Annotated in this window: 95 protein-coding genes, 2 tRNA genes, 4 rRNA genes and 6 pseudogenes (2 of these 107 only partly in view); 66 read left to right on the top strand and 41 right to left on the bottom strand. The window is 43.6% G+C overall.

Annotated features, from left to right (window positions below; translation table 11 throughout):
• On the top strand, window positions 1-1,445 hold the 3' portion of the coding sequence (mnmG, locus tag AAHH42_RS14380; protein ID WP_072549796.1) for a tRNA uridine-5-carboxymethylaminomethyl(34) synthesis enzyme MnmG. Its footprint begins 445 nt before the window's first position; only the last 1,445 of its 1,890 coding nucleotides appear in the window; the start codon falls outside the window, past its left edge; the stop codon is at window positions 1,443-1,445.
• Between the two features lie 43 nt (window positions 1,446-1,488).
• Window positions 1,489-2,106 (top strand): 16S rRNA (guanine(527)-N(7))-methyltransferase RsmG, encoded by a 618-nt coding sequence (rsmG, locus tag AAHH42_RS14375; protein ID WP_342222085.1) that lies wholly within the window; start codon window positions 1,489-1,491, stop codon window positions 2,104-2,106.
• 13 nt (window positions 2,107-2,119) lie between these two features.
• Here rsmG and AAHH42_RS14370 read toward each other — a convergent pair whose 3' ends face one another.
• On the bottom strand, window positions 2,120-2,533 hold the full coding sequence (locus AAHH42_RS14370; protein WP_342221418.1) for a lysozyme inhibitor LprI family protein: 414 nt from the start codon (window positions 2,531-2,533) through the stop codon (window positions 2,120-2,122).
• 339 nt (window positions 2,534-2,872) lie between these two features.
• Here AAHH42_RS14370 and atpB point away from each other — a divergent pair, with 339 nt between their 5' ends.
• From atpB to AAHH42_RS14315, 11 genes are all read left to right on the top strand, one after another.
• A complete protein-coding gene (gene atpB / locus AAHH42_RS14365) occupies window positions 2,873-3,697 on the top strand; it encodes a F0F1 ATP synthase subunit A (RefSeq protein ID WP_072549797.1) in 825 nt (274 codons plus the stop codon).
• Window positions 3,698-3,739: 42 nt separating this feature from the next.
• On the top strand, window positions 3,740-3,979 hold the full coding sequence (gene atpE / locus AAHH42_RS14360) for a F0F1 ATP synthase subunit C (RefSeq protein ID WP_342221417.1): 240 nt from the start codon (window positions 3,740-3,742) through the stop codon (window positions 3,977-3,979).
• Window positions 3,980-4,048: 69 nt separating this feature from the next.
• On the top strand, window positions 4,049-4,519 hold the full coding sequence (gene atpF / locus AAHH42_RS14355) for a F0F1 ATP synthase subunit B (RefSeq protein WP_072549799.1): 471 nt from the start codon (window positions 4,049-4,051) through the stop codon (window positions 4,517-4,519).
• Window positions 4,520-4,530: 11 nt separating this feature from the next.
• Entirely contained in the window at window positions 4,531-5,064 is a 534-nt protein-coding gene (gene atpH / locus AAHH42_RS14350; protein ID WP_072549800.1) for a F0F1 ATP synthase subunit delta, read from the top strand.
• Between the two features lie 14 nt (window positions 5,065-5,078).
• Window positions 5,079-6,623, top strand: a complete 1,545-nt coding sequence (gene atpA / locus AAHH42_RS14345; protein WP_072549801.1) for a F0F1 ATP synthase subunit alpha — start codon at window positions 5,079-5,081, stop codon at window positions 6,621-6,623.
• A gap of 15 nt (window positions 6,624-6,638) precedes the next feature.
• Complete coding sequence (atpG, locus tag AAHH42_RS14340; RefSeq protein WP_342221416.1) at window positions 6,639-7,517, top strand: F0F1 ATP synthase subunit gamma; 879 nt, start codon at window positions 6,639-6,641, stop codon at window positions 7,515-7,517.
• A gap of 34 nt (window positions 7,518-7,551) precedes the next feature.
• Window positions 7,552-8,934, top strand: a complete 1,383-nt coding sequence (gene atpD / locus AAHH42_RS14335) for a F0F1 ATP synthase subunit beta (RefSeq protein ID WP_342221415.1) — start codon at window positions 7,552-7,554, stop codon at window positions 8,932-8,934.
• A gap of 30 nt (window positions 8,935-8,964) precedes the next feature.
• Window positions 8,965-9,378: a F0F1 ATP synthase subunit epsilon gene (locus tag AAHH42_RS14330; protein WP_162860106.1), complete on the top strand. Its 414-nt coding sequence runs from the start codon at window positions 8,965-8,967 to the stop codon at window positions 9,376-9,378.
• A gap of 122 nt (window positions 9,379-9,500) precedes the next feature.
• On the top strand, window positions 9,501-10,874 hold the full coding sequence (gene glmU / locus AAHH42_RS14325) for a bifunctional UDP-N-acetylglucosamine diphosphorylase/glucosamine-1-phosphate N-acetyltransferase GlmU (RefSeq protein ID WP_342221414.1): 1,374 nt from the start codon (window positions 9,501-9,503) through the stop codon (window positions 10,872-10,874).
• A gap of 12 nt (window positions 10,875-10,886) precedes the next feature.
• Complete coding sequence (glmS, locus tag AAHH42_RS14320) at window positions 10,887-12,713, top strand: glutamine--fructose-6-phosphate transaminase (isomerizing) (RefSeq protein WP_072549806.1); 1,827 nt, start codon at window positions 10,887-10,889, stop codon at window positions 12,711-12,713.
• A 191-nt stretch (window positions 12,714-12,904) separates the two neighbouring features.
• Window positions 12,905-13,417, top strand: coding sequence for a hypothetical protein (locus AAHH42_RS14315; protein WP_072549807.1), 513 nt, complete (start codon window positions 12,905-12,907; stop codon window positions 13,415-13,417).
• Window positions 13,418-13,562: 145 nt separating this feature from the next.
• Here AAHH42_RS14315 and AAHH42_RS14310 read toward each other — a convergent pair whose 3' ends face one another.
• A complete protein-coding gene (locus AAHH42_RS14310) occupies window positions 13,563-13,985 on the bottom strand; it encodes a hypothetical protein (protein WP_342221413.1) in 423 nt (140 codons plus the stop codon).
• Between the two features lie 223 nt (window positions 13,986-14,208).
• On the opposite strand from AAHH42_RS14310, the gene rlmB reads away from it, so the two are divergent.
• Entirely contained in the window at window positions 14,209-14,952 is a 744-nt protein-coding gene (rlmB, locus tag AAHH42_RS14305; RefSeq protein WP_072549809.1) for a 23S rRNA (guanosine(2251)-2'-O)-methyltransferase RlmB, read from the top strand.
• A 28-nt stretch (window positions 14,953-14,980) separates the two neighbouring features.
• Here the strand turns inward: rlmB and AAHH42_RS14300 are convergent, their stop codons facing one another.
• Window positions 14,981-16,018 carry a glycosyltransferase gene (locus AAHH42_RS14300; protein WP_342221412.1) on the bottom strand — a complete coding sequence of 346 codons (1,038 nt, stop codon included), beginning with the start codon at window positions 16,016-16,018 and terminating at the stop codon, window positions 14,981-14,983.
• Window positions 16,015-17,910, bottom strand: coding sequence for an ABC transporter ATP-binding protein (locus AAHH42_RS14295; RefSeq protein ID WP_072549811.1), 1,896 nt, complete (start codon window positions 17,908-17,910; stop codon window positions 16,015-16,017). The genes AAHH42_RS14300 and AAHH42_RS14295 overlap by 4 nt, the downstream gene beginning before the upstream one ends.
• Window positions 17,911-18,035: 125 nt before the next feature.
• Between AAHH42_RS14295 and kefG the strand changes: the two genes are divergently transcribed.
• The 15 genes from kefG to AAHH42_RS14220 all read left to right on the top strand — a co-directional run bounded on the left by kefG (window position 18,036) and on the right by AAHH42_RS14220 (window position 32,791).
• Complete coding sequence (kefG, locus tag AAHH42_RS14290) at window positions 18,036-18,602, top strand: glutathione-regulated potassium-efflux system ancillary protein KefG (protein WP_072549858.1); 567 nt, start codon at window positions 18,036-18,038, stop codon at window positions 18,600-18,602.
• A 2-nt stretch (window positions 18,603-18,604) separates the two neighbouring features.
• Window positions 18,605-20,413 carry a glutathione-regulated potassium-efflux system protein KefB gene (gene kefB / locus AAHH42_RS14285; protein WP_342221411.1) on the top strand — a complete coding sequence of 603 codons (1,809 nt, stop codon included), beginning with the start codon at window positions 18,605-18,607 and terminating at the stop codon, window positions 20,411-20,413.
• A 15-nt stretch (window positions 20,414-20,428) separates the two neighbouring features.
• Window positions 20,429-20,629, top strand: a complete 201-nt coding sequence (locus AAHH42_RS14280) for a YheV family putative zinc ribbon protein (protein WP_072549813.1) — start codon at window positions 20,429-20,431, stop codon at window positions 20,627-20,629.
• A gap of 208 nt (window positions 20,630-20,837) precedes the next feature.
• Window positions 20,838-21,905, top strand: a complete 1,068-nt coding sequence (gene degS, locus AAHH42_RS14275; protein ID WP_342221410.1) for an outer membrane-stress sensor serine endopeptidase DegS — start codon at window positions 20,838-20,840, stop codon at window positions 21,903-21,905.
• Window positions 21,906-22,042: 137 nt separating this feature from the next.
• Window positions 22,043-23,101, top strand: a complete 1,059-nt coding sequence (locus AAHH42_RS14270; RefSeq protein ID WP_342221409.1) for a hypothetical protein — start codon at window positions 22,043-22,045, stop codon at window positions 23,099-23,101.
• 334 nt (window positions 23,102-23,435) lie between these two features.
• Window positions 23,436-24,473: a phosphate ABC transporter substrate-binding protein PstS gene (gene pstS, locus AAHH42_RS14265; protein ID WP_072549816.1), complete on the top strand. Its 1,038-nt coding sequence runs from the start codon at window positions 23,436-23,438 to the stop codon at window positions 24,471-24,473.
• Window positions 24,474-24,540: 67 nt separating this feature from the next.
• Window positions 24,541-25,503, top strand: a complete 963-nt coding sequence (gene pstC / locus AAHH42_RS14260; protein WP_072549859.1) for a phosphate ABC transporter permease PstC — start codon at window positions 24,541-24,543, stop codon at window positions 25,501-25,503.
• A complete protein-coding gene (gene pstA, locus AAHH42_RS14255) occupies window positions 25,500-26,396 on the top strand; it encodes a phosphate ABC transporter permease PstA (protein ID WP_342221408.1) in 897 nt (298 codons plus the stop codon). The genes pstC and pstA overlap by 4 nt, the downstream gene beginning before the upstream one ends.
• A 213-nt stretch (window positions 26,397-26,609) precedes the next feature.
• Window positions 26,610-27,377 (top strand): phosphate ABC transporter ATP-binding protein PstB, encoded by a 768-nt coding sequence (gene pstB / locus AAHH42_RS14250; RefSeq protein WP_342221407.1) that lies wholly within the window; start codon window positions 26,610-26,612, stop codon window positions 27,375-27,377.
• 14 nt (window positions 27,378-27,391) lie between these two features.
• Window positions 27,392-28,138 (top strand): phosphate signaling complex protein PhoU, encoded by a 747-nt coding sequence (gene phoU, locus AAHH42_RS14245; protein WP_072549819.1) that lies wholly within the window; start codon window positions 27,392-27,394, stop codon window positions 28,136-28,138.
• A gap of 377 nt (window positions 28,139-28,515) precedes the next feature.
• Window positions 28,516-29,208 (top strand): bactofilin family protein, encoded by a 693-nt coding sequence (locus AAHH42_RS14240; RefSeq protein ID WP_072549820.1) that lies wholly within the window; start codon window positions 28,516-28,518, stop codon window positions 29,206-29,208.
• A gap of 406 nt (window positions 29,209-29,614) precedes the next feature.
• Window positions 29,615-30,481 (top strand): ABC transporter substrate-binding protein, encoded by an 867-nt coding sequence (locus AAHH42_RS14235; protein ID WP_072549821.1) that lies wholly within the window; start codon window positions 29,615-29,617, stop codon window positions 30,479-30,481.
• A 294-nt stretch (window positions 30,482-30,775) separates the two neighbouring features.
• A complete protein-coding gene (locus AAHH42_RS14230) occupies window positions 30,776-31,513 on the top strand; it encodes an amino acid ABC transporter permease (RefSeq protein WP_072549822.1) in 738 nt (245 codons plus the stop codon).
• 1 nt (window position 31,514) lies between these two features.
• Window positions 31,515-32,222 carry an amino acid ABC transporter permease gene (locus tag AAHH42_RS14225; RefSeq protein ID WP_072549823.1) on the top strand — a complete coding sequence of 236 codons (708 nt, stop codon included), beginning with the start codon at window positions 31,515-31,517 and terminating at the stop codon, window positions 32,220-32,222.
• Window positions 32,219-32,791, top strand: a complete 573-nt coding sequence (locus AAHH42_RS14220; protein WP_342221406.1) for a DNA-3-methyladenine glycosylase I — start codon at window positions 32,219-32,221, stop codon at window positions 32,789-32,791. The genes AAHH42_RS14225 and AAHH42_RS14220 overlap by 4 nt, the downstream gene beginning before the upstream one ends.
• A gap of 51 nt (window positions 32,792-32,842) precedes the next feature.
• On the opposite strand, the gene AAHH42_RS14215 is transcribed toward AAHH42_RS14220, so the two are convergent.
• From AAHH42_RS14215 to AAHH42_RS14195, 5 genes and pseudogenes are all read right to left on the bottom strand, one after another.
• Window positions 32,843-34,099 (bottom strand): PTS ascorbate transporter subunit IIC, encoded by a 1,257-nt coding sequence (locus AAHH42_RS14215; RefSeq protein WP_072549825.1) that lies wholly within the window; start codon window positions 34,097-34,099, stop codon window positions 32,843-32,845.
• A gap of 12 nt (window positions 34,100-34,111) precedes the next feature.
• A complete protein-coding gene (locus AAHH42_RS14210; RefSeq protein WP_072549826.1) occupies window positions 34,112-34,402 on the bottom strand; it encodes a PTS sugar transporter subunit IIB in 291 nt (96 codons plus the stop codon).
• Between the two features lie 50 nt (window positions 34,403-34,452).
• Window positions 34,453-34,896 (bottom strand): PTS sugar transporter subunit IIA, encoded by a 444-nt coding sequence (locus AAHH42_RS14205; RefSeq protein ID WP_072549827.1) that lies wholly within the window; start codon window positions 34,894-34,896, stop codon window positions 34,453-34,455.
• Window positions 34,897-35,097: 201 nt separating this feature from the next.
• Window positions 35,098-37,236, bottom strand: coding sequence for a phosphate acetyltransferase (gene pta / locus AAHH42_RS14200; RefSeq protein WP_342222084.1), 2,139 nt, complete (start codon window positions 37,234-37,236; stop codon window positions 35,098-35,100).
• A 205-nt stretch (window positions 37,237-37,441) separates the two neighbouring features.
• A pseudogene (locus AAHH42_RS14195) lies at window positions 37,442-38,643 on the bottom strand (acetate kinase).
• 259 nt (window positions 38,644-38,902) lie between these two features.
• On the opposite strand from AAHH42_RS14195, the gene yfbV reads away from it, so the two are divergent.
• The gene (yfbV, locus tag AAHH42_RS14190) at window positions 38,903-39,361 is read left to right on the top strand and encodes a terminus macrodomain insulation protein YfbV (protein WP_072549830.1); all 459 of its coding nucleotides are present in this window, start codon (window positions 38,903-38,905) and stop codon (window positions 39,359-39,361) included.
• A gap of 2 nt (window positions 39,362-39,363) precedes the next feature.
• Here the strand turns inward: yfbV and yfbR are convergent.
• Together yfbR and AAHH42_RS14180 are read right to left on the bottom strand one after the other, a co-directional pair.
• Window positions 39,364-39,948: pseudogene (gene yfbR / locus AAHH42_RS14185) on the bottom strand (5'-deoxynucleotidase); the annotation flags it as partial.
• Window positions 39,949-40,146: 198 nt separating this feature from the next.
• Window positions 40,147-41,382, bottom strand: a complete 1,236-nt coding sequence (locus AAHH42_RS14180; protein ID WP_072549831.1) for a pyridoxal phosphate-dependent aminotransferase — start codon at window positions 41,380-41,382, stop codon at window positions 40,147-40,149.
• 951 nt (window positions 41,383-42,333) lie between these two features.
• Between AAHH42_RS14180 and rbsB the strand changes: the two genes are divergently transcribed.
• Complete coding sequence (gene rbsB, locus AAHH42_RS14175; protein WP_072549833.1) at window positions 42,334-43,233, top strand: ribose ABC transporter substrate-binding protein RbsB; 900 nt, start codon at window positions 42,334-42,336, stop codon at window positions 43,231-43,233.
• 53 nt (window positions 43,234-43,286) lie between these two features.
• Here the strand turns inward: rbsB and rppH are convergent, their stop codons facing one another.
• On the bottom strand, window positions 43,287-43,787 hold the full coding sequence (gene rppH, locus AAHH42_RS14170) for an RNA pyrophosphohydrolase (protein ID WP_342221405.1): 501 nt from the start codon (window positions 43,785-43,787) through the stop codon (window positions 43,287-43,289).
• Between the two features lie 411 nt (window positions 43,788-44,198).
• Between rppH and mutH the strand changes: the two genes are divergently transcribed.
• Together mutH and AAHH42_RS14160 are read left to right on the top strand one after the other, a co-directional pair.
• Complete coding sequence (gene mutH / locus AAHH42_RS14165) at window positions 44,199-44,891, top strand: DNA mismatch repair endonuclease MutH (protein ID WP_072549835.1); 693 nt, start codon at window positions 44,199-44,201, stop codon at window positions 44,889-44,891.
• Between the two features lie 85 nt (window positions 44,892-44,976).
• On the top strand, window positions 44,977-45,684 hold the full coding sequence (locus tag AAHH42_RS14160; protein ID WP_342221404.1) for a TerC family protein: 708 nt from the start codon (window positions 44,977-44,979) through the stop codon (window positions 45,682-45,684).
• A gap of 258 nt (window positions 45,685-45,942) precedes the next feature.
• Here AAHH42_RS14160 and asd read toward each other — a convergent pair whose 3' ends face one another.
• A complete protein-coding gene (asd, locus tag AAHH42_RS14155) occupies window positions 45,943-47,049 on the bottom strand; it encodes an aspartate-semialdehyde dehydrogenase (RefSeq protein ID WP_342221403.1) in 1,107 nt (368 codons plus the stop codon).
• A gap of 219 nt (window positions 47,050-47,268) precedes the next feature.
• Between asd and AAHH42_RS14150 the strand changes: the two genes are divergently transcribed.
• Together AAHH42_RS14150 and groL are read left to right on the top strand one after the other, a co-directional pair.
• Window positions 47,269-47,568 carry a co-chaperone GroES gene (locus AAHH42_RS14150; RefSeq protein ID WP_072549860.1) on the top strand — a complete coding sequence of 100 codons (300 nt, stop codon included), beginning with the start codon at window positions 47,269-47,271 and terminating at the stop codon, window positions 47,566-47,568.
• Between the two features lie 47 nt (window positions 47,569-47,615).
• Window positions 47,616-49,265, top strand: coding sequence for a chaperonin GroEL (groL, locus tag AAHH42_RS14145; RefSeq protein ID WP_072549838.1), 1,650 nt, complete (start codon window positions 47,616-47,618; stop codon window positions 49,263-49,265).
• A 202-nt stretch (window positions 49,266-49,467) separates the two neighbouring features.
• Here the strand turns inward: groL and dbpA are convergent.
• Window positions 49,468-50,863 (bottom strand): annotated as a pseudogene (gene dbpA, locus AAHH42_RS14140) (ATP-dependent RNA helicase DbpA).
• Window positions 50,860-51,093, bottom strand: coding sequence for a YoaH family protein (locus AAHH42_RS14135; RefSeq protein ID WP_072549840.1), 234 nt, complete (start codon window positions 51,091-51,093; stop codon window positions 50,860-50,862). The pseudogene dbpA and the gene AAHH42_RS14135 overlap by 4 nt, the downstream one beginning before the upstream one ends.
• Before the next feature lie 795 nt (window positions 51,094-51,888).
• Between AAHH42_RS14135 and hha the strand changes: the two genes are divergently transcribed.
• The 10 genes and pseudogenes from hha to tusE all read left to right on the top strand — a co-directional run bounded on the left by hha (window position 51,889) and on the right by tusE (window position 61,633).
• Window positions 51,889-52,092: a hemolysin expression modulator Hha gene (gene hha / locus AAHH42_RS14130; RefSeq protein WP_072549841.1), complete on the top strand. Its 204-nt coding sequence runs from the start codon at window positions 51,889-51,891 to the stop codon at window positions 52,090-52,092.
• 120 nt (window positions 52,093-52,212) lie between these two features.
• A complete protein-coding gene (tsaE, locus tag AAHH42_RS14125; RefSeq protein ID WP_072549861.1) occupies window positions 52,213-52,701 on the top strand; it encodes a tRNA (adenosine(37)-N6)-threonylcarbamoyltransferase complex ATPase subunit type 1 TsaE in 489 nt (162 codons plus the stop codon).
• Window positions 52,691-54,013, top strand: a pseudogene (gene amiB, locus AAHH42_RS14120) (N-acetylmuramoyl-L-alanine amidase AmiB); the annotation flags it as partial. The gene tsaE and the pseudogene amiB, both read left to right, overlap by 11 nt.
• A 108-nt stretch (window positions 54,014-54,121) precedes the next feature.
• Window positions 54,122-55,930 (top strand): DNA mismatch repair endonuclease MutL, encoded by a 1,809-nt coding sequence (gene mutL, locus AAHH42_RS14115; protein ID WP_119797687.1) that lies wholly within the window; start codon window positions 54,122-54,124, stop codon window positions 55,928-55,930.
• Complete coding sequence (miaA, locus tag AAHH42_RS14110) at window positions 55,917-56,858, top strand: tRNA (adenosine(37)-N6)-dimethylallyltransferase MiaA (RefSeq protein ID WP_072549844.1); 942 nt, start codon at window positions 55,917-55,919, stop codon at window positions 56,856-56,858. Before mutL ends, miaA begins: the two co-directional genes overlap by 14 nt.
• A 113-nt stretch (window positions 56,859-56,971) precedes the next feature.
• Window positions 56,972-57,241, top strand: a complete 270-nt coding sequence (gene hfq / locus AAHH42_RS14105; protein ID WP_072549845.1) for an RNA chaperone Hfq — start codon at window positions 56,972-56,974, stop codon at window positions 57,239-57,241.
• A gap of 107 nt (window positions 57,242-57,348) precedes the next feature.
• Window positions 57,349-58,638, top strand: a complete 1,290-nt coding sequence (gene hflX / locus AAHH42_RS14100) for a ribosome rescue GTPase HflX (protein WP_072549846.1) — start codon at window positions 57,349-57,351, stop codon at window positions 58,636-58,638.
• 117 nt (window positions 58,639-58,755) lie between these two features.
• Window positions 58,756-60,003 (top strand): FtsH protease activity modulator HflK, encoded by a 1,248-nt coding sequence (gene hflK, locus AAHH42_RS14095; protein WP_072549847.1) that lies wholly within the window; start codon window positions 58,756-58,758, stop codon window positions 60,001-60,003.
• A 3-nt stretch (window positions 60,004-60,006) separates the two neighbouring features.
• Window positions 60,007-61,020: a protease modulator HflC gene (hflC, locus tag AAHH42_RS14090; RefSeq protein ID WP_342221402.1), complete on the top strand. Its 1,014-nt coding sequence runs from the start codon at window positions 60,007-60,009 to the stop codon at window positions 61,018-61,020.
• Between the two features lie 283 nt (window positions 61,021-61,303).
• Window positions 61,304-61,633 carry a sulfurtransferase TusE gene (gene tusE / locus AAHH42_RS14085; protein ID WP_072549850.1) on the top strand — a complete coding sequence of 110 codons (330 nt, stop codon included), beginning with the start codon at window positions 61,304-61,306 and terminating at the stop codon, window positions 61,631-61,633.
• A gap of 121 nt (window positions 61,634-61,754) precedes the next feature.
• Here the strand turns inward: tusE and ubiF are convergent, their stop codons facing one another.
• Window positions 61,755-62,936, bottom strand: coding sequence for a 3-demethoxyubiquinol 3-hydroxylase (gene ubiF, locus AAHH42_RS14080; RefSeq protein WP_072549851.1), 1,182 nt, complete (start codon window positions 62,934-62,936; stop codon window positions 61,755-61,757).
• Window positions 62,937-63,133: 197 nt separating this feature from the next.
• Here ubiF and miaB point away from each other — a divergent pair.
• The 11 genes and pseudogenes from miaB to rrf (AAHH42_RS14980) all read left to right on the top strand — a co-directional run.
• Window positions 63,134-64,480, top strand: a pseudogene (miaB, locus tag AAHH42_RS14075) (tRNA (N6-isopentenyl adenosine(37)-C2)-methylthiotransferase MiaB); the annotation flags it as partial.
• Window positions 64,481-64,491: 11 nt separating this feature from the next.
• On the top strand, window positions 64,492-65,943 hold the full coding sequence (gene trkH, locus AAHH42_RS14070) for a Trk system potassium transporter TrkH (RefSeq protein WP_072549853.1): 1,452 nt from the start codon (window positions 64,492-64,494) through the stop codon (window positions 65,941-65,943).
• A gap of 314 nt (window positions 65,944-66,257) precedes the next feature.
• Window positions 66,258-66,867 (top strand): annotated as a pseudogene (locus AAHH42_RS14065) (IS5 family transposase); the annotation flags it as partial.
• Between the two features lie 81 nt (window positions 66,868-66,948).
• Window positions 66,949-67,152, top strand: coding sequence for a hypothetical protein (locus AAHH42_RS14060; protein WP_342221401.1), 204 nt, complete (start codon window positions 66,949-66,951; stop codon window positions 67,150-67,152).
• 447 nt (window positions 67,153-67,599) lie between these two features.
• Window positions 67,600-68,133, top strand: coding sequence for a menaquinone-dependent protoporphyrinogen IX dehydrogenase (gene hemG, locus AAHH42_RS14050; protein WP_342222083.1), 534 nt, complete (start codon window positions 67,600-67,602; stop codon window positions 68,131-68,133).
• Between the two features lie 319 nt (window positions 68,134-68,452).
• Window positions 68,453-69,999, top strand: a 16S ribosomal RNA gene (locus tag AAHH42_RS14045).
• Window positions 70,000-70,079: 80 nt separating this feature from the next.
• Window positions 70,080-70,155: transfer RNA gene (locus tag AAHH42_RS14040), tRNA-Glu, on the top strand.
• Between the two features lie 189 nt (window positions 70,156-70,344).
• Window positions 70,345-73,257 (top strand): 23S ribosomal RNA (locus AAHH42_RS14035).
• 84 nt (window positions 73,258-73,341) lie between these two features.
• Window positions 73,342-73,457: ribosomal RNA gene (gene rrf, locus AAHH42_RS14030) — 5S ribosomal RNA — on the top strand.
• Window positions 73,458-73,479: 22 nt separating this feature from the next.
• A tRNA-Thr gene (locus tag AAHH42_RS14025) sits at window positions 73,480-73,555 on the top strand.
• Between the two features lie 32 nt (window positions 73,556-73,587).
• Window positions 73,588-73,695: ribosomal RNA gene (gene rrf / locus AAHH42_RS14980) — 5S ribosomal RNA — on the top strand.
• Together the 16S, 23S and 5S rRNA genes with 2 tRNA genes alongside form the textbook arrangement of a ribosomal RNA operon.
• Before the next feature lie 45 nt (window positions 73,696-73,740).
• Here rrf (AAHH42_RS14980) and clpB read toward each other — a convergent pair.
• The 3 genes from clpB to rluD form a co-directional block, all read right to left on the bottom strand.
• A complete protein-coding gene (gene clpB / locus AAHH42_RS14020; protein WP_342221400.1) occupies window positions 73,741-76,329 on the bottom strand; it encodes an ATP-dependent chaperone ClpB in 2,589 nt (862 codons plus the stop codon).
• Window positions 76,330-76,574: 245 nt separating this feature from the next.
• Window positions 76,575-77,312, bottom strand: a complete 738-nt coding sequence (gene yfiH, locus AAHH42_RS14015) for a purine nucleoside phosphorylase YfiH (protein ID WP_342221399.1) — start codon at window positions 77,310-77,312, stop codon at window positions 76,575-76,577.
• Window positions 77,312-78,289, bottom strand: a complete 978-nt coding sequence (gene rluD, locus AAHH42_RS14010; protein WP_072550499.1) for a 23S rRNA pseudouridine(1911/1915/1917) synthase RluD — start codon at window positions 78,287-78,289, stop codon at window positions 77,312-77,314. Before rluD ends, yfiH begins: the two co-directional genes overlap by 1 nt.
• Window positions 78,290-78,457: 168 nt before the next feature.
• On the opposite strand from rluD, the gene bamD reads away from it, so the two are divergent.
• The 4 genes from bamD (at window position 78,458) to epmA (ending at window position 82,381) form a co-directional block, all read left to right on the top strand.
• The gene (bamD, locus tag AAHH42_RS14005) at window positions 78,458-79,213 is read left to right on the top strand and encodes an outer membrane protein assembly factor BamD (RefSeq protein WP_072550498.1); all 756 of its coding nucleotides are present in this window, start codon (window positions 78,458-78,460) and stop codon (window positions 79,211-79,213) included.
• Between the two features lie 346 nt (window positions 79,214-79,559).
• Complete coding sequence (gene hspQ, locus AAHH42_RS14000) at window positions 79,560-79,877, top strand: heat shock protein HspQ (protein WP_342221398.1); 318 nt, start codon at window positions 79,560-79,562, stop codon at window positions 79,875-79,877.
• A 117-nt stretch (window positions 79,878-79,994) separates the two neighbouring features.
• On the top strand, window positions 79,995-80,957 hold the full coding sequence (tal, locus tag AAHH42_RS13995) for a transaldolase (protein WP_342221397.1): 963 nt from the start codon (window positions 79,995-79,997) through the stop codon (window positions 80,955-80,957).
• 437 nt (window positions 80,958-81,394) lie between these two features.
• Window positions 81,395-82,381 (top strand): elongation factor P--(R)-beta-lysine ligase, encoded by a 987-nt coding sequence (gene epmA, locus AAHH42_RS13990; protein ID WP_072550496.1) that lies wholly within the window; start codon window positions 81,395-81,397, stop codon window positions 82,379-82,381.
• Here epmA and lnt read toward each other — a convergent pair.
• From lnt to AAHH42_RS13965, 5 genes are all read right to left on the bottom strand, one after another.
• Entirely contained in the window at window positions 82,343-83,905 is a 1,563-nt protein-coding gene (lnt, locus tag AAHH42_RS13985; protein ID WP_342221396.1) for an apolipoprotein N-acyltransferase, read from the bottom strand. The two genes, epmA and lnt, sit on opposite strands and share 39 nt — an antisense overlap.
• 6 nt (window positions 83,906-83,911) lie before the next feature.
• Complete coding sequence (gene corC / locus AAHH42_RS13980; protein WP_072550494.1) at window positions 83,912-84,790, bottom strand: CNNM family magnesium/cobalt transport protein CorC; 879 nt, start codon at window positions 84,788-84,790, stop codon at window positions 83,912-83,914.
• Window positions 84,791-84,857: 67 nt separating this feature from the next.
• Window positions 84,858-85,334 (bottom strand): rRNA maturation RNase YbeY, encoded by a 477-nt coding sequence (ybeY, locus tag AAHH42_RS13975; protein WP_072550493.1) that lies wholly within the window; start codon window positions 85,332-85,334, stop codon window positions 84,858-84,860.
• Window positions 85,335-85,610: 276 nt separating this feature from the next.
• A complete protein-coding gene (locus AAHH42_RS13970) occupies window positions 85,611-86,339 on the bottom strand; it encodes a LuxR family transcriptional regulator (protein ID WP_342221395.1) in 729 nt (242 codons plus the stop codon).
• Window positions 86,340-86,433: 94 nt separating this feature from the next.
• The gene (locus AAHH42_RS13965) at window positions 86,434-87,195 is read right to left on the bottom strand and encodes a LuxR C-terminal-related transcriptional regulator (protein ID WP_342221394.1); all 762 of its coding nucleotides are present in this window, start codon (window positions 87,193-87,195) and stop codon (window positions 86,434-86,436) included.
• 149 nt (window positions 87,196-87,344) lie between these two features.
• Here AAHH42_RS13965 and AAHH42_RS13960 point away from each other — a divergent pair, with 149 nt between their 5' ends.
• Window positions 87,345-88,646: a cytosine permease gene (locus AAHH42_RS13960; RefSeq protein ID WP_072550491.1), complete on the top strand. Its 1,302-nt coding sequence runs from the start codon at window positions 87,345-87,347 to the stop codon at window positions 88,644-88,646.
• Between the two features lie 456 nt (window positions 88,647-89,102).
• On the opposite strand, the gene smrB is transcribed toward AAHH42_RS13960, so the two are convergent.
• From smrB to AAHH42_RS13930, 7 genes are all read right to left on the bottom strand, one after another.
• The gene (gene smrB / locus AAHH42_RS13955; protein ID WP_342221393.1) at window positions 89,103-89,633 is read right to left on the bottom strand and encodes an endonuclease SmrB; all 531 of its coding nucleotides are present in this window, start codon (window positions 89,631-89,633) and stop codon (window positions 89,103-89,105) included.
• Window positions 89,634-89,789: 156 nt separating this feature from the next.
• A complete protein-coding gene (locus tag AAHH42_RS13950) occupies window positions 89,790-91,679 on the bottom strand; it encodes a DEAD/DEAH family ATP-dependent RNA helicase (RefSeq protein WP_342221392.1) in 1,890 nt (629 codons plus the stop codon).
• On the bottom strand, window positions 91,669-91,743 hold the full coding sequence (gene yrbN / locus AAHH42_RS14975) for a protein YrbN (RefSeq protein ID WP_420836470.1): 75 nt from the start codon (window positions 91,741-91,743) through the stop codon (window positions 91,669-91,671). The genes AAHH42_RS13950 and yrbN overlap by 11 nt, the downstream gene beginning before the upstream one ends.
• 182 nt (window positions 91,744-91,925) lie before the next feature.
• A complete protein-coding gene (gene nlpI / locus AAHH42_RS13945; protein ID WP_342221391.1) occupies window positions 91,926-92,810 on the bottom strand; it encodes a lipoprotein NlpI in 885 nt (294 codons plus the stop codon).
• A gap of 130 nt (window positions 92,811-92,940) precedes the next feature.
• The gene (pnp, locus tag AAHH42_RS13940; protein WP_072550487.1) at window positions 92,941-95,106 is read right to left on the bottom strand and encodes a polyribonucleotide nucleotidyltransferase; all 2,166 of its coding nucleotides are present in this window, start codon (window positions 95,104-95,106) and stop codon (window positions 92,941-92,943) included.
• Between the two features lie 100 nt (window positions 95,107-95,206).
• The gene (gene rpsO, locus AAHH42_RS13935) at window positions 95,207-95,476 is read right to left on the bottom strand and encodes a 30S ribosomal protein S15 (RefSeq protein WP_072550486.1); all 270 of its coding nucleotides are present in this window, start codon (window positions 95,474-95,476) and stop codon (window positions 95,207-95,209) included.
• A gap of 223 nt (window positions 95,477-95,699) precedes the next feature.
• Window positions 95,700-95,831, bottom strand: a complete 132-nt coding sequence (locus AAHH42_RS13930; protein ID WP_275887682.1) for a hypothetical protein — start codon at window positions 95,829-95,831, stop codon at window positions 95,700-95,702.
• 640 nt (window positions 95,832-96,471) lie between these two features.
• Here AAHH42_RS13930 and ubiD point away from each other — a divergent pair.
• Both ubiD and fre read left to right on the top strand, forming a co-directional pair.
• Window positions 96,472-97,962, top strand: a complete 1,491-nt coding sequence (ubiD, locus tag AAHH42_RS13925) for a 4-hydroxy-3-polyprenylbenzoate decarboxylase (protein ID WP_162860097.1) — start codon at window positions 96,472-96,474, stop codon at window positions 97,960-97,962.
• A gap of 16 nt (window positions 97,963-97,978) precedes the next feature.
• Window positions 97,979-98,680 (top strand): NAD(P)H-flavin reductase, encoded by a 702-nt coding sequence (gene fre, locus AAHH42_RS13920; RefSeq protein ID WP_072550484.1) that lies wholly within the window; start codon window positions 97,979-97,981, stop codon window positions 98,678-98,680.
• Window positions 98,681-98,738: 58 nt separating this feature from the next.
• Here the strand turns inward: fre and nadA are convergent, their stop codons facing one another.
• The 4 genes from nadA to thiB form a co-directional block, all read right to left on the bottom strand.
• Window positions 98,739-99,794: a quinolinate synthase NadA gene (gene nadA, locus AAHH42_RS13915; RefSeq protein ID WP_072550483.1), complete on the bottom strand. Its 1,056-nt coding sequence runs from the start codon at window positions 99,792-99,794 to the stop codon at window positions 98,739-98,741.
• A 140-nt stretch (window positions 99,795-99,934) separates the two neighbouring features.
• Window positions 99,935-100,648: a thiamine ABC transporter ATP-binding protein ThiQ gene (thiQ, locus tag AAHH42_RS13910; protein ID WP_072550482.1), complete on the bottom strand. Its 714-nt coding sequence runs from the start codon at window positions 100,646-100,648 to the stop codon at window positions 99,935-99,937.
• Complete coding sequence (thiP, locus tag AAHH42_RS13905; RefSeq protein WP_342222082.1) at window positions 100,635-102,242, bottom strand: thiamine/thiamine pyrophosphate ABC transporter permease ThiP; 1,608 nt, start codon at window positions 102,240-102,242, stop codon at window positions 100,635-100,637. Before thiP ends, thiQ begins: the two co-directional genes overlap by 14 nt.
• Entirely contained in the window at window positions 102,218-103,213 is a 996-nt protein-coding gene (thiB, locus tag AAHH42_RS13900) for a thiamine ABC transporter substrate binding subunit (protein WP_162859992.1), read from the bottom strand. The genes thiP and thiB overlap by 25 nt, the downstream gene beginning before the upstream one ends.
• Window positions 103,214-103,514: 301 nt before the next feature.
• On the opposite strand from thiB, the gene sgrT reads away from it, so the two are divergent.
• Window positions 103,515-103,682: a glucose uptake inhibitor SgrT gene (sgrT, locus tag AAHH42_RS13895; protein ID WP_072550480.1), complete on the top strand. Its 168-nt coding sequence runs from the start codon at window positions 103,515-103,517 to the stop codon at window positions 103,680-103,682.
• Window positions 103,683-103,756: 74 nt separating this feature from the next.
• Here sgrT and AAHH42_RS13890 read toward each other — a convergent pair whose 3' ends face one another.
• The 5 genes from AAHH42_RS13890 to leuA all read right to left on the bottom strand — a co-directional run bounded on the left by AAHH42_RS13890 (window position 103,757) and on the right by leuA (window position 109,345).
• A complete protein-coding gene (locus AAHH42_RS13890) occupies window positions 103,757-104,074 on the bottom strand; it encodes a hypothetical protein (protein WP_162859991.1) in 318 nt (105 codons plus the stop codon).
• A gap of 546 nt (window positions 104,075-104,620) precedes the next feature.
• On the bottom strand, window positions 104,621-105,241 hold the full coding sequence (gene leuD, locus AAHH42_RS13885) for a 3-isopropylmalate dehydratase small subunit (RefSeq protein WP_072550478.1): 621 nt from the start codon (window positions 105,239-105,241) through the stop codon (window positions 104,621-104,623).
• Window positions 105,241-106,668, bottom strand: coding sequence for a 3-isopropylmalate dehydratase large subunit (gene leuC / locus AAHH42_RS13880; RefSeq protein WP_342221390.1), 1,428 nt, complete (start codon window positions 106,666-106,668; stop codon window positions 105,241-105,243). The genes leuD and leuC overlap by 1 nt, the downstream gene beginning before the upstream one ends.
• A 2-nt stretch (window positions 106,669-106,670) precedes the next feature.
• Complete coding sequence (leuB, locus tag AAHH42_RS13875) at window positions 106,671-107,777, bottom strand: 3-isopropylmalate dehydrogenase (RefSeq protein WP_072550476.1); 1,107 nt, start codon at window positions 107,775-107,777, stop codon at window positions 106,671-106,673.
• 2 nt (window positions 107,778-107,779) lie between these two features.
• The gene (gene leuA, locus AAHH42_RS13870) at window positions 107,780-109,345 is read right to left on the bottom strand and encodes a 2-isopropylmalate synthase (RefSeq protein ID WP_342221389.1); all 1,566 of its coding nucleotides are present in this window, start codon (window positions 109,343-109,345) and stop codon (window positions 107,780-107,782) included.
• Window positions 109,346-110,358: 1,013 nt separating this feature from the next.
• On the opposite strand from leuA, the gene leuO reads away from it, so the two are divergent.
• Complete coding sequence (gene leuO, locus AAHH42_RS13865) at window positions 110,359-111,315, top strand: transcriptional regulator LeuO (RefSeq protein ID WP_072550474.1); 957 nt, start codon at window positions 110,359-110,361, stop codon at window positions 111,313-111,315.
• 72 nt (window positions 111,316-111,387) lie between these two features.
• Here leuO and sbcB read toward each other — a convergent pair whose 3' ends face one another.
• Entirely contained in the window at window positions 111,388-112,830 is a 1,443-nt protein-coding gene (gene sbcB, locus AAHH42_RS13860; protein ID WP_162859990.1) for an exodeoxyribonuclease I, read from the bottom strand.
• A 109-nt stretch (window positions 112,831-112,939) separates the two neighbouring features.
• On the opposite strand from sbcB, the gene barA reads away from it, so the two are divergent.
• A protein-coding gene (gene barA / locus AAHH42_RS13855; protein ID WP_342221388.1) for a two-component sensor histidine kinase BarA crosses the window boundary here: on the top strand, window positions 112,940-115,343 show its 5' portion. It continues 413 nt past the right edge of the window; the window shows 2,404 of its 2,817 coding nt (coding positions 1-2,404); its start codon is at window positions 112,940-112,942; its stop codon lies beyond the right edge, outside the window.

Below are 115,343 nucleotides of genomic sequence, written 5' to 3'. Positions count from 1 at the left end.
AAGCGGTTGTATTAACCGTTGGTACTTTCCTCGATGGCAAAATACATATTGGCCTGGAGAATTACAGCGGTGGCCGTGCTGGTGATCCCGCTTCGATCTCATTATCCCAGAGGTTAAAAGAACTTCCTTTGCGGACAGACCGTTTAAAAACAGGAACCCCACCGAGAATTGATGCAAAAACCATCGATTTTGATCAATTAGATCTTCAGCTAGGTGACACACCAATACCCGTGTTTTCTTTCCTTGGTCATCCAACACAACACCCCAGACAGATCGCATGCCATATCACCTATACCAACGAAAAAACGCATGAGATTATTCGCAACAATCTCGATCGTAGCCCGATGTATTCGGGCGTAATTGAAGGAATTGGTCCGCGTTACTGTCCGTCAATCGAAGACAAAATCATGCGTTTTGCTGATCGTAACGCCCATCAAATCTTCCTCGAACCTGAAGGGTTAACTAGCAACGAAATCTATCCAAACGGTATCTCAACAAGTTTACCTTTTGATGTACAAATGCAGCTCGTCCGCTCGATTAAAGGAATGGAAAATGCACGGATCATCCGGCCTGGCTATGCCATTGAATACGACTATTTCGATCCTCGTGATTTAAAAACTACGTTAGAAAGTAAATATATCCAGGGACTCTTCTTTGCAGGCCAAATCAACGGCACCACAGGTTACGAAGAAGCAGCAGCTCAAGGATTACTTGCCGGACTTAATGCCGGACGTTTAGCCAACGAGGATGAAAGTTGGTCACCAAGACGAGATCAAGCTTACCTTGGCGTGCTGGTAGACGATTTAAGTACACTAGGTACCAAAGAGCCTTACCGTATGTTCACTTCCAGAGCTGAATACCGTTTAACATTACGTGAAGATAACGCCGACCTACGCCTGACTGAAATTGGTCGCAAGCTAGGTTTGGTTAATGATCTCCGCTGGGCACACTACAGTAAAAAAACTGAACAAATAGAAAAAGAACGCCAACGCTTACGTGACATCTGGGTACATCCTCATTCAGAGAGTATTAATCAACTTAATAAGTTACTACAATCGCCCTTATCACGGGAAACCAATGGTGAAGAGCTACTGCGTAGACCCGAAGTTAACTACCAAATACTTACCACACTGGATTTATTTACCCCAGCATTAACCGATCCTCAAGCAGCGGACCAAGTTGAAATTCAAGTCAAATATCAAGGCTATGTTCTGCGTCAACAAGAAGAAATAAAAAAACAACAACGTAATGAAAATACTTTGTTACCGATAGATCTCAATTACCATAATGTTTCTGGCCTATCCAACGAAGTCATTGCTAAACTCAGCGATCATAAACCAAATTCTATCGGTCAAGCATCCCGTATTTCAGGTGTAACTCCAGCAGCGATATCTATTTTGCTGATTTGGCTAAAAAAACAAAACCTATTGCGCCGTAGTGCCTAATTTAAGTGTTGGCGATATGATTTCAAATTCAAAAAATATTTTGATGCTAAAAGAATTAGGATCTTTGCTCAATGAAAAGGAGATAATTTTACCTGATAGACAAAAACAACAGTTGATTAGTTATGTTAATTTATTAGATAAATGGAATAAAACTTATAATTTAACCTCTGTGCGTGATCCTCAACAAATGCTAATTCGCCATATTATGGACAGCATAGTTATTAAACCTTACCTGCAAGGGAGCAGGTTTATTGATGTTGGTAGTGGTGCAGGTTTGCCTGGTATTCCACTCGCTATTGTTTGTCCTGATGCTCATTTCACCTTACTTGACAGCTTAGGCAAAAGAGTTCGCTTTCTACGACAAGTACAGCATGAATTAAAAATAACCAATATTGAACCGATACAAAGCCGTGTTAAGAGCTTCATTGCAAATCCGTTGTTTGATGGCGTGATAAGCCGCGCATTCGCTTCACTGCAAGATATGCTGTCTTGGTGTCACCATTTAGTGAATAAACAACATGAAGGACGTTTTTACGCATTGAAAGGGTTGAAACCAAATGACGAGTTAGCGAACTTACCTGCAGGAATAACCACAGAATTAATAGTTAAATTGCAAATACCAAATCTGCCTGAAGCACGTCATTTAGTTATTTTAAAATAAGGTTACTACTGTGCTAACCGCCAGGTACGGAACAACTTAAATTTCCTTCTTCACACTTTAAGTAACGTTGGAAATCGTTGATCCGTAATTGAGTTTGAGAATTCAAACAGCTAAGCAAGATCATGGGATAAACGCTCCCTTGAGCCACACTAAACGAAAAGAAATCGCATTCTGCATCGCAATAGGATAACCAGGCACGCTGGGCTTTAACTAAAAGCTCAGTGCCGTTTTTATCACCTTTCAGATGTTGAACGATCAGCTTGTAGAGAACATTGAGTTCTGCATCCGACTGTTTGTAGAGTTTGTCGTAACATTCATTTAACTCCCTCTGGCTACTGTTGGGATTATCGCAATTTTGCACAGCATAAACCCATTGTGTCGATGTGAGTAATAATAACGCCCAGAAAAAAGAAAAAATAATGCCCATTTTTATGGTCTTCTTAAATAATAGGGAGGTTAAATAACCTTAGGTCAATACATACAATATTTTACTTGTAAAAACCGTAGATGAATCGCGTTTTTTAATAATACTTCACCTTTTCGTTACTTATAGATTGAATTCATTTGATTGCATCGTATAATTTGCTCGCTTTCGGTTGGTTGAGCTCCTTGTGTTCAAAGCTTAAATCGGGTTAAGCCATGAGTACCAGTAACACAGTAATTTTACTGCACTCGAGTGTATCAGAAAGACAAACAGCTCATAGCACAGTAGGTTTCGCAAGAGGTCTACAAATTATCAATAATTATCAGTGACGGTAGAGGCATCATGTCTGCATCAGGAGAAAGCCCCTCTCAACAAGAGTATATAACTCACCACCTGAATCACCTTCAGTTGGATCTCCGCACTTTTGAGCTAATCAATCCCGACTCTGTGGGTTCTGCCTCGTTTTGGACGTTGAACATTGATTCGCTGTTTTTTTCCTTTGTGTTGGGTCTCTTCTTTCTGCTTGTTTTCCGCAGGATAGCGGCAGGTGCCACCAGTGGTGTACCCGGTAAGTTACAGACCGCGGTTGAGTTAGTTATTGGCTTTGTTGACAGCAATGTGCGGGATATGTATCACGGCAAAAGCAAGGTTATCGCACCACTCGCCTTAACAGTGTTCGTTTGGGTAGTGTTGATGAATACCATGGATTTATTGCCGATTGATTTACTACCCTATATCGCTGAGCATATTTTTGGATTACCGGCGTTACGTGTGGTTCCTACCGCTGACGTAAGTATTACCGTATCAATGGCATTGGGTGTGTTCATTCTGATTCTATTCTATAGCATTAAAATGAAGGGGGTTGGCGGCTTCGTGAAAGAATTAACCCTGCAACCTTTTAATCACCCGATATTTATTCCAGTCAATCTGGTCCTTGAAGGTGTTAGCCTGCTGTCTAAACCTGTTTCACTGGGTCTACGACTGTTCGGCAATATGTATGCAGGTGAGTTGATCTTCATCCTGATTGCCGGTCTGTTACCTTGGTGGTCACAGTGGTTGTTAAGTGTGCCTTGGGCCATTTTTCATATCCTGATCATTGCGCTACAGGCCTTTATTTTCATGGTTCTGACGATTGTCTATCTCTCGATGGCATCTGAAGAGCACTGATTTTTTTATACTACTGTGTTTTAACTTAATATGGAGACTATCATGGAAAACCTGAATATGGATCTGCTGTACATGGCTGCCGCTGTAATGATGGGGTTAGCGGCAATCGGTGCTGCGGTCGGTATCGGCATCCTGGGTGGTAAATTTTTGGAAGGTGCAGCACGTCAGCCTGATTTAATTCCCTTGCTACGTACACAATTTTTTATCGTCATGGGACTGGTTGATGCGATCCCTATGATTGCCGTTGGTCTTGGTCTATACCTGATGTTTGCTGTTGCGTAAAAAAAGTAGCGTATTTCTCTCTACTATCAATTTATGCTCATCTATTAACTTTTAAAGAGGCATTGTGCTGTGAACCTTAACGCAACAATCCTCGGCCAGGCCATCGCGTTTTTTCTGTTCGTCATCTTCTGTATGAAGTATGTGTGGCCGCCGATTATGGCTGCCATTGAGAAGCGTCAAAAAGAAATTGCTGACGGTCTTGCTTCTGCGGAGCGTGCCAAAAAAGACTTGGACTTAGCGCAAACCAATGCGACTGACCAATTGAATAAAGCCAAAGCACAGGCTCAGGTGATCATCGAGCAAGCAAGTAAACGTAAAGCTCAGATCCTTGAAGAAGCGAAGACCGAGGCTGAACAGGAACGTAACAAAATTGTAACGCAAGCACAGGCTGAGATAGAGGCTGAACGTAAGCGCACTTATGAAGAGTTGCGTAAACAAATCGCAATGTTAGCAATAGCTGGCGCTGAGAAAATTATCGAACGTTCCGTGGATGACGCTATTAGTAGCGACATCGTTGATAAAATGGTTGCTGAACTGTAAGTGAGGGGCTAATGTCTGAATTTGTTACTGTAGCTCGCCCTTACGCCAAGGCTGCTTTTGATTTTTCTGTTGAGCATCAAGCGGTTGGACCTTGGCAAAATATGTTAGTGTTTGCTGTCGAAGTGGCGCGTAATGAACATATTGCCGAATTGCTTTCCGGTTCTTTGGCACCAGAGGCGATGTCAGAAATATTTATTGCCGTTTGTGGTGATCAACTTGACGAATTCGCTCAAAATTTTATTCGGGTTATGGCGGAAAATGGTCGTTTACGGGTTCTGCCCGAAATACTTGAACAGTTTATTCAGCTACGAGCCTTACTGGAATCAACCATCGACGTTGAAGTTTCCTCAGCGAGGGTGCTAAACGATATACAGCGAGAAAAAATATCTGCTGTGATGGAAAAGAAGCTGCTACGTAAAGTTAAGCTGAACTGCAAAATCGATAAGTCTGTCATTGCTGGTGTGGTTATTCGTGCTGGCGATATGGTGATAGATGGCAGTGTACGTGGTCGTCTTGGACATCTGTCAGACATCTTGCAGTCTTAAGGGGACTGAAGCACATGCAACAACTCAATTCCAATGAAATTAGTGAACTGATCAAAGAGCGGATTGCTCAGTTTAAGATAGTGAGTGAGACTCACAATGAAGGGACTATTATTTCCGTTAGCGATGGCATCATCCGTGTACATGGTTTAAAGGATGTGATGCAGGGAGAGATGGTCGCACTACCGGATAACCGTTATGCCATAGCATTAAACCTGGAACGTGATTCCGTGGGTGCCGTAGTAATGGGATCATACGCTGATCTTGCTGAAGGTATGAAAGTCAAGTGTACTGGTCGTATCTTGGAAGTGCCCGTTGGCCGCGGCTTGCTAGGTCGTATTATCAATACGTTAGGTGCACCTATCGATGGCAAAGGTCCAATAGAAAACGATGGTTTTTCCGCCATTGAAGCCATTGCACCTGGGGTAATCGAACGTCAATCTGTTGATGAACCGGTTCAAACAGGCTATAAATCTGTTGATGCGATGATACCCATTGGTCGTGGTCAACGTGAATTGATTATTGGCGATCGTCAAACGGGTAAAACGGCACTGGCGATCGATGCGATAATTAATCAACGCGATTCTGATATTAAGTGCGTTTATGTCGCTATCGGTCAAAAAGCCTCAACAGTAGCAAATGTCGTCCGCAAGCTCGAAGAGCATAACGCCTTAGCGAATACCATAGTAGTGGTAGCGACAGCCTCTGAATCTGCTGCGCTACAATATTTGGCACCTTACTCCGGTTGTGCTATGGGGGAATATTTTCGCGATCGTGGTGAAGATGCATTGATTGTTTATGATGACTTATCCAAACAGGCTGTAGCATATCGCCAAATTTCCCTGTTACTTCGTCGTCCACCTGGTCGCGAAGCTTACCCGGGTGATGTGTTTTATCTTCATTCGCGTTTGTTGGAGCGTGCTGCTCGTGTTAATGCTGCTTATGTCGATGTTTTCACCAAAGGCAAAGTAAAAGGTAAAACCGGTTCTCTCACGGCTTTACCTATCATAGAAACACAAGCCGGTGACGTTTCTGCATTCGTGCCAACAAACGTTATTTCGATTACTGATGGTCAGATCTTCCTTGAATCGGGTTTATTTAACGCGGGTGTTCGTCCAGCAGTTAACCCTGGTATCTCGGTATCCCGTGTTGGCGGTGCCGCGCAAACCAAAATCATTAAAAAATTGTCCGGTGGTATCCGTACCGCCTTGGCACAGTATCGTGAGCTCGCTGCTTTCTCCCAGTTTGCCTCTGATTTGGATGATGCAACACGTAAGCAACTAAATCATGGTCAAAAAGTGACTGAATTGCTGAAACAGAAACAGTATGCGCCTATGTCCGTTGCTCAACAATCTTTGGTGCTCTTTGCGGCGGAACAGGGTTATCTGGCGGATGTTGAACTGGCTAAGGTCAGTAGCTTTGAAGTGGCGTTATTGGCTTTTGCTGACCGTGAATACTTCGAATTCCTGCAACACATTAACCAAACTGGTGCGTATGACGATAAAATTGAGGGTAAGTTAAAAGATATCCTGGAAAAATTTAAGGCAACTCAGTCCTGGTAATAAGGAGAAGCAGCAATGGCCGGAGCAAAAGAAATACGTTCCAAGATCGCCAGTGTGCAAAACACGCAAAAAATCACCAAAGCCATGGAGATGGTTGCTGCCTCCAAAATGCGTAAATCGCAAGAACGTATGGCAGCTAGCCGCCCTTATGCGGAAACGATACGTAATGTAATTGGGCATCTCGCACTAGGTAATCTGGAATATAAGCATCCCTATCTAGAAGAACGTGAGATTAAACACGTGGGGTATTTGGTAGTTTCCACTGACCGTGGTTTGTGCGGTGGCTTGAATACTAACCTGTTCAAGAAATTGTTGGCTGAGATGCAAAATTGGTCAGAAAAAGGCATTAAATGTAATTTAGCCTTGATTGGATTGAAAGCAGTCTCTTTTTTTAGCTCTTTCGGTGGTAATAGTGTAGCAAGCAACATCGTTGCCGAGGTGACGGGGATGGGAGATAACCCGTCGCTGTCAGAACTTATCGGTTCAGTGAAAGTTATGTTGCAGGCCTATGATGAAGGCCGTCTGGATAAGTTGTATATTGTCAACAACAAATTCATCAATACCATGTCTCAGGAACCACAAATCGTACAGTTATTACCTCTCCTTCCTGCGGAAGAGGGTGAACTGGAGAAAAAATCCTGGGATTATCTGTATGAACCCGATCCTAAGGTCTTACTGGATAAGCTTTTGCGCCGCTATTTAGAATCGCAGGTTTATCAGGGGGTAGTTGAGAATCTGGCTAGCGAACAGGCAGCGCGCATGGTCGCGATGAAAGCCGCCACTGATAACGGCGGCAGTTTGATCAAAGAGTTACAGTTGATTTATAACAAGGCGCGTCAGGCTAGCATCACTCAGGAACTTACCGAAATCGTCGGGGGAGCCTCCGCGGTTTAAAGTAAAATTTTACGTGTTACGTAGAGGATTTAAGATGGCTACTGGAAAGATTATCCAGGTAATTGGCGCCGTAGTGGACGTCGAATTTCCTCAAGACGCGGTGCCTAAGGTGTACCATGCTCTTGAGGTGAAAGGAGCAGCGAGTAAGTTAGTGTTGGAAGTACAGCAACAACTCGGAGGTGGTGTTGTTCGTTGTATTGCAATGGGATCTTCAGACGGTTTACGGCGCGGATTACGGGTAATCAACCAAGGTAATCCGATCAAGGTACCTGTTGGTAAAGCGACGCTTGGTCGGATTATGAACGTGTTGGGTGAACCCATCGACATGAAAGGTGCCATTGGCGAAGAAGAACGTTGGGCGATCCACCGTGAAGCGCCTCGTTATGAAGAACTTGCCAATTCACAAGATTTACTAGAAACCGGGATCAAAGTAATGGATCTGATCTGTCCGTTCGCCAAGGGCGGGAAGGTCGGTCTGTTTGGTGGTGCTGGCGTGGGTAAAACGGTAAATATGATGGAGCTTATCCGCAACATTGCGATTGAGCATTCAGGTTACTCGGTGTTTGCCGGGGTTGGTGAGCGTACCCGTGAAGGTAACGACTTCTACCATGAAATGAAAGATTCTAACGTATTAGATAAGGTTTCTCTGGTATATGGCCAGATGAATGAGCCACCAGGCAACCGTCTGCGTGTGGCGCTGACTGGCCTCACTATGGCAGAGAAATTTCGTGATGAAGGGCTTGACGTTCTGTTTTTCGTCGATAATATTTATCGTTATACCTTGGCGGGTACCGAAGTTTCGGCATTGTTGGGGCGTATGCCATCAGCGGTAGGTTATCAACCCACTCTGGCAGAAGAAATGGGAGTGTTGCAGGAACGTATTACCTCGACGAAAACGGGTTCTATTACCTCAGTACAGGCTGTCTATGTGCCTGCTGATGATTTGACGGATCCATCACCTGCTACCACCTTTGCTCATTTGGATGCAACTGTTGTATTAAGCCGTCAAATTGCTTCTCTGGGTATCTATCCGGCAGTTGATCCACTTGATTCTACCAGTCGTCAACTTGATCCGTTGATTGTTGGTCAGGAGCATTATGATGTTGCTCGGGGGGTTCAATCGATTCTACAGCGCTACCAGGAACTAAAAGACATTATTGCGATTCTGGGGATGGACGAATTATCGGAAGAAGATAAGCTGGTTGTCTCCCGCGCCCGTAAAATTCAGCGTTTTCTGTCGCAACCGTTCTTTGTTGCGGAAGTGTTTACCGGTTCTCCAGGCAAATTCGTCTCGCTAAAAGATACTATCCGTGGTTTTAAAGGCATTATGGACGGTGATTATGATCATCTGCCAGAGCAGGCGTTCTATATGGTTGGTACCATTGAAGAAGCTGTGGAAAAAGCCAAAAAACTGTAACACTGCTGACAGGAGGGTGACATGGCTACAATGACTTACCGTCTGGATGTGGTCAGTGCAGAAAAGAGGATGTTTTCTGGCCTAGTACAAAAAATTCAGGTGACGGGTAGTGAAGGAGAATTGGGCATTTATCCAGGCCATGCTCCGCTATTGACTTCCATTAATCCTGGCATGGTACGTATTGTTAAACAGTTCGGTGAAGAAGAATTTATTTATCTTTCTGGTGGCCTCCTTGAGGTGCATCCGAATGTTGTAATCGTACTGGCTGATACCGCTATTCGTGGGGAAGATCTCGATGAAGCAAAGGCGCTGGAAGCTAAGCACAAAGCAGAAAGCCATATTAATGATTCTCACTGTGATGTTGATTATGCCCAGTTATCTGCTGAACTGGCAAAAGAGATTGCGAAACTACGTGTAATCGAATTGATCAAAAAAGCGATGTGATCGTATTGATTAAGAAAGTGATGTACCTTTGGCCCACCCTTGGTGGGCTATGTTGTTTCATTAGACTTCTTGCAAAACCTCGTCCTATATTCAACCATTCAATTAGAGTAATCAGGTTATTTATGTCAAACAGTTTAAGTGTCGTCATTCTTGCTGCCGGTAAGGGAACACGGATGTACTCAGCACTGCCTAAGGTGTTACATCCACTGGCAGGCAAACCTATGGTGCGGCATGTCATTGACGCTGCCTTAGAATTAGGAGCGAGCAACATTCATGTGGTTTATGGGTATGGTGGCGAATTACTTAAAGAGACGTTGATTGATCTTGAATTGAATTGGGTCTTGCAACAGCAACAGCTTGGCACCGGACATGCTGTGCAGCAAGCAGCACCCTATTTTTCTGCTGATGAAGATGTTCTGGTGTTATATGGCGACGTGCCCTTGATCACAGTGGAAACATTAAAGCACTTGTTAGCGGTCAAGCCTACGGGAGGTATCGGTTTGCTGACAGTCAAGCGGGATGATCCCTGTGGTTATGGTCGCATTTTACGTGAAAACGGTGATGTTATCGGCATTGTCGAGCATAAAGACGCCAATAACAGTCAGCGAGCAATCAACGAAATCAATACCGGTATTTTGGTTGCTAATGGTGCTGATCTGAAACAGGGGTTGTCTATGCTAAATAATGACAACGCCCAAGGTGAATTTTATCTCACTGATATCATCGCGTTTGCTCATGCTGAGGGTAGAAAAATCGCTACCGTCCAGCCTGCTCGTTTTAGTGAAGTTGAAGGTATTAATAACCGCTTGCAGCTTGCACGTCTTGAGAGGGTATTTCAAATGGAGCAGGCAGAGAAATTACTTTTATCTGGCGTAACTTTGCTCGATGTGGCGCGTTTCGATTTACGTGGTGATTTGACCTGTGGTTGCGACGTTACTATTGATACCAACGTGATTATTGAAGGTAGTGTCACCTTGGGAGATCGGGTACATATCGGTGCTGGATGTATTTTAAAAAATTCGCGGATTGGTGATGACTGTCAAATTAAACCTTATACCGTACTGGAAAATGCCTCTTTGGAGGCGACTTGCAGCGTTGGTCCTTTTGCTCGCTTACGTCCAGGGAGTGAGTTGGCTGAGGGGGTGCAGGTTGGCAACTTTGTCGAGATTAAAAAGACACGTTTGGGCAAAGGCTCCAAGGCGGGTCATCTTTCTTACCTTGGAGATGCTGATATTGGTTCTGGCGTGAATATCGGAGCAGGAAGCATCACTTGTAACTATGATGGTGCTAATAAATATAAAACGATCATCGGTAATAATGTTTTTGTTGGTTCGGCTAGCCAATTTGTAGCACCGATTAAGGTGGCAAATGGGGCGACCATCGGCGCCGGTACGACAGTAACAAATGATATTGCTGAAAACGAGTTGGTACTCAGTCGTGTTAAACAATGCAATATTCAAGGTTGGCAGCGTCCGGTAAAAAAAATCGTTAAATAGGAATATAAACTGATGTGTGGAATTGTTGGTGCAGTAGCGCAACGTGATATTGCTGAAATATTGATTGAAGGTTTACGCCGTCTTGAATATCGCGGTTATGATTCCGCCGGTCTAACCGTGGTCGATAGCAAAGGTCAGATGAATAGTTTGCGTCGAGTGGGTAAAGTGCAGGTATTGTCTGATGCTGCTGTAATGCAAAAATTACAGGGTAGTACCGGCATTGCACATACCCGTTGGGCGACTCACGGTGAACCTTCAGAAGTCAATGCACATCCTCATGTTTCGCAACATATTTCTGTGGTTCACAACGGTATTATTGAAAACCATGAATCATTACGCGAGCTATTGATCAGTCGTGGTTATCATTTTACTTCTGAAACCGATACTGAAGTGATTGCTCATCTCGTGAATTGGCAGCAACAGCAAGGTGGTTCTCTGCTCGAGGTGGTTAAAGCTGTGATTGCTCAATTGCGCGGTGCTTATGGTGCAGTGATAATGGATAGTCGTGATCCTGGTCGTTTAGTGGCTGCTCGTTCAGGTAGTCCACTGGTGATTGGTTGTGGCGAGGGTGAAAATTTTATTGCCTCCGACCAATTAGCTCTGCTACCTGTTGCCCGTCGTTTTATTTTCCTGGAAGAAGGGGATCTGGCCGAAATAAGTGCCGATAATCTGAGTATTTTTGATAAACAGGGCAATGTAGTAAAACGCCCAGTAGTTGAATCGCAAACAAAGTATGATGCGGGTGATAAAGGAACCTATCGTCATTACATGGAAAAAGAAATCTATGAACAGCCGATAGCGATTAAAAATGCACTGGAAGGCCGTTTGAATCATGGTAAAGTCGATTTGTCAGAATTGGCTGAAAAACAGGAGTTACTGTCAGGGGTACAACATATTCAAATTATTGCCTGTGGCACCTCTTACAATTCAGGGATGGTAGCACGCTATTGGTTTGAATCTTTAGCAGGCATAGCATGCGATGTTGAAATTGCCTCTGAATTCCGTTACCGCAAATCTTGCGCACGTACAAATAGTCTACTGATCACGTTGTCACAATCGGGAGAAACGGCAGATACGCTGGCGGCATTACGTCTGTCTAAAGAGCTTGGCTATTTAGGTTCATTGGCGATCTGTAACGTTTTGGCGTCTTCATTAGTACGTGAATCCGATATGGCATTGATGACTAAAGCCGGTACTGAAATTGGTGTTGCTTCTACCAAGGCATTTACGAGCCAACTAACCGTGTTGTTAATGCTGGTGGCCTACATTGGGTGTTTGCAAGGTCAAGAGGAAAGTCGGGAACATGATATTGTGCAGGCACTGCAAAAATTGCCTGCCAGAATAGAACAGATGTTGGCACTGGATAAAACCATTGAGATGTTGGCACAAAATTTTGCTGATAAAAAGCATGCGTTGTTTCTTGGGCGAGGTGATCAATATCCGATTGCTATGGAAGGTGCCCTAAAGCTAAAAGAGATCTCTTATATTCATGCTGAAGCTTACGCTGCCGGTGAGTTGAAACATGGCCCGTTGGCACTGGTCGATAATGAGATGCCGGTTGTTGTTGTCGCGCCAAATAATGAACTGCTAGAAAAACTGAAATCGAATATTGAAGAAGTACGCGCCCGAGGGGGGCAGTTGTATGTCTTCGCTGATCAAAATGCGGGTTTTAGTGACAGTAATGGCATGAAAATTATTCCATTACCACATGTAGAAGAAATTATCGCGCCCATTTTTTATACCGTGCCACTGCAACTGCTTGCCTATTATGTCGCTCTGATTAAAGGCACCGATGTCGATCAACCGCGTAATTTAGCAAAATCGGTGACGGTTGAATAAGCGTTGTGAATCCTATCTTTATACAATTCTTCATTAGCTACTGTTATTCGTTAGTGAGTTGCTGATTAAGAGACTCTCTTGGCCTATTATTAGGCCTTGTTTTTTCTTAGTTAAAGAAATTAATTGAATTGAGGATAAATATTATGCTAAGCGTTGGTGCTACTGGTGCTGGAGAAGTTCCATACCAGTAGATGAGAGCTGATTCCATATCATCTCAGCCTGTTTCAGCAGGAAATGCTGGAGTAGTCCCAGAAGTACTGTTGGAAAAAGGAAAATTAAAAAACTGCCTGCTTGATTACATAGATATATTTTGGGCTAAAATAAAAGAACCGTTGAAAGAATTAAACGTAGGGTTCGAGCCAGGATCAAAGTTAAATGCAGATCATGTCTCAAGTATTAATAAGGCAGCAAAATCATTGAATGAAGCTGTAAAGAAATTAAGTAAAACGGAAAAAACTAAGATTACGTGTTTGGGCGATGAATATACTGTAGTAATACAATCTATAATTAAGATCTGCGAAAATACTGCAACATTTAAGCCTAATAAATTCAAACCTCTCATTACTTTACAAAATACTCTTATCGGCCTTATAAAAGAAGAAAGTTCTAAAAAAGAATCATTTTTGGAAAGATTAACAGGTGTATTTAGTTCTGGAGGACCAAGCAGTAGTGATACAATGAAACTACTTCAAGACTATTCATAAAAAATAACACTCTAATTAAGAATGAATAAGTGCCCCCTATATCGAGATAAAAATGTTTCATCAGATTGTTAATCACGAGATAGTGAGGCATTTATGGAATATATTACTAAACATTGTGAATGTGTCAACAAACGGCAGAAAAATCTTAATGTTTAATTAAAGTATTAGGATCTGTTGTTGTTGTCAGTGAAAATCTGAACATCTCGGAACGCCCATTTTTGTTATAAAGGAAGGATCCCATTTCAACATCAAGAAAATAAAAAATGGAAAGAGGTTGGAAAAAGCCCTTAATCATGCAAAAACCGTGATAAAAGTGTGAATCGGAAACTTTATTAAACATCAAGTTAATAAAAGTTACTTTTCTATCCAATTTTTGACCTACGATATTCTCGATTATAGTCAGTACAGCTATCAGGGTATCTTCTTCTTTAGGTTTTGGAATGGTAGTGTTATCCTTTCGTAAACTCCCTGTTTCTTTCATTAGATCGAAAAAATAGTTCCATACGGTATTTAATTCTTTAGACTTAATGAGTTGTTGCTTTAGTCCTGTGATTGAACATGTACTCATTTTTTTGTATATCCTTTATTCTCAAAAAGTATAATGGGAGGTAATGAAGCCTATAAATCTATCAGCTTTACCGGATATGTACAAAGACCCATTTGATAGAATACTGGTTTCTCAGTCGAAGGTTGAAAAGATGACGTCTATTACTGCGGATGACAAAATAATCGGCTTGGCTGAGAAAATGTATCTAAACCTATTGGCCTGCAATTAGAAAGCGGATCTTTGCATGAGCGAAATTATTTACGGTATTCATGCCGTCAAAGCTTTGTTAGAGCGTGAGCCGCAACGTTTTCTCGAGGTTTTTATTCAAAAAGATAACCATGACCGTCGGTTACAAGCGTTGGTTTCTCAAGTGGAAGCCTGCGGTTTAGCGGTTCAGCACGCCAATCGAAAATGGCTGGATTCCCAGGCTGAAGGGGGTGTGCATCAGAGTATTGTGGTGCGAGTCCGTAAAGGACGTCAGTACCAGGAAAGTGATTTGCTTGGTTTGCTAGCCGGTATAGAGACAGAGACCCCCCTTTTACTGGTGTTGGATGGTGTTACCGATCCACATAATTTAGGCGCCTGTTTGCGAAGTGCAGATGTGGCAGGTGTGGATATGGTTATTGTACCTCGTAATCGCTCTGCTTCACTTAACGCCACGGTGAAGAAGGTAGCGAGTGGTGCAGCTGAAAGTGTACCCTTGATTACGGTAACTAATTTGGCACGTACCCTGCGGCTATTAAAAGAACAAGATATTTGTATTGTTGGTACGGCAGGTGAAGCGAAAGAAAGTGTATATCAAAGCAATTTGACTGGGCCTATGGCCTTAGTGATGGGATCAGAGGGGACAGGTATGCGTCGTTTGACTCGTGAGCATTGCGATAAATTAATCCGTATCCCGATGGTCGGTGTGGTGTCTTCTTTGAATGTTTCTGTTGCTACTGGTGTTTGTTTGTTTGAAGTGGTACGTCAACGTAGTCTTATTTGATTGTAAATCATTAGACTTCTTGCAAAAACTACTGTGTGGCGCGGATATTAGCAACGGCATAATAGCTGATTGTTAGACTACAGCGTAGCGCACGCCAAAAATCACTGATGTTGGTTGCACCGAGGAATAAAGCGCTACGTAACCCTAATCTGATAAAACGGCGAGCCAGCTCGGTATGTTCCGGTGAGCTGGCTATTTTTTTACGCATTAGCCCTAAAAAATGGCCGCTTTCACGGTTAGCATGGCGTAGTAATGCTTTGCGTAGCAAGGGATCATCCCCCGTAGTTGTTGCTCTGTCCAGAAATCCCTTAATGATGTCTACATAGCTGTTTGCCCTGTTGTATAGCGATTGGGCAGAGTGTGAATGAGTAATTGACAACGGATTGATGCGATAGCCATAAAATGGTGTCGCACAAAAGCCAATCCGCTGCGCGACTAGCGCCAGATCGGTGGTCCATAAAATATCTTCATGTACCATGTCGTGGATAAACGCCAGTTGGTTATTCACGATGAGATCCCGGCGAACAAATTGTAGCCATACATAATGCAGCCATTCATCTTGTTTAACACTATGAATAATCCATTGTCGACCACTTATTACCTGTCCTGGTGGATGATGATACAGTAAATCTTTTGTGCAACCTTTTGTTGTGTGAAGGGGCGCTTGTTTTGCGTGCTGCGCATGAGGATCAATCCTGAAGCGAAATCCGTTGCCGATGAGTAAATCGACATTTAATCTGTTCGCCTGTTGCACCCAGGTTTGTAACGTATCGGGAGCTAACCAATCATCTGCATCGACGAAAGCAACCCAATGACCACGCGCTTGTGCTAGAGCGCTGTTACGTGCAGCAGCAACCCCTTGATTCGATTGATTAATAATGACTAGTCTGGTATCGGTAGCGGCTATCTCCTGCAATATTACCAGGCTGTCATCTGTCGAACCATCATTGACCGCAATCATCTCCCATGACACACCGGATTGACTGCATAATGAATCCATTAAATCAGTAAGATAAGCAGCACAATTGAACACCGGTACAATAACGCTAACCTCGATTGGCTTCATACTTTTTTTTGTTCCGCTGCAAATTTCTGAGTCATTAGCTCTAGTTTTTCCTGTGCATCCAGCCAATCTATTTCAACCTTTTCCAGTTTGATTTTAGCCTGGGTTTGTTGTTGCAGGCATAGCGTCAGATCGGTTTTGCGAGCCATGTCGTATAACGTGACATCAGCGAGTTTTTCCGTAATGGTCGTCAATTCCGTATTTAATTTCTCTAGCTGTTGTTCCAGTGTCGTCACTTGTTTACGCAAGGGTTGACTTTGACTAAGGAACTCTGCATCGCGCCGTTTTTGGCCTTTAATGGGATTATGTTGCTGCGTTTGCTGACGTTGTAAATCGCCTAACCATTGTTGGTAATCATCCAAATCACCGGCAAAGGGTGCCACCTTGCCATCATGTACCAGATACAACTCATCAGTAGTTGAACGTAATAAATGACGGTCGTGCGAAACCACTACCAGTGCGCCCTCAAAATCAATCAATGCTTCGGTGAGTGCTTGCCGCATATCGAGATCTAAATGATTGGTGGGTTCATCGAGTAGCAATAAATTGGGACGCTGCCAGACAATCAACGCCAGTACTAGGCGTGCTTTTTCGCCACCGGAGAAACTGGCTACCGGATCAATCACCTGCCCTCTCTGAAAACCAAAACCAGCAAGATAGTCACGCAAACGCTGCTCTGTCTCATGGGGAGCCAAGCGATTAATATGCTGCAATGGTGATTCATCAGCCCGTAAATATTCCAGTTGATGTTGTGCAAAGTAACCGAGCTTAATTCCTCTGGATAAGCTGATTTCACCGCTTTGTGGTGTTAGGCTACCTGCCAGCAGCTTAATGAAGGTTGATTTCCCTGCGCCGTTACGTCCCAACAAACCGATACGTGAACCAGGGACTAAATTCAACTTGATCGATTGCAAAATAATCCGCTCACCATAACCGGCACTGACTTTCTCCATCTGTAGTAACGGATTGGGTAGGTTTTCTGGCGTGAAAAAATTAAAATGAAACGGGTTATCGACATGTGCTGGCGCGATTAATTCCATACGTTTCAACATCTTGATACGACTTTGCGCTTGTTTGGCTTTACTGGCTTTGGCACGGAAACGGTCAATATAATTTTGTAAATGTGCCCTTTTTTCTTGTTGATGCTGATAGATTGACTGTTGTTGCGAAAGTTTGGCCGCGCGTTGCCGTTCAAATGATGAATAATTTCCTCTGTATTCGTATAGTGTCTGCTGTTCAATGTGTAAAATTTCATCGATAATAGGATCAAGAAAATCACGGTCATGGGAAATAAGAATCAAGGTGCCGGGGTAATTTTTTAGCCACTTCTCCAGCCAGATAACAGCGTCTAAATCAAGGTGGTTGGTCGGCTCATCTAGCAATAACAGATCTGAACGGCAAATCAGTGCCTGAGCCAGATTAAGGCGCATTCGCCAGCCTCCGGAAAAGGTGTGTACCTCTTGTTGCAGCTGCTGTTGTGAAAATCCCAAGCCATTGAGTAGGCTGGCGGCGCGTGCTTGAATAGTCCAGGCCTGCATGGTGTCTAATTTTCCGTGTAGGTTGGCAATGGCAAGACCATCGTTTTTTTCGTTGGCTGTTTGCAGTTGGGCTTGCAATTGACGAAATTCACGGTCGCCGTCGATAACGTATTCTACTGCCGGTACATCCAAAGCAGGAGTCTCTTGATCGACCCAGGTTAAAGCCCAGTTATTGGGAAAAGTGACGTTACCGCCATCAGCACTGATTTCATTTTTCAGTAGCGCCAGTAGTGTTGATTTACCACAACCATTTTTGCCGATTAGACCGACCTTTCGACCCGGATTAACCGTTGCTGTCGCGTTGTTTAGTAAGACACGGGTACCGCGTCGAATTTGCAAAGAGGAGAAAACAATCATAGCGCGCCGTATGTGCAGAATATGTTAATTTGTAATTATCTTAAGATAGATTAAACCTCTTACGAAATTTAATCTTCGCATGGTAACGGAAAACCATCACCTTGACGACGCTTTAGAGAGGAATGATTTTGCAACCACCTAAAATCCTATTGTTATATGCTCATCCTGAACCACAAAGCTCGGTTGCGAATCGGGTTTTGCTGCAAGCTATTCAAAAATTAGAACATGTTACCGTGCACGATCTCTACGCGCATTATCCGGATTCTTTTATTGATGCCCAGTATGAACAACGATTGTTACAGGAGCATCATGTCATTGTGTTTCAACACCCTCTGTATACCAATAGTTGTCCGGCCTTGCTAAAAGAATGGCTGGATCGGGTATTAGTACGCGGTTTTGCCAATGGACCGACTGGAGGTGCTCTGAAGGGAAAATACTGGCGTTCGGTGATTACTACGGGTGAACCTGATGTGGCGTATCAGTTGGGTGGTTATAACCGTTATCCGATGAGTGATATCCTGCGGCCTTTTGAGCTGACAGCGTTGATGTGCCGCATGCATTGGATGATCCCGATTATCATTTATTGTGCACGGCGGCAAAATCCGGAGTTATTACAACAACAAGCCGATAAATATGCGCAGTGGCTGCAATCGCCATTTGATACCACAGGTACGGTTTTGCAAGAGGTCTAATAATGGAATATCCAATACTATTAATCGCTATCCTGCTGTTTTTATTTGCCGCTGTCGTTGCTGTGCCGATAGCTCAGCGTTTAGGGATTGGTGCTGTCCTGGGCTATCTCGTCGCCGGGATTGCTATTGGTCCTTGGGGATTGGGTCTTATCCGTGATGTCGATGAAATTTTGCATTTTTCCGAATTAGGGGTCGTTTTTTTGATGTTTATCATCGGATTGGAGCTTAAACCGGCAAAATTGTGGCAGCTTAGGCGCTCGATATTTGGCGTGGGTACCGGCCAGGTGGTGATCACTTCAATCATTCTCGGTGCTTTACTTTATGCAACTCATTTCGCTTGGCAAGCGGCGGTAATTGGTGGTATCGGTCTGGCGATGTCTTCTACCGCAATGGCGATACAATTGATGCGTGAAAAAGGGATGAATCACAACGAAGGGGGACAGCTTGGATTCTCGGTGTTGTTGTTTCAAGATATGGCGGTGATCCCAGCATTGGCGTTAATTCCTATTTTGGCAGGCAGCGGCGGAGAGAATAACGATTGGCTTAAAATCAGTATGAAAATGGTTGCTTTCGCGGGGATGTTGATCGGTTGTCGCTATCTGTTACGTCCCTTGTTTCGTTATATTGTCGCTTCAGGGGTACGGGAGGTCTTTACCGCTGCCGCGTTATTGGTCGTGTTAGGTTGGGCCTTATTTATGGATGCATTGGGTTTGTCTATGGCATTAGGCACTTTTATTGCGGGTGTTTTACTGGCAGAAAGTGAATTTCAGCACGAACTAGAAATTGCCATTGAACCTTTTAAAGGATTATTGCTCGGGTTATTTTTTATTTCGGTGGGAATGGCATTAAATATCGGTGTGCTCTTTAGCCATGTGTTGTTAGTGCTGGTGGGGGTCGTGACGCTGGTTTCTATAAAAGCCGTGGTACTCTATGCTTTGTCACGTCTTTTTGCTTTACGCCGCTCAGCACGCTTGCAATTTGCTGGTGTATTGAGCCAGGGAGGAGAATTTGCTTTCGTTCTGTTTTCTGCCGCATTTAGCCAAAAAGTGCTAGCGGCGGATCAATTGGCATTGCTGCTGGTGGTAGTAACACTATCGATGATGACGACACCCTTGCTGATGAAGATAATAGATTGGCTGCTCGCGCGCCGTTATAACACGTCGGAAGAAAATGATGAAAAGCCTTTTGTCGAAGATAATGATCCTCAGGTGATTATTGTTGGATTCGGTCGCTTTGGGCAAGTGATTGGGCGTTTACTCATGGCTAATAAAATGCGCATTACCGTATTGGAACGTGATGTTAGTGCCGTGAGTATGATGCGTAAGTATGGTTACAAAGTCTATTACGGTGATGCTACACAACTTGAGCTTTTACGTGCAGCGGGTGCAGAAAAAGCGAAGGCGATCGTCATCACCTGTCATGAGCCGGAAGATACTATGATATTGGTTCATCTCTGCCAGCAACATTTTCCTAATTTGAAAATCTTTGCCCGTGCAAGAGGTAGAGTGGAAGCACACGAACTGTTGCAAAATGGCATAGAAAATTTTACTCGTGAGACTTTTTCCAGTGCTTTGGAATTAGGACGCAAGACGTTATTAGAATTAGGTATGCATCCCCATCAGGCTTATCGGGTGCAACAGCATTTCCGCCGTTTAGATATGCGGATGCTACGTGAATTGATGCCTCATCATCATGGTGATGTGGCACAGATTTCTAGAGTGAAGGAAGCACGCCGTGAACTTGAGGATATTTTCCAGCGTGAAATGCAAAATGAACGGCGGCAATTAGATGGTTGGGATACATACGAATAATTTTGGAGATCGGTCATGACAATCATGCGTAAAAGGTTTATTGCGGGTGCGATTTGTCCACAGTGTCATGCGTTAGACACCTTGGCATTATGGCGAGAAGAGCAAAAGGAAGTGGTGGAATGTGTGCGCTGTGGTCATCATCAATATCAGCTCGATACGCCCTCGAAAGCTACCCGCTCTGGTGAGCATGTGATCGGTATGTTTCGTCCTCATTAGGCTTTTTGTAAAACCTACTGTGTGCTGCAAATTCTGCGTTACCTGGTGCTCGTAATCCTCATGTACTCGTGTACGCAGCGATTGCTGCGCGCCAGGCGCCGGTTTTGCAAGAAGCCTATTGATATCATCATCAATGAATTAGGGTGTGCTGTACTCGGTTTACAAATGCTATTCTTCAACCCTCTATCCTTTTATATTTTAAAATTTTATGTTACTTAAGTTATTGCGCTCTGTTATTTTAGGTCTGATTTTTGCCTCTATTTTACTGATATTATTACCGGTATTACGTTCGTTTTTTATGGAAAAAAACGAGGGTAGACAGGAGAGTGCTATTAAAGACGTTCCCATCAGTTATAGTCAGGGAGTAAGGCGCGCAGCTCCGGCGGTGGTCAATGTTTATAACCGTAGCCTGGGGAGTGCCACTCGGAATGGCCTCGCGATACGGACGTTGGGTTCTGGCGTTATTATGAGTGATAAAGGGTACATTGTTACTAATAAACACGTCATCAATCACGCAGAGCAAATTATTGTGGCACTACAAGATGGTCGCGTATACGAAGCCTCACTCGTTGGCTCAGACAGTTTGACCGATCTGGCGGTGTTAAAAATTGATGCAGATAATTTGCCGGTGATCCCGATTGATAGCCAACGCATAACACATATTGGTGATGTGGTGCTAGCGATAGGTAATCCCTATAATCTTGGGCAGACGGTCACTCAGGGTATCATCAGTGCGACAGGTCGTATTGGCTTGAGTGATTCTGGGCGGCAAAATTTTCTACAAACCGATGCATCAATTAACCGTGGCAACTCCGGTGGTGCCTTGATCAATACATTAGGCCAGTTGGTGGGGATTAATACTTTATCATTCGACAAAAGCAGTAACGGAGAAACGCCGGAAGGGATAGGCTTTGCTATTCCCGCTGCACTGGCAAGCAAAGTGATGCAAAAACTGATCCGCGATGGGCGTGTTATTCGCGGTTATATTGGTATCACGGGTAACGATTATCCGCCATTTAATGCGATTAATGCTAAACAAGGCGCGACACACGGCATTAAAGTGAACCAGATTTCACCCAGCGGGCCTGCTGCCACAGCGGGTGTACAGGTTGGCGATATTATTCTGAATGTTAATAACAATAAAGTCGTCTCTACCATAGAAACGATGGATCAGGTGGCTGAAATACATCCTGGTACGCCTGTTTCAGTACTGATATTACGTCATGGTCAGCAAATAATATTAAAAATAACCATCAGTGAATACCCGGATAATTGAATCGCTTTGATCTGATCAGTGGCAAAAAAATCGTGTGTCATTGAGTGAAAGTTTATAGTTTGAGCGGAATATAAAAATAATATTTTTCATTATCTGGTATAAATGTATGCAATTTATTTTTTATGTTTTTGAGGTTGATGATGTTTATATTTGGGGCATTTCCTTATGTAACTCAATTTTTTACAAAAAAGAATCCTCCAACAAAAGAGGATTTAATTAAGACACTCTTTAATAGAATAGAACATTGTTTCTCTGATATTAAAGCATATGATAAATTCTCTAGTCTGTTTAAAGATAATAAGTACACAACATTATCTGAATGTGTCGACTCTTTTGTTGAATTAAAAGACATTGCTGACGAAGCTTATAGGGATAGATTTCATATCGAACAAAACAGCCAAACCTCAAATCTGGAATTTTTTGTTAATGGAAAATTAGTACGCGCATTTGAGTCTAAGCATTTTACTGCGGAAGAAAAAAATGTTAATAATCTTTTTGGTCAAAGAATAAATGATATTGAAGAATATAGAGAAAAAATTAATTTTTCAAAACAGTTGACGAATAAAGTTCAGGAATTGATTAATTCTATACCTATAGATGGTTGTGATCCGTTTGAACAGTTATCTAACGATTTACCTAGACAGAAATATTCTTTTGTAGGATTTAAGGTACCAGAAGAATATAGAAAATTTGGGAAAGAAGAAGTATTTGAAACATTAAAGATTGTATATGACTCTATTAAAGATAAAGATAAAGATAAAGATAAAGATAAAGATAAAGATAAAGATAAAGATAAAGATAAAGATAAAAAACAAGCCATTGCATTAAATGCAGTTGCTTCGCAGACTTTTTCTGCACCGTTAATCAAAGTATTAGAGAAATATAAATCTCCATTCTATTATTATATGTTATTTAGTCCTTCTAATAAAGTTCAAGTCTGTCGTGAGGAGAGCGGCAGTATTACCGTGACGACCACATTATCATCAAAAACTGCTGATCAGATCGAATTTATTTTAAGAGAACAAGATTCTGAATACGATAAATTAGCTTATGAAGAAGTTGAATTTGAAGCTAAAATTTCGATTGATAAGGACGGGAACGTAGAATTTGTATCCCACAAATTCACGGCAAATGAAACACAACTTCGATCACATAGTCTATCGACTCAATTAGCTATATTAAGGCAGTTGAGATAAATAGCGAATGATTAAACCTGAAATCAGTGATCGGATAACAGCGAAAAAAAATTGAAGCCTTGGTTACCCGGGGCTTGTCATAAAACTGTAATAAATAATCCATCTTTCTGTCATTAAACTGCCCTATGTTCTCCTCTGCTATTGTTTTTATCTGATATACCCTTCGCCTTTCAAGTTACGGCGGCGTTGGCGGCTCGCACTCATCCCAGTCATGTACTATCTGTACACTCCTGGGATTCGATTGATTGCCGCCTTGCCGTAACTCGAAATGCATTGGGTATACAACGTTTTTTTGTCTGCATGAAAATAATTTTCATCCTGATTGGGAGAATGTATGAAACTGATACGTATCACCGTAGAAAATATCATTGCTGTGGTCTTATCTGTATTTACTCTGTCCGCCTTTGCTGCTGTTAACCTGACGGGTGCGGGTGCGACCTTCCCCACGCCTGTGTATGCTCAATGGGCGGATGCTTATCAGAAAGAAACGGGGAATAAAGTAAATTATCAAGGCATAGGTTCTTCAGGGGGTGAAAAACAAATTATCGCCAATACTGTGGCCTTCGGTGCTTCAGATAAGCCATTGTCTAACGATAAACTGGCTATTAATGGCTTATTTCAATTTCCTACTGTTATCGGTGGTGTGGTGATGGTGGTCAATCTGCCCGGTATTAAATCTAATGAATTAATATTGAATGGCCAAACATTAGGTGATATCTATTTAGGTAAGGTGACAAAATGGAATGATGCGGCGATTGCTAAACTCAATCCCGGAGTCACACTGCCGGATAAAAATATTGCCGTTGTGCGCCGCGCTGATGGTTCAGGCACCTCTTTTGTCTTTACCCAATATTTGGCAAAAGTGAATACCGAATGGAAGAAAAAAGTGGGTTTCGGTTCCAGTGTTAATTGGCCAGTAGGTCTTGGCGGTAAGGGGAATGATGGTGTTGCGGCATGCGTACAACGCTTGCCCGGTAGTATCGGCTATGTAGAATATTCTTACGTCAAGGAAACGGGTTTAGCCTATACCAAATTAGTTTCTGCCGATGGTCAGCCCGTCAGCCCGACAGTAATGAGTTTTAGTGCCGCCGCGAAAGAGGCGGATTGGAGCCAAACATTCGCGCAAGATTTGACTAATAAGAAAGGCAAGGATGTCTGGCCGATCACTTCAACGACGTTTATTTTGTTACATAAAGTACAAAAAGATGCCGTTAAAGGAAGAGAGGTACTGAAATTCTTTGATTGGAGTTACAAAAACGGCGCTAGACAAGCAAATGACCTTGATTATGCGATGCTGCCAGCCGAAGTGGTTGAACAAATCCGTGCTGCCTGGAAAACTCAGATTAGCACTGAAGAGGGTAAAACTTTATGAGCGTCGCTTAAGAAGATTTGGAACAGGCTTTACAAACCCTAATTACTCCCAGATGAGAAAAAAATCTATGGCTGCTTATAAGCCTACGATCAAAGCACCCAATCAGTACGGTGATATTATTTTTGGTACGCTGGTTAAACTGGCAGCGTTAGTTACCTTATTTTTGCTGGGCGGTATCATTATCTCGCTGCTGGTTGCTTCTTGGCCTAGCATTGAAAAATTTGGTTTTGCCTTTTTATGGGATAAAGAATGGGATCCTCCCGCTGAAAAATTTGGCGCATTGGTTCCTATCTACGGCACGATAGTGACTTCGGTGATTGCTCTGATTATTGCGGTTCCTGTGAGTTTTGGTATCGCGCTATTTTTAACCGAACTTGCTCCCCGTTGGCTGAAGCGCCCCCTTGGGATCGCCGTCGAATTGCTTGCCGCGATCCCTAGCATTGTCTACGGTATGTGGGGTTTGTTTGTCTTTGCTCCACTGTTTGCTCGCTATTTTCAAGAGCCAGTGGGTGATGTCCTTGCTGGAGTACCGATCGTTGGTGTGTTGTTCTCTGGCGCAGCATTTGGTATCGGTATTTTGGCAGCTGGCATTATTTTAGCCATTATGATTATTCCCTATATTGCCGCTGTGATGCGCGATGTCTTCGAACAAACGCCGGTGATGATGAAGGAGTCGGCTTATGGTATCGGTTGTACCACCTGGGAAGTTATTTGGCGTATTGTGCTGCCATTTACCAAAAATGGTGTTATTGGTGGAGTGATACTGGGGCTTGGTCGCGCACTTGGTGAAACTATGGCGGTTACTTTTATCATCGGTAATACGTATCAACTCGATAATTTTTCGTTATTTATGCCGGGTAACAGCATTACTTCTGCGCTAGCAAACGAATTTGCTGAGGCGGAGTCACCTTTACATACTTCAGCGTTGATGGAATTGGGACTCATTTTATTTTTGATCACTTTTATTGTTTTGGTCCTCTCTAAGTTAATGATTTTACGTCTAGCTAAGCAGGAGGGGGCGTTAACATGACAATACAAAACGAGGTAATCTTACAAAACAGTGAGAAATTAATAGAAACTCGACGCAAAAAACAGGCATGGCGTCGGCAAAAAAATTTGGTGGCGCTGCTACTTTCAATGACAACGATGATCTTTGGCTTGTTTTGGTTAGTATGGATTCTATTCACCACTGTGACTAAAGGAATCGATGGTATGTCACTGGCGTTATTTACCGAGATGACACCACCGCCTAATGCTGCGGATGGTGGTTTGGCTAACGCTATTGCTGGCAGTGGATTATTAATTTTATGGGCGACACTGATAGGTACACCGCTTGGCATTATGGCGGGTATCTATCTAGCAGAATATGGACGTCAATCCTGGTTAGCTGAAATAACACGTTTTATCAATGATATTCTGTTATCTGCTCCCTCTATTGTGGTGGGATTATTCGTTTACACCGTGGTAGTGACAAGGATGGAACATTTTTCCGGCTGGGCAGGGGTCATCGCATTGGCATTACTCCAAGTGCCTATTGTTGTTCGTACCACGGAAAACATGTTGAAACTGGTGCCAAATAGTTTGCGGGAAGCGGCTTATGCATTAGGAACACCCAGATGGCGTATTGTCACGGCTATTACCCTGAAGGCATCGATCTCTGGTATTCTGACAGGCATTTTGCTGGCTGTGGCTCGTATTGCCGGTGAAACCGCGCCCTTGTTATTTACTTCGCTCTCTAATCAATTTTGGAGCACAGACCTGCATCATCCTATTGCCAATTTGCCGGTAACGATATTTAAATTTGCCATGAGTCCGTTTAGCGAATGGCAGCAACTTGCTTGGGCAGGGGTACTACTGATTACGCTTTGTGTGCTGTTGTTAAATATTCTGGCGCGGGTTACGTTCGCTAAAAAAACAAACTGATGCGCCAAAAATCTGTAGCGTGGCTCCAGCAGCGTGGGTTATTAACCTGTTCGAAATCTCTTGTGCTCGCTGTGTTTTGGTCAAGTAATTCGTCAAAAACGAGTTCAAAATGCTCACTTACTCTATGTAAACTGCGCTTTTTCGCTCATTTTTTCCTCGTCTGAGCGTCGCTCAAGAAGATTTGTAACAGGTTCTTAAAGGAGAGACGTTTTAATGAGTAAGATCCCCGGTAGTAAACTTCAAGTTCGCGATTTGAACTTTTACTATGGCAAGTTTCATGCGTTGAAGAATATTTCGTTGGATATTGCTAAAAATCAAGTCACGGCCTTTATTGGTCCATCAGGTTGTGGTAAATCAACATTGCTGCGTACTTTTAATAAAATGTACCTGCTATATTCAGATCAGAGTGTCACTGGCGATATCCTGCTTGATGGAAAAAATGTTCTTATTGATCAGCAAGATATTGCATTATTGCGCGCCAGAGTGGGCATGGTTTTTCAAAAGCCAACCCCTTTCCCGATGTCAATTTACGATAATATCGCCTTTGGTGTTCGCTTATTTGAGAATTTATCTCGCTCAGATATGGATGAAAGGGTGCAATGGGCGCTAGCGAAAGCGGCGTTGTGGAGTGAAACCAAAGATAAGCTGAGTCAAAGTGGTAATAGTTTATCGGGCGGGCAACAGCAACGCTTATGTATTGCACGCGCTATTGCCGTTCGTCCTGAAGTATTATTGTTGGATGAACCTTGTTCGGCACTTGATCCTATTTCCACCGGCAAAATTGAAGAATTAATTAGTGAATTGAAATCAGATTATACGGTGGTGATGGTGACACACAATATGCAGCAGGCGGCACGTTGTTCTGATCACACTGCATTTATGTATTTAGGCGAATTAATTGAATTTAGTGATACCGATACATTATTCACCGCTCCGCAGAAAAAACAGACGGAAGATTACATCACTGGCCGCTACGGTTAAAAACAGGACAGATCATGGATAACTTCAAACTGAATCAACATATCTCCGGTCAGTTTAATACAGAACTTGAACACATCCGTACCCAGGTTTTGAAGATGGGAGGTTTGGTAGAGCAACAGTTAAATGACGCCATCACTGCTATGCATAAGTTGGATGGTGATCGGGCAGAGCGGGTTATTAAGGGTGATGAGGAGGTCAATAAGATGGAAATCCTCATCGATGAAGCTTGTGTGCGTATCATTGCTAAACGTCAGCCTGCCGCCAGTGATTTACGTTTGATCATGGTGATCATCAAAACTATTTCAGAGTTGGAACGTATTGGTGATGTCGCTGATAAAATTTGTCGCACGGCGTTGGAAAACTTCTCTCAGCAGCATCAGCCGTTACTGGTGAGTCTGGAATCATTAGGGCGACATACGGTGAAAATGTTACATGATGTACTGGATGCTTTTGCCAGAATGGATCTGAATGATGCTACCCGCATTTATCGTGAAGATAAAAAAGTGGATCAGGAATATGAAGGAATTGTGCGTCAATTAATGACCTATATGATGGAAGATCCGCGGACTATTCCCAATGTTTTAACAGCGCTATTTTGCGCCCGTTCTATTGAGCGTATTGGTGATCGTTGTCAAAATATTTGTGAATTTATTTTCTACTTTGTTAAAGGGCAAGATCTTCGCCATCAGGGAGAGGATGCGTTGGAAAAATTGCTTGCTAATGATAAAAACGTTGACGATAAGAAAAAAAGAGCCAAATAAAATACTTTCCGTTTTGTATACTTTTATTTTTTGTGTAAAACCAAAATTAATAATATATGATGATTTCTATTAATTAAAACCAGAAAACTTCCGCTTTGTTTCCTTGACGGAAGTTTTTTATGTATGTAATAAATTGAATTATTAAAATAATTTAGATGAGATGGTTTATTTCCAGTCTCAATCTGTATTATTATTCTTGAAATATTTTATGGATCTGTGGGATTTATTTTTTTGTTCCTATGTTGTTATTTTGTACTGAGTACATGAGGATTGCGAGCATCAGGTAACGCAGAATTTACAGCACGTATTTAGAGGACGTAGTAGGTTTTGCAAGAAGTCTATTGTAATTGATGCTTTTCTGGCTGGGACGAATAACTATGAACCTATTTGTACGCAAGAATATCGTGTTATGTCTCTTGTGGAGCGGATGGGTTATTGGTTTAGTGGGCTATGTATTTTATGATTGTATCATTTGCCTACTTTTTGTTCCTGTATTGTTTTTTTTAGTTTTACTTTTTATGTTGATAAAAACCATGTTTAAAAAGAAAGTCAATAGTAATAATAATGAAATATCGTCAGCGACTAATGTCCCGCTGCCGGGTAATTCTCCTGTATCTAACCCATCTCAGGATTTGACTAAAACGAATACTATCATTGCTTCTGGTACACAGTTAAAGGGGAATGTCGATCTCGAAGGTGATATTCAAATTTATGGTGTTGTCATCGGTGATATTACTGTCACTGAGGGGACAATAAGATTAATGCGCAGCGGTAATATTGAGGGTAATTTAACCGCTCCTCATATTACTATTGATGGTCGTGTTGATGGCGTTTGTGTTTCTGATCATTTAGAAATACTTGAGCATGGTCGTTTAAAAGGTATTGTCAAAGGTACTAACTTTTCGATCAAAAAAGGTGGTGTGTTTATTGGTCAGTCTGAAATCAGCGAAGAACCGAATAACGCTAGAGGTAAAACACAGCAGAATGCCGCTTCATCAGTGGAACGGAAAAAATCTAAAGAGAGAGCCATCACAGATCCATTGTCTGATGATATTTTAGCTAATGCTTAATTAGAACCTGTTCGAAATCTCTTGTGCTCGTACCGTGAAATTACTGCGCGCCAGGTGCCCTGACTTCGCATAACGAACTATGCGAACTATGATTTTGCAAGAAGTCTATTATTTTTAACTGAACCTACCAAGAAAAAAGTTATAAATATAGCTTTTTATATTATTTCCTAATCTATCGTGCTAATTGCTAGGCTGCGCCGATGTGCAATATTAATTATTTAAGGTTTGTTTAAAATCTTTCCTGCAAGGTGAAAAAGCTTAGTCTACGACTTACTTGCATACATGACTGGTTAGTTTTAATCTGTGACTTAGTGTGTATAGTGAATGTAGAACGGTATCTTGGGTTACGAGTGATGAGGTATCAGCGGACTCAGCAGATTTTGAACATGTTCTCAGGAGTGATTTGATGAAGAATTTTGCTATATTACTAATCCTGTTGACCAGTTTCGTTACTCTTTCTGGTGTGGCTTATGCTGATAAACTCGATGAGATTAAAGGGGCGGGTGTGGTACGTGTTGCCGTTTTCGATAGTAATCCGCCTTTTGGCTACGTGGATCCACTGACGAAAAAACTGGTGGGATATGACGTCGATATCGCCGAGGCTATCGCTAAAGCACTCTCGGTCGAATTAAAACTCCCGGTCGAATCGATCAAATTAGAATTGCGGGCGACCAATCCTGCTAACCGTATTCCATTGCTGAAATCGAAAAAAGTTGATCTGATCGCTGCTAATTTCACTATCACTCGTGAGCGAGAAAAAGAAGTAGATTTCAGTTTGCCTTACTTTGCTACCGGTCAAAAATTTATTGCTCGTAAAGGTGTATTAAAAACGCCGGAGGATATTAAGCAATTACGTATTGGCGCAGATAAAGGCACCGTGCAGGAAATTACCTTGCGTGAGCATTATCCTATGGCTAAAGTCATTTCTTATGATGATACACCTATAGCGTTTGCTGCGTTGCGTAATGGCAATGTTCAGGCAATTACTCAAGATGATGCCAAATTGGTGGGTTTGCTGGGTAATATACCTGTAGCACAGAAGGCTGATTTTGAAATTTCTCCTTTTAGTATCACGAAAGAATACCAAGGAGTAGCGGCGGCTAAAGGAGAAAAGCGCTTAATTGAGTTCATCAACCGAACGTTGATAAAGCTGGAAGAAGACGGTGATGCGCTCAATATTTATAACCGTTGGTTTGGCGCGGAAACCCGTTCAGCTCAGCCGCGCGGTGATTTTAAATTTGCTCTTCTTGATCAACAGCCAGTGGCCGATTGACTGGTGTATATTTGGCGGGTGTTCCCCGTCTGAATGTTGTTTTTCCAGCCCTACACTTTTTCCGGTGTAGGGCTGAGTATTTTTTGGTAGGTTTTGTAAGAATCTATTCCAAATCCTCTTGAGCGACGCTCAGACGAGGAAAAAGTGGGCGAAAAAGCGCAGTTTACATAGAGTCAATGAGCATTTTGAGCCCGTTTTTGACGAATTATTTGACCAAAACACGGCGAGCACAAGAGATTTCGAATAGGTTCTTAGAAGTTTAATGCCTTATTATGACATTGATGGACGTCACTTATGAAGTTGCAGTATCTCACTGATTGGCTATTGGCTCCGCAATATTTGCTTTGGTTATGGGATGGCTTTCTACTTACTTTGTGGATTTCTGCTTGTACGGTGGCCGCGGCGACATCATTAGGATTTTTACTGGCGGTAGCCAGAGATAGTCATCTAAAAATACTGCAATGGTCTGTCATTATTTACAGCTCTGTCTTTCGTAATACGCCGTTGTTGGTGCAGCTTTTTTTTTGGTACTTTGCTGTGGGTCAGCTACTGCCTCTGTCCTGGATGCAGTGGCTAAATACTGCCCATGAATTGATACTCTTTAATTTAGTCCTCCGTTGGCCGTCTTTTGAGTTTTTAAGCGGTTTAATCGGCTTAACGCTTTATTCAGCTGCATTTATTGCTGAAGAGTTACGTGCCGGTATCGCGGGTGTTGCTCGTGGGCAGAAATATGCAGCGCAGGCATTGGGATTAACGGGGTGGCAATCGATGCGTTATGTGATTTTGCCACAGGCATTAAAAATCGCTATGTCGCCGTTGCTTGGGCAATATATGAATGTGATTAAAAATTCATCACTGACTATGGCAATTGGTGTCGCTGAACTTTCTTATACTTCCCGTCAGGTAGAAACTGAAACATTGCGTACCTTCCAGGCTTTTGGTATTGCCACTGTACTGTATGTTGCCATTATTGCGTTAATTGAGGTTTGGGGTATGTGGCGTCAGCAACGAATGACAGTCAGGAAACATTAAGATGGATTTCACCATTATCATTGATAATTGGCGCTACCTGATGTGGGGCGTTTTTCCTGATGGTCGATTGGGTGGGGCGGCATTGACGTTATTGATCAGTCTAATGTCTGGGGTTGCTTCCGCTATTTTAGGAACTTTGTTGGGAATGCTACTGGCGATGGCGCGTGGCTTCTGGGGCGGAATTTTAGTTACTGTTCTTGGTTTTTTCCGTGCTATTCCCGTAATTATGCTGATTTTTTGGGCTTATTTTCTATTGCCTATTACCTTTGGTATTGATATCCCTGAAATCACTACCGTGGTTTGTGCGCTAACGTTGATTGCATCAGCTTATCTGGCTCATGCAGTAAAAGCGGGGATAATGGCAGTGGGGACCGGTCAGTGGCAGGCGGGTTTATCATTGGGATTTAACCAACGTCAGGTTTTATGGTTTATTGTGTTACCACAGGCATTGCGTATGATGGTTCCTTCATTTATTAATCAATGGATTTCATTGATTAAAGATACTTCTCTGGCCTATATCGTGGGCGTCAACGAACTGACATTCTTAGCAACACAGGTCAATAATCGTAGCATGGTTTATCCGATGGAAATTTTTATGTTTGTAGCACTTGTTTATTTTATGCTCTGTCTCAGCCTGGATCTGATGGTGAATGCCATCAGCCGACGCTTTAAGTTATCCCAGTATTGTCAACAAAAAAGTGCACGATGAATAGCAAGCGCTGCGGTTGGGTCACTTCGGATACATCATATATCGCTTATCACGATACCGAATGGGGTATTCCACAAAGGCAAAATCAAGTGCTATTTGGCATGTTATGTTTGGAGGCACAACAATCGGGTCTTTCGTGGATCACTGTGCTTAAGAAACGTGCTCATTACCAGCAGCGCTTTTATTATTTTGATCCTCAGGCAATTGCATTGATGGGATCAGAGCAAGTAGAAATGTTGATGCAAGATAGCGGTATTATTCGTCATCGTGGTAAAATCCAGGCCATTATCACCAATGCTAGGGCTTATTTGGCAATGGTAGCACGTGGAGAAGATTTTTCCGGTTTCATCTGGAGTTTCGTTAACGGTCAACAGCAAGTTAATCGTTGGTGGTGCCAAGATGAGATACCGGCGACCACGCTGGTGTCTGATGCTATGTCCCATGCACTGAAAAGACGGGGGTTTAAATTTATTGGCCCTACGGTTTGCTACGCTTTTATGCAAGCCAGTGGCTTGGTGAATGATCATCTTGTCAGTTGTTTTTGTCATCCTGATAACGTGGTTGGATGATTTTTTGTGCAAGAAATCTATTTACGGAGATATCATTCACGAGGACATTAATTAACGGACAATAGTGCCTAATAAAATGCCTACGGCACCGAAATCTGCATCGCAGAAGGTGGCATTGGCAAAACCGATATCACCCAGGACGGGCAATAAAAAAACAGGTAGGATGCTGATTAACAGTCCTTGAGTAAAAGCGCCCAGTATAGCGCCACGTCGACCACCCGTTGCATTACCGAATACTCCAGAGGCTCCGCCGGTAAAAAAATGCGAGACAACGCCTGGAATAATTACCGTCATGTTAAGCAGGTACAGTGTGAACATACAAAGAACCCCTGCGGTAAAACTGCTTAAAAAACCAACTAATACTGCGTTAGGGGCATAAGGGAAAACTACTGGACAATCCAGCGCCGGTTTAGCATGAGGGACTAATTTATCGGAAATACCCTTGAATGCCGGAACAATTTCAGTGATTACCATGCGAACTCCCCGCAAAATAATGTAGACACCAGCAGCAAAGGTGATCGACTGCATCAGGGAAAACATAAACCAGTTTTTACCGCCACTGAGATTTTTTACGGCATCATTACCGGCAAATAAACAAGTGATGACAAAAATAATACTCATAATGAAAGCAATTGCTACCGGGGTATCATGTAAAAACAACAAATTTTTAGGGACGTTCATATCCTCGGTGGAGTGTTTTTTATTACCCAATTTACTGCCAATAAAACCTGAAAGGATGTAGGACAACGTGGAAAAATGACCAATGGCGACATCATCCGATCCTGTGACTTTTTTCATATAAGGGTGAGCGATAGCTGGAAAGAAAACCATTGATATACCAACTATTAGAGAGCCGACGGTAATGAGGGGCAAACCTGTCATCCCTGAGGTTACTAAAATAACGGCGACCATCATCGACATAAAAAGGGTGTGATGACCGGTGAGAAAAATAAACTTCCAGGGTGTAAAGCGTGCAATCAAAATATTAATCAACATGGCGAAAAACATGATCATCGCCATTTCTTTGCCAAAATTTTCTTGGGCAACAGCAACAATGGCTTCATTATTAGGGACGATACCTTGAATACCAAAAGCATGTTGAAAAATATTGGCAAAATCACCGAGAGAAGATACGACCAAAGAGGCACCTGCACTTAGAATAACAAGACCCATAATGGTTTTAACGGCACCTTGAATACATTCTGTCAGGGTTTTTTTTTGGGCAAGCAGGCCAACTAGTGCGATTAAACTGACCAATATTGCTGGTTCAGCAAACACATCGTCCATTAGAAAACGAAAAAAATCCATCTATACCTCCAGTTATAAAATATTTAATTCGATTAATGCTACTGATAGTCGTTCTTTCATAATTTTTTTATCAATTACATTATCTAATGAGACGATTTTTCCAGCGATAGATTGAGCCACTAATTGTTCTGTGATATCGCGAGTGCCGACAAAAATGTCGCTGTTCATTCCTTTGGCTGAATTGAGATCAACATGGTTAACCTTGGCGGCTACGGCTAATTCGGTGAGAATACTTTTGATACTTATTTTCATCAGCAGGCTAGTACATAAGCCAATGCCAGAGACTACTGTAATCTGTGTCATTATCTATCCATGAATTTTCCAACGATGAAACGTTTAATCAGATAGTAACATTAATAACGCGCGATAATGGCAAGAATATCATGTATGTTTTCAGCGCTTAATATGGCATTAATATCGTCCTGATTGGCGAATAATTTTGCTAGCTGAGAGATGGCATTAATATGGCTATGGCTGTCAGTCGCGGCTAAAACGATTAATAATTTTACCGGATCATTTCTTTGTGTATTGAAGGCAACTCCCTGAGAAATAAGTGTTAATGACAATGATAATTTATTGACTCCTTCTTCTGGCCGCGCATGTGGCATAGCAATACCTGGTGCTACCACGTAATAAGGGCCAATTGCCTCATGTGATCGATAAATAGCCTCGACATAATGTGGCTCGATAGCATTATGATTAATTAAAGGTTGACAAGCTATAGCAATGGCATCCCGCCAGTTATTGGCTTGCTCCACGATTTGAACAACATCTGACGTTAGTAGTTCTCTTAACATGAAAGCTTTACTCCTCGTGACTGTTAGCTCGAGAATAAATATTTTCTAGAATTATTAATGTGATGAATGTCAACAGATAGGGTTTTCACCCTATATCATTAAGTTAGATTTATTTTTTTATTTATGTACCCTTTTGGCTGCTGCGCTCCGTGTGTCTTGACTTCACAGCATGTATTGGGTTTTGCAAAAAGTCTATTGTAGTTAAGTGGTTGTTCTGTTCATGGATTGAATGGCGGTCAATGCGATGGTGTAAACAATGTCGTTTACCAGTGCACCACGAGACAGATCGTTCACTGGTTTGCGCATCCCTTGTAACATGGGGCCAATGGAAATCAAATCGGCAGAGCGCTGTACCGCTTTGTAAGTGGTATTGCCGGTGTTGAGATCAGGGAAAATAAACACGGTAGCCTTGCCAGCCACGGGTGAATTAGGTGCCTTGGATTTGGCCACATCCGCCATAATGGCGGCGTCGTATTGTAATGGCCCATCAATAATCAAATCGGGGCGTTTTTCTTTTGCCAAACGTGTGGCTTCGCGGACTTTTTCTACATCACTACCAGCACCAGAATTTCCGGTAGAATAAGAGATCATCGCCACTTTCGGTTCAATACCAAACGCTTCAGCTGAATCTGCAGATTGAATCGCGATCTCAGCGAGTTGAGCGGCGCTGGGATCAGGATTGATGGCGCAATCACCGTACACAAGGACTTGATCAGGAAGTAACATAAAAAATATTGATGAAACCAGTGAACTGCCTGGCGCCGTTTTTATCAATTGTAATGCTGGGCGGATGGTGTTGGCTGTGGTATGCAATGCTCCAGAAACTAATCCGTCGACTTTATTTTGCTCTAGCATCATCGTACCCAGCACCACATTATCTTCCAGTTGCTCACGCGCGACTACTTCAGTCATTCCTTTATCTTTACGCAGTTCAACCAGCCGTGAAACATAGTGTTCACGTACTACAACGGGATCGATCAATTCGATGTTTTTACCTAATTCAATGCCCTGTGTTGCCGCAACTCGACGAATTTCTTCAGGGTTGCCTAAGAGTACCGGTGTGGCGATGCCACGTTCGGCACAAATGGAAGCTGCTTTCACGGTACGAGGTTCTTCTCCTTCAGGGAGCACGATACGTTTAGCTGCTTCACGCGCCAGTTCTGTCAGTTTGTAGCGGAATGCAGGCGGTGATAAACGGCGTGAACGTGTAGAAGCAATACTAAGTGAATTGATCCATTCACTGCTGATATGACTGGCGATATAATTTTGTAATTTTTCAACACGTTCATGATCATCTGCTGATACTTCCAGACTGAAACTTTGTAGATTTAGCGATGTTTGCCAACTGTTGGTATTGACCATAAAGATGGGTAGACCTGTCTGGAAAGCACGTTGACAGAGTTGCCTGATAGAATCATCCATTTGATACCCTCCGGTAAGCAAAATAGCACCAATGGCAACACCGTTCATCGCTGCCAAGCAGGCAGCAACCAGCACATCTGGGCGATCCGCTGAGGTGACAAGCAACGCACCTGGGCGCCAATGTGCTAGCATGTTGGGGAGACTACGAGCACAAAAAATGATGGATTTAACGCGGCGTGTGTTGATATCACCTTGATTAATGATACTGGCATTAAGGTGTCGACAGATATCGATGGCGCGAGTGGCAATGAGATCAATACTCCAGGGTATGCAGCCGTATAATGGTAGCGGACTTCTGTTAGATAGCTGGCTTGGCTGAATCGTTGTCACCTCGTTTTTGTTGGAACTATCAAAAATTTCATATAAATCAGGGCGAGTACGACCTTGCTTATCAATGGGTGCATTCAATTTGTTGATGATCACACCGGTAATATTTTTATTTTCGATACCCCCGAAACTAGAGGCGGCGAGTTCGATCTGTTCTTTTAGCTGACACGGTGAGTGATTGCCTAGTGCCAAAACGAAAACAATTTCAGCATTCAAGGTTTTGGCGATCTGGTAATTCAGTGTATTGGCAAAAGGATGTTTACGGGTTGGAACCAGGCCTTCGATCAATATCACCTCGGCATTTTGCGTATTTTTGTCGTAACGCGCGACTAGTTCATCCATTAATAGGTCTTGTTGGTTAGAACTTAACAGTGTTAGTGTCTCAACCTCACTCATCTTCAGCGGTTCAGCAGCATGGATACTGGAGTTGGCTCGGATAATTGTCGTGGTGTGATCCGGTGTGTCGCCATCAGAACGTGGTTGGGCAATAGGTTTGAATACACTGAGACGAACACCTTTTTGCTCTATTGAGCGAATAACACCCAGGCTGACACTGGTTAAGCCAACACCTGTACTTATGGGGATCAACATAATTGTATGAGACATAGCCACACCTCTAAAAACCTGTTCGAAATCTCTTGTGCCCACCGTGTTTTGGTCACGTCATTCGTCAAAAACGAGCTCAAAATGCTCATTGACTCTATGTAACCTGCGCTTTTGTGCCTATTTTTTCCTCGTCTGAGCGTTGCTCAAGAAGATTGGAACAGGCTCTTAGGCAGTTGTATTCTGAATCTGTTTATGCGGTCAAACGCGCGGTATCTCGTGCGATTACCAGCTCTTCGTTGGTTGTGATAACTAAAGCTGGCCGACTGCCTTCTTGGCTGATGAAGCCGGATTTGCCGAAACGCGTCGCTGTATTTTTTTCTGAGTCAACGGCAAAACCCAGGAGCGCCAGTTTGTTCAGTGTTAGTTCACGTACTAGCCCTGAATTTTCACCGATACCACCGGTAAAAATAACGGCATCCAAACGGCCTGCCATCAGTGCGCTATAGGCGCCGATGTATTTTGCTAAACGATGACAGAAAACGTCCATCGCCCGTTTGGCTTCGACTGTGATGTGGTAATTGTCTTCAATATAACGGCAATCACTTGTTACTTCGGTTAATCCCAGCAACCCGGATCTTTTGGTAAGTAACTTATCAATTTGATCAATATTCATCTTGCATTGATTATGAAGATAAAAAATAATCGCAGGATCCAGATCGCCGCTACGTGTCCCCATCACCAAACCTTCCAAGGGTGTTAATCCCATCGAAGTATCAACACAGCGACCATTACGTATCGCTGTGACTGACCCGCCGTTACCCAAATGGCAACTGATGACATTGAGTTCTTCTAGCGGTTTACCCAGTTTTTTTGCTGCTTCTTGACTGACATATAAATGGCTAGTCCCGTGGGCGCCATAACGACGGATACCCTGTTCTTGATACAGTTTGTATGGCAAAGCATAGAGGTAAGATTCTTCCGGCATCGTCTGATGGAAAGCGGTGTCGAATACCGCCACATTTTTTTCTTTCAAATGAGGGAAAGAACGGAATGCTTCCCGGATGCCAATTAGATGAGCAGGATTATGTAAGGGGGCAAATGGGATCGCAGCTTCGATACATTGGATGACATCATCGTCAATAATCATTGACTCAGCGAGTTCTGCACCGCCGTGGACAATGCGATGCCCAATGGAATTCAGTTGAGCAGAAAGATCTGGTTTTTTTTCAGAATTGTATTAACAATGAAATCCAGTGCTTCTTTGTGGGTTGCCTTAGCGGCCAATGTTGTTTCCTGTTTAATACCCTCGATTCTCCACTGAATACGGGCTTCCGGAAGGGATAAGCATTCAGCTAAACCAGACAGGTGTTCTGTACTGCTGTTCGTATCGATAATCGCGAATTTTAATGAGGAGCTACCGCAATTCAGAACCAGTATTAGCTTATTCGACATGGAAGTACCTATTTTTTTGTTTACTGGCTAAATTAAACCACAAGTTTAAAGGGAGAGAGATCGACTAGAATAGACCTCTTGCAAAAGCTGAAAGCCGAAGGTGACTTGAAAGCCATAGGCTACCCGAAACCGTAGTTCGTTATATGAAGTTTCAGGCACAGGGCGCGTAGCAATCGGAGTGTACACAGAGTACAAAGAGATTGCGAGTGCTGCGCAACGCAGGAGATTTTAATTTTTTCGGTAAAAATAGAGGTAAGTTATGACGAACAATCCCTCGGATCCGGTGATAGGCTGGTTTCAGATACTCCAACGTGGGAAGAAATATATGAAAACCTGGCCGTTAGACAGACGCCTGGCACCGATTTTTGCCGAAAATCGTGTCGTTAATATGACGCTCTTCGGCATCCGTTTTATGCCACCGTTGGCGATTTTTACACTAACTTGGCAGATAGCGTTAGGGGGGCAGCTGGCTCCGGCTATTGCCACGGCATTCTTTGCCTGTAGTTTACCATTGCAGGGATTATGGTGGTTGGGTAAGCGATCGATGATGCCATTGCCGCTAACTTTGTTACAGTGGTTTCATAGTGTGCGCCAGAAATTAAGCGAAGCGGGTAAGAGAGTGGTGCCTGTTGAAACAACGCCAACTTATCAATCGTTGGCTGAATTACTTAAATCTGCGTTTGGGCAGTTAGACGAAACATTTTTCGACGACTTGTGATGCGAATTTAGACTCATTTCCTGCAGTGACATACTGAAACTTGGCACAAAATTTTGCATAAAATAGGTCAATTCAGAGGACGGTTCTTTCAGCAGTTTTTTTTCTAATCGTGCTTTAGCCGGAGCAAATTCTTTATTACCGGCTGATAATTCTTCCAGGCATTTTAGATAAGCCGATAAATCATCGGCTTGTTTTACTAATTGTTTTTCATCCTTGCTACAATAACATTCGTCGAGTAGATAACGAAAATCATCTTGTAATTCTTTTGGTAACATTTCTATCAATGTTTGTTGGGCAATATTTTCAATCTTTTTATATTCATGGGCGATTTGCTGATTGTAATATTTTATTGTTGTTGGTAAATCGCCGGTGATAATTTCGCTAGCGTCGTGATACATCGCCAGCAGTGCTACTCGCTCGGCATTGAGTTTGCCATCGAATTTACGGTTTTTAATGACAGCCAAGGCATGAGCAATAAAGGCAACCTGTAAGCTGTGCTCGGAGACATTTTCGATACGCACATTGCGCATTAACGGCCAGCGGTGGATCAGGGTAAGACGAGATAAATGGGCGAAAAAATGACTCATAGCGAATGCTCCACGTTATTCAACCACTTCATTTTTATTTATTTATTTTATTGTGATACCGGATATTTGCTAAGTAGGCGGTAAGCATATAGACAACACCCGAGATGAGCAATGAATTTGATAGACTTTTCACCGTCTGAGTATTGCTCAGACGATTTCGCATAGGTGCTTAGTGAGTTGTACTGGCTAGATGGATAATCACTTCTGCTTATATTTTTTAAAAAATTGCGCTAGCTTTCCGATTGCCGTCGTCAATTCATCGACAGCGGGTAGGATGACAATACGAAAGTGATCCGGATCAGGCCAATGAAATGCGCTACCATGCACCAATAATACTTTTTCTTGCGACAGTAGATCCAACACCATTTTTTCATCGTTGTACACCTTAAAGCGTTTATCAATACGTGGAAACATGTAGAGCGCTCCACGAGGTTTAACGCAACTCACGCCTTCGATCTGATTGATCTGCTCCCAGGCTTGGTTACGTTGTTCATACAAACGTCCCCCTGGCTTAATAAATTCATTGATACTCTGATAGCCCCCTAATGCTGCCTGGATGGCATGTTGCATTGGCACGTTGGCGCAGAGGCGCATTGAAGACAGCATGTCCAAGCCTTCGATGTAGCTTGTCGCATGTTTTTTGGGGCCATTTAATACCATCCAGCCTTGGCGAAAACCAGCGACACGATAGGTTTTGGATAAACCGCTAAAAGTCACGGTGAACAGATCAGGGGCCAGGGTAGCAATAGGATGATGTATCGCATCGTCATAGAGGATCTTGTCGTAGATTTCATCGGCGAAAATAATCAGATCATGTTCACGAGCGATTGCCACGATATCCTTTAATAGATCTTTGCTATAAACTGCCCCCGTTGGGTTGTTTGGGTTGATGATCACAATGCCGCGAGTATTTGGCGTGATCTTTTTGCGAATGTCACCAAGATCAGGAAACCAATCAGCACCTTCATCACAGAGGTAATGTACCGCTTTACCGTTCGATAATGATACCACGGCAGTCCATAGTGGGTAGTCAGGTGCAGGTATGAGCATTTCGTCGTCAGTATTGAGTAATGCTTGCATTGCTTGCTGGATAAGCTCGGAAACACCGTTACCAATGTAAATATCTTCCACTGTCAGATCATGCATTCCCTGTGCTTGATAGTACTGCATGATGGCTTTACGTGCCGAATATAGCCCCTTGGAGTCACAATAGCCTTGAGCCGTCGGTAGATTACGGATAACATCGACTAAAATTTCATCGGGTGCACTGAAACCGAAAGGTGCTGGGTTGCCAATGTTGAGCTTCAGTACTTTATGGCCTTCCCCTTCAAGGCGTTTTGCTTCTTTTAGTACTGGGCCACGAATGTCGTAACCCACGTTTTCCAGTTTGCTGGATTTCTTAATCGGTTTACTAGATTTCTCAATAAGTAACATAAAAATAAGCCTTCTGTTGGTTAAAATCGATCTTTCACATGAGAACAAGGCAGATGCCGCTCAATGTACTCCGACGTTGCAGGTTTTTGAAGACTTACGCTTCTGTATTAGACTTCTTGCAAAACCGTAGTGTGTTATGCGAATTTAAGGTGCTTGGAGCACAGTAACCCGCAGTGTACATGCGAGTACGTGAGGATTGCGAGCACCAGGTAGCACAGAATTTGCAGTATGTAGTAGGTTTTGCAAGATTTTGAGTAGGCTTTCCAGAAGGCAATAAATTTTTAACTGTAAGAAAAAGTGACTTGATATTGCTTATTTTTAGTATGGGGATGTTAAAAATTTTATTTCACTATTAATTTTGTAAATTATTAAATAGATTTAATGACAGAATGGCTTGTTTATTTATCGTCATTGCGTTATCAGTTTACTAATACACGTAAAATGTTATAGCAATAGCTTAAAGATATTTTTTATATTTAATTGTTTTTTTCTGTGTATTACTAAATAATATTTGTTAGTTGGCCATTAGCAACAGGACAACATTGATATCTTAGAGCTTATTCGAAATCTGTTGTGCTCGCTGATACTTCGTCAGAAATGAATTCAGAGTGTTTATTTACTTTTTTTATACTGTCTGTAAAAAGGATTGGTAAAACGCAATTGGCAGTAAGTTAAAAAATGCGGCGTTTAGAACACTTAGCGGGTAACGAATTGTTTTTTTTCACCTCTTGGTAATGATGGATGAACCCGGCACGAGATTTTTTGATAGTATATTTCTGCTTTTTGACAGAAAATTTTTTGAACCGATCCCATTTTTCACGATAAGATAAATTGTCGGTGTACAAAAGGATGATTAAAACATGGTAACGTTTAATTGCCCGGGTGAATTGCTTACGCTTTGTGATTAAATATACAGGGTTTTGAACGACAGGGTTTTTTGGAGGCATATGGATGAAAATAAATAAATGGGGTACCCCGATTTTAGTGGTATTAAGTTTTATTGCCAGTACTCAGGTGTTGGCTAAAGATACCATTGCACTGGTTGTTCCTACTCTAGATAATCCATGTAATCCATTTTTTATTTCAATGAAAGAAGGGGCACAAAAGGAAGCAGATAAATTGGGTTATACTTTAGAGGTGTACGATTCAAGAAATAATTCAGCTACAGAGCTACTCAATGTTCAATCTTTGACAATGCGTTCCGACGTTAAATTCTTGTTAATCAGTACGGTTAATTCCAATGCGGCAGGTAACTCGGTTAAGTTGGCAAATGAGGTTAACATTCCAGTTATCACACTGGATCGCATAGCGCATGGTGTCACAGTAAAAAGTCATATTACTTCTGATAATATCCTGGGTTCAAAAATGGCGGGTGATTTTATTGCACGTAAACTGGGTGATGGTGCTAGAGTTGTACAACTGGAGGGGATCGTTGTTTCTTCAGGAGTGCGTGAACGTGCTGAAGGTTTTAGGCAATCAGTAAAGCAACATAAGTTTAACTTATTGGCCAGCCAACCGGCGCACTATGATCGCACAGACGGGATGCATGTGATGCAAGAGTTGTTAACTCTTTACCCTAATATTCAGGCCGTATTTGCGCAAAATGATGAAATGGCGTTGGGTGCTTTGCAGACTTTGCAGAACCTGAAAAGAATGGATGTGCTAGTGGTAGGATTCGACGGCACTGATGAAGCGGTTAAAACGGTTAAAAGTGGTGAAATGGCGGCGACCATTGCTCAGCAACCGGAACAGATTGGCGCGAAAGGTGTGGAAATGGCCGACAAAGTACTAAAAGGCGAAAAAATACCTGACATTATTCTGATAGGTTTGAAACTGGTAATGAGCAAGTAAAGTAAAATAAAGGTTGCAACTATGATGATGGTGTAGGTAGTCAATAATATTGATTATCTTCGATTATTGGTAATGGCGTGCATTGCTATCACCGTGGTTGCGAATTCTTTCATAACTCTGCGGTATACATCGCGTTTGAAAGAAACAACCTGACGTACTGGGTACCAGTAACTCACCCAGAGCCAGCCGTCAAACTCGGGGACATTACTGCATTGCATATTGATATCGGTATCATTCCCTATCAGTTGTAACAAAAACCAGCGTTGTTTTTGACCGATACACACCGGCTTTGTATCCCAACGTACTAAACGTTTAGGTAATTTGTAACGTAACCAGTTGCGGCTCGAAGCCAGTACACGAACATTTTTTCTACTGAGACCGACCTCTTCAAAGAGTTCACGGTACATCGCCTGCTCTGGTGTTTCGCCGGGGTTGATCCCGCCCTGAGGAAATTGCCAAGAGTGCTGACCATGACGCCGAGCCCATAGAACCTGCCCTTGTCGATTACAGATTACAATACCAACATTCGGGCGGTAGCCGTCATCATCAATCACCAGACCACCTCGATCAGCTTAGAATTTAAAGATACCCCGATTGTTTCACAATAGCTACAAGCGGTAAACTACTGCTTATTGGTTCATGTAAGATGACAATTTTTGCGTGCAATTTGTGGATATATAAAAATTTTCTATGTCAAGATCATAAATTGAAAGAACAGTGTCAATTTAATAAGGTTATCCCAAAAATCTGTGGATAAACAGGTAAAATCCTGTTTATTATTGTTGAAAACTGGTGCATAAAATAAAAATGACAAAAATGACCGCCATCTACCTGTTAAAAAAACATCATCTAATTCATGCTATTATTTGCTATCGCTTAGCCTGATAAGGGAATTTGCATGCTGGTTTAGTTTTTAGTTTGTTTTTTAATCTGTTGATAGGTTTTGCTGCACAATTGGTTTTGAAATGAGGTCTCGTGTGTATTTACTCTCTCCGTTACCACCATGTGATGAACATCAGCTCTTTCTTCGTGCTCAAGCGCTGTCTGGTTTCACTTTGGGGGAGCTGGCAAGGCGAATTCAGTGGACTATCCCTGCTAATTTGAAGAAAAAAAAAGGTTGGGTAGGCATGTTGTTGGAATTCTACCTGGGTGCTAAGGCTGGTAGTAAACCGGAGCAAGATTTTGCTGACATCGGTATTGAGCTGAAAACCATCCCGGTTAGTGCTCAAGGTGTACCGTTAGAAACCACTTTTGTTTGTATTGCTCCATTGACTGGTAATAGTGGTGTTATTTGGGATAGCTGCCATGTTCGTAACAAACTTTCCAGAGTATTATGGGTACCTGTGGAAGGAGAGCGGCATATTCCTTTGGCTGATCGCCGTATTGGTGCTCCTCTGCTCTGGAGTCCGAATGCCGAGGAAACAAAACGACTTCGCCATGATTGGGAAGAACTGATGGATTTGATCGTCCTGGGTAAAGTTGAGAGTATTACTGCCCGCCACGGTGAAGTTTTGCAATTGCGTCCCAAGGCCGCCAATCGCTACGCTTTAACGGAAGCGATTGGTGAAAAAGGACAGCCAATCATGACATTGCCCCGTGGTTTTTATCTGAAAAAGGCTTTTACCCGTGAATTGTTGGCTCGCTATTTTCTGCTTTAAAAACGGGTAATTACGCAGTCTTGATTATGATTAAGCGAGATAATGCGTATAATCCTGCTTTTGTGTTTTATAGGGCGTATAGGTAATGTTCGAATGGATTGCCGATCCTGATGCCTGGTTGGCTCTGGGCACACTAACTATCCTGGAGATTATTCTTGGTATAGATAATATTATTTTCCTTTCTCTGGTAGTGGCAAAATTACCTAAAGCGCAACAGAGTCAAGCCAGGCGGATTGGTTTGACCGCAGCGATGTTGATGCGTCTGGCTTTGCTGGCTTCTATTACTTGGGTCATTGGTTTGACTAAGCCGCTGTTTACTGTTGTAGAGCATGATATTTCAACACGTGATTTAATCTTACTCTGCGGCGGGTTGTTTCTGGTTTGGAAGTCAACTAAAGAAATCTACGAATCCATTTCTGGGGATGAAAATTATCACAGCAGTAATGTCAGTTCCTTTGCGGGTGCCATTGTGCAAATTATGTTGCTGGATATTATTTTTAGTTTGGATTCTGTGATAACGGCTGTTGGGCTCTCTGATCATTTGTTTATCATGATGGCTGCGGTCGTGATTGCTGTCGGAGTGATGATGTTTGCTGCTCGGCCTATCGGAGAGTTTGTCAATCAGAATCCGTCGGTTAAAATGCTAGCGCTTGCTTTTTTGATTTTGGTGGGCGTGACTTTAGTGTTGGAAAGTTTTCAAATGCGAGTGCCGAAAGGGTACATTTATTTCGCCATGTTTTTTTCAATAGGAGTTGAGACGCTAAATTGGTTACGTGGTAAAAAAATCGCATGACTCGTTAAAAAATTGTTATAAAACGGGTTTTTTGACGTGGCTTGGTTAAACTTGGTTACCTTAGGCGGCGACATACACAATGGTGGCTGCCTAAGAACCTGTTCGAAATCTTTTGTGCTCGCTGATACTTCGTCAAAAACGGGCTCAAAATGTTCATTTACTCTATGTAAACTGCGCTTTTTCGCCCATTTTTTCCTCGTCTGAGCGTCGCTCAAGAAGATTTGGAACAGGTCCTAAGATCTCTTGCGATATATGCAACTACAGCAACATACGTAGCATACGACGTAGTGGTTCAGCGGCTCCCCACAATAACTGATCACCGACAGTAAATGCGGATAAATACTTCTCCCCCATGTTGAGTTTACGTAGACGTCCAACCGGAGTATTCAGCGTGCCGGTGATCGCAGCTGGTGTAAGTTTACGTTTAGTCAGTTCTGGCTCGTTGGGGATCACCCGTACCCATTCATTATGTTGAGCAATAATTTTTTCAATGTCTTCTAGCGATGTGTCTTTTTTTAATTTCAGGGTGAATGCCTGGCTATGGCAACGTAGTGCCCCTATGCGTACACATAGGCCATCGATTGGGATCACCGTGCTGGTGTTGAGGATTTTATTGGTTTCCGCCTGACCTTTCCATTCTTCACGGCTTTGACCATTAGATAACGCACTATCTATCCATGGGATCACACTGCCTGCCAACGGTACAGAAAAACAATCTGTGGGTAAGGAACAATTACGGATCTGTGCCGTCACTTTACTTTCAATCTCGAGGATGGTTTTTGCCGGATTTAGCAATTCGTTTGCTACACAACCATGCAATTTACCCATTTGTCTGATAAGTTCATTCATATGGCGTGCACCTGCGCCAGAAGCGGCCTGATAAGTTGCCACAGAAGCCCATTCTACTAAATCATCAGCAAACAAACCGCCCAGCGACATCAGCATTAGGCTCACAGTACAATTGCCTCCGACAAAGGTTTTGATACCGTTGTTTATACCTTGCTCAATCATAGGCTTGTTAACTGGATCTAAAATGATAATGGTGTCTTCTTCCATGCGCAGCGATGAAGCAGCATCGATCCAATAGCCTTTCCAGCCTTTTTTACGCAGTTTGGGATGAATTTCTTGGGTGTAATTTCCTCCTTGGCAGCTGATAATGATGTCTAATGCGTACAATGTGTCAATATCATCAGCACGGTGTAATTCATGGCATCGACTCCCTATCTCAGGTGTTTTCTGGTTTTTTTCCGAAGAAGTAGAAAAAAATACAGGGTGGATAACGTCAAAATCTTTTTCTGCCTCCATTCGTTCCATTAATACTGAACCGACCATACCACGCCAGCCGATAAAACCAACTTTTTTCATAATTGTTACGTTCCAAAGTAAGATTATGTAAGGATTGCACAAGCTAATAATCCCTTCAAAGGGAAAACAAAGGAAATAAAAATTTTTGGTTTTCCCCTTGAAGGGAGTGACAATGCCCCCACTTAGTAGGTCATGGTACCGCTGATGACAGTAAATGGGTATCAATCCTGCATCTGATACGGACTTTTTATAGGAGAGCGATAAATGACACAACAACAAATAAACATTCGTCCATTACATGATCGCGTTATAGTTAAGCGCAAAGAAGTTGAAAATAAATCGCCTGGGGGTATTGTTCTGACGGGTTCAGCGGCGGGTAAATCAACACGTGGTAAAATCCTTGCGGTTGGTAACGGGCGTATTTTGGACGACGGGAAGGTCAGGCCTTTAGACGTGAAAGTGGGTGATGTCATTGTCTTTAATGATGGCTACGGGGTTAAAGTAGAGAAGATTGATGGCGAAGAAATGTTGATCATGTCAGAAAGTGACATTTTGGCCGTTGTTGTTGAAAATAAGTAGTACGATCAATCAATTTTCTGAACTAAACGAATTTGAGGGAAAGAATAATGGCAGCTAAAGACGTAAAATTTGGCAATGATGCTCGCGTAAAAATGTTGCGTGGCGTGAATATTCTTGCTGATGCAGTAAAAGTTACCTTGGGGCCCAAAGGCCGTAACGTAGTTCTAGATAAATCTTTTGGCTCTCCAAGCATCACTAAAGATGGTGTTTCTGTTGCCCGTGAAATCGAACTGGAAGATAAGTTTGAAAACATGGGTGCGCAGATGGTCAAAGAAGTGGCTTCTAAAGCGAATGACGTTGCGGGAGATGGCACAACTACGGCAACAGTGTTGGCACAAGCTATCGTTACTGAAGGTCTGAAAGCTGTTGCTGCAGGTATGAACCCGATGGATCTGAAACGCGGTATCGACAAGGCGGTAGACTCAGCAGTCGAAGAGTTGAAAAAATTGTCAAAACCTTGCGCTGATCCAAAAGCCATTACTCAAGTGGGTACTATTTCCGCGAACTCCGATGAGGTTGTTGGTGAATTGATTGCAGAAGCGATGGGCAAAGTGGGTAATGAAGGTGTTATCACGGTTGAAGAAGCTAGTGGTCTCTATAATGAGCTTACCGTCGTGGAAGGTATGCAGTTTGATCGTGGCTATTTGTCACCTTACTTTATCAATAAGCCAGAAGGTTCTTCCGTAGAGCTCGACAATCCTTTTATTCTATTGGTTGATAAGAAAATTTCTAATATCCGTGAACTTCTGCCAGTATTAGAAGCGGTGGCAAAAGCGGGTAGATCCCTATTGGTTATTGCAGAAGATGTTGAAGGTGAAGCATTGGCAACGCTGGTGGTAAACACTATGCGTGGTATTGTCAAGATTGCTGCGGTTAAAGCCCCGGGCTTTGGTGATCGTCGTAAAGCCATGCTGGCGGATATTGCTGTTTTAACCAAGGGTATCGTCATCGCTGAAGAAGTGGGGTTGGTTCTGGAAAAAGTGACTCTGGAAGATCTTGGGCAAGCAAAACGTATTATTATCACTAAAGATACTACTACCATTATTGATGGTGTGGGTGATAAAGGTATGATTGCGGCTCGTGTAGTTCAGATTAAAGCACAAGTTGAAGAAGCTTCATCTGACTACGACAAAGAAAAACTGCAAGAACGTGTCGCTAAACTTTCTGGTGGCGTGGCTGTTATTAAAGTCGGTGCAGCTACTGAAGTTGCAATGAAAGAGAAAAAAGCTCGTGTGGAAGATGCTCTGCATGCAACCCGAGCGGCTGTAGAGGAAGGTGTGGTACCTGGTGGTGGTGTGGCCTTGATTCGTGTTGCTACTGCTCTCAGTGAGCTGAAAGGTGACAATCAAGACCAGAATGTGGGTATTACTGTTGCTCTTAAAGCGATGGAAGCGCCGTTGCGTCAGATCGTGGTTAATGCTGGTGAGGAAGCTTCTGTTATTGCTGATAAGGTAAGAAAAGGTAGTGGTAACTTTGGTTACAATGCACAAACTGAAGAATACGGTGATATGATCGAAATGGGTATTTTGGATCCAACCAAGGTTACTCGCTCTGCGATACAGTATGCTGCGTCCATTGCTGGCCTGATGATTACTACCGAGTGTATGGTATCTGATTTGCCACGTGACGAAAAAGGTGCCGATATGGGCGCTGGTGGAATGGGCGGTATGGGTGGTGGAATGGGTGGTATGATGTAATTCCCCACTGCTTGATAGAGGACATTGATTCTTTATAGGCAGCTTATCCGCAGTGAAAGCGAGCAGGTTACCCTGCTCGTTTGTGTTTTTGTGTTGGTTAGAATTGTGTCTGTGTTAAAAAATATTTTCCCTCGTTCGTTTTCTCCACGAGATCTAGAGTTATATCGCCTCGCCGCTCCGGTTAGTTGGCTAGACAGCGTGGTTATTTTAGTTCGCGTACTTTACAGTTTTTACCTTTAATTTTTCCTTGCTGTAACTGTAGCAAAGCACGTTTTACACTCGTTTTACGGATAGCTACGTAAGCATGTGCAGGGAATATAGCTATTTTTCCTACATCAGCAGCGGTTAAACCGGCATTTCCTGTTAGGGCACCTAAAATGTCTCCGGGGCGTATTTTGGCTTTACGACCACCGTCGATACACAAAGTGATCATTTCTGCTTCCAGTATGACACTATTATTGCAACTATCGGTCGTACGTATTTTCTCAGTGGGCATCCAGCTTAGTTTCGTGTGCAAATAGTCTTCTATGGCGTGTGCTCTGTTCATCTCTTGTGGTGTACAAAGCGTTAGAGCAAGGCCATTTTTCCCCGTTCGGCCGGTACGTCCTATACGATGAATATGTACCTCTGGATCAAAAGCCAATTCAAAGTTAACCACTAATACCAAATCTTTAATATCCAAACCACGGGCGGCAACATCAGTCGCAACTAGAATACGGCAGCTATGGTTAGTAAACCGAACTAATACTTGATCTCGCAAAGATTGTTCTAATATCTCCGTGTAAAGCCAATACACTCATACCACAGGATCCAAGGGTTCGATAGACATCCTGGCAATCTCGTTTGGTATTACAAAATACTACACAAGAACTTGGTTGATAATGTCTGAGTACCGTAATCAGTAGTGGCAAACGCTCTTCACAGGTAGTTTCGTAAAATACCTGTTCAATAGAGGTTTCGTTTTCTTGTTGTGCAACGACCACATTTAATGGATGACGCTGTATTTTTGCGCTAACTTGTTCAATTCCGACAGGATAAGTAGCGGAAAATAATAGAGTTTGGTATTGTTGCGGAGCGTAATTAATAATCTTATCGATGGTTTCACTAAAACCCATATCCAGCATGCGGTCAGCTTCATCCAGCACTAGTACTTTTAGCCCCTTTAATATTAAGGTAGTTTTACTCAGATGTTCCTGGATACGACCCGGGGTACCGACCACAACATGAGGAGCATGCACCAGAGAATTGAGCTGTTGCCCCATCGGCTGACCACCACAGAGGGTTAAAATTTTAATATTTTGTGTAAAACGGGCTAAACGGCGTAGCTCTTTACTGATTTGATCTGCCAATTCACGTGTTGGACAGAGTACCAAAGCTTGCGTGACAAATGCTCCCATAGCAATTTTATCCAGCAAACCGATGCCAAACGCTGCCGTTTTACCGCTGCCGGTTTGGGCCTGGGCACGGACATCCTGTCCTTTAAGGATTGCCGGTAATACTGCTGCCTGTATCGGTGTCATTTCGTTGTAATCCAATTCTTTAAGATTCGACAACTGTTCGGCAGGCAGCGTTAATGAAGAAAAACCAGTAGTACTCACAATGGTGACTCCTGACGATATATCGATTTAGTCGCTTTCTCAAGGTCGTCATCAAGGTCGTCATCAAAAAACAGGGTCACTTGAGGATCGTCTTTATGTTGCATCCGAATTTCTTGTGCTACTAACGTGATCGCTTCAGCGCTACTCATTCCCGTTGATATCAATTGGTGAACTTTTTCCGCTGCTTTTTGTTGTTCCTGATGGGAAATCGAGGGCATGTCCGTTAACATGAATTTATCTCCTGCAAATAATATGCAAGTATACTCCTTCCTCTGCGCTATCTGTATTTAACGCATTCGAGAAAGATAAATTATGCTTATATTTATTAAAACGTTATTGAATTTTACTTCATCTAAAGGCTAATTATTCAATGAATTACCGTTGTGTGGTAACCGAAAGATATCAATTCTGTAAAGTTTATTTTTAATAATAGTCGATAATTACAACAGTTCCACCCGGGATAAATTGTAAAATTAAGTAATAATGTGGCACGTAAGATTGAAAAATGATTTATGTGCATCGTATTCGTTGTGCTTAATTTTTTTGCTGTTATTTAATGGCTCTGCTGGTAGCTAGATGACAATCAATAAAAACACAACGGGTTGGATGATATGAAAAGTTCTTGTCAAAGAGAAATCATATTGCCCAATTGCATTTCTTGTGTAAAGATCCGTACTGTAACAATATCTCTGGGTGAACGATTCTACTTCCCCGAGTACGCTGGGTAGCGTAAGCGGATACACTGCTTCTTTGCATCATAAATTTAAAAATAACTTCCTTAAATGAAAGAAATTTCTCTCAGTAAGAAAGATATTTTTCTCGGAATCTATTCGAAATCGTTATGAACGACGCTCAGACGAAGACGAAATGAGCGAAAGTTTACATAGGGTCAATGAGTATTATTCTGAGTACATTTTTGGCGGAGTGTCAGCGAGTGTAATAGATTGCGAATATGCTTATGGCGTGGTCAAAACTTAAGAGATGGTTGTCCTATATTTATTTGTATATCGAGAAGATTATTCATCATGACAAAAACAGATTATTTAATGCGTTTAAGAAAATGTAGGACTCTTGCTACCTTAGAGAGGGTAATTGAAAAGAATAGGTACGAACTTTCTGATGATGAGCTAGAATCGTTTAATTCTGCTGCGGATCATAGATTGGCAGAGGTTATTGCGGATAAATTTTTCGATAAGGTTCCGTCTTCGATGTGGCAACATGTCAGGTAATGTGCGAGATCTTGTTCAGTTACGCTGAAAGTATGGATGCTTTTACTTGCAGTGGTTAATCACTTTGCTGAGATACAGCATGTTACTCTTGAACTCGCAAAGCAAAATAGATATTACAGCATGAAAAAACAGGTTTTATTTTTACCTGATGAAGTTGCCACCGTTGCATTGGGTTCCGTTTTGGCGTCTGTTTGCAATAGTGCTAGCGTTATTTATCTTCTCGGTGAGTTAGGCAGTGGAAAAACCACCTTCAGCCGTGGTTTTCTTCGTGCCTTGGGCCATCGTGGTAGTGTAAAAAGTCCTACTTATACTTTGGTTGAACCTTATATTTTAACACCAAGAGCAGTTTATCATTTCGACCTGTATCGTTTAGCTGATGCGGAAGAATTGGAATTTATGGGTGTCCGTGATTATTTTGATCAACAGGCTATCTGTTTGGTGGAATGGCCACAAAAAGGAGCCGGTTTTTTGCCCAAAGCAGATATTAAGCTTCATTTAGCTTATCATCAGCAAGGGCGTCAGGCCCGGTTAGTGGCTTGTTCTGACTACGGTGTCGAACTATTACAGCGTTTAGCTGCTGAGTCACGGTATTCAAACAATGATATTTAACTGGCGTTACAGTGTTCCCCTTTTGTTTGTTGCTATTTTTTGCGTTTTGGTCGTCCCCGTTTTTTCTTGGGCGATGAAATTAACCGATATCAACGTTAGTAACGGGTTTACTGAGAGCAAAGTGATACTGAGTTTTGATCAACGCCCAGTGTATGATTTTTTTCTGTTACAGGATCCTGAGCGATTGGTGCTGGATGTTCGGCAAAGTGGCACTGTTTCAGGTTTACCTTTGGCGTTCCGTGAACCTCATCTGTTAAAAAAAATTCGTTCTAGTCAACCCCGAGACACACAAAGTACTCGTCTAGTATTTGATTTGACGCGAAAAGTGAAAACCAATGTGCTCGCTAAGCAAGCGGGCAACGTGTATCAGGTGATTTTCACCCTGATCGCTGAAGGAAAGACACCAGCTCGTGAAATAGCATCTATGCTGCAACCTAAATCCTCTAGCGAGAGTAATAATCCATTTAATAATCAGCCAGTAGGGATCGGCAAGAATAGTGTCGGCACTGTTACTACAGGTGTTACGACTACTGGAATGATGACCACAGGATCAGCCCGTACGGTGAAAACGGCAGGTTCATCTGTCAGTAATCGTGGCGCTAGCGGTTTGGTTATTGTTGCCATCGATGCCGGACATGGTGGCCAAGATCCAGGTGCTGTTGGTCAAAATGGTTTGCAAGAGAGGCATGTTACTATTAGTGTTGCACGTAAATTAGCGGCTTTACTCGATAACGATCCGTTGTTTAAACCGGTATTAACCCGTAATGGCGATTATTTCCTCTCGGTAATGGGGCGTTCTGATGTAGCACGTAAACAAAAGGCTAATGTATTGGTGTCTATTCACGCCGATGCTGCCCCAAACCGCCGCGCGAGGGGCGCGTCAGTTTGGGTGTTATCTAATCGCCGTGCTAACAGTGAACTTGGTAATTGGTTGGAACAACACGAAAAACAGTCGGAGCTGCTTGGTGGTGCGGGTGATCTGCTAGCTAGTCCTTCAGCCGATCCGTACCTAAGCAAAGCAGTGTTAGATTTGCAATTTGGTCATTCTCAGCGTGTTGGTTATGCCATCGCGGCTAGTATGCTACGTGAATTGAAACGTGTTGGCTCCATTCATAAAGTTGAACCTGAACATGCCAGTCTTGGGGTATTACGTTCACCCGATATTCCTTCGGTATTGGTGGAAACCGGCTTTATTAGCAATAGCATGGAAGAACGGTTGCTTGGTAGTGATGAGTACCAGGGTAAAATTGCTCAGGCGATTTATCAAGGTTTACGCAATTATTTTTTGGCGCACCCGTTACAGGTTTCGCCGACTCGACGTTGAAGATCCCTGGTAATGATGAGCGCATTTTTGATGAAGTATCAGCGATAGCAACAGATTTCGGATAGGCTCTAACATACATTAGCAAAAGGAACGATGATGCCGATTCAGATATTACCACCACAACTTGCTAATCAGATCGCTGCAGGAGAGGTGGTGGAACGACCTGCATCGGTAGTCAAAGAGTTACTAGAAAACAGTTTGGATGCGGGTGCGACGCGCATTGACATCGATATCGAACGTGGTGGCACGAAACTTATTCGTATTCGAGATAATGGTTGTGGCATTGCTAAAGAAGAACTGTCGTTGGCATTGGCTCGACACGCCACGAGTAAAATACGTTCATTGGAAGATCTGGAAACCATTCTTAGTATGGGGTTTCGTGGTGAGGCACTGGCTAGTATTAGTTCGGTATCCCGCTTGATGTTAACTTCACGTACGGCTAAACAAGCAGAGGCCTGGCAGTCTTATGTGGAAGGACGTGATATGGCGGTGACTATCAAACCAGCTGCTCATCCGGTCGGTAGTACGCTTGAGGTATTAGATTTGTTTTATAATACGCCGGCGCGTCGCAAATTCATGCGCACGGAAAAAACCGAATTTGGTCATATTGATGAAGTAGTTCGGCGTATTGCCCTGGCACGCTTCGATGTTACCATCAATCTTGGTCATAATGATAAGTTGATACGTCAGTATCGATCTGCCCTCGATCCATCACAATATGAGCGTCGATTAGCGAGTATCTGTGGTGCGGCATTTTTACAACATGCGTTAGCCATTTCGTGGCAGCATGGCGACTTGGCTATTGGTGGCTGGGTGGTGGATCCTGCCGTCAAACGTTCCTTGAATGAAATACAATATTGTTATGTTAATAAGCGCATGATGCGTGATCGAGTGATAAACCATGCCATCCGCCAAGCTTATCAGGATTTATTAAAAGATGGTCAGCAACCCTCTTATGTGCTCTATCTGGACCTCGATCCCCATCAGGTCGATGTCAATGTGCATCCGGCAAAACAAGAGGTGCGATTCCATCAAGCCAGGCTGGTGCATGATTTTATTTATCAGGCTGTCACTGCAGTTTTGCAACATAAGGCTCGACAACAGGGAGATCTACCATTAGAGGTTCTGCAATCTGGCACTCAACCTGTGTTGAGTATCGACACTGCGTTAGAAACACCTGGCTGGCAGCCTAAAACTCGTGTTTCTGCTGGATTGAATAAATACGCACAACCAGAATCGCTTAAAGAACCCCATCAGCATACTGATAGCGATAAATTGGTTGCGCGGGAGCAATGGGGAGCCGTCTATGCTAATCATCATGGTGTTAACCGTAATAGTTCTTGTCATAGTTTTGGTCGGGTGCTCAGCATCTTTCTGCCCTGCTATGCGTTAATTGAGTATAGTGATCAGAGAATCGCATTGTTGGCTTTATCGGTGGCTGAGCGTTGCTTGAAACAAACACAGCTTAACCGACTGCCACAGGCATTACGGGCACAGCCTTTGCTCATTCCGTTAAAGCTTAATCTGGATAAAACCGAAATCATGGCATATCAGCACCATAAAAATTTACTGTCCATGATGGGAATTGAGCTGACGATCACGCAAAATCGAGTGACTTTACATGCGGTATCGTTACCGTTACGTGACCAAAATTTACAAAAATTGATACCAGAATTGTTAATCTATTTGTCTAAGCAGGATAAAATATCGTCAGAAGTACTGGCTACGTGGATTGCTAGGCATCTTAGCAGTGAGCATAAGATGTGGAATGTTTCACAAGCGATACAGTTATTGACTGATGTTGAACGTCTTTGCCCTCATCTGGTGCGATCTCCGCCAGCAGAACTTTTACAATTTATTGATATACAGTCTACATTGGCAATGTTACTACATGAACAAAATTGAGAATGTAACCCGCCCCAGTGCAATCTTTATTATGGGGCCGACTGCTTCTGGTAAGACGGTGTTATCAATAGCATTGCGGCAATATTTGCCGGTAGAATTGATCAGTGTCGATTCTGCACTAATTTACCGTGGCATGGATATTGGCACTGCGAAGCCCAGTGCTCAAGAATTAGCACTGACTCCGCACCGCTTGATTGATGTTTGTGATCCAGCCGAGTCTTATTCTGTCGCAAATTTTCGTCGAGACGCATTGAAAGAAATGGCTGAAATCAGCGCTACCGGGCGTATTCCATTACTGGTAGGTGGCACCATGCTATATTTCAAAGCCCTTTTGGAGGGCTTATCACCCTTACCCTCAGCAGATCCTGTGATACGTCAGCAACTTGAGCAGCAAGCGGTAAAATTGGGATGGGAAGCTTTACACCAGCAGTTAGCGAGTGTGGATCCGCTTGCAGCGCAACGAATTCATCCAAATGATCCTCAAAGACTCATCAGGGCACTGGAAGTTTTTCTTATTTCGGGTAACACTTTAACGGAATTGATGAAAACTTCCGGTGAAACTTTGCCGTACAGGGTTTATCAATTTGCAATTGTGCCTGTGCATCGTGATTTTTTGCACCAGCGGATCGAATCTCGTTTTCATCATATGCTGGATGCTGGATTTGAAGCAGAGGTTAAGGCGCTCTTTGATCGTGGGGATTTACATAAGGATATGCCATCCATGCGCTGTGTTGGTTATCGCCATATGTGGTCTTACTTCGCCGGTGATTATGGCTATGATGACATGGTTTACCGCGGAATTTGTGCGACACGTCAACTCGCAAAACGTCAAATAACCTGGCTACGGGGTTGGAATGCTGTTCAGTGGTTCGATAGTGATAAACCACAGCAAACTTTAGATTCTATAATACAAGTTGTTAGTATATAGCATGAGCTATTGTGTACAATCGCTCAAAATGTCAGGGCGAAAATTTTTACGTAGTTTCTTTTCGAGCCACTAGTTGCTTACTTAAAAACAACAAACAATAAGGAAAAGATGGGATGGCTAATAAGGGACAATCTTTACAAGATCCTTTCCTAAACGCGTTACGTCGTGAAAGGGTTTCGGTTTCTATTTATTTGGTGAATGGTATTAAACTTCAGGGACAGATTGAGTCTTTTGACCAGTTTGCTATCGTGTTAAGAAGTAAGGTGAACCAAATGGTCTACAAACATGCTATTTCTACTGTCGTGCCCGATCGTCAGGTGTCACTCCATAAGGATAATAATCCTACCGTTTCTGCTGCAGCAACAGCGGCCGAAAAACGATGATGCTGAATAACACGCCTGGTTGGTGAACGAGGATGGAAAACAGTATAGAAAATATAACTTTATGTTTTCCAAGCTAGCTACTTTTATCCGCTTGAGAGGTTGTGCACTTGTTTGACCGTTATGAAGTAGGGGATCGGGCTATCCTGGTGCATATCTTTTTTTCTCAAAAAAAAGATAAAGATACAGAAGATTTGCGCGAGTTCGAATCACTGGTCTCTTCAGCGGGGGTTGAGGCGGTGAGCGTTATCACGGGTAGTCGCCAATTTCCCCATGTAAAGTATTTCGTTGGTAAGGGTAAAGCCGAAGAAATCGCCGCTGTTGTCAAAACGACGGGGGCATCTGTTGTACTGTTTGATCATGTTCTTTCTGCTGCGCAAGAAAGAAATCTGGAACGTTTGTGTGCATGTCGAGTGATTGATCGAACCGGTTTGATTTTAGATATTTTTGCTCAACGTGCCCGTACTCATGAAGGTAAGTTGCAAGTTGAATTGGCGCAATTACGTCATATTGCCACTAGATTGGTACGTGGTTGGACGCATTTGGAACGTCAGAAAGGGGGCATAGGGTTAAGAGGGCCTGGTGAAACTCAGCTGGAAACTGACCGTCGTTTATTACGTGACCGTATCAGTTTGATTCTAGGTCGGCTGGAACGGGTAGCAAAACAGCGTGAACAGGGGAGGCGGGCACGTAGCAGAGCGCAAGTTCCTACAGTTTCGCTAATCGGTTACACTAACGCGGGTAAATCTAGTTTATTTAATCGAATGACGGCAGCCGATGTCTATACGGCTGACCAGCTCTTTGCTACTCTCGATCCTACCTTGCGCTGCATCAACGTGACGGATGTGGGGGAGACCGTATTGGCGGATACCGTTGGTTTTATCCGGCATTTGCCGCATGATTTGGTCGTTGCTTTTAAAGCGACACTACAGGAAACGCGGCAAGCCTCATTATTGTTACATATTGTTGATGCTGCGGATCTGCGTGTTGATGAAAATATGATGGCGGTTGATGTAGTGCTAAAGGAAATTACCGCTGATGAAGTTCCTCGACTCTTAGTGATGAATAAAATTGACAGGTTGTCTGGAGTGATGCCACGTATTGATCGTAACGAAGAAAATGTACCCGTCCGAGTGTGGGTCTCAGCGCAAACCGGAGCTGGCATTTCGTTGCTCTTTCAAGCGCTGAGCGAGCGTCTTAGTGGTGAGGTAGCACAGTATGAATTGAAATTACCGCCCGAGGAGGGCCGTCTACTTAGCCGTTTACACCAACTGCAATCAATTGAAAAAAAATGGGTAATAGAAGAAAGTGGGCACGTTGGTATGTTAATTCGGATGCCTGTGGCCAAGTGGTGCCGTTTGTGTAAGGAAGAACAAAAATTAGTCGATTATATTGTTTAGCCCATAGCGACGGTTAATCGTGTATTATTGTGGGATTAAATTTTGTGTAATGGAGTGTTTGTCTCTTGGAGCAAACTCTTGGTCTAAAGAAAACCAATCATAGAATGGAGCTAAAACATGGCGTGGAATCAGCCCGGTAATAACGGACAGGACCGCGATCCGTGGGGAAGCAGCAATAATAGCGGCAACTCTAGCGGAAATAATAATAAAGGTGGTAGTAAGCAAAAGCCGCCTGATCTTGGCGATATCCTCCGTAAGCTGAGTACGAAATTAAGCGATTTCGGTGGCAAAGGCAAAGGTAGTAATAATACCAGTGTATCGGGTTGGGGGTTTGGCCGTATCGTCAGTACTGTGGCTATAGTGATGATTGTCATATGGGCAGTCAGTGGTTTTTATACCATCAGGGAAGCTGAACGTGGTGTAGTGACTCGTTTGGGGAAATTAAGCCATATCGTACAGCCTGGATTGAATTGGAAACCCACTTTTATCGATGAGGTCACTCCGGTTAATGTTGAGTCAGTACGAGAGCTAGCGGCAGCCGGTGTTATGTTAACTTCTGATGAAAATGTCGTTCGGGTTGAAATGAATGTTCAGTACCGGGTCACCGACCCTGCCGCTTACCTGTTTAGTGTGGTCTATCCTGGCGACAGTTTACGTCAGGCAACCGACAGTGCTGTACGGGGAGTTATCGGGAAATTCACCATGGATAAAATCCTGACGGAAGGGCGTACCATCGTTCGTAGTGAGACTCAACGTGTCCTGGAAGAAACTGTTCGACCCTATAAAATGGGGATTACTTTGCTCGATGTTAACTTCCAAGCTGCTCGTCCGCCAGAAGAAGTAAAAGCAGCTTTTGACGATGCAATTGCAGCTCGTGAAAACGAACAACAGTATATTCGTGAAGCGGAGGCCTACGCCAACGAGGTTCAACCTCGTGCCAACGGTCAAGCTCAGCGTCTATTGGAAGATGCTAAAGCTTACACTTCACGTACCGTGTTAGAAGCACAAGGTGAAGTTGCCGGTTTTGCCAAATTGTTGCCTGAGTATAAGGCCGCACCTGAAATTACACGTGAGCGACTGTATATTGATGCTATGGAGAAGGTGTTAAGTCATAGCCGTAAAGTGTTGGTTAATGATAAGGGAGGGAATTTGATGGTACTTCCCCTGGATCAAATGCTACGTGGGCAGACAACACTAAATAAAGCCGATGGCGATAAAAACACCAGTTTGATTGATCTGAGCCGGCCTTCGTCTGCTAAAAGCAGTCAAAGTAAGGATGTAAAAAGCGCCAGTACGGGTAGTCTCTCGGATCAAGGTCGAGCTAACGTTCAACGTAGCGTTCCCATTCGCGTAGGGAGAGAATAATCAATGCGTAAGCCTTTTTTACTTATCATCGCTATGGTAGTGATAGCGTTTTACGCGTCAGTGTTTGTTGTACAGGAAGGTCAACGCGGTATCGTACCGCGTTTTGGCAAAGTACTGCGTGATAACGATAATAAGCCGTTGGTTTATGTGCCAGGGCTCCATTTTAAAATGCCGCTTATCGAAACGGTGAAAACACTGGATGCACGTATTCAAACTATGGACAACCAGGCAGATCGCTTTGTTACTAAAGAGAAAAAAGATCTCATTGTTGATTCCTATTTAAAATGGCGTATCAGTGATTTCAGCCGTTACTATCTGGCGACAGGAGGTGGAGATGTTTCACAGGCTGAAGTGTTGCTAAAACGTAAGTTTAGTGATCGCCTGCGTTCTGAAATTGGTCGTTTGGACGTAAAGGATATTGTGACTGATTCTCGTGGTAAGCTCACGTCTGATGTGCGTAATGCTTTGAACACGGGCACAGTTGATGATGAAATGGTCACTACTGATGCAGATGATGCGATTGCGATTGCGATTGCGATTGCGGCGGCGCGAGTCGAGCGGGAAACTCGTGGTAAACAACCGGCGGTTAACCCGAATAGTATGGCAGCCTTAGGAATCGAAGTCGTCGACGTACGGATTAAGCAAATCAACTTACCCGCTGAAGTCTCTGACGCTATTTTCCAGCGCATGCGTGCGGAACGTGAGGCAGTAGCTCGTCGCCATCGTTCACAAGGCCAGGAAGAAGCAGAGAAACTGCGAGCAACCGCTGATTATGAAGTGACACGTACACTGGCAGAAGCAGAACGTCAGGCACGTATCACGCGTGGTCAAGGTGATGCGGAAGCTGCTAGATTGTTTGCTGAGGCTTTCAGTAAAGATCCTGATTTTTACGCTTTTATCCGGAGTCTACGTGCTTACGTAAAAAGCTTTGGCTCTAATGATGTGATGGTGCTTAGTCCTGACAGTGATTTCTTTCGTTTTATGAAATTGCCGGAAAAATCTACGAATCGTCCATGATGTAATGTTTGTTATTATTAAGGCTCGTTAATACGAGCCTTTCTTTATGAACCTGTTTGGAATCTCTTGTGCTCGCCGTGTTTTGGTCAAGTAATTCGTTAAAGGCGCGCTCAAAACGCTCATTGACTCCCTTTTGTTGTATACAAAGGGTAAACCGCGCTTTTTCGCTCATTTTTTCCTCGCCTGAGCGTCGCTCAAAAAGATTTGGACAGGTTCTTAAAATCTGTTTAAACCTATTCAATAGACTTTTTGCGTGTAATAGCTTTGTTACCACTGAGGCGATATGTTGATATTTGATGGTCGATCCATTGATACTGATGAGCAGGGTTATTTAAAAAACAGCACGGATTGGTCCGAGACGTTGGCTCCGCTTTTAGCGGAACGGGAGGGTATCGTCTTGACGGAATCACATTGGGAAATCGTGCACTTTGTACGTGATTTCTACCAAAAGTATAATACTTCACCTGCGATTCGTATGCTAGTCGTTGCTATGGCGCAAAAATTTGGTGAAGCAAAAGGTAATAGCCGTTACCTGTATCGCTTATTTCCTAAAGGTCCAGCAAAACAAGCGACTAAAATTGCCGGATTGCCTAAGCCAGTGAAATGTATCTGATCCACTATCGTCCGAGCGATTGCTTTTATTAATAAGATTTTTTAATATCAATGTGTTATCGAAAATTTTATCATTGGACTTCTTGCAAAACCGTTGTTCGTTATGTGAAGTCAAAGCGTATTCATAAACCTAAGGCATATTTCAGCACATACTCTTTCAACTTACCGGCTCGCTGTGCTGCCATCAGTGCCAGGTTGCGCACTATTTTTACAGGCAGCAAACTATTACTGAACGCGGTATAAAAAAGATCCATGCCACTTTGCATTAACAAATTGTCTCTTCTGCGTCGATACTGATAGCGTAACAATACCTCCTTACTATACCAGGCTCTGGTTAGCTCACGAGCTTGATTAAGCACATCAATCAATGCATCCACATCCTTATAGCCTAAGTTGACGCCTTGTCCGGCTAGCGGATTAATAGTGTGTGCAGCATCACCCAATAGTGCTAACCCAGATTCAACGTAATGTTGCGCATGACAGCGAGTTAGCGGGAAGGATCCCGTTGCGATAGCATTGACTTTGCCGAGACGTGCTGGAAAAGCGCGGGTGATCTCTTGATTGAGTTGTGAAAGCGGCATCGCTTGTAACTGGCGAATACGTTGCGGACTATCATACCAGGCCAACGATGCCCAATGACCAAACAATGGCAAAAAAGCACGCGGTCCGGATGGAAAAAATTGTTGCCAGGTGGTTTCCTGTTGTGGTGTTTCTGTTTCCACTGTGACTAACATACAAGCTTGACGATATTGCCAACCGCTGGTGCCTATACCCGCTAAACGTCGTACTAGCGAATGGGGGCCATCAGAACCGATGATTAAACGTGTCTTTAATTGTTGTGGTCTGTCCAGCGTCAATTGCCAGTGATCATCTATTCTTCGCATATTTTTCAATTCTGCTGGACAGAGTAATGTCAAGCCATTGCATTCTTTCATCTGTTGCCACAATGCCAGTTGTAATACGCGGTTTTCAACCATGAAACCCAATTCTGGCAACGCCAGGAATGCAGCATCAAAAATCACCTCTGAACCGGATAATTCCCAAGTTTCAAGGCGGCGATAGGGCGCGTAACGCATCTGCTGTACTCGCGCCCATACTCCTGGCTGCTTTAGCAAACCAATAGTGGTGTAATTGATGGCGGATACCCGCAGATCTGGAGGGCTATTATCATCAAAAGGTAAGAGGGCTTTGTGTTCTAACAGAGCAACCGACCAACCACATCGTGCTAAGTTTAATGCTGCAGCTGCACCCACTATTCCACCGCCCACTACGACTACATCATAATTTTGTTGATCATCATTCATGCTAGTTATACTTTTAAATTTGTGTGTTGATCGTTAAACAGTGGATTTGTGTTATTGACATTAATAGCGCTTTCCGGTGACTTTTTGCCGATTAACAGGTTATCACTGGTCAGGATGGCAGCGAATGAATACAATGCCGTTTAATTAAGTAGTTAAGCCTTTATTCATTTAAAGAGTATGGAGCAGATAAGATCCCAATGAGAAAAAAACTGCATATTAAAACCTGGGGCTGCCAGATGAACGAATACGATTCATCAAAAATAGTAGACCTGTTAGCCAGTACTCATGGCTATCAATTGACCGAACTACCGGAAGAAGCTGATCTTTTGTTGCTGAATACCTGTTCTATTCGTGAGAAAGCACAGGAAAAAGTCTTCCATTTATTGGGGCGTTGGGAGCTATTGAAAAACAGTAATCCGCAGCTACTTATTGGTGTTGGTGGCTGTGTTGCCTCGCAAGAAGGGGAAAATATCCGCCAACGTGCTCCCTGTGTAGATATAATATTTGGACCGCAAACTCTACATCGCTTACCAGAAATGATCAACCAGGTACAGGGAACACAGAGTCCGGTAGTAGATATTAGCTTTCCTGAAATTGAAAAATTTGATTGTCTGCCGGAGCCGCGTGCTGACGGGCCTTCTGCTTTTGTCTCTATCATGGAGGGGTGTAATAAATACTGTACTTTCTGTGTAGTACCCTATACTCGGGGTGAAGAGGTGAGTCGACCCAGTGATGATATTTTATTTGAAATTACTCAGTTAGCGGCTCAGAATGTCCGTGAAGTGAATTTGTTGGGTCAGAATGTAAATGCTTATCGTGGTGCTACCTATGATGGTGGTGTTTGCAGTTTTGCTGAGTTACTGCGGTTGGTTGCTGCCATTGATGGTATTGATCGTGTGCGTTTCACTACTAGTCATCCTATTGAATTTAATGATGATATTATCAAAGTATACGAAGATACGCCCGAATTGGTAAGTTTTTTGCATCTACCGGTACAAAGCGGTTCTGACCGTATATTGGTAATGATGAAACGTGCTCATACCGCATTGGAATATAAAGCGATCATTCGTAAATTGCGCAGAGCACGCCCTGGTATTCAGGTTAGCTCCGATTTTATCGTTGGTTTCCCCGGTGAAACATTAGACGATTTTGAAAAAACGATGAAACTGATAGCCGATGTTAATTTTGATACTAGCTATAGTTTTATTTATTCCCCTCGTCCTGGCACGCCAGCCGCGGATCTGCCAGATAATGTTTCTGTAGAAGAAAAAAAGCAGCGTTTACAAATTTTACAGCAACGTATTAGTCAACAGGCTATGCATTTCAGCCGTGCTATGGTTGGCACGACACAACGGATTTTAGTTGAAGGCCCATCACGCAAAAATGTGATGGAATTAGCGGGGCGCACAGAAAATAACCGTGTGGTGAATTTCGAAGGTTCACCAGCAATGATTGGTAAATTCGTTGATGTGGAAATTGCCAGCGTCTACGCAACTTCTTTGCGTGGTATCCTTGTGCGTACTGAAGAGCAAATGGATCTAAGGAACATACCACGATGCATTTCCGTGCGATAGCCCGTATTGTTGGTCATCTGGTCATCTTATTCTCCGTAACCATGATTGTTCCCGGGGTAGTGGCATTGATTTATCATGATGGGGCTGGTCGAGCCTTCGTCGAGACGCTTGTTGTTGCTGTCACCATCGGCTTGCTTCTTGCCTTGCCGAACCGAAAACAGAAACATGAATTGAAGCCTCGAGAAGGATTTTTAATAGTGGTACTTTTCTGGACGGTGTTGGGAAGTGTGGGAGCACTACCCTTTTTATTTTCTGAGCGGCCTAATCTTTCTGTCACTGATGCCTTTTTTGAATCTTTCTCTGCGGTTACTACTACCGGGGCGACCACATTGGTGGGATTAGAATCTCTACCGAAAGCGATTTTGTTTTACCGGCAAATGTTGCAATGGCTCGGTGGTATGGGCATCATCGTACTGGCTGTAGCTATTTTACCTATTCTTGGGGTTGGTGGTATGCAGTTGTATCGAGCGGAAATGCCTGGCCTGCTAAAAGATAATAAAATGCGTCCGAGGATTGCCGAAACAGCTAAAACGCTTTGGTTGATCTACGTGCTGTTGACCATTGTTTGTGCATTTGCTCTCTGGTGTGCTGGGATGTCGGTATTTGATGCTATATCTCATAGTTTTTCGACCATTGCTATAGGTGGTTTTTCCACTTACGATGCAAGTATTGGTTATTTTGCTAGCCCAGCTATTAATACCATTATTGCGCTATTTTTATTGATCTCTGGTTGTAATTTTGCGCTGCATTTTGCGGCTTTTAGTGGGTTGAATCTGAAGGTATATTGGCGCGATCTCGAGTTTCGTATATTTATCCTAATACAACTCACATTAGTTATTATCTGCACTCTTGTACTCTGGCAATACAATGTTTATCAATCCGGTTTAGAGACATTAAGTCAAGCATTTTTCCAAGTGGTTTCGATGGCAACTACCGCGGGTTTTACCACTGATAGTTTTGCTCAGTGGCCATTATTTCTGCCCATGTTGTTGTTATGTTCCGCTTTTATCGGTGGTTGCGGTGGTTCAACGGGGGGAGGCTTGAAAGTGATCCGCATTTTGCTGTTATACTTGCAGGGGTTGAGGGAATTAAAACGGCTGGTCCATCCAAATGCAGTTTACACTATAAAATTGGGTCGTAGGGCACTACCGGAACGAATACTTGAAGCCGTTTGGGGTTTTTTTTCCGCGTACGCGTTGGTTTTTATTATCAGTATGCTGGCGATCATTGCGACTGGTGTGGATGAATTCACCGCATTTTCTGCGGTCACTGCAAGTTTAAACAATTTGGGACCAGGACTGGGTGTTGTGGCTGATAATTTTATCTCCATGAACGATACGGCAAAATGGATATTAGTAATCACCATGTTATTTGGTCGCCTAGAAGTTTTTACTTTACTGGTTTTGTTTACACCTACGTTTTGGCGCGAGTGATCTTAAATAGGGTCGTCACGTAATAAAAAATATATTATCACGTAGCAAGTAACGACTACTGTTGAGATGATTCAAGAATGAATTTAGCCCATCGCTGACACGATATATCCGATCATGTTTGGAGCCTACTGGAACCTCATCTGCCGGGAAGAAAAGGTATCTGGGATGGAATAGACTTGTTGCCTAATAGAGAAACGAACATTTTTTAAGCATTTTAGGGATGCGTTTTGCATTACCTCGTGCGAAAAAATCGCTTAAAGGCCCTTCTATGACGCCCGTTATTGCTGAATAAGCACCGATCTACTACAAGTCTAATAGCTCGAGATAATCGGCAGTTTATTAATGTGGTTTTCTGGATATTGAAAACCAGACCCCCCTGGCGTGACAAAGGGCTATGAGAGTCTCTCCTCGAAGAGCTAATTGTGGAGCCGGATTTTGAATGGCTAATGATGGATGCCATTCATAGTCAAGTTCATCTTCACGTGGCAGGCATAAAAGAGGGGTAATCAAGATCGGACGTACAAAGGGGGCTCAACAGTAAGATACATTTGGCCGTGGGTGCGCATGGTATGCCGGTCAGAGCGATTATTACATCAGGTACCGAAGCAGATTGTACGAGAGCTATGGACTTCATTGAGGGCATGACAGCGGAATGTCTGTTGGCTGACAAAGGCTATGACAGTAATAACATGATTAAGCAAGCAGAAGAAGTTGGCATGAAAGTGGCTGTCCCGCCCAAAAAGAATCGGAAGATTCAACGTGAATATGACAAGGACCTCTACAAACATCGACATCTTGTGGAGAATGATTTTCTACATCTCAAACGCTGGCGGGGTATTGCCACGAGTTATGCAAAAAATACCCCCCTCGTTTTTGGCTGCTGTACAAATACGATACATTGCTCTACGGTTCAATATTTCATGACGATACTATCTAGTACTACAGTCGTAGTTAGGTTGTGTATAATGAGGGGCTGTGGGATTGGGATTGATGTTATTTTAATCTATGGTGTTAGATGACGTCGGTGGCTCAGCGATTTTTGACAAATTAACGAACAGGCTAGGGAGTTTATTCCCTCGTTCTGAAACCCGTGAACGGGCAGCAGGTTATGTAAAGGGGTTACTGAGCCAGTGTCAGCGTAAAACCTGCTGGCAATTGGCGGAATGGTTGGGTGAGGACTCTCCGCATAGGTATTCAGTATTGACTTGAGCGAGTGCACCCAGTGGGATGCAAAGGGAGAAGGTCTCGCTGGAAAAATTGGTTCAGGTGGAAGTCAGCGCAGGCAGATTGAACAAGGCTTCCAGATGACGAAAGGTGAATGTGGACTAGACTACTATGAAGTTCGCTAGTGGAAAGGGTGGTACCGCTATATTACCCTATCACTACTTGCCCTACTGGTCGTGATACGCCAGTCCGCTCAAAAAAAACTTCCCGGGACGCGTACCCTGGTCCCTTCCCGAACTGAGGAACCTGTTCACAAGCTGGTTATGGCCACGAATACTATCGCTCTCCCATGCTTTGCAGTGGTCTGACTGGCGACGGCGCATCAATATTGTGCCTGGCAATGTCACTGGCCTCGCAGGAAAAACCTGGCACTATGAGGGGATTCGACCCAACTACGACTGCAGTACTAGAACCTATGTAAGGGACATCACTATGAAGGTACTACTACTTTATTCCAGCAAAGATGGACAAACCAAAAAAATTGCTACTTATATTTCTGGACAGTTATCAACAACGGTAACTTGTAAGATACAAAAATTGTCTCCGACAACTGAAATCGACCTGGAGCAATACCAGCAAATAATGATTGGTGCATCGGTTCGTTATGGGCATTTTAGCCCGGTATTCAATACATTTATCAGGCGACATATAGAACAACTCAACCATATACCTGGTGCATTTTTTGCGGTTAACTTAACGGCTCGAAAATTGGAAAAACGCTCTCCACAAACGAACAGCTATGTTCGTAAATTTTTATCGAGCACACCTTGGCAACCAAGATTATCTGCCGTATTTGCGGGAGCATTGTGTTATCCGCGTTATGGCTGGTTTGATCGAATAATGATTCAGCTTATTATGCACATGACAGGTGGTGAAACAGATGCGAGTAAGGAAGTGGAATATACTGATTGGCAACAGGTAAATGATTTTGCTAAGGCTTTCAGCCTTATATCGAATGGAAAGTAAAAGGCGTTTTTATTACAGCAAATAGCTGAAAAAAAATGCAATTAAAATTCTTTTTCAAATTAAGGGTTGCAGGTTGAGATAAACTCCCTATAATGCGCCTCCACTGACGTAAGGTGATTTAACGAACCTTCGCAGTAGCTCTTTAACAATTAATCAGACAATCTGTGTGGGCACTGGCAATATGCTATCGCTTGGTTTTGAAAAAGACTGGGCAAAAGCAAGAATAAAGTGCTGAAGAATGTATGAATCCGTGATCGTTTTGTTTTTTACTGCAAAGTGGTTGAGGCTGATTTCATATTGAAGCGCAGAGCAGTAAATAAAATTGAAGAGTTTGATCATGGCTCAGATTGAACGCTGGCGGCAGGCCTAACACATGCAAGTCGAGCGGCATCGGGAAGGTAGCTTGCTATCTTTGCCGGCGAGCGGCGGACGGGTGAGTAAAGTCTGGGGATCTGCCTGATGGAGGGGGATAACTACTGGAAACGGTAGCTAATACCGCATGATGTTACGCGACCAAAGCGGGGGACCTCCGGGCCTCGCGCCATCAGATGAACCCAGATGGGATTAGCTAGTAGGAGAGGTAATGGCTCCCCTAGGCGACGATCCCTAGCTGGTCTGAGAGGATAACCAGCCACACTGGAACTGAGAGACGGTCCAGACTCCTACGGGAGGCAGCAGTGGGGAATATTGCACAATGGGCGCAAGCCTGATGCAGCCATGCCGCGTGTGTGAAGAAGGCCTTCGGGTTGTAAAGCACTTTCAGCGAGGAGGAATGAAGCAATGCAAAGAGTGTTGCTAATGGACGTTACTCGCAGAAGAAGCACCGGCTAACTCCGTGCCAGCAGCCGCGGTAATACGGAGGGTGCGAGCGTTAATCGGAATTACTGGGCGTAAAGGGCACGTAGGCGGTTTCTTAAGTCAGATGTGAAATCCCCGAGCTTCACTTGGGAACGGCATTTGAAACTGAGAGTCTAGAGTTTTGTAGAGGGGGGTAGAATTCCAGGTGTAGCGGTGAAATGCGTAGATATCTGGAGGAATACCGGTGGCGAAGGCGGCCCCCTGGACAGAGACTGACGCTGAGGTGCGAAAGCGTGGGTAGCAAACAGGATTAGATACCCTGGTAGTCCACGCTGTAAACGATGTCGATTTGTAGGTTGTGGTTATAAACTGTGGCTTGCGGAGCAAACGCGTTAAATCGACCGCCTGGGGAGTACGGCCGCAAGGTTAAAACTCAAATGAATTGACGGGGGCCCGCACAAGCGGTGGAGCATGTGGTTTAATTCGATGCAACGCGAAGAACCTTACCTACTCTTGACATCCAGAGGAGTCGACAGAGATGTTGACGTGCCCTTCGGGGAGCTTTGAGACAGGTGCTGCATGGCTGTCGTCAGCTCGTGTTGTGAAATGTTGGGTTAAGTCCCGCAACGAGCGCAACCCTTATCTTTTGTTGCCAGCACGTAGAGGTGGGAACTCAAGAGAGACTGCCGGTGATAAACCGGAGGAAGGTGGGGATGACGTCAAGTCATCATGGCCCTTACGAGTAGGGCTACACACGTGCTACAATGGCGTATACAAAGAGAAGCGAGCCTGCGAGGGTGAGCGGACCTTATAAAGTACGTCGTAGTCCGGATTGGAGTCTGCAACTCGACTCCATGAAGTCGGAATCGCTAGTAATCGTGGATCAGAATGCTACGGTGAATACGTTCCCGGGCCTTGTACACACCGCCCGTCACACCATGGGAGTGTTTTGCAAAAGAAGTAGGTAGCTTAACCTTTGGGATGGCGCTTACCACTTTGTGAACCATGACTGGGGTGAAGTCGTAACAAGGTAACCGTAGGGGAACCTGCGGTTGGATCACCTCCTTACCTGAAGATAGGTATTGCGTGGTGTCCACACAGATTGTCTGATAGAAGTCGTTTCGTTTTTGTGCACTGAATATTTTTCCGTCCCCTTCGTCTAGAGGCCTAGGACACCGCCCTTTCACGGCGGTAACAGGGGTTCGAATCCCCTAGGGGACGCCATTTATTGGTATGAAAGAGGCAGTATAAGCGAGACAAAATATCTTAAAGCGTGTGATGGAATGTGTTTTAAGATATTGCTCTTTAATAATCTGGAACAAGCTGAAGCTGAGGCGATGAAGTCATGCGTGATGAAAATTAGGCGTGTGTCGTTGTGAGAACTCAGTACCCGAAGACAATTTCGGGTTGTAAGGTTAAGTAATGAAGCGTACAGGGCGGATGCCTAGGCAGTCAGAGGCGAAGAAGGGCGTGCAAATCTGCGAAAAGCGTCGGTAAGCTGATATGAAGCGAGAGAGCCGACGATCCCCGAATGGGGCAACCCAGTGCAATAAGTTGCACTATCGTTAGATGAATAAATAGTTTAACGAGGCGAACCGGGGGAACTGAAACATCTAAGTACCCCGAGGAAAAGAAATCAACCGAGATTCCCCTAGTAGCGGCGAGCGAGGGGGGAGCAGCCCAGAGTGTGTATTGTTAAGAGTGGTTAGGGGAATGACCTGGAAAGGTCGGCGATAAAGGGTGATAGCCCCGTACCTAAAAATGCGCTGACATTGCACTCAAAGAGTAGAGCGGGACACGAGAAATCCTGTTTGAAGACGGGGGGCCCATCCTCCAAGGCTAAATACTCCTGACTGACCGATAGTGAACCAGTACCGTGAGGGAAAGGCGAAAAGAACCCCGGCGAGGGGAGTGAAAGAGACCCTGAAACCCTGTACGTACAAGCAGTGGGAGCCTTGAATAGGGTGACTGCGTACCTTTTGTATAATGGGTCAGCGACTTATATTTTGTAGCAAGGTTAACCGTTTAGGGGAGCCGTAGGGAAACCGAGTCTGAATAGGGCGACGAGTTGCAAGGTATAGACCCGAAACCCGGTGATCTAGCCATGAGCAGGTTGAAGATAGGTTAACGCCCGTTGGAGGACCGAACCGACTTATGTTGAAAAATGAGCGGATGACTTGTGGCTGGGGGTGAAAGGCCAATCAAACCGGGAGATAGCTGGTTCTCCCCGAAAGCTATTTAGGTAGCGCCTCGTGAGATTATCTTCGGGGGTAGAGCACTGTTTCGGCTAGGGGGCCATCCCGGCTTACCACCCCGATGCAAACTGCGAATACCGAAGAATATATCACGGGAGACACACGGCGGGTGCTAACGTCCGTCGTGAAGAGGGCAACAACCCAGACCGCCAGCTAAGGTCCCGAAGTCATGGTTAAGTGGGAAACGAAGTGGGAAGGCGAAGACAGCCAGGATGTTGGCTTAGAAGCAGCCATCATTAAAAGAAAGCGTAATAGCTCACTGGTCGAGTCGGCCTGCGCGGAAGATGTAACGGGGCTAAACCATGCACCGAAGCTGCGGCAGTGGTGATTACAGATGTAATGACTGTTGGGTAGGGGAGCGTTCTGTAAGCCGCAGAAGGTGAATAGAGATGTTCACTGGAGGTATCAGAAGTGCGAATGCTGACATAAGTAACGATAAAGCGGGTGAAAAACCCGCTCGCCGAAAGACCAAGGGTTCCTGTCCAACGTTAATCGAGGCAGGGTGAGTCGACCCCTAAGGCGAGGCTGAAAAGCGTAGTCGATGGGCAACAGGTTAATATTCCTGTACAGTTTGTTATGACGAAGTGGTGACGGAGAAGGCTATGTTATCCGGGAGACGGTTTACCCGGTTCAATCGTGTAGGGAGTGCAGTTAGGCAAATCCGGCGGCACACAATCTTGAGGCGAGATGAGGAGGTACGTAAGGTACGTAAGTAACAGATGCCCGGCTTCCAGGAAAAGCCACTAAGTGAGATGTAACAGACGATCGTACCCGAAACCGACACAGGTGGTCAGGTAGAGCATACTAAGGCGCTTGAGAGAACTCGGGTGAAGGAACTAGGCAAAATGGTGCCGTAACTTCGGGAGAAGGCACGCTGATGTAGGTGAGGCACTGAGAACGTGCTGAGCGTATGTGAGTCGCAGAGACCAGCTGGCTGCAACTGTTTATTAAAAACACAGCACTGTGCCAACACGCAAGTGGACGTATACGGTGTGACGCCTGCCCGGTGCCGGAAGGTTAATTGATGGTGTAATCTGCGAGGAGAAGCGCTTGATCGAAGCCCCGGTAAACGGCGGCCGTAACTATAACGGTCCTAAGGTAGCGAAATTCCTTGTCGGGTAAGTTCCGACCTGCACGAATGGCGTAATGATGGCCAGGCTGTCTCCACCCGAGACTCAGTGAAATTGAACTCGCTGTGAAGATGCAGTGTACCCGCGGCAAGACGGAAAGACCCCGTGAACCTTTACTATAGCTTGACACTGGGACTTGAGAACTAATGTGTAGGATAGGTGGGAGGCGACGAGATGTGGACGCCAGTTTGCATGGAGCCGTTGTTGAAATACCACTCTTTAGTTTTTGATTTTCTAACTTAGCGCCGTGACCCGGCGCAAGGACAGTGTCTGGTGGGTAGTTTGACTGGGGCGGTCTCCTCCTAAAGCGTAACGGAGGAGCACGAAGGTTAGCTAATCACGGTCGGACATCGTGAGGATAGTGCAAAGGCATAAGCTAGCTTGACTGCGAGAGTGACGGCTCGAGCAGGTACGAAAGTAGGTCTTAGTGATCCGGTGGTTCTGAATGGAAGGGCCATCGCTCAACGGATAAAAGGTACTCCGGGGATAACAGGCTGATACCGCCCAAGAGTTCATATCGACGGCGGTGTTTGGCACCTCGATGTCGGCTCATCACATCCTGGGGCTGAAGTAGGTCCCAAGGGTATGGCTGTTCGCCATTTAAAGTGGTACGCGAGCTGGGTTTAGAACGTCGTGAGACAGTTCGGTCCCTATCTGCCGTGGGCGTAGGAAGATTGAGGGGGTCTGCTGCTAGTACGAGAGGACCGGAGTGGACGCATCGCTGGTGTACGGGTTGTCATGCCAATGGCATAGCCCGGTAGCTAAATGCGGAAGAGATAACCGCTGAAAGCATCTAAGCGGGAAACTTGCCCCGAGATGATTCTTCCCAGAGATAGTAATCTCCGAAGGGACGTTTAAGACGAAGACGTAGATAGGCTGGGTGTGTAATTGCAGTGATGCATTGAGCTAACCAGTACTAATGACCCAGGAGTCTTAACCTTACAACACCGAAGTTGTTTTATGTTGATTCAGCTTGCTTCTAGAAGCAGACATGTTGAGAGAGACATGTTGAGAGAAAGAATTTGCCTGGCGGCCCTAGCGCGATGGTCCCACCTGATCCCATTCCGAACTCAGAAGTGAAACATTGTAGCGCCGATGGTAGTGTGGGGTTTCCCCATGCGAGAGTAGGACACTGCCAGGCATCCATTTTAATTTATCAATGCGCTGATATAGCTCAGCCGGTAGAGCACACCCTTGGTAAGGGTGAGGTCCTCAGTTCAAATCTGGGTATCAGCACCAGTGGTTTTGATTGATCTTGCTAAAAGAATTTACTTGGTGATAGTAGCGCGCTGGGACTACCTGAATCCATGCCAAACTCATAAGTGAAACACTGTAGCGCCGGTGGTAGTGTGGTGTGTCCCCATGTGAGATCGCCAAGCTACTAATAAGAAATAAAACCCTGCGTGAGAGCGCGGGGTTTTGTTTTACTGTTTGGCGATAATGTATCTGTTCTCCGCATCTAATTCAGTATCTAAAGTGATCGGCATATTTGGTATTAATTTGCCCGAAAGTATTTTTTGTGCCAGGGGATTTTCGATTTCTCTCTGAATGGCTCGTTTTAATGGTCGTGCACCATAGATAGGGTCAAAGCCCGTCTTGCTCAATAATTCTAATGCAGATTCACTCATGTTGACCTGGTGATAACCTTGTTCTGCTAAACGTTGATATAATCGTTGCAGCTGTATTTGCACGATAGACGTTAAATGTGTTTTTTCTAGCGGATGAAAAATAATGAGTTCGTCTATACGGTTGATAAACTCAGGACGGAAATGCTTACCCACGATTTTCATGACCATATTTTTTATTTTAGCGAAGTCCATTTGAGTGGAATATTCTTGAATTAACTCCGAACCTAAGTTAGATGTCATAATAACCACAGTGTTACGAAAATCGACGGTTTTCCCTTGTCCGTCAGTTAAGCGACCATCATCCAATACTTGTAATAAGATATTGAATACATCGGGGTGTGCTTTTTCTACTTCATCGAGCAAGATGACAGAATAGGGGCGACGGCGTACTGCTTCTGTTAGATAACCTCCTTCCTCGTAGCCGATATAACCAGGAGGTGCTCCAAGTAAGCGTGATATCGAATGTTTCTCCATAAATTCGGACATATCAATCCGTACTATGGCATCGTCACTCTGGAACAAAAAAGCGGCGAGCGCTTTGCATAATTCCGTTTTACCGACCCCAGTTTGACCGAGAAATAGGAAAGAACCGATGGGGCGACTAGGATCTGCCAAACCGCTACGACTCCGCCGAATTGCATTGGATACTGCTTCGACCGCCTCGTTTTGACCAATGACTCGTTTGTGTAGATCCCGTTCCATGTGCAATAGTTTACTTCTCTCACTTTCCATCATGCGGGATACTGGGATCCCTGTCCAACGTGCTAATATTTCGGCAATTTCAACGTCAGTGACCCGATTACGTAGCAGTTTTATGGTTTTGTTTTCTAGCTGAGTGGCTGCGGTGAGTTTTTTTTCTAATTCTGGGATCTTACCGTACTGGAGTTCGGACATCTGTGCTAAATTGCCGATACGCCGAGCTTGCTCTAAGGTAATTTTGGCTTGCTCTAATTCTGTCTTGATATTTTGAGTGCCAATCAATGAAGCTTTTTCGGCTTTCCACTCTTCTTCAAGTGTCGAATACTCAAGCTCTTTTTGTTCTAATTCGCCATTGAGTATTTCCAACCGCTTTTTGCTGGCCTCATCAGATTCCTTCATTAACGCTTGTTTTTCCAATTTTAATTGAATAATCCGACGATCTAATCGATCGAGTGATTCGGGTTTCGAATCTATCTGCATACGTATACTGGAACCTGCTTCATCAATCAGGTCGATGGCTTTGTCGGGTAGTCGGCGATCTGTAATATAGCGGTGTGATAGGGTTGCTGCTGCCACAATTGCCGGATCAGTGATTTGTACATGATGGTGTAATTCATAGCGTTCTTTCAAACCACGCAAAATGGCAATAGTGTTTTCTACGCTGGGTTCGTCAACATAAACTTGTTGAAAGCGGCGTTCTAAAGCAGCGTCTTTTTCGATATATTCGCGGTATTCATCTAGGGTGGTGGCACCCACGCAATGTAACTCACCTCGAGCTAGCGCCGGTTTTAGCATATTGCCGGCATCCATCGCACCATCACTTTTTCCTGCACCGACCATAGTATGCAACTCGTCGATAAACAAGATCACGTTGCCTTCTTGCTTCATTAGCTCGTTAAGTAATCCTTTCAATCGTTCTTCAAAATCACCACGGTATTTGGTACCTGCTACTAGTGTTCCCATATCTAGTGACAGTACTCGTTTATTTTTTAGACCTTCTGGTACTTCACCATTAATAATACGTAGTGCTAAGCCTTCGACAATGGCAGTTTTGCCGACACCCGGTTCTCCAATGAGTACTGGATTATTTTTGGTTCGACGTTGTAATACTTGGATGGTACGACGAATTTCTTCATCTCGACCGATAAGTGGGTCAAGTTTGCCTTGTTCAGCGCGTTCGGTTAGGTCGATGGTAAATTTTTTCAAAGCCTGGTATTGATCTTCTGCTTTAGGACTGTTCATTTTATTACCACCACGGATATTCTCAATAGCTTTAGTTATTTTTTCTATTGAAGTACCTGCTGTCTTTAACAGATCAGCTAAGGTACCCTGTTTTTCAAGTGCTGCTAAAACGAATATTTCGGAAGAGATATATTTATCCGCTCGTTTTTGTGCACATTTATCGCAAAGGTTGAATACTTGTATCAGATCTTTTGATATTTGCACATTGCCGTCAGTACCGTTAACCTGTGGAATTTTTTCTAAAGCATGATCGATTTTAATATTCAAATCGTCGGTATTAATACCGATGGAAGAGAGCAAGGGTAAAACTGTTCCTCCATCTTGATTGAGTAAAGCACTCATTACATGGAGTGGTTCAATAAATTGATGATCACGACCGATGGCTAAAGAGTTAGCCTCAGAGAGGGCAGATTGGAATTTTTCGGTAAGACGATCCGGATGCATAATACTTCCTCATCGGTTGGAATTTATACTAGAAATAAAGTAAGGTCATCCCTCAAATTTTCAAGGTTATCTTAGAGTATATTCCGAGTTATTGATTATGCTTTATAGAGCCTGTTCGGGATCTATTGCGTTCGCTGATACTCGGTCATAAATAGGCTTAAACTGCGTATTTATTACTCAATTTGTATATAACAAAAGGTAACTGCGTTTTTTAGAGCGCAATAAGTCTAATAGATCAGTTAAATTTAGATCCTCCAAATTAAACTGGCCATACGTCCAGTAATAGCCTGACGTCTATAAGAAAAAAATTGCTGTGATTCAGTCATGGTACAGCGGTTCCCACCGTAAATAGCGTGAATACCGCTGGTTTGTAGCCGTAACCGTGCCAGCAAATAAATATCGGCAAAATATTTAGTGCCGTAGGGGGTAAAAGCGAGTGTAGATTGTTCATCAACATTAATAAATGTTTGTTTGACTTCTTCACCTACAATAAATTGCTGTGCGCTAATCGCCGCGCCTAGCCAGGCAATTATAGTGTCCGGTTTAGCGTGAAATTGCGCCAAAGTATTTTCAAGCACACCAGCGCATAAACCACGCCACCCGGCATGAACCGCAGCAATTTCATTGCCGTCTAATGAACAAAGCAGCACTGGCAGGCAATCTGCTGTCATGACGGCACAAATCTGTCCTCGCGTGTTGCTATATACGGCATCTGCTTGCAGATCTAGACTTGATGGGGGAGAGTGGGTCAGATGAAGTACATGGGTGCCGTGTACCTGATGGGGCCAGATGGGTATTTGGGGTAATTTGGCTAGTATTTTCAGGCGTTGGCGGTTTGCCGCTACACTAGCAGGATCATCACCGACTTGAGTGCTTAAATTTAACGAATCATAGGGAGACTGACTGACGCCACCATGACGTGTGGTACTATAGGCTTTGATGTTAACAGGTACCGGCCAATCAGGGATTATGAGAAAACTCATTATGGATCCATTTGATCTTTAAATGCTTCTTTATCGGCCTGGAGTGCGGTGATTAAAGTAACCATATCTTCTGGCAAAGCCGCGTGCCATTCCATTTGAATCCCGCTAATAGGATGATACAGACGCAACATTGTGGCATGTAGTGCCTGACGATCAAAACTACGTAGTGTATTGATAAAGAGATCGGATGCGCCTTTAGGATGACGTGATCGACCGCCGTACAGTGGATCGCCTACCAATGAATGTTGAATATAGGACATATGAACACGGATTTGATGAGTTCGCCCGGTTTCCAAACGTAGTCGCAAGCGAGTATGTGCGCGAAAATGCTCCATAATGCGATAATGTGTAACTGCGGGTTTGCCCGTTGGATGTACCGCCATGTGAGTGCGCTTGGTCGGGTGGCGTGCGATTGGTTTCTCGACCATGCCTCCTGATGTCATATTGCCGATAGCAATGGCTTCATATTCCCGTATGATCTTATGCTCTTGTAATGCTTGTACCAAATGAGTCTGTGCAGGTATGGTTTTGGCGACGACCATTAAACCTGTAGTGTCTTTATCCAAACGATGGACGATACCCGCACGCGGGACGTCGACGATTGCCGGATAAGAGTGTAGTAAAGCATTTAGCATAGTGCCATCGAGATTGCCTGCGCCAGGATGGACGACTAAGCCACGAGGCTTATTAATTACCAAAATGTCGTTATCCTCATATACAATATCCAAAAAAATTGCTTGAGGTATCCAACGGGTATCCTCTTTGGTTTGAGCGTCAATGCTGATAAGTTCGCTACCTAAGACCCTTTCTTTGGGTTTATTGATTTTTTTGCCATTGACCATGACTTGGCCTGCCAAAATCCATTTTTTTATGCGTGATCTTGAATAATCTGGGAACAATTCGGCTAAAGCCTGATCTAACCGTTGTCCAAGCTGTGATTCAGCCACCGTTGTGTTAAGTTGTAATTTTTTTGCCATGTGCAGTTTCTTTTGTTAGCGTTGAGTTTTGACGGCAGAGCCGTTTAATATAATAGACTTCTTGCGAAATGGTATAGAGAAGTCTAATGTGCTGCTGTGTTTACATCTTTATCGGACACTTAATTGGTTAGTCTCTGATAATAACACTTTGAGGATAATCAAAACGTAATGATGCGTATGACATATCTGGTGGCAGTCGCCACACTGAGCTTGCTGCTTATGGGGTGTTCCAGCAACAAAGACAGGGTTCCTGAAAAACCGCCTGCTGAGCTTTATGCTGATGCTCAAAAAAAATTGCAAAACGGTAACTTTGGAGGAGCTATTACGCAACTAGAAGCATTAGATAGTCGCTATCCTTTTGGCCCCTATTCTCAACAGGTACACTTTGATTTAATTTACGCTTATTACAAATCTGCTGATCTGTCGATGGCGCAAGCTTTTATCGATCGCTTTATACGTCTTAACCCCACACATCCTAATAGTGATTATATCTTGTATATGCGTGGTTTGACTGATATGGCACTGGATGACAGTGTGTTACAAGGTCTTTTCGGGATTGACCGTTCAGATCGTGATCCAATATATGCACTAGCCGCATTCCGCGATTTCAATCAGTTACTACGGAACTATCCGCACAGTCAATATGCGCCGGATGGTCAAAAACGGCTACTATACATAGTAAATCGTTTGGCGAAGCATGAATTAGCAGTCGCGCAATACTACACTAGGCGGGGGGCTTATGTCGCTGTTGTTAATCGCATAGAACAAATGTTACAGGATTATCCTGATACACAGGCAACCCGTCATGCTTTGCCTCTGATGGAAAATGCCTATAGACAGCTGCAATTAAATGAACAAGCCGATAAAGTTGCTCACTTGATTTCTGCTAATCCTACGGAAAGCGTCTTGACGGAAAATTTCTAGTTTATTGATAATTAGATAAAAAATTAAATTTATTGAGTAGTAAAGCAAAGTTTTGGCTGTTTAACGCTTAAATATCATAGATATGCTAGAATGCTTCAAGGTGACTACCGGCAATGTAGCAGCAAGGGTAAGGATAAAGGATTGAAATGGCATACTCGGTATAAGTAAGGAACCAAGCAAATGGGCAGGTTCTAGGCTGGATGTGGGAGCCTAGCATGACGATTTCAAATAGGTTTTAGGGCGGAATGGGTGTTAACTGAAAGTATTTTCTTGTTGGATAATATAACTTGAAATATCCTGCGTTGCCCTTATATATGTAGCAACTCAATATTTTCCAGAGGTTATCATGATCGCTAGCAAATTTGGTATTGGTCAGCAAGTTCGCCATAAACTACTTGACTACTTAGGGGTGGTGATTGATATCGATCCTGAATATTCACTCGAACAACCGCAACCCGATGATTTAGCGAGTAATGATAATTTACGCTTATCTCCTTGGTATCATATAGTGATGGAAGATGACGATGGGCATCCTATTCATACCTATCTGGCAGAAATTCAGCTAGCTTATGAAGCATCAGAGGCACACCCTGAACAGCCTTCGTTGGATGAATTAGCAGCGTCTATCCGTGGTCAGTTGCAAGCTCCTCGTTTACGCAACTGACTATTTTCTATGAAAAGCCGACTAATGTGAGTCGGCTTTTTGGCGTTCTGCGCTTTCTGTTCTTCAGATTCTATTTTTTAGGGCAGAGGTAGCAGTTGCTTAATGAGAAATGACAAAATGAGCGATAAACTGACTTCCCTGCGTCAATTGACAACTGTCGTTGCTGATACTGGGGATATTGCGGCGATAAAGCGCTACACACCACAGGATGCAACTACTAACCCTTCTCTGATCTTGAATGCGGCTCAGCTCCCTGAATACCGTAAACTTATCGATAAGGCTATCGTTTGGGCGCGTCGTAACAGTCGCGATCACTGTCAGCAACTTATTGATGTTGTCGATAAGCTGGCAGTAAATATTGGTTTGGAAATTTTGCAGCTGATCCCCGGTCGTATTTCTACTGAGGTGGATGTACGCCTCTCTTATGATACACAAGCCAGTGTAATGAGAGCAAAACGACTGATTGAGCTTTATAACGAAGCGGGTATTAGTAACGACCGTATTTTAATCAAACTCGCTGCTACTTGGCAGGGTATCCGTGCTGCGGAACAATTGGAAGAAGTAGGCATAAACTGTAACTTGACGCTCCTGTTTTCGTTTGCGCAGGCGCGCGCTTGTGCTGAGGCGGGTGTTTACCTGATCTCGCCTTTTGTTGGTCGTATTTTGGACTGGCATAAAGCGCATGGTGATCAAAAAGAATTTGCGCCGGATAATGATCCTGGTGTGATTTCTGTCACGAAAATTTATCAGTATTACAAACAACATGGTTATACTACTGTGGTGATGGGAGCGAGCTTCCGTAATATAGATGAAATTATCGGACTGGCGGGTTGTGATCGTCTGACCATTGCACCAGGACTATTACAGGAGCTTGCTGATAGCACTGGTGCTTTAGAACGTAAATTGGTGTATGGCGGTGAAAAGCAACCGGAACCTGTGCCACTAACCGAAGCTGAATTCTATTGGCAGCACAATCAAGACACAATGGCGCTTAATAAATTGGCAGAGGGTATTGTTAAATTTGCAGAAGATCAGGGTAAACTAGAGCAAATGATTTCTGATCTTCTGAAAGCCTACTGATAAGATAATCTTTCAGCAGCGCCGCAATCCAGGATCTGTTCTAAGAGCTTGTTTCAAATTTTCTTGAGCGACGCTTAGACGAAGAAAAAATGGGCGGAAAAGCACAGTTTATTTTTTGTATGCAACAAAAAGGGAGTAAATGAGCATTTGAGCTCGTTTTTGGCGAGTTATTTGACTAAAACACGGCGAGCACAAGAGATTTCGAACAGGTTTTAACAACTTATGTGATCTTTCCCGACTATAAATCACTACCTGATTAGCAAGGAATCTAAGCTAGGTCTCCAATAATTATGCTTAAAATAAATAACTCATTGATTTTAAATTATTTTAATCCCAATGAGGGAATTATCTTTCCATATCAAAAAATGGCTTCAGTACTGGCTCCACCGAAATGACCGATTAGCATGGCTTAGCTTCCTTGCTAATCAGGAATCACTATGAACGTAAACAAAAACCAAATAGTAAGCTGGCGGCCGAGTGCGCCTATCGAAAATTTGCGGAAGCGTGCGGTAATCTTGACAGAGATACGGCGGTTTTTTGCTGATCGACATGTACTAGAAGTTGAAACGCCCGCTATGAGCCAGGCGAGTGTTACAGATGTTCATCTTTTTTCTTTTCAAACTCAATTGATTAGTTCAGGTGTGGCTGTCGGGCGGACGTTATATATGATGACCAGTCCAGAGTACCATATGAAACGTCTGCTGGCGGCAGGTAGTGGCTCGATCTATCAACTAGGGCGCAGCTTCCGCAATGAAGAATCGGGACGTCTCCATAATCCAGAATTTACCATGTTAGAGTGGTATCGCTTAGATTACGATATGATGCAGTTAATCAATGAGGTTGATGAGCTGTTACAGCGGATCCTGGACTGTGATGTTGCTGAGAAATTATCTTATCAGCAGGTTTTTCTAGACTATTTGGCCATTGATCCACTTGTTGCCAATATACAACAGCTCCGTGAAGCGGCGGCTAAGTTGAATCTAAACGATGCAGATAAAGAAGAAGACCCTGATACTCTGCTCCAGTTTTTATTTGTTGAAGGAATCGAACCACTCATCGGGCGCGATAAACCGGTCGTTATATATCATTATCCGGCGTCACAGGCTGCACTGGCAAAGATCAATGATAAGGACTGTCGGATTGCAGAACGTTTTGAGTTTTATTTCAAAGGAATAGAATTGGCCAATGGTTTTCACGAATTAACGAATTTTACTGAGCAACGGCAGCGTTTTGAGCAAGATAATCGTCGTCGGGTTGCTCGAAGTTTAACAGAATCTTTGATCGATGAAAATTTTATTGCCGCTTTACAATATGGTTTACCCGCCTGTTCTGGCGTAGCTCTGGGTGTTGATCGCCTGGTGATGCTAGCACTAAAAGCAACAAAATTAAGTGAAGTCATGGCTTTTACGGTCGAAAGAGCGTGATCTTTGCATGCTACACCATAATGTACTTACTCCGAGGATCAGAGTGATAATCCATAATGGCCAGGAACCGAAACGAACGTAGGGAGTCGTGCCAAAGGTGGGTGCTATTTTAACCTCTAATACTTGGCGAGTGAACTGAGGGATCTCCTCTAGTACTTTGCCGTTGGCTCCAACTGCAGCTGTAATGCCATTATTGGTGCTGCGTAGCAACGGGCGCCCTGTTTCCAAAGCTCGCATACGTGCCATTTGAAAGTGTTGCTGGGGTCCAATGGAGTGCCTAAACCAGGCGTCATTGGAGACGGTTAATAGAAAATCAGTATTTGGGCGGATATTATTTCTAATCTGCTGACCTAGGACGATTTCATAGCAAATAGCCATAGTTAAATTGAAACCGGCTACGTTAAGCGGTGGTTGTCGGTAATTGCCGCGGCTAAAAGAAGACATGGGCAGGTCAAAGAAGGGTGCCAGCGGACGCAGTAAACTTGCTAGTGGCACGAATTCGCCGAAAGGCACCAAATGATGTTTACTATAGCGTTGAGTTGTTGGGTACTGATAATGTTCTTTTCCTCCTAGTACAATGATATTGTTAAAGAAATGGTCGCCAGTTTTTGTATGGCGAGCATCGACAATACCACTGATAAGACTACTGTGATTAGCACGCATTAGCCGATCCATCATCGACAGGAAGGAGAGTTGATCGGTTTCAATATCGGGAATAGCGGTTTCTGGCCAGATAATAATAGGCGCTTTACCTACGTAAGGGCGAGTTTGATCCAGATAGATTTGTAGAATATTAGCTAAGGTCTTTGGATCCCATTTCATTGATTGGGCAATATTACCTTGTACCATAACGATGTTGACTGTTCGCTCTGGTTGTGGTGTGAACCAGGATAACTGGCGTAAAGGCCAAGGTAACAGCAAGAGCGCTAAAGCGATAATGGCAGCCGTAATACATCTTTTCTGACATGCATATACCAGTAAACCACTGATAGCGACTAGCATAAAAGTGATGCCATCAACACCTAAAATTGGTGCAATTCCCTGTAGCGAGCCGTTTATCTGGCTGTAACCAAATTGCAGCCATGGGAATCCGGTTAATACCCATCCCCGTAAAAATTCTGTGATTTGCCATAATACCGGTGCTCCCATTGCTAATCGCCACCAGGTCGCTTGAGGATACAGACGTGCCAATAGACCGGCAAATAATAGGGGATACAGAGAGAGATAGGCTGCCAGCAGCACCACTAGAAAAATATTTGTTGCCATTGGCATTCCGCCAAATTCGGCAATACTGACATAAACCCAATTAATGCCGCTGCCAAAAAGTCCCATTCCCCAAAAAAATCCGATCATCGCGGCCGGTGCGCTACGGCGATTGAGTGTTAGGCTGAGTAAACCAAATAAAGAAACAATAGCGGCAGGCCAAAAATCGAATGGGGAGAATGCAAGCGTACCACAAATCCCGAACAACAATGCCAGTAGCGCCCGTATCCACTGGCGTTCAAGTAATAAGGTGATGGCCATTAGAATTTATTTTTCCAACTTCGGGGGTGCTGCGTCGTTTGGAATTTTAAGATTAATTTGGATAATACGCCTGCTATCGACTGTTGATATTTTGAATAAATGGCCGTCAATTTCAATGGATTCACCTGGAGTTGGTAAATGACCAAAGGCTTGCAGCACGAAACCACCAATGGTATCGACTTCATCGTCACTAAAATGGGTACCAAAAACCTGATTGAAATCTTCAATATCGGTTAGTGCTGAGACGCTGTAGCTGTCATGGCCGATCTGACGAATATTTTGATCGACTTCATCATCATATTCATCTTCAATCTCACCAACGATCAGTTCTAAAATATCTTCAATGGTCACTAGGCCAGAAACACCCCCAAATTCATCAATCACGATAGCCATGTGGTAACGTTGTAAACGGAACTCTTTCAACATGCGATCAACATGTTTGCTTTCTGGTACGACTACGACATTACGTAATACTTTGCTAATACTGAAAGGCTCGGCGTCAGTACGCATAAAAGGCAGCAAATCCTTTGCCAGGAGCAAACCTTCAACGTGATCTTTATCTTCACTTATTACCGGAAAACGGGAATGGGCTGATTCAGTAATGACTTGTAAGCATTCATCCAACGTTTGATTAAGCTTTAGCGTGACCATCTGAGAACGAGGGATCATGATATCCCGTAGACGTTGGTCGGCGATATTCATCACGCCTTCGAGCATGTCACGAGTATCGGGATCGATCAGGTCTTTTTGTTCGGAGTCACGGATAAGTTCTAGCAGATCGTCACGATTTTTAGGTTCATTGTGGAACAAATGGCTCAGGATAAGAGTCAAGAATCCTTTCTTAGGAATAGGGTTATCGTTGCTTAATGGATGGTCGTCGCTCATGGCGTTTTAATTAAGATTACCTATGTTAAGTAATTTATTGTTAGCCGGATTTGCACAGCTAACTCGGTTATTCGGGATTTTTCTCCGCAAGATAAGGATCGGTATAACCCAAAGTTTGCATGATTTCAGTTTCGAGAATTTCCATTTCTTCTGCTTCGTCATCAGTGACGTGGTCATACCCTAGCAGATGCAGGGTACCATGCACAACCATATGTGCCCAATGAGCCAATAGCATTTTATTCTGTTGTGTTGCTTCTTGTTCAACAAGTTGCCGACAAATGACCAAATCACCCAGTAATGGCAATGCAATTTTTGCCGGCGCTTCAAAGGGGAAAGATAGCACATTGGTCGCTTTATCTTTACCACGGTAAGTCAAATTTAGGTGATGACTTTCGGCGTCATCCACCAGTCTAATCGTCACCTCGGATACTGTCTGAAACTGTGGAAGCACGGCGTCTAACCAAGATTGAAATGCAGCTTCAGAGGGTAAATTTTGTTTGTCAACACAGGCAATTTGTAAATCTAGAATAACTTGTTGGTTCATCGAACTTCCTGTTGTCAAGGTGATCTTTAGGGTTCTATATACTACGGAAAAGCATCACCTTTGTCTTAAACACCGATAGTATGTTGTTAGCGTTGGGGGGTTAAATCGATTAGAAGAGGTGGGCAATAAATTCGTTGTAGTTGTTGATACTTGCGAACTGATAGCCGCCTGAGTGTTTACATGAACGATCAAACTGGCAAAGATTACCGCGCAGGAAACCCGAAGCTAAAATGACGCCACCCTTTTAGCTTCATTTGGTAAACATTTAACGTTAATTTAAAGGAATGTGCAACCAGGAGATATGAACCTTTCTGGGATATGTTGGCCGAAACCCTCACACAGACAAAATTCTCTCAGTGAGCTTAATGAATTTACTTTGGACTTTCCATATATCGCCTGCAGTCTATTTTCTACTGTTCGATCAGAAAGGCACAGCTTTCGTGCTGCTTTTTTAGCGGTCATATCCGGTTTTAACATAAAAAATATCACCTCAAGTTCTTTGTCAGTGAACAGTCCCGTAGGGGGTTCTGTGACCAGTATAGGCGGTATTTTCTTGTCAAATAATTCATACAAAGAGACAAAGTTGAACTTTGTTACATGGTAAACTGTGCCGATACATTTTTTTCCTTTGAAAAAAGGAAATTTTTCGCAAAGAGTATGTTCCTGACCCCACAAATTGGTTTGAATCATTGCTCTGCGCTTTTTCTTCTGTTCTACATCTCTATCTTGCTTTTGTAGCTCCGGAGCAAAGTCCCCCCAAGCAGTAGGACACTCATTATCCAATCGCCCTTCAACATCAAAACCAGCGGGCAATTTGCTAAGCTCAATGGTGGCTCTATTTGCGTACATAAAACGCGATTCGAGATCTTTTATCCCCCACGACTCTTCATTGTATTCCATAAACGACACGAGCGAACCAAAAGACTTTACGGAGATTCCTTGAGAAGAGTCCACATTTTTTTCTTCTCTATTCTCATTTTCTCTATGATGAGCGTCAGTTGTCATAATTAATCCCCTTTTGAGGCGTTACTTCCAGACGTAAAAAGTACTTTATTTGTACAAATATTGCAAGGCTATCAGAAAATATTCTGTATTTTTTTTAAGCAGTTTTACGTTTTGTCTCACCTAAGTTCCATGCAGTTAAGGGTATTATTATAGAACAGGGTTTGAAAAATCTTTGTGGGACGTAACGGTTATAATTATTTTTCTTGCAAAATTCCTCCAAATCATCTAGCGAATCAACATTCGCTTTTTGGTAAATGGCTTGCCGATAATCAGCGATTTCTTGTTCAGACGTGGATAATTTTTGCGCTATAACCTTATTGTTGTTGCCTTGAAGTAAATAAAATATTACATCAAATTCTTGGTCCGTGAAAAAATCATCTGGTTTTTCAGACAACAGCGTAATAGGTAATGTTCGATCAAAATATTGACAACATGTAAGAAAATCCATTTTTCTGCCATGAAACATGATACCAATGTATTTTTTTTCACTGTTCCACAATGGAAATTTGTCAAATAGGTAAGACTGTATTTTTTTTTCTCTACCAAAACAATAGGTCTCGATAGAACAAACTCTCTTCTCGGTTTTCTTGGCCAGCTTCTCTTGTTTGCGGAATTCCAGTGCAAATTTGGCAAAAGAAGTCTTTTTCGATTTGCTATCGAACAAATCACTGTCGAGCAAACCTGTAATATTAAATTCGGGATCCAGATTTAATAGATCAAAAAAAGGAGCATTAGCATACACATAACGGCAATTATGGTCTTTGAAGCCCCAGACTTCATCACTGGTTTGCCACAGTGAGACGAATTGTGGCGGGACTTCGTCGGGGAGATATATTGAGCGGATATTATTGGGCATATGACCACCTATAAAAAATTTCATCAATATATTCTAAGATAGGCCTGGGATCCTATTATAGTAAGAGTAACCGTCTCTCTCATTTATAGATATAGGCGAATTGTTTAGCTTTTTGACGCTCATTTTAAAATATTATAAGGATATCAAAGATGAACAAGAATACACTGATTGCTGATGATTATTCCCTGAGCCGTGTTCCCTTGAGTGCTAGGACAAGTCTTCTCAGTGTCACGTTAGTTCGTGTAGGAGCGATAACGACCTTGGCTCAATTTATGTTAGGTGCCACCCTAGGGCATTCAATGACGTTTGGTGAGGCCATGCTAGCTACTTTTCTTGGGAGTTTAATCCTTGAATTCATTAGCTTAGGGCTTGGTGTGGCCGGAGCGCGGGAGGGACTATCAACCAGCTTGTTGGCTCGTTGGTGCGGTTTTGGTCGTGTCGGGTCGATTATTATTGGCGTAGGGATCGCGGTTAGCCTGACAGGTTGGTTTGGCATATTGAACGCAGTGCTTGCGAAGAGTTTGGATCATGCATGGGACATAGGTTTTGTCTGGTCGGCTGGGATCTCAGGAATTGGATTTACCATACTGGTTGCTTTTGGATTTAAAGCATTAAGTTGGACGGCAAAACTGGCGGTTCCACTTTTTTTCCTGGCGATTGGATGGATTTCAGTCAAGCTTCTGGCAGGGCATAGCATTGCCGAGTTGATGGCTTTTGTGCCTACTAGTGCGAAGATGACCATTGGTGCGGGTGCAACCATTGTTGCCGGTGGTTACATTGTCGGAGCCTTGATGACGCCAGATATTAGCCGCTATTGCCAAAACAGTAGGCATGTACTTTGGATGACGATAATTTGTATCCTTATCGGTGAATTTCTCGTCAATAGCATCGCCATATTGATAGCACATGCGCTCAATACGGAAGATGTGGTAACGATAATGACACATACATCAGGGTGGCTAGGGTTGCTTACTGTTATTCTTGCTACCATCAAGATTAACGATGTTTGCTTGTATTCTTCATCACTTGCCTTGGCAAATGTTATGGAAGGCATCACTCGCTATAAGTGGAATCGTACATGGTTGACGGTGGTGTTGGGGAGTGTGGGTACTGTGCTGTCAATGATAGGAATTTTAGATAAGTTTACCTCTTTTCTTATCTTGCTGGGTGTGGTGTTTCCTCCGATAGCGGGTGTCATGTTAGTTGATTATTACGTTTTACGTTCCAGTCGTCATATGCTTGATGCCACACGTCAGAGCCAAACGTTGCCAGAATCAACACAGTTAATTGGTTGGCATGCTCTTTTTGCTTGTAATCTAGGCGTGATAGGAGGTTTACACATTGAATTTGGGATCCCGTCTTTCAATTCCATCATTATTGCCAGTTTCGCCTATTGGATTACCTGCTGTGTAGGCTCCCTTGTCTCAAAAAAGAGACGCTTAATGTATTGATTTTAAATAACTTAAATTTTTCATTTATTTTATGTCGTCAAATAGAGACATAAATGGCGTTTTGTTGTACATTTTTTATTGAATAAACTAAGTTATATCAGTGATGAAAACGAGTTTATCAAAATAATCATAGTGTTATTATTTTTTTGTAATAACTGGCACACTATTTGTGTGAGTGCTGATGAGTTGCTCATTCACCTTTCTATGATAGCGCTGTGATTAAACGGACATACGCTTCATAAGCCACCGAATGATGCCTAAAAACCTGTTCGAAGTCTTTTGTGCTCGCTGATACTTCGTCAAAAACGAGCTCAAAATGCTCGTTTTTGGCGAAGTATCAGCGTCGCGCAAGAGGATTTGGAACAGGCTCTGAGAAATGGTGCCTATTGTCCACTTTTAGCGATATAGTTGCGCAAGTGATTTATCAAAAATCGGACGACACATTGAGTGGGGCACCTATTCTTCTGAGGCTATCAATACCAGTAGCGCGGCGCTTCCCCCCCACTTTTTAGGTGCTTGATGAAATGCCAGTACGTCTGGGTGTTGAGCTAACCATAGTGGTATTTGCTGTTTTAAAATATGTTTGCCGTGGCCGTGCATCACACTGGCACAATGTATGTGTTCGTGTTTGCAAACCATAATCATGGCTGCCAGCTCTTGTTTGGCCTGCCTTTGGGTTAAGCCATGTAGATCGAGAAATATATCTGGTGAATAGTCCCCACGACGAAGTTTTTTGATTTCAAAATGTGCAGTGTCCTGGCGGATGTAGCGGGTGGGGCCTTCGTTATCCAGTTGTGGTTGGTATTCATCAGAGAAATAATAGTGGGTGGCAATCTGTTGTTGTAACAGGTGAATAGGCTGCTTTTGCTGTTGTTTTCGAGGCTGGTAATGATGTATGAACGTATCTTGCTTCAGCTTTTTAGTTCCCACTATCGATGTTTTAAAGAGCTGTTGTTCCTCATCACTCAGCTGATATTTTTTCTTCATCTTGTCCGTTGTTCCACTTATTTGTTGTGAATCATCTATCTCATACCTCCATCTGATGATGTTCTTTTTGTTGATACCCCGGTGAACGGATCTTAATAAATTAATAAAAACTAGCCCGGAGGCCAGTTTTTATTATTATTTAAGTTAATCTAATCATTATACATCAGCAAAGCGAGGCCGTACTGGTGCCGCAGAAACTGCCGCATCGCCACCACGAGGCGTGAAACGTAGCGTATCACGACCGTTATTATGACCACGCCGGCCGTTATTTTCACGACGCTCACCACCGTAAGAACGATGCGGAGCAGCATTTTCAGCACCAAATGGGCGACCACCACCACGACGCTCATTGCGTTCGCGCTCCCGCGGCTGTACGTCACCTAACAGTTGCATATTCATAGGTTTATTCAAAATGCGGGTGCGAGTGAAATGTGACAAGATATCCTTTGGCATTGCTTTTGGCAGTTCGATGGTTGAATATGCGGGAAACAATTTAATGTTACCGATATAACGGCTACTGATATCACCTTCGTTAGCGATAGCACCAACGATATGACGCACTTCAACACCATCATCACGACCCACTTCAATACGATATAATTCCATATCGCCGATATCGCGACGCTCACGTCGTGCTGGGCGGTCGCCACCTTCTCGATTATCACGACGGCGTTCCCTACTGTGATCACGATGGTGTGCTTCATGGCGCGGACGCGGTGCTTCAGGCGGTAGAATAAGCGGCCGCTCACCCTGTGCCATTTTCAACAATGCTGCTGCCAGCGTCTCTATATCAAAGCTCTCTTCCGGCTGCAATTTGGCTAGCAGTGCGCGATACTCATCCAAATCACGGCTTTCCAGTTGTTGGCCTACTTTAGCGGAAAATTTAGCTAAACGGCGTTCACTGAGCAATTTCGCGTTGGGTAGTTCAACTTCAGTAATGGTCGAATCTGTTGTACGTTTAATATTGCTCAGCAGACGGCGCTCACGGTGCTCAACGAACAGTAAAGCACGACCTGCACGACCGGCACGACCGGTACGACCAATACGGTGAACATAAGATTCTGCATCCATTGGGATATCGTAGTTAATGACTAAACTGATACGTTCGACATCTAAGCCACGAGCCGCGACATCAGTGGCGATCAAAATATCCAGGCGACCGTCTTTCAAACGCTCTAACGTCTGCTCACGTAGTGCCTGATTCATATCACCGTTCAAGGCTGCGCTGTTGTAGCCACTACGTTCCAAAGCTTCAGCGACTTCCAGTGTTGCATTTTTTGTGCGCACAAAAATGATGGCTGCATCAAAATCTTCAGATTCCAGAAAACGTACTAGTGCTTCATTTTTACGTACACCACCGTAAACCATCCAATGGCTTTGGCTAATGTCGGGGCGAGTCGTCATGCTTGATTGAATACGGACTTCTTGTGGTTCTTTCATAAAGCGGCGAGTAATACGACGAATGGCATCTGGCATAGTGGCAGAGAACAGGGCTGTTTGATGCTCCGCCGGGATCTGCGCCATGATGGTTTCTACGTCTTCGATAAAACCCATGCGTAGCATTTCATCGGCTTCATCCAGCACTAATCCACTCAAGCTAGACAGGTCAAGATTACCACGTTTTAGGTGATCTAGCAGGCGGCCTGGGGTGCCAACGACAACTTGTGGTTTTTGGCGCAGAGCACGTAATTGAATATCGTAACGTTGACCACCATAGAGTGCGACGACATTAACGCCTTTAATATGTTTAGAAAAATCGGTCAATGCTTCAGCAACCTGAATGGCTAACTCACGTGTTGGTGCTAGAACCAGTACTTGTGGAGATTTGAGATCCGCTTTAATATTATGCAATAGGGGCAACCCGAAGGCCGCGGTTTTACCACTACCCGTCTGTGCCATGCCGAGAACATCGCGGCCGTTTAATAGCTGTGGGATACACTGCAGCTGGATTGGAGAGGGTTTTTCATATCCCAAATCAGTGAGAGCAGTAAGAATAGGAGCAGACAGCCCCAAAGCAGTAAAAGAGGTTTCAAACTCAGTAGTCATGTACAAATGCCTCATTAACAATGGCGGCCAGTCTACATAACTCGTCGAAGAAATTTTCTGTCATTTTCATTGAAAAGTGTTAACTGGCTCGATTTAGATTATAAAACAAACAACAAAACCACCCTTTGTCAAGATGATTTTCATTGATAAAAACCAAGATATATCAGGATAATAGTTGCTTGTCAGTTAGTAGACCTCTTTCGAAACCTCCGACAATGCCTCACTCACCAAGGTTTTGAAAGAGGTCTATTGTTGGTACGATTCCGACAGATCGTCTTGCTCTTGGCTCAAAAGTGCCAACTCCAACAATGTATAGCGGTGCTCAACAAAATTATGGATATTGTTAGCTACCGTCAGTTTAAACAACGCGGAAGCGGTGCTCTTATCTCCCTGATTCAGGTAATATTTACCTAAATAGAAGTTAGTTTCACTGAGGTGTTCAGCGAGAGAAGTGTTATCTATCGCATCTTCCTTAAGCTCTTTCAGCAAGGTTTTTTCGCTGATTTTGCTAAGGTAAAACTCGATAATATTCCATCCCCATTGCCCTCTATCCGATTTTTCATAACGCTGTTGCAACGCCACCCTGGCTGCTTTGGTATCGATTTCACTTTCTACCAGATACAGCCACAACAAACGGAAGGGATCATTTGGATTGTCTTCATAAAACGCTTGCAAATCTTTCAGCGCTAACAGAAAACGACCACCGTAATACAGCGAAATACCCCGATTTAAACGTGCGTAATTGTAAGTTGGATCAAGCTCTAACACAGAATCAAACGCTTCATAAGCAGCATCAAAGTTGCCTGCCTGTGTCAAATAAATGCCCAGATAGTTAAAAACCTCTGGCATATCAGGACGAAGAGCCAACGCTTGCGAAAAATCATTTTGCGCTAATGCTCGTAGCCCGAGGCTATCATACAGTACTCCGCGTTCATATAAAAGCTGTGCGCGTTCATCATCTGTTAATGTTCGGCTGATGAGGATTTGTTCCATTCGAGCTAAAACGACTTCCTGCTGCAATGTAGCTTGGATTGGGGTGGCTAAAATTTCGTCTTTACGCCAATCACGGTCGCTACATCCTACCAATATGATCGCTACTGTGAAATAACACCAGCGTAAGAGAAATTTCATTTTTCAACTCCCGAAGATAGACATGGCACAAATATCCTTCATCTTTTTGCTTCGATAAGAACTTTCTCCAATTCGTTACGGTTGAGCACCAGAGGTCTAGGGTAAAACGCTATTTACTTTGCGTCAGGTTTTATTCTGCTTTAGGGGCATTGTCTGTTTCTATATCCGAATTCGAGCTCAGGTTTTCTGGATTGGAGACAGTACCATTAGGGGTACTGAGGGCTTCTTTGATGCTAAGACGTACACGGCCTTGACGATCAATTTCCATCACTTTAACCGATACTTCTTGCCCCATTTGCAGATGATCAGTCACTTTATCTACACGTTTATCAGTGATTTGAGAAATGTGAACCAGGCCTTCTTTACCGCTCCCAATGGCAACAAAAGCACCAAAATCAACGATACGGGTGACTTTACCTGAATAGATACATCCAATCTCAAGTTCGGTGGTAATTTCGTTGATACGGCGGATAGCATATTTTGCTTTTTCGTTGTCCGTTGCTGCAATCTTGATGGTGCCGTCATCTTCAATCTCAATAGTGGTGCGGGTTTCTTCAGTTAATAAACGGATCACTGAACCTCCTTTACCAATAACTTCCCTGATTTTATCAGGATTGATCTTAATGGTATGAATACGAGGTGCAAATTCTGAAATATCACTACGAGAGGTACTAATTGCTTTTTCCATTACCCCTAGAATATGTAAACGTGCTCCTTTTGCTTGATTCAGTGCTTTTTGCATGATTTCACGGGTGATACCTTCAATTTTAATGTCCATTTGCAGTGCTGTGATCCCTTCACTGCTACCGGCTACTTTAAAGTCCATATCACCGAGATGATCTTCATCTCCAAGGATATCCGACAGGACAACAAAATTTTCACCCTCTTTGACTAAGCCCATAGCAATCCCAGCGACAGCCGCTTTGATCGGTACACCGGCATCCATCAACGCCAAAGAAGCGCCACAAACAGAGGCCATCGAAGAGGAACCATTAGATTCGGTGATTTCTGCAACGACACGTATAGTATAAGGGAAGACCTTTTGATCTGGCATCACGGCTAACATGCCACGCTTCGCCAAACGACCATGACCGATTTCACGGCGTTTGGGTGATCCCACCATTCCGGTTTCACCGACACAGTAGGGAGGGAAATTATAATGTAGCAGGAATGTATCAGTACGCTCCCCCATAAGCTCATCGATACTTTGCGCATCACGGGCGGTGCCTAGGGTAGCCGTAACCAGCGCCTGAGTTTCACCACGGGTAAAGAGCGCAGACCCGTGAGTACGGGGCAAAACACCAGTACGTACATCCAAGCTACGTATCATATCTTTTTCACGGCCATCAATACGTGGTTTACCTGTTAATACACGATCACGAACCAGTTTTTTTTCAATGCTGCCCAAAATGTCTTGAATTTCCGATACATTCAAGGTTTCATCTTTCTCTAATAGTTCGTCAATGATTTTAGCTTTGATGGCATCGACTTCAGCATAACGTTCTTGTTTTTCGATAATGCAGTAAGCATCTCCAAGAGATTTGGTGACTAACCCCTCAACGAATTCGTATAATTCCCGGTCAGCTTCTTCTGGTTGCCATTCCCATTTGGTTTTGCCGGCGTCTGCAACCAGAGCGTTGATGTTTTCAATGACAATTTGTTGTTGCTGATGACCAAAAACTACGGCACCTAGCATGTGATCTTCGCTTAAGATATCGGCTTCTGACTCAACCATCAATACTGCGTCAGCAGTGCCGGCAACGACCAAATCGAGACGACTGGTTTTTAATTCTGTCGTCGTCGGGTTAAGTACATATTGATTGTCAATAAAACCAACACGCGCTGCACCTATGGGGCCATTAAATGGGATCCCTGAAAGGCAAAGAGCGGCAGACGCTCCTATCATTGCGACGGTGTCCGGATTAATTTCTGGATTTACCGACACAACAGTCGCAATAACCTGGACTTCGTTAAGAAAGCCTTTTGGAAATAACGGACGAATCGGGCGGTCAATAAGACGTGAAATTAAGGTTTCACCCTCACTCGGGCGACCTTCACGGCGGAAGAAACTGCCTGGGATACGCCCGGCGGCATAAGCTCGTTCTTGATAATTAACTGTTAGCGGGAAGAAATTTTGATCTGGCTTGGCTTTTTTTTGACCGACAACGGTGACAAATACTGCGGTATCATCGACGCTGACCATTACGGCTGCCGTTGCCTGGCGCGCCATCATACCGGTTTCAATGGTCACAGTATGTTGGCCGTATTGGAACTTACGGATAGTCGGGTTTAGCAAAATAGCATCCTTATTACTTAACGAGGGTGTTTGATCGTGAGGCGATCGTCAGAAGAAAAGGGGCCTAAAATTGGCCCCCTTTTTTACGAAATCAGGTCAACTAGCGACGTAAACCTAAACTTTCAATCAAAGTAGAATAAGACTCTACCTTTGTGCGTTTTAGGTAGTCTAAAAGCTTACGGCGCCTGGCCACCATACGCAGCAAGCCACGACGGCTATGGTGATCTTTTTTGTGTTCGGTAAAATGACCTTGCAAATGATTAATTTGAGCAGTCAAAAGCGCGACCTGAACTTCACTGGAACCGGTGTCGTTAGCATTACGACCGAACTCAACAACAATATTAGCTTTTGTTTCAGCATTTAGAGACATTATGTCACTCCAGGTAATGAAATTAAGACAGGTGCCGATCTCTAATTCAGCAACCTAGGACAAAACTGCGCCATTCTACTCCTTGGTATTAGGGATCGCAAGATAACCGTTTATTAATAAACCTCGAAACTAACGCTATTTTGCAAGGCATTAATAATAAAGACAGCTACGACTAACGAGAAAGTTTATCCAGCGTGCCCTAAATCCCCTCCCCTTTAGTTCTTCAGGCATAGGTATCTACACAGCCCCCACTCAGGCTGTCTGGCGATTTTTCAACAATGACCGTATTACCTTCAGCCAACTCAACGCTTCGGTCATGACGCTCGCCCGTGAGGGCATTGCTTCCAGCCCACATTCATACGCCCTCGTGAGATTCATGACGGGTCACATTTACAGTTCCAATCGCATCATAAAAAGCAGAACCGCCTGCAGATGAGTCACGGCAGGGATGTAGGGTATGAACGACAAAGTAGCCTGCTGGTTGATGCCGCCTCCGGCTTGATGGTTGCCCCTCTAGCTTAGACGTTGATAGACAGTACGGTTTGTCACTCAACGCCGAAAGACGGCACATCTGCCTCGCAGACCCATATAAAAGGTGCAGGGCATAACGTGAAGGCCTGGCTTCAGTGCAAATGCGGATGTAGTGCTGCGTAGGTTACTGATAGCGAGTATGGCGTGTGTGCTGGCGAAGAACTGACCCGGATGGTGGCAAGAGCCCTGGGCCAGTTTGAAAATGTGTAGATACCTATGGTTCTTCAGGACGGGGATATAAGTGCGGTTTTCCAACTAACATGTGTTAAAATGCCGTGGCTGACAGCGGCAGCTTTGGCATAGCTATGACGGCAATCAGTACCGCAGGGCATGCGGGATTGCTCGATGAAACAAAAACCCATCGAAGTGAGTCAGACTTCGGTCTGAATACAGTAGGGATCCTCGCCCTTTAGGGCGGTGAGGAAGTCAAAATGGCTTACCTTGGGAAGATTAAAATAATAAGTATGAAATACAAAGATTTACGTGAATTTATTAAATTGCTTGAACGGGAGGGGGAACTTAAACGTATCCATCAGCCGATTAATCCCTATCTGGAAATGACTGAGATTGCCGATCGCACTTTGCGTGCCGGCGGGCCTGCGTTGTTGTTTGAAAATCCTACCGGCTACAAGATACCAGTGTTGTGTAACCTGTTTGGTTCTGCCAAACGAGTGGCGTTGGGTATGGGGCAGGAAGATGTGAGCGCTTTACGTAATGTAGGCGAATTATTAGCTTTCTTAAGAGAACCGGAACCACCAAAAAATTTCCGTGCTTGGCTTAATGATTTGCCAAAATTTACGCAAGTGCTCAATATGCCCACCAAACGTATCGCTAAAGCACCTTGTCAGGAGCAAATCTGGCAGGGAAATGATGTTGATTTGTACCGTATTCCGATCATGCACTGTTGGCCGGACGATGTAGCACCGCTGGTATCGTGGGGGTTAACCATTACCCGAGGTGCGGATCCCAAAAAGACACGGCAAAATTTGGGTATTTATCGTCAACAGCTGCTGGCAAAAAATAAATTGATTATGCGTTGGTTACCCCATCGTGGTGGTGCCTTGGATTATCAACAATGGTGCGAAAAAAATCCCGGTAAACATTTTTCGGTGGCGGTTGCTTTGGGTGCGGATCCTGCGACCATTCTTGCAGCGGTCACCCCGGTGCCGGATACCTTATCCGAATATGCGTTCGCTGGTTTGCTACGTGGTCAGAGAACGGAAGTTGCCCAATGTCTTTCTAACGATCTTGAGGTTCCTGCTAGTGCTGAAATAGTGCTGGAAGGCTATATTGAGCAAGGCGAAATGGCGCCAGAAGGTCCCTACGGCGACCATACTGGATACTATAATGAAGTAGATAAGTTTCCTGTTTTTACTGTTACCCACATAACGCAACGACAAAATGCGATTTATCACTCAACGTATACCGGTCGACCACCTGATGAACCGGCGGTGCTGGGGGTGGCATTAAATGAGGTGTTCGTTCCTATTTTACAAAAACAGTTTCCAGAAATTGTTGATTTTTATCTGCCACCAGAAGGGTGCTCCTATCGTATCGCCGTGGTGACGATAAAGAAGCAATATGCCGGTCACGCCAGGCAAGTAATGATGGGAGTCTGGTCATTTTTACGCCAATTTATGTACACTAAATTTATTATTGTTTGTGATGATGATATCAATGCTCGCGACTGGAATGATGTTATTTGGGCAATGACGACCCGTGTGGATCCGGTGCGTGATACGCTGTTGATAAAAAATACTCCGATCGATTATTTGGATTTTGCTTCTCCGGTGTCTGGATTGGGATCGAAAATGGGGATCGATGCGACTAATAAATGGAAGGTAGAAACTCCACGTGAATGGGGGCGTCCGATTAAAATGGATCAAAAGGTTTGCGCTTATATCGATGAAATTTGGGATGAGCTAGCTATATTAAACTTGTCGCCTAAGCGCTGATATAGAGAAAGAATGCATGACAATTTTGAGCTGTAAGGTTGCCTCTGTGGAGAGCATTACTGAAACGGTGTATCGGGTGCAATTGGTTCCTGCTGCGCCGTTTTCGTTTCGTGCTGGTCAATATCTGATGGTTATCATGGATGAACGTGATAAACGTCCGTTTTCAATGGCATCGATACCCTCTCAGCAGAAATATCTTGAGCTCCATATTGGCGCTTCGGAACTGAATTTATACGCGATGGCTGTGATGGACAGGATCCTAAAAAATAAAACACTCGACATTGATATACCTCATGGTGATGCCTGGTTCCGTGAAAACCGCCAGCGCCCTTTGTTATTGATAGCTGGCGGCACAGGTTTTTCGTATACTCGTTCTATCTTACTGGCGGCATTGGATGAACAACCGAATCGTGAAATATCCCTTTATTGGGGGGGACGTGTAGCCAAGGATCTTTATGATTTGCATGAGCTGAGAACACTGATGATCGAATATCCACAATTGCATGTAGTTCCGGTAGTCGAACAATCAACCGAAAGTTGGCAGGGTAGAACCGGTACCGTACTGAGTGTGGTGTTGCAGGATTACTGCTCGTTAGCAGAACAGGATATTTACATTGCTGGTCGTTTCGAAATGGCTAAAATCGCGCGTGAGCGGTTTTGTACGGAACGCGCTGCACAAGGATCCCACATTTATAGTGATGCTTTTGCCTTTATTTAGCCCAAATGCGCTCCAGGCGCTTTGGTTTCGTATAACGAACGATGGTTTTGCAAGAAGTTTATCTATTGGAGGATAATTTTAGCCGTTTGGCGAAATCTAACATGCGGTTCAGCGGTAGCAACGCCTGCTGGCGCAATTTTTCATCGATATGGATTTCATGCATCAAGCCGCCTTGCTCTAATCCCTCAGCTATTGCTCTAAAGTCGTTCATTGCCATCCAAGGGCAGTGTGCGCAGGTTTTGCATGTGGCTCCTTCGCCGGCCGTCGGCGCTGCAAATAATTCTTTATCAGGGCAGGCCTGTTGCATTTTGTAAAAAATACCCCGATCGGTAGCCACGATCAGTTTTTTTTGCGTTAATCTCTTGGCGGCTTCAATCAATTGACTGGTTGATCCCACTGCGTCAGCCATATCGACTACCGCAGCAGGAGATTCAGGATGAACCAATATAGCAGCATCGGGATAAAGCGCTTTCATCTGTATCAGGGCTTGAGTTTTAAATTCATCATGCACGATGCAGGTAGCCTGCCAGGATAATATGTCGGCACCGCTTTTCTTTTGTACGTAGTGACCCAAATGACGATCGGGTGCCCAGAGGATCTTTTCTCCCAAACCATCCAGATACTCGACTAATTCTAACGCGATACTTGAGGTGACGACCCAATCCGCTCTTGCTTTGACAGCTGCGGAAGTATTGGCATAAACCACCACGGTACGATCAGGATGACTATCACAAAATGCAGTAAACTCATCAGCAGGACAACCCAGATCTAAAGAACATTCCGCGTTCAATGTTGGCATAAAAACGCGTTTTTCTGGATTGAGAATTTTGGCAGTTTCCCCCATAAAACGCACTCCCACGACCAGCAAGGTGGATGCCGGGTGGCGATTGCCAAAACGTGCCATCTCCAATGAATCCGCTATGCAACCACCGGTCTCTTCTACCAGTGCCTGGATCTCAGGATCGGTATAATAGTGAGCGACCAACACCGCATCTTGTTGTTTCAACAATTTTTTGATTTTTTCACCATAAAACCTCTGCTCATTCGTATCGAGCGGAGCAGGTTTTGCTGGGAATGGATAGCCGGTTGTATTTACATCAAAAGTTTGTTTCATGATTCACATCTCTGTTACTAAGGTCACCATAACCGAGAGTAGACGGCTTGCTTTTTCTTTACCTGAGCGTCGCCTATGACGGTTTCGAATAGGTTGTCACCCTGGACAAAGTAACCAATATCTTGCTAAAAGTCGCCGAATTATACCACGCCTACTGTCTTGTTGATGCCAAGTATTTTTGCTTCGGGTGCAGTACCTTCGAGTAATGCTTGTGTGCTGCCATCGTAATAAATGCTACCGTCGACAACGAGCAAAGTACGTTCGGCAATACGAGCAGCATCGTCCAGATTATGCGATACCATCAACAATGTCAGTTGACGACGGTCGCAGATTTGCTGCAATAATTGTAACATCTCGCTACGTAACGCCGGATCCAGTGCTGAAAAGGGTTCATCCAGCAACAGGATTGGTTGACTACGTATCATACAGCGCGCCAATGCTGTTCGCTGACGCTGACCGCCGGAAAGCTCGGCGGGTAAACGATCAACACAGTGTTGTAGCCCGACTTGCTCGGTGATTTGTATTAACTGTTTACGCTGCCTAGCATCGAGTTTTAGCCCCGGATGTAATCCTAAAGCGATATTTTCCTTTACTGTCAAATGGGAGAACAGATTATTTTCTTGAAACAGCATTGATACGGGTCGTTTGGCGGCAGGAGTCGTACTATGATCCTGATAATTCAATAATATATTACCATCAGTGGGTGTTAAAAATCCGGCGATCAAATTTAGCAAACTGCTTTTACCCGCACCGCTAGGGCCCAAGATGGCAATGCGTTCGCCACTTTGAACCTGCAAATCAAATTTTATCGGCAAGCGTTCATACAAATAGGTAATTTTTTTAAGGGTTATCATGGCGGCTCGGCAATCGTTCTATCAAAGTAAACAGTGATAAACAGAGTAATAGTAATAACAGTGCGGTAACGGCGCCATCATGACTGCGGTAAGCCCCTATTTGTTGATAGAGATAAAAAGGCAGAGTGCGGAACTCATCATTACCAAATAAAGCGACTACGCCAAAATCTCCAATCGACAAGACACAGGTGAAAGCCAGTGTTTGCGTTAACGGGCGTTTCAGTGCTCGACATTCTATCTGCCGTAGGCGACACCAACCATGAATATCCAATGATAAACATAATCGATTGTAGCGCTCGGCGAGATCTTGCATGGGGTTATCCAGTATTTTTAATGCATAAGGTAGCGCCATCAATGCATTGGTCAGGATCACCAATCCGTAGGGTGATGATGGTAATCCCGAGCTTTCATTCAACAGTAGAAAAAAACCGGTTGCCAGTACAATGCCCGGCATTGCTAAAATAATCATGCCACTTATTTCAAGCGCCTGTCCGTAAGCAGCTTGTTGGCGTAATTTTAGCTCGCGGCTGCTCCATAACAACATCATGGTTAGCATAATACAGAGTATCCCCGCGCCAAGTGCAATCGTTAATGACGTCATAAAGGCTTGCCAGAGCGCCCTTTGTTGCAACACTGTTATCAGTGCCTGATTACAACCATCAATGACGACTGCCAGTAACGGCGGTAACAGCAGCAATGATGCGCAGATAATTAGCAAGTTATCGAGGATACGACACCATCCATGATCTTGTGGATCACGCCAGTATTGATGATGGCTATGCCCGATCGCTAGTACGTTATTTAATCGTTGGCTCAATAATACGAGGCCGAGACAACAGACCAATTGAATCAACGCGAGTATCGCCGCCCGGTTTAAATCGTAGTCGTAACTGAGTGCTTGATAAATCGCCAATTCGATGGTGGTCGCTTGGGGTCCGCCGCCAAGAGAAAGTACGGTAGCGAAACTGGCAAAACATAGCATGAAAATCAGTGCACTACTTGGCAAGATTTGGCGGCGTAAATATGGCCATTCAAGCCAACGGAAATAGTGCCAAGGGTTCATGCCCAGCTGAGCGGCAAGCTGTCGTTGCTCCACGGGGATGGCCTCTAACGATTGGAAGAGTAATCGGCTGGCGAGGGGTAAATTGAAAAAAACGTGCGCTAATAGAATGCCTGGTAGTCCGTAAGGTGAAAAAGAGTAATCGATGCCCAGTTTGTCACATAACTGAGCTAACCAACCTTGACGACCGTAGACACTTAAGATGCCAAAGAGTGCCACTAATGTCGGAAGAACTAATGTCATAGCACAGAGGCGTAGAAACAGTTGTCGCCCAAAAAAACGCCGTCGATAAAGCGCTCGTGCTAGAAAAATAGCAGGTAATACGGCCATCAATGTGGATAACAACGCTTGCCAAAAGGTAAAACGGACCACATGCCATAAATAGCTATCGTGCCATATATTTTGCCAATCGCTGGCGGGGGCATGATGCCAGATGGCGGCAAAGATAAGCAGTGCCAAGCTGATCAACAGACCTGAAGCTAATAGCCCCGGCCATAACCAGCCAGAAATTAGCGGCTGACAGCGTTTTGCCACAGTTGGATCCATGTATTACGGTTTTCCGCCACTTCTTTGGCATCGTATTGTAATGCTTTTTTCGGTACGGTCAGATGGTTGAAACCCGTAGGCAAATCCATTTTTATCATTGGATACATCCAATTACCTGTAGGAATATGCTGTTGAAAAGCCGGGGTGAGAATAAAGTGCATAAAGCGTTGTGCCAGTTTAGGGTGTTTACTGGCGGCCAGCTGGGCAGCGACCTCGACTTGCAGATAATGGCCTTCGCCAAAGTCAGCCGCGGCATAATGATCGTTTTTTTCTTCGATACTGTGATAGGCAGGGGAAGTGGTGTAGCTGAGCACGAAATCGCCTTCACCCTTTAGAAATAAGCCGTATGCCTCGTTCCAACCGCGGGTAACGGTGACGGTTTTTTGCGCTAATTTTTGCCAGGCCTGCGGTGCCTGTGCACCATAAACTTTTTGCATCCAAAGTAATAAACCTAAACCTGGTGTACTAGTACGCGGATCCTGATAAATCACTGTCCATGGTGTTGTACTTTCTACCAGTTGTCGTAGGCTTTTGGGTGGATTTTTTACTTTATCTTTGTGATAGATAAAAGCGAAATAGCCATAGTCATAAGGAACAAAAGTTTTATTCTTCCAAGGTGTTGGCAGATTCAGCACGCTGCTATCAATTTGACTGGTAGCAAACAACCCTGTTTGTTGTGCTGTTTGCAACAGATTATTATCTAAACCCAACACGACATCAGCAGGGCTGTTTTTGCCTTCCATCCGTAAGCGGTTAAGCAAGGAAACACTATCATTCAACGGTACCCATTTAAGTTGACAGTCACACTCAGCCTCAAAAGTTTTTTTGATGGCGGCCCCGGGCCCCCAATCGCTGGTGAAAGCACTATTGGTATAGACGGTCAAAACGGGTTGCTCCGCTGCGACTGTAAAAACAGCAGTAAAAACTAACAGCGTAGAGAGCAAAAATAGTTTAACCACTTTATATTCCTTAGATATAAAGAACCGGATTCCTTGAGCATAAAGGCATTTGACATCGTTGGGTACTTGATAATAGAAATTTTTAAAAATCAGTTAGCCGGCGCATTGCCTGTTAGTACTGTGAAAAAATGATCGGTTGTTACGTGCAGTCAAGTCACAGAGAGTTTTGTCGCCTCAGTTAAAGTATGTAAGGATGGTAAGTGTTTCGGTTTCAAATAAACATCCAGTAAAAGTGTGTGAATTATCTACCCACTATACTATGCTTATAATCGTTTGCTGTAAAAGTTGTGGAGGAAAGATTATGCAAGCTTACTTATCTAGAGAATTTTATCAGCGTTATTTCTCTGCTATTCAGGATGCCGATTGGTTACCTTGGGTGTCAACACAGTGGCGATTACAAACTTTAGCACAATTAATTCAGTGGAATGCTTCACAACTGTCAAACCCAAAGTATAGCCAAAAGCGATGATTACTGATCAATTCGGTGGATTTGCAGGCAGCAAATCCACCCGTGTTCTACGGAGAAACACTATTCTGATAGGGTTATGTAGGGGAAAAGGCTCCTGTAGTAAAATTGCCCATCTTTACGCTGCCTAGTCGGTGGGAAGCGAGTTTGCCTCCCTCCTGATTGTCACTTTCCTGATCTGCCTGACGACCTGGTTTCCGTGGTGTCTCCTCTTTTGTCTCGGCAAGACGATTATGCATCAATGGTGCTGATGAGGACCGAGGGGCTGGTACGCCGCTGCTTTCGTTGAGAATACTTGCGATGTTTACGACAAAACTATGTTTTTGATTTTTTGGAGGATAATTTTTTTCATAATCAGCTAGAGCGAGGTCAGCTTTTGGTTTTATTTTTTTCATTCTTTCCTCCCCCAGTATCAGTTTTTGAAAGCTATTGTTACAAGTTTCTATGAGTCTATAAAAGCAACTCTTAGGACGTGATTGTTGTGAGCTATCGGGTTGCATATTGTGCGTTTGTGAGGCACTGCTGGCAGGGATAGAGGCTGGTTCTGGCATCATTTAATTCCTCTTATTTTTTGTAGGCGAGTTGTCAAAGTAATCTGGTCAATAAAAATTAGCGACAAACAGGTTGATAATTTTATTATTTTGATATCTGTTTTGGTGAAAAAAGCCAATGGGTGGTCTGTCGCTAGTGGATAATATCTCTACACATTGTGCTAGATCGGCACAGTAAAGCGTGTTCATAAGCGGTTACGCAAATAATATTAGTTGTATAACTTATTTATAATTAAAGAAAATAGCGATCTAATTATTAGTTATGTTTAAACAGATAGTTTGAGTTTTCTGCAGAAATAGTGTCAGTACAAAAAAGCAGATACCGCTCTGTCACTTTGTTGTCAAGGTGCTATTAAAGGGCATCTGCTTGTAATCACTGATTGATTATCATCAACGCAAAAACGCCGGTTGTTGTTGTTCGTACGCAGAAATATTACTCTCATGCTGTAGTGTTAAGCCAATGCTGTCTAATCCATTGATCATACAATGACGATGAAAGCTGTCGATTTCAAAGGAATAACTTTCCCCCGCCGCGTTAACGGTTTGTGCTTCTAAATCAACAATGAATTCGATGCCTTCATTTTCTGCAACTAACTGGAATAACCTATCGATATCCTTTTCGTTGAGTATGACCGGCAACAGCTGATTGTTAATCGAATTGCCATAAAAGATATCGGCAAAACTTGGCGCAATCATCACCCTGAAACCAAAATCACTCAGTGCCCAGGGCGCGTGTTCACGCGAAGAACCACAACCAAAATTCTCACGAGCTAACAGAATACTCGCTCCCTGATAACGTGGATGATTCAGTACAAATTCAGGGTTGGCTACTTGGCCTGCATTATCCAGAAAACGCCAATCATTAAATAAATGTTGTCCAAAACCTGTACGGCTGACTTTTTGTAGAAATTGCTTTGGGATAATCGCATCAGTATCCACGTTAGCGATGTCTAATGGCACAACCAAACCTTGGTGTTGAGTAAAACAGGGGTGTTGAGTAGGTACTGTCATTATGCTGTCTCCGATGAGTGGCTGATTGTAGAAAATTTGCGCACATCAGTGAAATGACCATTTACTGCTGCCGCTGCCGCCATCGCTGGACTGACCAGATGTGTACGACCACCTCGCCCTTGACGTCCTTCGAAGTTGCGGTTGCTGGTGGAGGCACAACGTTCACCGGGTTGCAAACGGTCGTTATTCATCGCTAAACACATTGAACAACCGGGTAAACGCCATTCAAAACCCGCCTCGATAAAAATTTTATCCAATCCTTCTGCTTCAGCCTGTGATTTTACCGGGCCTGAACCCGGTACTACTATCGCTTGTACGCCGCTGGCCACTTTATGCCCCCGTGCGATCACAGCGGCAGCGCGTAAATCTTCAATACGTGAGTTAGTACAGGAGCCGATAAAGACTTTGTCAATAGCGACCTCGCTTAATTTAATACCTGGGCACAGATCCATATAAGCCAATGCTTTTTCAGCAGATGCTCGTTCAACGGGATCATTGAAAGATTCTGGCGAGGGGATCGTTTGGTTGACCGCGATGACTTGCCCGGGATTGGTACCCCAAGTGACTTGTGGCGCGATAGTACTGGCATCTAGGGTGATAACCGTATCGAATTGCGCATCATTATCCGATTGCAATGTACGCCAGTCATTGAGGCTTTGTTGCCATAATTCACCCGTTGGTGCGAACTGACGGCCTTTTAAATAGGCGAATGTGGTTTCATCTGGTGCCACTAAACCTGCCTTGGCACCCATTTCAATCGCCATATTACATAATGTCATGCGGCCTTCCATACTCAGTGCGCGAATTGCGCTGCCGCAAAATTCCACCACATGACCGGTGCCACCGGCACTGCCGGTTTTGCCAATAATGGCGAGTACGATGTCTTTTGCGGTAATACCTGCACCGACATCACCGTTAACCTCGATTTTCATCGTTTTCGCCCGTGCTTGTTTCAGCGTTTGTGTAGCGAGTACATGTTCGACTTCCGAGGTGCCGATGCCGAAAGCCAGTGCGCCAAAGGCACCGTGGGTTGCGGTATGTGAATCACCACAAACGATGGTCATCCCGGGTAAGGTCATCCCTTGTTCTGGGCCGATAACGTGCACGATCCCTTGATAAGGGTGATTTAAATCATATAAGGAGATACCGAAATCGGCACAATTTTTGATCAGGGCTTGCATCTGGATACGTGCCATCTCACCACTGGCATTAATGTCTTTGCTTTGTGTCGATACGTTATGATCCATGGTGGCAAAGGTTTTTCCCGGTTGACGCACTGGGCGTCCTGCTGCGCGTAAACCATCGAACGCCTGCGGTGAAGTCACTTCATGCACCAAGTGGCGATCAATATACAACAACGGGATTTCATTCTTCGCTTGGTAAACAATATGGGGATCATACAGTTTTTGATACAGTGTCTTGCCCATTTTTATGCCTCCTGGGTAATTAAGCGGGTAATCACATCACCCATTTCGTGCGTTCCTATTGTGTTACCCTCACCGGCCAAATCAGCAGTGCGATGACCTTCTTCCAGTGCTCGGGTGATTGCCTGTTCGATAGCCGTGGCTGCCGCTTTTTCCCTTAAACTAAAACGTAATAACAAAGCCAGAGACAGGATCTGGGCGATAGGGTTGGCAATGTTTTGACCGGCTATGTCCGGTGCCGATCCGCCGGCCGGCTCATACAGCCCAAAGTTTTTTTCGTTTAAGCTGGCAGAAGGCAGCATACCCATAGAACCTGTGATCATTGCGCATTCGTCGGACAGAATGTCACCGAATAAGTTGGAACATAACAACACATCAAATTGAGAGGGATCTTTAATCAACTGCATGGTGGCATTATCAATATAAAGATGAGACAGTGTGACATCTGGGTAATCGGTCGCAATACTGTTGACGACTTCGCGCCATAACATCGAGCTTTGTAATACATTGGCTTTATCGACTGACGTTACCTTGCTGCGGCGTTGACGGGCAGATTCAAAGGCGATACGTGCGATCCGTTCAATCTCATAACGATAATAGATTTCGGTATCAAAGGCGTGTTCTTCCATGCCTTGGCCTGCACGTCCCTTGGGCTGACCGAAATAGATGCCCCCGGTTAGCTCACGAACACACAGAATATCAAAACCTTTAGCCGCAATATCGCTGCGTAGTGGACAAAAATTTTCTAAACCTGGGTATAAGCGAGCAGGTCGTAGGTTGCTAAATAATTTAAAATGTTTACGTAACGGCAACAAAGCACCCCGTTCCGGTTGTTCTGCGGGTGGCAAATGCTCCCACTTTTTCCCCCCGACGGAGCCAAATAAGATCGCGTTAGCTTGTTCACATCCAGCGAGTGTAGTGGCAGGTAATGGGCTGCCGTGGCGATCAATGGCAACGCCCCCGACATCATATTCTGTCGTGGTGACAGTGATAGCAAAGCGTTGTTCAATCGCCTGTAATACTTTTTTTGCCTGAGCCATGACTTCTGAACCGATTCCGTCTCCAGGTAATAGGGCGATATGATATTTTTTTTCCTCGGCGACATTATTCATGCTTATATGACCTCCTGATGATTTTGTTGTAGATATTGTTTTTTCTTTTTTTCGACTTGTTGAGCACGCCAAATATTGTTTAATGCGTGAATCAAAGCATGAGCGGATGAGGCGACAATATCGGTCGCCAGACCTACCCCGTGGAAGTGATTTCCCTGAGATTCGACCGAGATATTGACTTGACCGAAGGCATCTTTACCCTGTCCATTTGCTGACAGTTTGTAACTTGTGAGTTTGATGGTATATCCACTGATGCGGTTGATGGCCTGATAGAGTGCATCGACGGGACCATTACCGGTAGCGGCTTCGGCATTAATTTTTTCTCCGCAGGCCAATTTAACCGACGCCGTTGCTAGAATATTGGAACCTGATTGAACACTAAAATAATCAAGACGAAAATATTCAGTGTCTTCTTGTTGTTTATTAATGAAAACTAAGGCCTCCAGATCATAATCAAAAATTTGTCCTTTGTTATCTGCTAACTTTAAAAAGGCACTGTAGAGAGAATCCAAATTATAATCTTTATCTTGATAACCCATTCTTGTCATCCGATCTTTCACCGCAGCACGGCCTGAGCGAGAAGTTAGATTAAATGGAACTTCTTTCAGGCCAATGGATTCCGGGGTCATAATTTCGTAATTTTTACGGTTTTTCAGCATGCCATCTTGATGAACACCGGATGAATGGGCAAAGGCGTTACTACCCACGATGGCCTTGTTGGCAGGGATTGGCATGTTGCACAATTTACTCACCAATTGACTCGTACGATAAATTTCTTGGTGATTGATGCCGGTATGCACTGCTAACATTTTTTGACGGACTTTAATCGCCATAATAACTTCTTCTAACGAACAATTACCGGCTCTCTCACCCAAACCGTTAATAGTACCTTCTACTTGACGCGCTCCGGCTTGCACCGCAGTAATTGAATTGGCCACTGACATACCTAAATCGTCATGACAATGGACAGAGATAATCGCCTTATCAATGTTAGGAACTCGTTGATATAAATTGCTGATGATTCCACCAAATTGATAAGGTGTGGTAAAGCCAACGGTATCGGGAATATTGATGGTAGTAGCACCTGCATTGATTGCCGCTTCAACAACACGACACAAATTATCAATCGGTGTGCGCCCGGCATCTTCACAAGAAAATTCCACATCATCCGTATAATTGCGAGCGTGTTTTATTGAGGCAATAGCCATTGCCATGACATCGGCAAAAGTTTTCTGTAATTTTGATTCGATATGCAAAGTGGATGTAGCTAAAAAAACGTGGATACGAAAAGCCTTGGCGACACGTAATGCGGCGGCAGCAACATCAATATCGTTAGTAATACAACGTGCTAGCGCACAGACACGGCTATTTTTTATTTCTTGCGCAATAGTTCGTACCGACTCAAAGTCTCCTGGTGAGGAAACAGGAAAACCCACCTCCATCACGTCAACGCCCATTTTTTCCAGTGCCAAAGCAATTTGTAGTTTTTCTTTTACGCCGAGGCTGGCTTGTAATGCTTGTTCACCATCACGCAAAGTGGTGTCAAAAATAATCACTTGTTGGCTCATTGAATTATTCCTTTTTATCGTTGTTTTTGCGTTGGACGAACAAAAAAAAACCGCGCATTTGCGCGGCTTGGTTAATCTTGATGTTCTAATCAGCTTCGATTTCCATCCACCAGGCTACCGCGCAAAAAAGAGGCGCTGAGCAGTAGGCTGAGTAGTAGGTCTCTGTAGAACATAAAAGTTGATCTCAAATTTGATAACCGTTTCGTTAGTCAAATTAGTACGTGAATTTTAAAATGATGTCAACTTGTTTTTTTATGATAAATCACGTGATTTTCATCATAGGATAAGATAGAACAGGCTGTTGTTTATAAATCGAGTTCATTACTTATATTCTTTTAATTGATCTTATTACTCATTCTTGCGCAATAGATAAGCTCAGTAAATAGTATTAGGCTAGTGTGGTATTTTTCAGGTTAGGAGAAAGGTAATATTTTTAAACTATCAGTAAATGTTAAAAATTATCAGTAATGTTAAAACGAATGAGTCGTTACTTTTTTTCGTATTAATTAAAGAGATAATTTACTCTTTACATTTTAATTTTTTTAAAATCATTATAAAAAAAATATTTTTCTGTTGAATCATTTGCTCTTTGAATTAATAATTCATAAGCGTTAATTGATGAATTAATTATTTACTAATGGCATGATTAGCGTGAATCACATTTTTTAATATGATTATTCACTGATTCATGCTAAATTTTTTGGCGTGTAACTGTGTTATCATCACGGTGAATCAATGGTATTCGACTTGTAGTCGTAATTAAAGGACATACTTATTTGTATTCTTGTTTAATAATAAATTTATTAATGATTAGGGAGGGTAAATCAGGTAAAAAAATTTAAATTTTGGCAAGGACGAGACTCAATTGTTATCTATAAAAGTGACAACAATTTAGATCATTGATTCTATTAGTTGCGAGAGCTTCAGCATTTCTACCCTCTTGTGTTTAGGATGGTTTTTGTAAAGCTCCTCGGCTGATAGCATCATTTGCATAAAGCTTAGTGGAGTTAAGCATGTCTGAATATAACTTAGTAACAGCTAATCAAGTAACGCGAAAAGAATCATTTGACGTACATCTGAGAGGAGTTGACCTAAATTTGTTAACAGTGTTCGATGCTGTGATGCAAATGCAGAACGTAACGCGTGCGGCACAATCGTTAGGGATGTCACAACCTGCAGTAAGTAATGCGGTAGCGCGCTTAAAAATCATGTTTGATGATGAACTTTTTGTTCGTTATGGTCGCGGTATACAACCAACTTCACGGGCGCGTCAGCTTTTCGGCCCAGTGCGTCAAGCGTTACAATTGGTACACAACGAATTACCCGGTGCCGGTTTTGAACCCACAAACAGTGAGCGTGTATTTAATTTATCAATTTGTAGCCCTTTGGATGTTCGACTCACTGCTCAGATAGTGAACCGTGTGCGACAAGCCGCGCCTTACGTACAGTTGGCGATCAGATCCTATCTAAACGACAATATTGAACATCAATTACGTTACCAAGAAACTGAATTTGTTATTAGTTACACCGAGTTTGAACGTCCAGATTTTCATCAGATACCGCTATTTAATGATGAACTGGTTTTGGCCGTTTCAAAAAATCATCCGCGTATTCATGATGCTATCTCTAAGGAGCAGCTGTTTCTTGAATCTCATGCTGTTGTTTCACTGGATAAAAAAGGTTCATTTAGTGAACCTTATTATCAATCGAGTGAAAGTACGCAAGCGATCGCCTATGAAAGCACAGATATGAATAGTGTGCTCAGTATTGTATCACAAACTTATTTTGTAGCCATTACTCCTCGTTGGTTGCTGCTGTCATGTGGTGAAGCGCTTAATTTAAAACTCATTGAATTGCCTTGGGAAAATACTACCCGAGCTTGTCATCTTACTTGGCATGAATCAACTGACAGAGATAAAGGTCATCAGTGGATGAAAAAGCTATTGGGGCAATTTAGTTTATCGGCTTAATACTGTCACATTGATTTAGTCACCGCTTTAAGTGGCGCTTCGTCAACATTCATGGTGCGCCACGCCATCACATCATTCCGCTAACTGACGGGTATACGCAAATAAGGCTTTCAGCAAGGCCAACTTTTCTTTGTCATCTTGATATTGATTATAAAATAGCTCCAGTTGTAGCACATATTTGTTGATACGTTCTGGGTTGAGAACGGCTTTCCGATGATGTAGCCAGCACTGTTGTTCACCGTCATCCAACGTACTGGGATAATTTCTGGCACGGAACCGGAAAAATAACGTCGCTAATCTTGGATCTTGAAAGTGCAGATCCAATGCAGGCAAATTTTGTGGCAAGGTTTGTTGGATGATTTTCATCGTTGTTCGATCCGCATCGTTGAAAAATCCATCGTACAACTTGGCATCGACATCGTCGATCACAGGAAAAGGTTGTTGTTGTGCAAACAGTGTTACTATTTTTTCCCTTACTTGAGGGTTCTGTAATAATAACTGTCTATTTTTTAAACAAGTTTGGCAATCGATATTCAGTCGTTCACGATTTTCTTCTAGCAAAGTATTCATTTTTGCCAGTACCGGACACTTGTTAATATGCACTAATTTGAGTGGTATTGCCGTTTGCTCTGCGCTGAGTTGATCGTGGCGGGTATAAAGGCGTTGGCGCAAGGTATCGCTATCCAAATTCAATAATGGCGAGATATCAGCGGTCAAATCACAGGTAATTACTTGGTTTTTATTCTCAGGGTGCCAAGCGAGTGGTGCGACCACACTAGTATTACTTTTCAATGCACCAAACATACCAGAGACGTGTACCAAAGGTGTCATCTCCACGATATCGATCAGTTCACTGATTTTGTGTTTATTGCGATATTGGTAAAGATAGTCGAATAAACGGGGTTGTTTTTGCTTTACCAGTTTAGCGATAGCGATGGTGGCATAGACATCCGACATGGCATCATGTGCGTTTAGATGTTCGATACCATTTTCTTTGGTCAAATGTTCCAGTTTAAAACTGGGTAATCCCTCGTTATTTTTTGGCCAGTTAATACCTTCTGGTCGTAGAGCGTAGCAAGCACGGACAACATCGAGCAGATCCCAGCGTGAATTACCGTTTTGCCAATGATAGGCGTACGGATCATAGAAATTGCGGTAAAAAATATTACGACTGACTTCATCGTCGAATCGAATATTGTTATAACCGAGAATACAGGTACCGGCAACGCTAAAAGCTTGATGGATCTGGCGGGAAAACTCGGCTTCTTTAACACCCTGAATCAGGGCATGTTGTGGAGTAATGCCGGTTATCATTACCGCTTCAGGTTGAGGAAGATAATCATCAGCCGGTGCACAATAAATAATCAATGGGTCCTCAATAATATTGAAATCCAGATCAGTGCGTACCCCTGCGAATTGTGCTGGCCGATCCAACGCTGGATTTTGACCAAAGGTTTCATAATCATGCACGTAAAATGTCGCTTGTTGGGTTCTTTTTGACAGGGTATTTGACATAATGTTTGGCTCGTTTAAATGTAAGTTTCGGTGGCTTGGCTGCGCTTTTTCGCTTTCACGCCCCTCGCTACGGTTTTGCAAGAAGTCTATTTTTTCACATTGGAATATCATGACAAAATACAGCCTCCGTACGCGTATGATGGTCTTAATCTTGGCACCTACACTTTTGCTTGGGTTGTTGCTGAGTACTTCCTTTATGATAAATCGTTATAACGACCTGGAAAATCAGGTTGTGAGTGCCGGTACCGGTATTATTGAGCCGTTAGCTGTTGCCAGTGAATATGGGATGACTTTTCGTAATCGGGATGCCATGAGGCAGCTAATTAATTTACTGCATCGTCGACATTCGGATATTGTGCGCTCAATTGCCGTATTTGATGCAGATAATAAGCTTTTTGTCACCTCTAATTATAATTACAATTCTTCACAGCTTCGTTTGAAGCTGCCGGTATTTCACTCATTGATATTGACCAAGCGGGGTAATTCGTTACTTCTGCAAATGCCGATCGTCTCTGAATCCTATTTATCGCGTGATCATTTGCCGCCAAATGATCCGCGAGCCAATATGGCACCTCACTCATTAGGTTATATTGCCATCGATTTGGATCTGCAAGCCGCCCATTCGCAACAATTCAAAGAAGTCTTGATCGCCGTATTATTACTGTTGTTTTGCCTCGGTGTCGCCATGTTATTTGCTTATCGTTTAATGCTCGATGTTACCGAACCTATTCGCAATATGGTGAATACCGTGGATCATATTCGTCGTGGTCAGCTAGACAGCCGTGTAGCGGGCAGTATGCTCGGTGAGTTGGATATGCTAAAAAATGGCATTAATTCAATGGCCATGTCGTTGGCGGCTTATCATGAAGAAATGCAGCAGAATGTTGATCAGGCCACCTCAGATTTACTTGAAACGCTTGAGCAAATGGAAATTCAGAATGTTGAACTGGAATTAGCGAAAAAACGTGCGCAAGAGGCGGCGCGTATTAAATCTGAGTTTCTCGCTAATATATCTCACGAGTTACGCACACCACTGAATGGCGTGATCGGTTTTACTCGTCAGACACTAAAAACATCATTGACACCGACCCAAATCGACTATTTGCAGACCATTCAGCGGTCAGCCAACAATTTGTTGGCTATTATCAATGATGTACTAGACTTTTCAAAGTTGGAAGCAGGAAAATTAATATTGGAACAGATCCCCTTTCTGTTACGAACAACCCTGGATGAAGTGATTATTTTATTGGCGCATACTGCGCATGAAAAAGGTTTGGAACTCATTCTTCATGTCAATAATGATGTGCCAAATCATTTGGTCGGCGATTCCATGCGTTTACAACAGATCATCACCAATCTGTTGGGAAACGCCATTAAGTTTACTGAAAAAGGAAATATTTCTATCTGGGTTAAGGTATCGAGCCAGACCGAAGGTAATGTTAGATTAACGATAGAAATTCACGATACTGGAATTGGAATTTCTGAGGCACAATATCCTCGTTTATTTCAAGCATTTGGTCAGGCTGATGCCAGTATTTCACGTCGTCACGGTGGTACTGACCTGGGTTTAACTATCACAGAAAGATTGGTACAAGAGATGGACGGTAACATCAATTTTTCCAGCCAATTAAATCATGGTTCGATATTTAAATTTGACATTACTTTAGCAGTGAATGAAAACATGAGCCATCAACCTATTTCAATGAAATCACTGGTAGGTAAACACTTAGCATATATCGAAAGTAACCCGCTTGCAGCGCAGGCCACGTTGCATATTCTAGATAATACGCCATTACATCTCACTCATAGCTTAAATCTGGAGCAACTGCCCAAGCAACATTATGATTTTCTGCTGGTTGGTGTGTCGCTTAATACGGTAGATCATCAGGATAAATTAATCACCGCGCTAGGACTCGCCGATCAGGTGATCCTGGCATTACCCAGTCAATCACAGGTTGATGCAGAACAGCTCAAACAAATGGGCGCAAAAGCCTGCATGATTAAGCCGATATCTGCCAACCGATTATTTCCCTTACTGTTATCGGAAAATTCAATTTGTTATTTGACTCAGCAAAAAGAGCAACCTATCCGGCAGCGTTTACCTTTTCGTGTGATGGCGGTAGACGATAACCCCGCCAATTTGAAACTGATTGGCACTTTGCTGGAAGAACAGGTAACAGAAACTATTTTATGTGAAAGTGGCAGTAAAGCGTTGGCGATTGCCGAAAAGATGGCACTGGATATTATCTTAATGGATATTCAGATGCCGGGGATGGATGGTATCCGTGCCAGTGAATTAATTCATAAGATACCCCAACATCAGAATACACCTATTATTGCAGTGACTGCTCATGCAGTCAGTGGTCAACGGGAACATTTTTTAAAAATGGGTATGGTTGATTATCTCGCCAAACCTATTGACGAAGCACAGCTAACGTTGGCACTTTCTGGTTATCATTTGTCGCATTATCCCTCCTTTCACCGTGATTGTGGTCAGGCCCTTCCTGGCTATG

It is taken from the genome of Candidatus Fukatsuia endosymbiont of Tuberolachnus salignus (assembly GCF_964030845.1).
Lineage (GTDB): Bacteria > Pseudomonadota > Gammaproteobacteria > Enterobacterales > Enterobacteriaceae > Fukatsuia > Fukatsuia symbiotica.
This window is presented reverse-complemented; position numbering and strand designations above follow the sequence as displayed.

What these genes read in the sequence shown, in the direction of transcription:
- rsmG (WP_342222085.1), top strand. Translation starts at nt 1,489, where the DNA reads ATGCTAAAAGAATTAGGATCTTTGCTCAATGAAAAGGAGATAATTTTA.
- AAHH42_RS14370 (WP_342221418.1), bottom strand. Translation starts at nt 2,533, where the DNA reads ATGGGCATTATTTTTTCTTTTTTCTGGGCGTTATTATTACTCACATCG.
- atpB (WP_072549797.1), top strand. Translation starts at nt 2,873, where the DNA reads ATGTCTGCATCAGGAGAAAGCCCCTCTCAACAAGAGTATATAACTCAC.
- atpE (WP_342221417.1), top strand. Translation starts at nt 3,740, where the DNA reads ATGGAAAACCTGAATATGGATCTGCTGTACATGGCTGCCGCTGTAATG.
- atpH (WP_072549800.1), top strand. Translation starts at nt 4,531, where the DNA reads ATGTCTGAATTTGTTACTGTAGCTCGCCCTTACGCCAAGGCTGCTTTT.
- atpA (WP_072549801.1), top strand. Translation starts at nt 5,079, where the DNA reads ATGCAACAACTCAATTCCAATGAAATTAGTGAACTGATCAAAGAGCGG.
- atpG (WP_342221416.1), top strand. Translation starts at nt 6,639, where the DNA reads ATGGCCGGAGCAAAAGAAATACGTTCCAAGATCGCCAGTGTGCAAAAC.
- atpD (WP_342221415.1), top strand. Translation starts at nt 7,552, where the DNA reads ATGGCTACTGGAAAGATTATCCAGGTAATTGGCGCCGTAGTGGACGTC.
- AAHH42_RS14330 (WP_162860106.1), top strand. Translation starts at nt 8,965, where the DNA reads ATGACTTACCGTCTGGATGTGGTCAGTGCAGAAAAGAGGATGTTTTCT.
- glmU (WP_342221414.1), top strand. Translation starts at nt 9,501, where the DNA reads ATGTCAAACAGTTTAAGTGTCGTCATTCTTGCTGCCGGTAAGGGAACA.
- glmS (WP_072549806.1), top strand. Translation starts at nt 10,887, where the DNA reads ATGTGTGGAATTGTTGGTGCAGTAGCGCAACGTGATATTGCTGAAATA.
- AAHH42_RS14315 (WP_072549807.1), top strand. Translation starts at nt 12,905, where the DNA reads ATGAGAGCTGATTCCATATCATCTCAGCCTGTTTCAGCAGGAAATGCT.
- AAHH42_RS14310 (WP_342221413.1), bottom strand. Translation starts at nt 13,985, where the DNA reads ATGAGTACATGTTCAATCACAGGACTAAAGCAACAACTCATTAAGTCT.
- rlmB (WP_072549809.1), top strand. Translation starts at nt 14,209, where the DNA reads ATGAGCGAAATTATTTACGGTATTCATGCCGTCAAAGCTTTGTTAGAG.
- AAHH42_RS14300 (WP_342221412.1), bottom strand. Translation starts at nt 16,018, where the DNA reads ATGAAGCCAATCGAGGTTAGCGTTATTGTACCGGTGTTCAATTGTGCT.
- AAHH42_RS14295 (WP_072549811.1), bottom strand. Translation starts at nt 17,910, where the DNA reads ATGATTGTTTTCTCCTCTTTGCAAATTCGACGCGGTACCCGTGTCTTA.
- kefB (WP_342221411.1), top strand. Translation starts at nt 18,605, where the DNA reads ATGGAATATCCAATACTATTAATCGCTATCCTGCTGTTTTTATTTGCC.
- AAHH42_RS14280 (WP_072549813.1), top strand. Translation starts at nt 20,429, where the DNA reads ATGACAATCATGCGTAAAAGGTTTATTGCGGGTGCGATTTGTCCACAG.
- degS (WP_342221410.1), top strand. Translation starts at nt 20,838, where the DNA reads ATGTTACTTAAGTTATTGCGCTCTGTTATTTTAGGTCTGATTTTTGCC.
- AAHH42_RS14270 (WP_342221409.1), top strand. Translation starts at nt 22,043, where the DNA reads ATGATGTTTATATTTGGGGCATTTCCTTATGTAACTCAATTTTTTACA.
- pstS (WP_072549816.1), top strand. Translation starts at nt 23,436, where the DNA reads ATGAAACTGATACGTATCACCGTAGAAAATATCATTGCTGTGGTCTTA.
- pstC (WP_072549859.1), top strand. Translation starts at nt 24,541, where the DNA reads ATGGCTGCTTATAAGCCTACGATCAAAGCACCCAATCAGTACGGTGAT.
- pstA (WP_342221408.1), top strand. Translation starts at nt 25,500, where the DNA reads ATGACAATACAAAACGAGGTAATCTTACAAAACAGTGAGAAATTAATA.
- pstB (WP_342221407.1), top strand. Translation starts at nt 26,610, where the DNA reads ATGAGTAAGATCCCCGGTAGTAAACTTCAAGTTCGCGATTTGAACTTT.
- phoU (WP_072549819.1), top strand. Translation starts at nt 27,392, where the DNA reads ATGGATAACTTCAAACTGAATCAACATATCTCCGGTCAGTTTAATACA.
- AAHH42_RS14240 (WP_072549820.1), top strand. Translation starts at nt 28,516, where the DNA reads ATGAACCTATTTGTACGCAAGAATATCGTGTTATGTCTCTTGTGGAGC.
- AAHH42_RS14235 (WP_072549821.1), top strand. Translation starts at nt 29,615, where the DNA reads ATGAAGAATTTTGCTATATTACTAATCCTGTTGACCAGTTTCGTTACT.
- AAHH42_RS14230 (WP_072549822.1), top strand. Translation starts at nt 30,776, where the DNA reads ATGAAGTTGCAGTATCTCACTGATTGGCTATTGGCTCCGCAATATTTG.
- AAHH42_RS14225 (WP_072549823.1), top strand. Translation starts at nt 31,515, where the DNA reads ATGGATTTCACCATTATCATTGATAATTGGCGCTACCTGATGTGGGGC.
- AAHH42_RS14220 (WP_342221406.1), top strand. Translation starts at nt 32,219, where the DNA reads ATGAATAGCAAGCGCTGCGGTTGGGTCACTTCGGATACATCATATATC.
- AAHH42_RS14215 (WP_072549825.1), bottom strand. Translation starts at nt 34,099, where the DNA reads ATGGATTTTTTTCGTTTTCTAATGGACGATGTGTTTGCTGAACCAGCA.
- AAHH42_RS14210 (WP_072549826.1), bottom strand. Translation starts at nt 34,402, where the DNA reads ATGACACAGATTACAGTAGTCTCTGGCATTGGCTTATGTACTAGCCTG.
- AAHH42_RS14205 (WP_072549827.1), bottom strand. Translation starts at nt 34,896, where the DNA reads ATGTTAAGAGAACTACTAACGTCAGATGTTGTTCAAATCGTGGAGCAA.
- pta (WP_342222084.1), bottom strand. Translation starts at nt 37,236, where the DNA reads ATGTTGATCCCCATAAGTACAGGTGTTGGCTTAACCAGTGTCAGCCTG.
- yfbV (WP_072549830.1), top strand. Translation starts at nt 38,903, where the DNA reads ATGACGAACAATCCCTCGGATCCGGTGATAGGCTGGTTTCAGATACTC.
- AAHH42_RS14180 (WP_072549831.1), bottom strand. Translation starts at nt 41,382, where the DNA reads ATGTTACTTATTGAGAAATCTAGTAAACCGATTAAGAAATCCAGCAAA.
- rbsB (WP_072549833.1), top strand. Translation starts at nt 42,334, where the DNA reads ATGAAAATAAATAAATGGGGTACCCCGATTTTAGTGGTATTAAGTTTT.
- mutH (WP_072549835.1), top strand. Translation starts at nt 44,199, where the DNA reads ATGAGGTCTCGTGTGTATTTACTCTCTCCGTTACCACCATGTGATGAA.
- AAHH42_RS14160 (WP_342221404.1), top strand. Translation starts at nt 44,977, where the DNA reads ATGTTCGAATGGATTGCCGATCCTGATGCCTGGTTGGCTCTGGGCACA.
- asd (WP_342221403.1), bottom strand. Translation starts at nt 47,049, where the DNA reads ATGAAAAAAGTTGGTTTTATCGGCTGGCGTGGTATGGTCGGTTCAGTA.
- groL (WP_072549838.1), top strand. Translation starts at nt 47,616, where the DNA reads ATGGCAGCTAAAGACGTAAAATTTGGCAATGATGCTCGCGTAAAAATG.
- AAHH42_RS14135 (WP_072549840.1), bottom strand. Translation starts at nt 51,093, where the DNA reads ATGTTAACGGACATGCCCTCGATTTCCCATCAGGAACAACAAAAAGCA.
- hha (WP_072549841.1), top strand. Translation starts at nt 51,889, where the DNA reads ATGACAAAAACAGATTATTTAATGCGTTTAAGAAAATGTAGGACTCTT.
- tsaE (WP_072549861.1), top strand. Translation starts at nt 52,213, where the DNA reads ATGAAAAAACAGGTTTTATTTTTACCTGATGAAGTTGCCACCGTTGCA.
- mutL (WP_119797687.1), top strand. Translation starts at nt 54,122, where the DNA reads ATGCCGATTCAGATATTACCACCACAACTTGCTAATCAGATCGCTGCA.
- miaA (WP_072549844.1), top strand. Translation starts at nt 55,917, where the DNA reads ATGAACAAAATTGAGAATGTAACCCGCCCCAGTGCAATCTTTATTATG.
- hfq (WP_072549845.1), top strand. Translation starts at nt 56,972, where the DNA reads ATGGCTAATAAGGGACAATCTTTACAAGATCCTTTCCTAAACGCGTTA.
- hflK (WP_072549847.1), top strand. Translation starts at nt 58,756, where the DNA reads ATGGCGTGGAATCAGCCCGGTAATAACGGACAGGACCGCGATCCGTGG.
- hflC (WP_342221402.1), top strand. Translation starts at nt 60,007, where the DNA reads ATGCGTAAGCCTTTTTTACTTATCATCGCTATGGTAGTGATAGCGTTT.
- tusE (WP_072549850.1), top strand. Translation starts at nt 61,304, where the DNA reads ATGTTGATATTTGATGGTCGATCCATTGATACTGATGAGCAGGGTTAT.
- ubiF (WP_072549851.1), bottom strand. Translation starts at nt 62,936, where the DNA reads ATGAATGATGATCAACAAAATTATGATGTAGTCGTAGTGGGCGGTGGA.
- trkH (WP_072549853.1), top strand. Translation starts at nt 64,492, where the DNA reads ATGCATTTCCGTGCGATAGCCCGTATTGTTGGTCATCTGGTCATCTTA.
- AAHH42_RS14060 (WP_342221401.1), top strand. Translation starts at nt 66,949, where the DNA reads ATGGTGTTAGATGACGTCGGTGGCTCAGCGATTTTTGACAAATTAACG.
- hemG (WP_342222083.1), top strand. Translation starts at nt 67,600, where the DNA reads ATGAAGGTACTACTACTTTATTCCAGCAAAGATGGACAAACCAAAAAA.
- clpB (WP_342221400.1), bottom strand. Translation starts at nt 76,329, where the DNA reads ATGCATCCGGATCGTCTTACCGAAAAATTCCAATCTGCCCTCTCTGAG.
- yfiH (WP_342221399.1), bottom strand. Translation starts at nt 77,312, where the DNA reads ATGAGTTTTCTCATAATCCCTGATTGGCCGGTACCTGTTAACATCAAA.
- rluD (WP_072550499.1), bottom strand. Translation starts at nt 78,289, where the DNA reads ATGGCAAAAAAATTACAACTTAACACAACGGTGGCTGAATCACAGCTT.
- bamD (WP_072550498.1), top strand. Translation starts at nt 78,458, where the DNA reads ATGATGCGTATGACATATCTGGTGGCAGTCGCCACACTGAGCTTGCTG.
- hspQ (WP_342221398.1), top strand. Translation starts at nt 79,560, where the DNA reads ATGATCGCTAGCAAATTTGGTATTGGTCAGCAAGTTCGCCATAAACTA.
- tal (WP_342221397.1), top strand. Translation starts at nt 79,995, where the DNA reads ATGAGCGATAAACTGACTTCCCTGCGTCAATTGACAACTGTCGTTGCT.
- epmA (WP_072550496.1), top strand. Translation starts at nt 81,395, where the DNA reads ATGAACGTAAACAAAAACCAAATAGTAAGCTGGCGGCCGAGTGCGCCT.
- lnt (WP_342221396.1), bottom strand. Translation starts at nt 83,905, where the DNA reads ATGGCCATCACCTTATTACTTGAACGCCAGTGGATACGGGCGCTACTG.
- corC (WP_072550494.1), bottom strand. Translation starts at nt 84,790, where the DNA reads ATGAGCGACGACCATCCATTAAGCAACGATAACCCTATTCCTAAGAAA.
- ybeY (WP_072550493.1), bottom strand. Translation starts at nt 85,334, where the DNA reads ATGAACCAACAAGTTATTCTAGATTTACAAATTGCCTGTGTTGACAAA.
- AAHH42_RS13970 (WP_342221395.1), bottom strand. Translation starts at nt 86,339, where the DNA reads ATGACAACTGACGCTCATCATAGAGAAAATGAGAATAGAGAAGAAAAA.
- AAHH42_RS13965 (WP_342221394.1), bottom strand. Translation starts at nt 87,195, where the DNA reads ATGCCCAATAATATCCGCTCAATATATCTCCCCGACGAAGTCCCGCCA.
- AAHH42_RS13960 (WP_072550491.1), top strand. Translation starts at nt 87,345, where the DNA reads ATGAACAAGAATACACTGATTGCTGATGATTATTCCCTGAGCCGTGTT.
- smrB (WP_342221393.1), bottom strand. Translation starts at nt 89,633, where the DNA reads ATGAAGAAAAAATATCAGCTGAGTGATGAGGAACAACAGCTCTTTAAA.
- AAHH42_RS13950 (WP_342221392.1), bottom strand. Translation starts at nt 91,679, where the DNA reads ATGACTACTGAGTTTGAAACCTCTTTTACTGCTTTGGGGCTGTCTGCT.
- nlpI (WP_342221391.1), bottom strand. Translation starts at nt 92,810, where the DNA reads ATGAAATTTCTCTTACGCTGGTGTTATTTCACAGTAGCGATCATATTG.
- rpsO (WP_072550486.1), bottom strand. Translation starts at nt 95,476, where the DNA reads ATGTCTCTAAATGCTGAAACAAAAGCTAATATTGTTGTTGAGTTCGGT.
- AAHH42_RS13930 (WP_275887682.1), bottom strand. Translation starts at nt 95,831, where the DNA reads ATGTGGGCTGGAAGCAATGCCCTCACGGGCGAGCGTCATGACCGAAGC.
- ubiD (WP_162860097.1), top strand. Translation starts at nt 96,472, where the DNA reads ATGAAATACAAAGATTTACGTGAATTTATTAAATTGCTTGAACGGGAG.
- fre (WP_072550484.1), top strand. Translation starts at nt 97,979, where the DNA reads ATGACAATTTTGAGCTGTAAGGTTGCCTCTGTGGAGAGCATTACTGAA.
- nadA (WP_072550483.1), bottom strand. Translation starts at nt 99,794, where the DNA reads ATGAAACAAACTTTTGATGTAAATACAACCGGCTATCCATTCCCAGCA.
- thiQ (WP_072550482.1), bottom strand. Translation starts at nt 100,648, where the DNA reads ATGATAACCCTTAAAAAAATTACCTATTTGTATGAACGCTTGCCGATA.
- sgrT (WP_072550480.1), top strand. Translation starts at nt 103,515, where the DNA reads ATGCAAGCTTACTTATCTAGAGAATTTTATCAGCGTTATTTCTCTGCT.
- AAHH42_RS13890 (WP_162859991.1), bottom strand. Translation starts at nt 104,074, where the DNA reads ATGAAAAAAATAAAACCAAAAGCTGACCTCGCTCTAGCTGATTATGAA.
- leuD (WP_072550478.1), bottom strand. Translation starts at nt 105,241, where the DNA reads ATGACAGTACCTACTCAACACCCCTGTTTTACTCAACACCAAGGTTTG.
- leuC (WP_342221390.1), bottom strand. Translation starts at nt 106,668, where the DNA reads ATGGGCAAGACACTGTATCAAAAACTGTATGATCCCCATATTGTTTAC.
- leuB (WP_072550476.1), bottom strand. Translation starts at nt 107,777, where the DNA reads ATGAATAATGTCGCCGAGGAAAAAAAATATCATATCGCCCTATTACCT.
- leuA (WP_342221389.1), bottom strand. Translation starts at nt 109,345, where the DNA reads ATGAGCCAACAAGTGATTATTTTTGACACCACTTTGCGTGATGGTGAA.
- leuO (WP_072550474.1), top strand. Translation starts at nt 110,359, where the DNA reads ATGTCTGAATATAACTTAGTAACAGCTAATCAAGTAACGCGAAAAGAA.
- sbcB (WP_162859990.1), bottom strand. Translation starts at nt 112,830, where the DNA reads ATGTCAAATACCCTGTCAAAAAGAACCCAACAAGCGACATTTTACGTG.